Genomic DNA, 105,836 nt, shown 5'->3' with positions numbered 1-105,836 from the left:
ACTTCCTCGGTCGTATCGACCTCGAAAGTGTTTCCCATGTCCTCGCACACCTGTGACCCACGTCCCCGGTCCATACAGCGAAGCAAAGAAAGTGAGTCGCCCGCCGGGGCGAGACCCGGCCTCGGAACTCAAAAAAACCAAAGAAGCAAAAGACTCAACGCGCGTGCGTCACCCCCCCATCCACCACCAACGTAGACCCCATCACATAGTCCCCCGCCCGAGAGGCCAAATAAATAGCCGCCCCAGCCATATCCTCCGGCACCCCAATTCTCCCCGCAGGAATCCGCTCCTTCACCTCATCCCCATGGTCCCGCGCCAGCTTGTTCATGTCCGAAGCAAACGCCCCAGGCGCAATCGCACTCACCACAATCCGCTCCTGCGCCAGCCGCAGCGCCATCCGCCGAGTCAGCTGAATCAGCCCAGCCTTGCTCGCCGCATACGAATAAGTCTCCTGCGGGTTCACTGAAATGCCGTCGATCGAAGCAATGTTGATGACCTTGGCCAAGTGATCGGTCGCTGCCTTCTTGAGCATCGGCGTCAGCGCCTTGGTCAAGAAGAAGGGCGTCTTCAGGTTCAGGTCCACCACCTTGTCCCAGCCGCTCTCGGGAAACTCGTCATACGGCGCGCCCCACGCCGCACCGGCATTGTTCACCAGGATGTCGAGCGAGTCCTCATGCTTGGCATAGGCATCGACCAGCGCCTGCGCGCCTTCCAGTGTCGACACGTCGGCCGGCAAAGACACGCAATGCCCGAACGCCGAAAGCTCCTTGGCGGTCTGGTCGCAGGCGGCGGCCTTGCGGGCGGAGATGTACACGCGCGCGCCCTGGGCCAGAAAGCCCTCGGCGATCATGCGGCCGATGCCGCGCGAGCCGCCGGTGATCAAGGCGCTGCGGCCCTTCAGCGAGAAGAGTTGGGTGGTGTCCATGGTGCAGGTGTCTCCTGAATGAAAGATTTCAGGAAACGAGCTTAGTGCGCCGCGTGCGCGCAGCGCGTCACCTTGGCGGCAGCGACAGGCTCCGGGGGCTCGTGAAAGTGCGCAGCTCGCCGCTTACGGGGTCTTGAAACGCCACTGACTTGGCCAGCAGCTGCAAGGGCTTGTCGAAGTCGTCGCTGTCGGGCGGCAGCAGGGTGGGGTAGATCGGGTCGTTGACGATCGGCATGCCCAGCGCCATGCAATGCACTCGCAACTGGTGCTTGCGCCCGGTGACCGGCGAAAGCTTCAGCAGGGCGTAACCATCGGCCTCCTGCTCCACGGCGATGCGCGTTTCCGAATTGGGCTCGCCGGCTTCTTCCTTCACGCGCATGAAATGCTCGTCGTCGACCAGCCGGCTGCAGTAGGTGCCGGGCACCGACGACACGCCCGGTTGCCACGGCACCACGGCTTCGTAGTGCTTGGCGATGCGGCGCTCGGGAAACATGGCCTGGTAGGCGCCCCGGGTTCCGGGTCGCACCGAAAAAAGCACCAGCCCCGCCGTGCTGCGGTCGATGCGGTGCAGCGGCACCAGGTCGTCGAGCTTCAGCTTGCGCTTGAGCCTCACCAGCAGGCTTTCCTGCAGGTACTTACCGGTAGGCGTTACGGGCAGGAAGGGCGGCTTGTCGACCACCACGAGCTGGTCATCCTGAAACAGCACCTGTTCGTCGAATGGAATGCGCACCTCGGCGTCGAGTGTTCGGTAGTAGTACACGCGCAGCGGTGCCTGGTATCGGCGCTGCGCGGTCACGGGCGCCCCGTGCTCGTCGATCACGTCACCGGCCTCGATGCGCGCCATCCAGGCCTCGCGCGAGATCGCCGGAAAGCGTTCGATCAAGAACTCGACGATGGTGGGCCAGTGGCCTTGCGGCAGGCCGACGCAGCTTGGGCCGACCCCGTCGCGCGTGGGCAGCGGCAAGCGTGGCCCTGTCATCGCGAGAGCTCGCCCTGGAGCAGCGACAACGCCTCGGCGAACGACGGCCGCGCCGCCACGCCGGGCTGCATGCAGCGGTCTTTCAATGCGGCCATGGCCTCCGGTGGTGTGTCGCTGCAGCGGTCGAGCAGCTCTTCCAGCAGGCAGCCGAAGGCGCGCATCTCCAGCCGTTGCAACGCCCCGATTTGCGTCGGGGCGAGCGCGCCGGTCATCCAGGCAGCGCCGAAGTCGCCGAGCAGCCCGTCGCCCTGTGCGCTCCACAGGATGTTGTGCGCATAGAGGTCGCCGTGCAAGATGCCGCGCGCATGCAGATGCTGCATGGCGGACGCGATGTCGCGCGCAATGCGCAACGCCACGTCGGAAGTCCATTGCGCATCGGCCGCGTAGACGTCGCGCGTGCACGATGCCAGGCTCGGCGGGCCCGCGAGCGTGCGAAAAGATGGGTCCACCAGCGCCATGACCAAGCCTTCGGTGCCTTCCGGGTGACCGTCGATCCGGCTTTGCGCGGCAATCAATGTCGGATGCGCGCCGGCTGCGATGCTGGCGGCCATTTCGCTGTGGGGCCAGCCGTCGCTCGTCACGGCGCCCTTGAACAGCTTGACGGCCACGGGCTGCGACGCTGGGCCGAGCGTTGCTTGATGAATGACGCCTGATGCACCTTCGCCGAGCTTCAGGCCCAGCGCCAGATCGCGCCAGTCGACGTGCGGCACCGATTGCGCCGCAATGGCAGCGTCTTCGGCCTGCGCATCGAAAGGGTTGCCCGCGCCCGCGAGCCATGAAAGGCGCGGCAGCGAGAGCAGCCACCCGGGCAGCGCCTCGAAGCGGTTGGCCGAGATGCGCAGCAGTTCGAGCTGGCTGCAGGCCGCCAGCGATTCCGGCAGCGCGCGCAGTCGATTGCCGGCGAGCATGAGCTTCTGCATTCGCGTGCACTGGCCGATGGTCTCGGGCAACGTCTCGACCTGGTTGTCCGTCAGGATCAGCCAGCGCAGGGAGGGCAACTGCAGCGCGGCAGCGGGCACGTTGCGGATGCGGTTGGCCTTGAAGCCGACCATCTCCAGGCCCTCGCACCCGCCGATGGATTCAGGCAACTCCGTGAAGCGGTTGTCGGAGCAGAACAGCACGCGCAGGCGGTGCAGCCGGTCCAGATCGTCGGGCAGCGCATTGAGCGCGTTGCCCGAAAGGTTCAAGACCTCGAGCGAGTCCGCCAGGTCATAAATCTCGCGCGGAAACTCCGTGAGTCCGCACGAGAGATCGATTCGTTTGGCGCCAGCCAGCCGGCCGGCGCGCAGCTCAGCCAGCGTGTCCATCCGGCAAGTCTAAATCCCTACGCCGCGGCGCTGCGGGCTCCGAAGCGGTAGATGCCGTCCGGCCCCAGTTCGCGCCTGACCTGGCCCGAGAACCACAGCAGGTGCAGGTGCGCCACCGTCTCGCCCATGGCAAAGGTCATCTGGTGCAGGTCGAGTTCGCGCTTGAACAGGATGGGCAGGCCCTCGGCCGCGGTCAGCGGGCGGGCCGTGCAGGCTTCGAGCAGTTCGGCCAGCCGGTCGCGGTGGTGCTCCTGCAGCTGGTCCACGCGGCGGTGAATGCCGGTGAACGGCTTGCCGTGCGAAGGCAGGCCCAGCGTGTCGGCGGGCAGCGCCTTGAATTTGTCGATGCTGTCCAGGAAGAGCCGCAGCGAGTTGGCTTCGGGCTCCCCCGAATGCACGCTCACGTTGGTCGAAATGCGCGGCAGCATCATGTCGCCGCCCAGCAGGAGCTTCAGCTCGTCGCAGTAGAGCGCAATGTGCTCGGGCGCATGGCCGTAGCCGCTGATGCAGCGCCAGGCGTGGCCGTTGATGGTGACCGTGTCGCCGTCCATCATGCGCGTGAAGCGATCGGGCACCGAAGGCACCATGTTGGCGTAGTAGTTGGTGCGGGCGCGAATCTTGGCCACCGCCTCCGGATCGGTCAGGCCATGCGACGCAAAGAAGCTGGCGGCCTGGTCGCCGCCGGCCAGCGTGTCGCCGGCGGAGGTCAGCACGCGGGCCACGTGGTAGTCGGTCGAGCTGATCCACAGCGGCGCGTTCCAGCGCTTGCACAGCCAGTCGGCCAGGCCGATGTGGTCGGGATGCATGTGCGTGACGATTACGCGCAGGATCGGCAGGCCTTGCAGCTGCGTTTCGAACACCTGCTCCCATTGCGCGCGGGCTTCGTCGTGGGCAATGCAGCAGTCCACCACGGTCCAGCCCTCGACGCCGTCGATGCTGTCGCGCAGCAGCCAGAGGTTGATGTGGTCGAGCGCAAACGGCAGCCGCATGCGGATCCATCGCACGCCCGGCGCGACTTCCAGTGCTTCGCCAGGCGCGGGCAGGGTGTCGCCCAGGGGGTAGTGGAGTTCGCGTTCGAGGAGGTTCATGTAAGATTGACGTTTACGTAAACGTCATGGTTAGGGGCACCATTGTAGGGAGACCGGGGCAAACCTGCTGTCGCCACCGCAACGCCCCTCCGGATGGCTCTTCGACCGATTCCAGACATACATGTCCGCGCAAACCTTCACCATCAGCCAGCTCGCGAAGGAGTTCGACCTGACGACGCGCGCCATTCGCTTCTATGAAGACATGGGGCTGCTGACGCCGGAGCGGGCCGGCATGCAGCGCGTCTACAGCGCGCGCGACCGGGCGCGGCTCACGCTCACGCTGCGCGCCAAGCGGCTGGGCCTGAGCCTGACGGAGGCCAAGGAAATCCTCGACATGTACGACAGCCCGCGCGACACCGTGGCGCAGCTGCAGAAGTTTCTCGGCGTGCTGGGCGCGCACCGCGCCCAGCTGGAAGAGCAGCTTGCCGAACTGCAGGCCAACCTGGCCGAAGTGCGCGAGCATGAGAAAAAAGGCCGCGCAGCACTGGCCAAGGCCCAGCGGTCGGCCAAGGCAGCCTGACAGGGTACCCAAGACACACCGCATCCGAATCACGACTCATCGACAATCACGCCATGTCCGACAATCTTGATGACCTCTTTGCCCACAACCGTGCCTGGTCCGCACAAATGGAACGCGACCGGCCCGGCTTCTTCACCAGCCTGGTGAAGCAGCAGACGCCGCGCTACATGTGGATTGGCTGTTCCGACAGCCGCGTGCCCGCCAACCAGATCACCGGCCTCGAGCCCGGCGAGGTGTTCGTGCACCGCAACGTCGCCAACATCGTGGTGCATTCCGACCTGAACGCGCTCTCGGCCATTCAATTCGCGGTCGAGCACCTGAAGGTCGAGCACATCATGGTGGTGGGCCACTACGGCTGCGCGGGCGTCAAGGCGGCGCTCAGCGGCAAGCGCATCGGCCTGGCCGACAACTGGATCCGCCACATCCAGGACGTGCGCGACCGCCACGCCGTGATGCTCGACAGCCTGCCTGAAGACGTGCGCGTCGATGCGCTGTGCGAGCTCAACGTGGCCGAGCAGGTGGTCAACGTGGCCGTCAGCACCGTCATGGTCGATGCCTGGGGACGCGGCCAGAAGGTCAAGATCCACGGCTGGACCTTCGGCGTGCACGACGGCCTGCTGCAGGACCTGGGCCTGAACGTCGACGGCGCCAAGCCGCTGGACGCGGTGTACAAGGCGGCGGTTCAGCGCATTCGCTACAAATGGAGCAAGCCGCTGGGCGCGTCGCCGTCCGGCCAGGCGGGCGCCGACGGAATCGCCGTTGAAGCCATTCCGGCCATTTCAGCCGTACAAGCCGTCCAGGCCGCTGCAGGCGACGAAACGAAAACCGGCTGAACCCATGTTCCCGCAGCGCCTCGATTCGCCGCTGGCTTACGACATCGCCAAGGCGATGATCGATGGGTTCAACCGCCATTACAGCCTCTTCCGCGCCGAATCGGCCCGTGCCAAGCATCGCTTTGAAACGGCCGACTGGCACGGCCAGCAGCGCGCGCAGCGCGAGCGCATCGAGTTCTATGACCTGCGGGTGAACGAAGCCGTGGCCCGGCTCGAGAAGGAGTTCAAGGCCGGCGACCAGCCGATGGAGGTGTGGCACCAGGTCAAGCTGCACTTCATCGGCCTTCTGGTGGACCACCACCAGCCCGAGCTGGCCGAGAGCTTCTTCAACTCGGTCACGACGAAGATCCTGCACCGCGCCTACTTTCAGAACGACTTCATCTTCGTTCGGCCGGCCATCAGCACCGAATACATCGAGCCGCGCGGCGCGCCCACGTACAGGCCCTACTACCCATCGCACGACACGCTGGCCGACACCATCGAGCAGATGCTGGACGACTACGGCCTGCAGGGCAGCTTTGCCAACAAGCGGCGCGATGCCGAGCGCGTGGCGCACGCGATCATGGGGCGCTTCCACCAGGTGAAGCTGCGCGCCAACTTCCAGATCCAGGTGCTGTCGGGGCTGTTCTACCGCAACAAGGGCGCCTATGTGGTCGGCAAGATCATGAACGGTTTTGTCGAACTGCCGTTCTCGCTGCCCATACTGCACGACAGGCATGGCAAGTTCTACGTGGATGCGGCGCTCTTCGGCGAAGACGACCTGCAGATGCTCTTCAGCTTTGCGCGCGCCTACTTCATGGTCGACATGGAAGTGCCCTCGGCGTGCGTGCAGTTCCTGCGCTCGCTCATGCCGCGCAAGCCGCGCGCTGAAATCTACAACGCGCTGGGCCTCGCAAAGCAGGGCAAGACGCTGTTCTACCGCGACTTTCTTTCGCACCTCAACTATTCGAGCGACCGCTTCCGCATTGCACCGGGCATCAAGGGCATGGTCATGCTGGTGTTCGACCTGCCTTCGTTTCCTTTCGTCTTCAAGGTCATCAAGGACTTCTATCCGCCGCAGAAAGACACCACGCGCGAGCAGATCAAGGGCAAGTACCTGCTGGTGAAGCAGCACGACCGCGTCGGCCGCATGGCCGACACGCTGGAGTACAGCGACGTGGGTTTTCCGCTCGACCGCTTCGAGCCCGAGCTGATCGACGAAATCCAGAAGTTCGCGCCCAGCCAGCTCGAGATTGCCGACCGCGACGGCAACGGGGAGATGGAGCTGGTGCTCAAGCACGTCTACATCGAGCGCCGCATGATCCCGCTCAACATCTTTCTGCAGGAAGCCTTCGACACGCTGGCCAACCCGGAGAGCCCGGCGCATGCCAAGCGCGCGCAAGAGCAGCTGGAACACGCGGTCGTCGAATACGGCAACGCCATCAAGGACATGGTGGCCGCCAACATCTTTCCTGGCGACATGCTGTGGAAGAACTTCGGCGTCACGCGCGGAGGCAAGGTCGTGTTCTACGACTACGACGAAATCGAATACATCACCGATTGCCAGTTCCGCAAGGTGCCCGCGGCGCGCAACGAGGAAGACGAGATGAGCGGCGAGGTCTGGTACTCAGTGGGCCCGAAAGACGTGTTTCCCGAGACCTTCGGCCCTTTCCTGCTGGGCAACGACGCGGTGCGCGAAGCCTTCATGGCGCACCACGCCGACCTGCTCGACGCCGCCTTCTGGCAGCACCACAAGGAACGCATCCAGGCCGGGCAGATGCTCGATGTGTTCCCGTACGAAGAAGCGCAGCGGTTTCCGCACGACGGACACGCGACGCATTTTTGATTGAGACCCCGGTCCACCGCGACACCTTTCAACTTTCCGAAGGAGATCACCATGTCCGAATCCATCGTCATCGTCGGCGCCGCCCGCACCCCCATGGGTAGCTTCCAGGGCGACTTTTCTTCCCTCTCCGCGCACGACCTCGGCGGCGCCGCCATCAAGGCCGCCGTGGAGCGCGCCGGCATTGCACCTGACAGCGTCGGCGAAGTGCTGTTCGGCAACTGCCTCATGGCCGGCCAAGGCCAGGCGCCGGCGCGCCAGGCGGCCTACAAGGGCGGCCTGCCCGACAGCGCGGGCGCGGTCACGCTCAGCAAGATGTGCGGCTCGGCCATGAAGGCCGCCATGCTCGCGCATGATTTGCTGCTGGCCGGCACGCACGAGGTGATGGTGGCAGGCGGCATGGAAAGCATGACCAACGCGCCCTACCTCATGCTCAAGGGCCGCGGCGGCTACCGCATGGGCCACGACAAGATCTATGACCACATGATGCTCGACGGCCTCGAAGACGCCTACCAGCCGGGCCGCTCGATGGGCACCTTCGGCGAAGACTGCGCCGCCAAGTACAAGTTCACGCGCGAGCAGCAAGACGCCTTTGCCATTGCCAGCGTGCAGCGCGCCAAGGCGGCCACCGAGTCCGGCGCGTTCAAGGACGAGATCACGCCCGTCACCGTGAAGGGCCGCGGCGGCGACACCGTCATTTCCATCGACGAGGGTCCGGGCAAGGTCAAGCTCGACAAGATTGCCACGCTCAAGCCCGCGTTCAAGAAAGAGAACGGCACCATCACCGCCGCATCGAGCTCGTCGATCAACGACGGTGCCGCGGCGCTGGTGATGATGACCGAGTCGCACGCGAAGAAGATCGGCGCCAAGCCCATCGCGCGCATCGTCGGCCATGCCACGCATGCGCAGCAGCCCGAGTGGTTTTCCACTGCGCCGGTCGGCGCCGTGGCCAAGCTGTTCAAGAAGACCGGCTGGACGGTCAAGGACGTCGATCTGTGGGAAGTGAACGAAGCTTTCGCCGTGGTGCCGATGGCTCTGATGCATGAGCTCGACGTGTCGCACGAAATCGTCAACGTGAACGGCGGCGCCTGTGCGCTGGGCCACCCCATCGGCGCCAGCGGCGCGCGCATCATGGTCACGCTCATTCATGCGCTGAAGGCGCGCGGCAAGAAGCGCGGCGTGGCCACGCTGTGCATCGGCGGCGGCGAAGGCACCGCTGTGGCACTCGAATTGACGTAGGGCTAGCGGTTTATTAGCTATCTGTTGAATTCCATTAATAATTCATATTTGTAAACAATAGATCGCCGATTTATTTCAATCTTGATTCCCTGATATTATTTGAGCGCCAGCAAGCGTCACAGTGGGACGAACGCCATGTGTGAATGATCAGGAGAAGGAATGAATGCAAGAAGTGCAGCAGGGTACATGCTGGTTGTGCAACGTGATGTGCCGTTCGGTAAAATATCACAGCGGCTGCTTGGCGCATTAAAAATATTCTCCTTGTTTATTGTGGCGATCTTGGCGATGGTTACGGCATTGCCAAAATTTCGCATTGATCTTGCGACTGCGAATTCTGATGAATTGCTTTTGAAGTTAAGCGCACTGGGTGGCGAAGGTGCGGCTGTTTTGTGCAATCCAAAAAAAATAGAAGATTATCTTTCAATTCGAATCGATGAGAGAGGAGTGGGTGCTGCGACGGTTGAAAATTTTCCTGTTGCTATAAGTTCAATAAATCAATTGGTCTCCGGGAGTTATTGGAAATTCCAGGCGGATGCCGGCACTGTATGTAGACTGCAATTGCAAATAGCCGGTCGGCAATTCTGTGATACGGATTCCCCGCGTGTTCAACGGTTGATCGGTCGCCGTGTGCAAATTCAATTGCCTATCCCTGGCGAAGCCGGTTCTTACGATCACGGGTATGAGTTGGCGCGCAATTCCAAGGAATGGTCGGTTATCGGATGGCGTGAACTTAGCCGATCGTGCCCGGGGAATGTTGAAATTGCTGCCATTAGCCGTTGAATGAAAACGCGGGAGTATCTGTCGTTGCCGTGGCCAGCGTTGCTCGCGGGAGCGGTTTTTTTTGCCGCATCAAGCATGATGCTGTACGAATCGACACGTGAGTACTTTCCTCGCCTCAATTTGCGCGCATTTGATCCTCGACGTGCCGAGTTGCTGAGTGTCGAGCAGCGGGCCACTTATGAATTGGAGTTGTTCAGCGAACTGTCCCAATGGAATCGTCCTAGCCGCCGTTACCCAACCGCGGCCGGAGTTGGTCAACGCGAGAAGCGATGGAGGCTGCTGGCGGACGAAGGGCTCGAGTTAGCGCACGTCGCTTTGCAGGTGCTTCAGCCCGACGGGGGGTTCGTCTATCCGCTGGACGGGCCAATGGAGCGCTTGCTTACCCTAGCGCAGGGAGGGGATTCCGGTGCAATGTGTCTGATGACCGGGTTGATCCGCCAAGTCAAGCGTTCGAGCTTGTCTGCGAAGCATTCCGAATTGGCAATGAAGTGGTTGAAACTGGGTGCCGAGCGCGGTCACGCAGAGTGCCAGTTGCAGTTGGGCCGTCGCCTGATTCTCGGTGAGGATGGGGTAACCAAAAATGCAGCGCGTGGCCTAGCCCTAGAACTCGAAGCACGAAGAGATGGATACGCTCATGACGTGGACGGGCTGGTGTCGCACTTTCAACAACGATGGTCGAATGAGGCCATCAATCTCACAGCGCTGTATTGCTGGCTGTCGATCGATGCTCAGTCGCGCTTGACTGATGGGCCGCGGAACATGCTGCGACTTCTACGTGTCGAGGCGCACCGCCTCGATTCCGAGGAACTCATACGCCTCACAAGCCAGCTTGAGAACGCGCACTTTTCCTTGCAGGCATGCGTGGAATTGAGTCGCGGCTAAGGTTCTCCGTGGCGGCCGGAGCGATGCCTAAAATGCCAGCTTCGTGCACACTTGGAGTTCTCGTTCATGTATTCGGCCATCCTTCGCAACAGCATCATCACGGTGGCCGCTTCGATCTTCCTTGCGCCCGCCGCCGGCTGGGCGCAGAAACGCGACAACGTGCTCTTCCAGGCCGCGACCGATGCGCAGCCCGCGGTGCTCAAGACGCTGGAGCAGCTCGTCAACATCGAAACCGGCACGGGCGATGCCGAAGGCATTGCGGCTGCCGGCAACTATCTCGAGGCCGAACTCAAGAACCTCGGCTTCACCGTCACGCGCAGCAAGTCGGCCGGGCTCGCGGTGGGCGACAACATCGTCGGCAAGATCAAGGGCCGGGGCGGCAAGAACCTGCTGCTGATGTCGCACATGGACACCGTGTACCTCAAGGGCACGCTCGCGAAGGCACCTTTCCGCATCGAAGGCAACAAGGCCTACGGCCCCGGCATTGCCGACGACAAGGGCGGCAACGCCGTCATCCTGCACACGCTGAAGCTGCTCAAGGACTACGGCGTGCGCGACTACGGCACCATCACCGTGCTCTTCAACACCGACGAGGAAAAAGGCTCCTTCGGCTCGCGCGACCTGATCCAGGAAGAAGCCAAGCAGGCCGACTACGTGCTGTCCTTCGAACCCACGGCCGCCGGCGACGAAAAGCTATCGCTCGGCACCTCGGGCATTGCCTACGTACAGGTCAACATCACCGGCAAGGCCTCGCACGCCGGTGCCGCGCCCGACTTGGGCGTGAACGCGCTCGTGGAGGCGTCCGACCTGGTGCTGCGCACCATGAGCATCGACGACAAGGCCAAGCACCTGCGCTTCAACTGGACCATTGCCAAGGCCGGCAGCGTGTCGAACATCATTCCCGCCAGCGCCACGCTCAATGCCGACGTGCGCTACGCGCAGAACGAAGACTTCGAGGCCGCCATGAAGACACTCGAAGAAAAGGCGCAGCAAAAGAAGCTGCCCGAATCCGACGTCAAGGTGTTGATCACGCGCGGCCGTCCGGCCTTCAACGCGGGTGAGGGCGGCAAGAAGCTGGTCGAGAAGGCCGTGGCTTTCTACAAGGAAGCCGGCGGCACGCTGGGCGTCGAGGAACGCACCGGCGGCGGTACCGACGCGGCCTACGCAGCGCTCTCGGGCAAGCCGGTGATCGAAAGCCTCGGCCTGCCGGGCTTCGGGTATCACAGCGACAAGGCTGAATACGTCGACATCAGCGCCATTCCACGGCGCCTGTACATGGCGGCGCGGCTCATCATGGACCTGGGCGCCGGCAAGTAAGCACGCAAGAATAAAAAGACAGGAGACACAGCCATGCTGCTCAGTGCCGACCAGGAAGCCATCCGCGATGCGGTGCGCGATTTTTCGCAGGCCGAACTCTGGCCCAACGCTCCGAACTGGGACCGCGAACACAGCTTTCCGAAGGAAGCACACCAGGGCCTTGCGGCGCTGGGTGCCTACGGCATCTGCGTGCCGGAAGAGCACGGCGGCGCGGGGCTCGACTACCTCACGCTCGCGCTGGTGCTCGAAGAAATCGCGGCCGGCGACGGCGGCACCAGCACGGCCATCAGCGTGACCAACTGCCCGGTCAATGCCATCCTCATGCGCTACGGCAACGCGCAGCAGAAGAAGCAGTGGCTCGAACCGCTGGCGCAAGGGCAAATGCTTGGTGCCTTCTGCCTGACCGAGCCGCAGGCGGGCAGCGATGCGTCGAGCCTGCGCACCACGGCGCGAAAAGATGGAGACGGCTATGTGATCGACGGCGTGAAGCAGTTCATCACCAGCGGCAAGAACGGCCAGGTCGCCATCGTGATTGCGGTAACCGACAAAGGCGCCGGCAAGCGCGGCATGAGCGCGTTCATCGTGCCCACCAATGCGCCCGGCTACAGCGTCGCGCGCCTCGAAGACAAGCTCGGTCAGCACAGCAGCGACACCGCGCAGATCAATTTCGACGGCTGCCGCATCCCGGCGGAAAACCTGATCGGTGCCGAGGGCGAGGGCTACAAGATCGCGCTGGGCGCGCTCGAAGGTGGTCGCATCGGCATTGCGGCGCAAAGCGTGGGCATGGCGCGCAGCGCGTTCGATGTGGCGCTGGCCTACGCCAAGGAGCGCCAGGCCTTCGGCGGTTCGATCTTCGAGCAGCAGGCCGTGGGCTTTCGCCTGGCCGAATGCGCCACGCAACTCGAAGCCGCCCGCCAGCTCATCTGGCACGCCGCGAGCCTGCGCGACGCCGGCCGCCCGTGCCTGAAGGAAGCGGCCATGGCCAAGCTGTTCGCGAGCGAAATGGCCGAGCGCGTGTGCAGCGCCGCCATCCAGACGCTGGGCGGCTACGGCTACGTGAACGACTTTCCGCTCGAGCGCATCTACCGCGACGTGCGGGTGTGCCAGATCTACGAAGGCACGTCGGACATCCAGAAGCTGCTGATTCAACGCGCGCTGGCGTGAGCGCCGGTACGCGCCGCCGGCTGCCGGTGCTCCGGACCGCGGCGGCCGTCCTGCTGCTGGCGCTGGCCGTCTGGACGGTAGCCATCGAGCCGCGCTGGGTCGCGGCACGCGTCGAGCCGTTGAGTTCGGCGCATTGGCAGGCGCCCGCCGGACTCAAGGTGGCCATGGCGGGCGATTGGCATCTCACCACGCGCTCGGCATGGCGCATTACCAGCGTGGAGCGCGCCGCGCGCATCGTCGACCAGATCAACGCCGCGCAGCCCGACGTGATCCTGCTGCCCGGCGACTTTCTTGCGGGTTCGGGTGGCGACGAAGACCTGTCGATCGAGGAAATGGCTGCCGTGCTGGGCCGCCTGAAAGCGCCGCAGGGCGTGTACGCGGTACTCGGCAACCACGACTGGTGGCACGACGGCGTGCGCACGGCGCGGGCCTTGTCTGCACAGGGCATCCGCGTGCTCGAAAACGCCTCGGTGCGCCTGCCGGACCATGACATCTGGGTGGTCGGCATCGGCGACGACTCGACGGGCCATTCACAGCCGGACAAGGCACTGGCCGGCGTGCCGAAGGGCGCCGCCACGCTGGTCATGATGCACGACCCCTTCAGCTTCGCGACGATGCCGCCCACCCGCGGGTTGATGGTGGCCGCGCACACGCACGGCGGGCAGATCAGCGTGCCGGGCTACGGCGCCTTGGTCGTGCCGGGGCGCGCGCCACGCGAGTGGGCCTATGGCTGGATCGCGCACAAGGACAAGCGCATGTACGTGACCAGCGGGCTGGGTGTGAGCATTCTTCCGGTGCGCTTCAACATGCGGCCCGAGTGGGTGATGTTCCAGTAAGGCGTCGAAGCCGTGTCATCGTTCTTGATGACAGACAGGACAGCGCCCTTGGCGCAGCATGTCGGTCTCTTCGTCGAAGGTCCTTGCCATGTCCAATTCCAAACCCTTCTTCTTCGCCGCGGCCCTGCTGTGCCTCGGTGCATCCGCCCAGGCGCAACCCGCCGCCATTGACATCGGCACGCTGACCGCGAGCGATGTCGTGCAGCAGCTCTGCGCCGGCACCCTGACCAGCGAGCAGCTCGTGACAGCGTACCTTGGGAAAGCCAAGGAGAAGGCGAGTCTCAACGCCTTCATCCCGCTCGACGAAGCCGGCGCGCTGACGGCCGCGCGTGCCGCCGATGCCACGCGCAAGCGCGGCGGTGCCTGCAAGCCGCTGGCCGGACTGCCGGTGGTCATCAAGGACAACATCCAGGTGCAGGGCCTGCCCGCCACGGCCGGGTCGCCGGCGCTCAAGGGCTTTGTTCCCAAGGCCGATGCGCCGGTGGTCGCCAAGCTGCGCGCGGCCGGCGCCGTCATTCTCGGCAAGACGAACATGCACGAACTGGCCTTCGGCGTGACCGGCTACAACCCCGCATTCCAGACCGGCCCCGAGGTGGGCGTGCGCAACGCCTACGACGTCAGCCGCGTGGCCGGCGGATCGTCGTCGGGCAACGGCGCGGCGCTCGGCGCACGCATGGCGCCGGCGGCACTGGGCACCGACACGGGCGGCTCGGTGCGAATTCCGTGCGCATTCAACGGCTGCGCTTCGCTGCGTCCGAGCATGGGCCGCTATTCGCAGCGGGGCATCGCGCCGATCTCGCACACCCGCGACACCGCCGGGCCGATGGCGCAGTCGATGGCCGACGTCGCACTGCTCGACAGCGTGATCGCGGGAGGCGCCCCGCTGAAGCCCGCCGACCTGAAGCGCGTGCGGCTCGGCGTGGTGCCGGCTTTCTACGCCAACCTCGACGCCGATACGCGCGCCGCAACCGACGCAGCACTGGCCAAGCTGCGCGCGGCAGGCGTCACGCTGGTCGATGTGGAGATGCCGAAGCTCATGGAACTCAATGGCGCCATCGGCTTTCCGGTCGCGCTCTACGAGGCGAACGACGACATGGTCGCCTACCTCGCGAAATACCGCACCGGCATCGACATCGCGCAGCTGACGGCCGGCATTGCGAGCCCGGACGTCAAGGCCACCTTCGAGGCGTTCGTGATTCCGCGCAAGCTGCCGGCGCCGAATGGCACGGTCGACGCCAAGCCGGCCTACGACAACGCAATGCACGTCGCGCGGCCCGCGTTGCAGAAGCTCTACCGCGACACCTTCGCGCAGCACCGCCTCGATGCGCTGGTGTTTCCCACCGTGCCGCGCGTGGCGCCGCTGGCTGCACCCGAGGCCAGCAGCCCCGAGAACTTCGGCGTGCTGATACAGAACACCGATCCCGGCAGCAACGCCGGCATTCCGGGCGTGCAGCTGCCGTCGGGCCTTGGCGCGACCAGCGGCTTGCCTGTGGGATTGGAACTCGACGGGCCCGCCGGCAGCGATCGAAAGTTGCTCGCCTTGGGACTTGCGGTGGAAAACGTGCTGGGCCGCCTGCCGGCTCCAAAGGCGAAGTAGGGCGCTTTAGGCCGTATCAGCGCTGGGCCCAGCCGGCCAACGCCGAGCGGCGTTCGATGCCGAGCTTGTCGAAGATGCGCCGCAGGTAGGTGCGCACCGTCGGCACGCTCACCGCCATGCGGCGCGCGATTTCCTTGTCGGTCAGTCCTTCGCAGACAGCCTGAGCGACCTCCTGCTCTCGCGCACTCAGGGCACTCCACGGCGCTTCGGCGGGCATTTGCACGGCAGCCGCTTTACCCTGAGCACGCTGCAGCGCACCGATGAAAGCCGGCTCGATCAGGTCGAGCAGTGCCTTTTCATGATCGCCGAAATCGCCGCGGCCTTTGCACCGCCAGATGCGCAGGTCGCCCAGCGCCCGGTTGCCCTCGAACGCATGCAGGTTCATGCCCCAGTGCAGTCCGTCGCGCGAAAGAAAGTCGGTGAAGAATTCTGTGTGCATCAGTTCACGCTGCGGCATCACGTCGGTCACGCGCGTCGCGCGGCGGTGCGACTGCAGCACGAAGGTGATCGGGTCATGGTGCTGATGCCATTCGCCATAGCGGTCGAGGTTGGCAGGGTCCATGTTCAAGGCTACGCGGCCGTCGAACTGACCGGTCTCGGCATTCCAGACGAAGGAGGCGAACTGGTCCGCATGCAGCAGGTCGAGCAGCGCCCGGCCGAGTCGCTCGCGAATGTCGCCTTCGCCTCGGTCTTCCGCCAGCAGCGTGAAAACGCCGCGCAGCGCCTGCTGTTCGGAGCCTGTCAGGTACATCGCCGCCTCGTTCTTTTCGTGTGCAGAAACAAGGCTAACTTCTAGCAAGCACTGCGCCAAGGGTGGATCTCCGGAGGCGCCCCGGGGTTGCCCCATCGGGGGCAGGGCCGCGAGGTGTTCCAATAGAGGCCTTCATGAGCGCCACTGTTCCCACCACCGGACCCTGCCCCTGCGGCCGCACGGACCGTCGAGACAAGCCCATCGGCTATGCCCTGTGCTGCGGCCGCTACCTCGAAGACTTCGAGGGCACGCCCGCGCCGGACGCCGAATCGCTGATGCGTTCGCGCTATACCGCCTTTGTGCTGGAGCGTGGGCCCTACCTGCTTGCCACCTGGCACGCGTCCACGCGGCCGGCGTCGATCGAGTTCGAGCCCGGCGTGAAATGGCTGGGCCTGGACATCCGCTCGCGATCGGTGCTCGACGCCGACCACGCAGAGGTCGAATTCGTCGCCCGGCAGCGCAGCAGCACCGGCACCGCCACGCGGCTGCACGAGCGCAGCCGCTTCGTGCGCGAGGGCGATCGCTGGTTCTACCTCGAAGGCGACTTGCAGACCCCTGGTTGACGCGGCGGGCCGAGGCTCGCACAATCGGCCTCGCTCCGGGGTGCACGCATGTGGCGTGCTGAGATGGCAAAGCTGCCGACCCGCGAACTTGATCCGGGTCATACCGGCGTAAGAAGAGCTGCACTCCCTGACTCCGGTCCGCCACCCACCCACCGTGGCGGCCCAAAGTCCACCGAGCGATTGCGGAGCACCCTTTCCCTCAACAAGGAGCGCCCCGCATGAATGCCCCCGACAAGTTCACCTCCCTGCTCTCGCTCACGCGCGAGCCCTTTCCCGCTTCGCACAAGTGCCTGATTCCGGGCAGCCGGCCCGACCTGAACGTGCCGGTGCGCGACGTGCTGCTGACCAACGGCGAGACCGTGTCGCTCTACGACACCTCGGGCCCCTATACCGATGCCAAGGTCGAGATCGACGTGCGCCGCGGCCTGCCCGACGTGCGCGGTGCGTGGGTGCTGGAGCGCAACGACACCGAAAGCTACGAGGGCCGCACCCACCACGCGCTGGACGACGGGGCCAAGAACGAGGACCGCGACGCCCAGCGCCTGGCCGAACTGCGCGCCGGCGCCTCGGCCCTGCAGCGCACTCCGCGCCGCGCCAAGTCGGGCGCGAACGTGACGCAGATGCACTATGCCCGCCGCGGCATCGTCACCCCCGAGATGGAGTACGTGGCACTGCGCGAGAACGGCAAGCGCGAGTGGATGGCCGAATACCTCGCCAACGAGGAGCGTGCCAAGCGCGTGGCCGGCAATCCCATGGGCGCGAGCATTCCGCGCATCATCACGCCGGAGTTCGTGCGCGACGAAGTGGCGCGCGGCCGCGCGATCATTCCGGCCAACATCAACCACCCCGAAGTCGAGCCGATGGCCATCGGCCGCAACTTCAAGGTGAAGATCAACGCCAACATCGGCAACTCGGCCGTCACTTCGAGCATCGAGGAAGAAGTCGAAAAGCTGGTGTGGGCCATTCGCTGGGGCGCCGACAACGTGATGGATCTTTCGACCGGCAAGAACATCCACACCACGCGCGACTGGATCGTGCGCAACTCGCCGGTGCCCATCGGCACGGTGCCGATCTACCAGGCGCTCGAAAAAGTGGGCGGCGTGGCCGAAGACCTCACGTGGGAGATCTACCGCGACACGCTGATCGAGCAGGCCGAGCAGGGAGTGGACTACTTCACCATTCATGCGGGCCTGCGGCTGCCGTTCATTCACCTGACCGCCGACCGCATGACGGGCATCGTCTCGCGCGGCGGTTCGATCATGGCCAAGTGGTGCATCGCGCACCACAAGGAGAGTTTTCTCTACGAGCACTTCGAAGACATCTGCGACATCATGAAGGCGTACGACGTGAGCTTTTCGCTTGGCGACGGCCTGCGCCCGGGCTCGGGCGCCGACGCCAACGACGAGGCCCAGTTTGCCGAGCTGCGCACCCTGGGCGAGCTCACGCAGATTGCCTGGAAGCACGATGTGCAGACCATGATCGAAGGGCCGGGTCATGTGCCGATGCACATGATCCAGTCGAACATGGACGAGCAGCTCAAGCACTGCCACGAGGCGCCGTTCTACACGCTCGGGCCGCTGACCATCGATATTGCGCCTGGCTACGACCACATTGCGAGCGCCATCGGCGCCGCGATGATCGGCTGGGCCGGCACCGCGATGCTTTGCTACGTGACGCCGAAGGAGCACCTGGGCCTGCCCGACCGCGACGACGTGAAGCAGGGGATCATTGCGTACAAGATCGCTGCGCATGCGGCGGACGTGGCCAAGGGGCATCCGGGCGCGCGTTCGCGCGATGATGCGCTCAGCAAGGCGCGCTTCGAGTTCCGTTGGCAAGACCAGTTCAACCTGGGGCTCGACCCCGACACGGCACGTGAATTCCACGACGAGACGCTGCCCAAGGATTCGAGCAAGGTGGCGCATTTCTGTTCGATGTGCGGCCCGAAATTCTGCTCGATGAAGATCACGCAGGAAGTGCGCGAATACGCCGCCAAGAAAGGTGTGGCCGAGGCGGAAGCCATGGCCGAAGGAATGGCGCAGAAATCCAAGGAGTTCATGGCGGGCGGTGGCGAGATCTACATCCCGATTCAGCCGGTGTCCTGAGTTCGCCCCGGGGTCATTGCTACCATGGAGGGAACTCCCCGAACCCTCCAGCGCAATGACTCCATTCCCTTTCGCCGCAGTTCTCTTCGACTGCGACGGTGTCCTCGTCGATTCAGAACCCATCACCAACCGCGTTCTTGCCGAAATGCTCGGCGAACTCGGTTGGCATCTCACCACCGAAGAGTCGATGAACACCTTCACCGGCAAGGCCGTGAAGGACGAAGCCGCCCTCATCGAATCCAGGACCGGCGTCAAGATCACCGAAGAGTGGCTGAGGGCATTCAGGGCGCGCCGGAACGAAGCCCTCGAACGCGACCTGAGGGCCATTCCCCACGCTCCCGCGGCCATTCGCGAAATTCATGCAAAGCTCAAGGGCCGCATCGCCTGCGCCTCGGGCGCCGACCGCCACAAGGTCGAGCTGCAGCTGGCGAAGGTGGGCCTCATAGACTGTTTCCAGGGCCGCATCTTCAGCGGCCACGAAATGCCGCGTTCCAAGCCGCACCCCGACGTGTACCTTGCCGCCGCCGAAGCTCTGGGCGTCGATCCGAAACGCTGCGCGGTGGTCGAAGACACCGTCACGGGCGCCATGGCCGGCGTGGCCGCGGGCGCCACGGTGTTCGGCTACAGCACCGGCGAATCGGGCCACAGCGGACCCGAGGCGCTGCGCAGCGTCGGCGCGCTGCAGGTGTTCAGCGACATGCGGGAACTGCCCGCGCTGCTTGCCTCGCATGGCATGCAGCCCGCCTAAAAAGCAGGTCGAAAAACCAAGCCCCTGCCGCGAACAAGCCCGCAAAATTTTGGTGCAATGGGCCAAGCAACCCAAGAAAGGAGCCAGATCGCCATGACTTCCGAATACAAGACCGAGCAACCGGCCCGCGCTGAGATCGACGCCCTGAAAGGCCCCGCGGTGGTCGAGTTCGGTACCAATTGGTGCGGCATCTGCAAGGCCGCGCAACCCAATATCGCAGAAGCTTTTGCCAAGTATCCGGACATCCCCCGCATCAAGGTCGAGGACGGCAGCGGCCGCCCGCTGGGGCGCTCGTTCAACGTGCGGCTGTGGCCCACGCTGGTGTTCATGCGCGACGGCAAGGAGGTCGCGAAGCTGGTGCGGCCGGAAGACAGCAAGTCGATTTCGGATGCGCTGGCTTTGATTGCTCAGCCGGGGTGATTGCCCGGGTTCTTTAGCGCTGCTTCTTTCAGGGCGGCGCACCCGCCGACGGGGTGCCTTACTCCGCGAATGTCCCCCGGCCTGCGGCCTCCTCCTTTATTTCGCTGCGCAAGGCACCCCATCGACGGGCGCGTTATCCAGAGCGGTCGCCGATCGAACGGAACAAGCGCAGCGCTCGGTGTGCACAGGGCATCGGGTGCTCCCCGCAGCGAAATAAAGGAGGAGGGGCGCAGCCCCGGGGGACATTCGCGGAGGGGAGTACCCGGTGGCCTTTGCACGCTCCCTGAACAGCAGCCCCCGCACAACACCCCCCGAACAGCAGCAAAAACAAACTACAGCCCCAGCGCCCGAAAGTCACGCGGCGCGTGCCCGGTCCATTGCAGGAACGCGCGCGAAAAACTCTTCTCGTTGCGAAACCCCACCGCCAGCGCCACCTGCTTGATCGGCCGATTGGTTCGGCGCAGCTGCTCCACCGCCATCTCATGGCGCACTTCGTTCTTCAGCACCTGCAGCGATGTGCCTTCTTCGTGCAGCTGCCGGTGCAGCGTGCGGCCCGACACATTGAGCAGCGTGGCCAGCGCCTCCGCCGTGGTGGCCTCGCCGGCGCGCGAACGCAGCAACTCTCGCACCCGCTGCCCCAGCAAGCGGTCGCGGCGGTACTGCAGGATGGTCAGTGGCAGCGCGCGCTTGAGCATGGCGCGCAACGCCCGTTCGTCGCGCTGCAGGGGCAGGGCGAGGTAGCGCTCGTCGAAGCTGATCGTGGCCTGCGGCGCGTCGAAGCGCACCTCGGGCGTGAACATTGGCGCGTAGGCATCGCGGTGCGGCGGGGCTGCGAACGGAAAGGTCGCGTTGCGCAGCGAAATGCGCGAGTCGATGGCCCAGCACATGTAGCCGTGCATGAAGCGCAGGCTGGTCACCAGGCAGAACTCGCGGAAGGCCTCGTCGAGGGAGCGGTTCTCGGTGATGCGCAGCGTGGCCACGCCGCCCGCCACCTCGAGCGCGAGGCCGATGTCTTCGGTCAGCAGCCGGTGGTGGCGGCACCAGCGCTTGATGGCCACGCCCAGGTCGGGCGAACTCAGCGATGCGCGGCACAGCATGCCGTAGCTGCCCCAGGGCAGGCGCCGCGAGAACCAGCCCAGCGCCTCGTCGTCCAGCTCCTGCATGGCGTGTTCCGAGAGTGCCTCGAACTGCGCCGCCGTGACGCGTGCGCCCGGCCGCGCCAGTTCGCGCGGCGTGATCTGTGCCGCTTTCAAGGCCTCGGCCTGGTCGACGCCGTAGCGTTCATAGCCCTTCACAATGGCTCTCACAAAGGCCATGGGGGTGACCGCTCGGGCGGGCTTCAGGAAGGCGGGCGAGGTCATGAGTCAGCGAGGCGTGCGTGGCGCAATTTGCAACCATTGTGGCGCCAATTGCGGCGCGGCGAGGCGTAAGCTGCGTTTCTTCCAAGCGCCAATCCGCGTGGGTAGCTCTGCGCGCCGACCCCTCAGAGGAGACAACACACATGCACGATCCCGGCCTGAACTTCGACCTGGGCGAGGACATCGACTCGCTGCGCAGCGCCATCCAGGACTTTGCCGCGAACGAAATCGCGCCGCGCGCCGCCGACATCGACCGCGACAACCTGTTTCCGCACGACCTGTGGCAAAAGCTCGGCGAACTCGGCCTGCACGGCATGACCGTGAAGGAAGAGTTCGGCGGCACCGAGCTGGGCTACCTGGCACACATCGTGGCCATGGAAGAAGTCTCGCGCGCCTCCGCTTCGGTGGGCCTCTCTTACGGCGCGCACTCCAACCTGTGCGTGAACCAGATCCACCGCAACGGCAGCGACGCGCAGAAGAAAAAGTACCTGCCCAAGCTCGTGAGCGGCGAGCATGTGGGCGCGCTGGCCATGAGCGAGCCCAACGCCGGCTCCGACGTGGTGAGCATGAAGCTCAAGGCCGAGAAGAAGAACGGCTACTACGTGCTGAACGGCGGCAAGATGTGGATCACCAACGGCGGCGACGCCGACACGCTGGTGATCTATGCCAAGACCGAACCCGAAATGGGCGCACGCGGCATGACGGCCTTCATCGTCGAGAAAAGCTTCAAGGGCTTTTCGGCCGGCAGCAAGCTCGACAAGCTCGGCATGCGCGGCTCGAACACCTACCCGCTGTTTTTCGACAACTGCGAAGTGCCGGAAGAGAACGTGCTCGGCGGCGAAGGCATGGGCGCCAAGGTGCTGATGAGCGGCCTCGACTACGAACGCGCCGTGCTCTCGGGCGGCCCGCTGGGCATCATGGCCGCGTGCATGGACGCGGTGCTGCCCTTCATTCACGAGCGAAAGCAGTTCGGCCAGAGCATCGGCGAGTTCCAGCTCATGCAGGGCAAGCTGGCGGACATGTACTCGACCTGGCAGGCCACGCGTGCTTATGTGTACGCCGTGGGCAAGGCCTGCGACCGCAACGACCATGCGCGCACATTCCGCAAGGACGCGGCCGGCGCCATTCTTTATTCGGCCGAGAAGGCGACATGGATGGCCGGAGAGGCGATCCAGGCACTCGGCGGCGTGGGCTACACCAAGGAATTTCCGGTCGAGCGGCTGTGGCGCGATGCGAAGCTGTATGAGATTGGTGCGGGGACGAGTGAGATTCGCCGGATGCTGATCGGGCGTGAGCTGTTCGCGGAAACCGCCTAGGATGTTTTTCTCCCTCCCCCTCTGGGGGAGGGCAGGGGTGGGGGCAAGCGGCGTTCGATGAAGCACTGCACCGAACAAGCGCCGCTCGCCCCCATCCCAACCTTCCCCCAGAGGGGGAAGGAGCAAGGCAAAACGGAGACAAAGAAGGACAATGAGCATGACTGCTGCGCTGACCGAGAGTTACGGCAAGGGCGCCACCGACGTCCCCCTCATCGAACAAACCATCGGCGACTTCTTCGACGACATGGTCGAAAAGCAGCCCGATCGCGAAGCCCTCATCAGCCGCCACGAAGGCAAGCGCTTCACCTACCGCGAGCTGCAGGCTGAATCCAACAAGCTGGCTAGCGCGCTGCTGAACCTGGGCCTCGCCGCAGGCGACCGCATCGGCATCTGGTCGCACAACAACGCGCCCTGGGTGCTGATGCAGATCGCCACCGCCAAGGCCGGCCTCATCCTCGTCAACATCAACCCGGCCTACCGCACTTCGGAGCTCGAATACGCGCTCAACAAGGTCGGCTGCAAGGTGCTGGTGACGATGGCGCGTTTCAAGACCAGCGACTACCTAGGCATGCTGCGCGAGCTGGGCCCCAAGCGCCTGCCGCAGCTGCAGCACACCTTCTGGATCGACGGCAACGCGGCCGCCGATGTGGAAGAGCCCGGCATGCGGCGCTTCAGCCAGCTGCTTGCGAGCGGCAATTCAGCCGACCCGCGCGTGGCAGAGGTGCAGAAGACGCTCAAGGCCACCGACCCGATCAACATCCAGTTCACCAGCGGCACCACGGGCTTTCCGAAGGGCGCAACGCTCACGCACCGCAACATCCTGAACAACGGGTTCTTCATCGGCGAGTGCATGAAGCTATCGCCCGCCGACAAGCTGTGCATCCCGGTGCCGCTGTATCACTGCTTCGGCATGGTGCTCGGCAACCTGGCCTGCCTCACGCACGGCTCGGCCATCGTGTACCCGAACGACGGCTTCGATCCGCTCACGGTGCTCGAAACCGTGCAGGCCGAGAAGTGCACCGGGCTGCACGGCGTGCCCACGATGTTCATTGCCGAGCTCGACCATCCGCGCTTCAAGGAGTTCGACCTTTCGACGCTGCGCACCGGCATCATGGCCGGCTCGCCGTGCCCCATCGAGGTGATGAAGCGCGTGGTGAACGAAATGCACCTGAGCGAAATCACCATTGCCTACGGCATGACCGAGACCAGCCCGGTGAGCTGCCAGAGCAGCACCGACACGCCGCTGGACAAGCGCGTGTCGACCGTGGGCACCGTGCAGCCGCACATCGAGGTGAAGATCGTCGACCCCGAGACCGGCGCCATCGTGCCGGCCGGCCAGTCGGGCGAGCTGTGCACGCGCGGCTACTCGGTGATGCACGGCTACTGGGAAGACGAGCCCAAGACCCGCGAGGCCATCGACGCCGAGCACTGGATGCACACCGGTGACCTGGCCACCATGGATGCCGAGGGCTACGTCAACATCGTCGGCCGCATCAAGGACCTGGTGATCCGCGGCGGCGAGAACATCTACCCGCGCGAGATCGAGGAGTTTCTGTACCGCCACCCCAAGGTGCAGGACGTGCAGGTGGTCGGCCTGCCCGACAGGAAGTACGGCGAGGAGCTCTGCGCCTGGATCATCGTCAAGCCCGGCCAAAGCGCGACCGATACCGAGATACGCGATTTCTGCAAGGGCCAGATCGCGCACTACAAGGTGCCGAAGTACATCCAGTTCGTCTCCGAGTTTCCGATGACGGTGACCGGCAAGATCCAGAAATTCAAGATCCGCGAAGCCATGACCGAGCAGCTCGGTCTCACGCAAGAAAAGACAGCATGAGCAAACTCGAAACCAAACTGAATGCGCGTTCCGCCGACTTCCAGGCCAACGCCGCGGCGATGCGCGCGCTGGTCGACGACCTGCACAAGCAGTTCGCAAAAGTGGAGCAGGGCGGCGGCGAGGCCGCGCGCGCCAAGCACACGGCACGCGGCAAGCTGCTGCCGCGCGACCGCGTGGCCGAGCTGCTCGACCCGGGCACGCCGTTCCTTGAAATCGCACCGCTCGCCGCGCACGCGATGTACCTCGACGCCAAGGGAGCCGAATCGGCACCCGGCGCCGGCCTCATCGCGGGCATCGGTCGCGTGAACGGTGTCGACTGCATGATCGTCTGCAACGACGCCACGGTGAAGGGCGGCACCTACTACCCGATGACGGTGAAGAAGCACTTGCGTGCGCAGGAGATCGCCGAGCAGAACCGCCTGCCCTGCATCTACCTAGTCGACTCGGGCGGCGCCAACCTGCCGAACCAGGACGAGGTGTTTCCGGACCGCGACCACTTCGGCCGCATCTTCTACAACCAGGCCAACATGAGCGCCCAGGGCATTCCGCAGATCGCGGTGGTCATGGGCTCGTGCACGGCCGGTGGGGCCTACGTGCCGGCGATGAGCGACGAGTCGATCATCGTGAAGAACCAGGGCACCATTTTCCTGGGCGGCCCGCCGCTCGTGAAGGCAGCCACGGGCGAGGTCGTCACAGCCGAAGACCTGGGCGGAGGCGATGTGCACACGCGGCTGTCAGGTGTGGTCGACCACCTGGCGCAGAACGACCTGCACGCGCTGGCGCTTGCGCGTTCGGCGGTGGCCAATCTCAACGCGAAGACGGCCACAGAAGGCGCCGAGAAGGCCGCCGTACGCGAACCCGCGTTCCCGCGCGAAGAGCTCTACGGCGTGATCCACACCGACACCCGCAAGCCCTTCGACGTGCGCGAGATCATCGCGCGCATCGTCGACGGCAGCGAGTTCCACGAGTTCAAGGCCCGCTTCGGCGCCACGCTGGTGTGCGGGTTTGCGGAGATCGAGGGCATGCCCGTGGGCATCATCGCGAACAACGGCATCCTGTTCAGCGAGTCGGCGCAAAAGGGCGCGCACTTCATCGAGCTCTGCTGCCACCGCAAGATTCCACTGGTGTTCTTGCAGAACATCACCGGCTTCATGGTGGGCCGCAAATACGAGAACGAAGGCATTGCGCGCCATGGCGCCAAGATGGTGACGGCGGTGGCTACGGCCAACGTGCCCAAGTTCACCATCATCATCGGCGGCAGTTTTGGCGCCGGCAACTACGGCATGTGCGGCCGCGCCTACAGCCCGCGCTTTCTCTGGATGTGGCCCAACGCGCGCATCAGCGTAATGGGCGGCGAGCAGGCCGCGAGCGTGCTGGCCACGGTGAAGCGCGACGGCATCGAACTCAAGGGCGGCAGCTGGAGCAAGGAAGAGGAAGAAGCCTTCAAGGCGCCGATTCGCCAGCAGTACGAAGACCAGGGCCACCCGTACTACGCAACAGCGCGGCTGTGGGACGACGGAATCATCGATCCGGCGGATACGCGGCGGGTGCTGGCTTTGGGTCTTGCTGCTGCACGCAACGCGCCCATTCCAGAGCCGAAGTTCGGTATCTTCCGGATGTAGTCATGGCACGGCTTTCTTTCGCTTCGGGTGGATATCGGCGTCGCGTTTCGGGGGGCGCACCCGCCGACGGGGTACCTTTCTCCGCGAATGTCCCCCGGCCTGCGGCCTCCTCCTTTATTTCGCTGCGCAAGGCACCCCGCCAGCGGGTGCGATGCACAGAGCCGTGGTTGATCAGCGGAACACCAGCAGCGTGTCCCAGTGCACAGGGCATCGGGTGCTCCGCGCAGCGAAATAAAGGAGGAGGGGCGCAGCCCCGGGGGACATTCGCGGAGGGGAGTACCCGGTGGTCTGTGCACACGCCCCGAACAAATGCCTTGAACAAACGCGCACCACGCCACGGATCACATAAATGACCTTCACCAAACTGAAACTGGAAGTCCAGGACACAGTAGCGCGCATCTGGCTGGACCAGCCCGACGCACGCAACGCCTTCGACGACATCGTCATCGCCGAGCTGACCCAGGCCTTCACCGAAGCCGGCGCCCAGTCGCAAGTCAAGGCCATCGTGCTCGGCGCCAACGGCCCGGCCTTCTGCGCCGGAGCGAATCTCAACTGGATGCGCCGCATGGCCGACTACACCCGCGACGAGAACATCGCCGATGCGGGCAAGCTGGCCACCATGCTGCGCACCATTGCCGAATGCCCCAAGCCGACCATCGCGCGCGTGCAGGGCGATGTGTACGCCGGTGGCATGGGGCTGGTGGCCGCCTGCGACATGGCGGTGAGTGTCGATACAGCCTGGTACTGCCTGAGCGAAGTGAAGATCGGTCTTGTGCCGGCAACCATCAGCCCCTATGTGCTGCGCGCCATGGGCACACGCGCTTCGCAGCGCTACTTTCTTACGGCGGAGCGCTTCACCGCCGCGGAGGCGCATCGCATCGGCTTCGTGCATGAAGTAGTTGCTGGCGCCGATGCGCTCGATGCCAAGGTCGATGAACTGGTGAAGGCGCTCACCAGTGCCAGCCCCGCCGCGGTGCGTTCCTGCAAGCAGCTGATTGCCGACGTGGACGGACGCGAGATCGACGATGCGCTGATCGCCAAGACGGTCGAGAGCATCGCCGACATCCGCGCGAGCGACGAAGGCCGCGAAGGCGTGCAGGCCTTCCTGCAGAAACGCAAGCCGTCCTGGCTCGGCCGCTGAGTGCACGCCATGAACGCGCTCGACATGCCCCAACTGCTTGCCCTGGCTGCGGCAGTCGGCTGGGCCAGCGGCGTGCGGCTGTACCTGGTCGTGCTGCTCACGGGGTTGGCCGGCTACTTCGGCTGGGTGCCTCTGCCCGGCGGGCTGCAGATGCTCTCGCATCCGGTCGTCATTGCGGCGAGCGGTTTCATGGTGTTCATCGAGTTCTTCGCCGACAAGATTCCCGGCCTCGATTCGCTCTGGGACGTGGTGCACACCGCCATCCGCATTCCGGCCGGCGCGGCGCTCGCGGCCAGCGTGTTCGGCGCCGACCATGGCGTGATGGCCGTGGTCGCGGCGCTGCTCGGCGGCGGCTTTGCGGCCACCGCGCATGCCGCCAAGGCCACCACGCGCGCGGCCATCAACACGTCACCCGAGCCGTTCTCTAACGTAGGCGCTTCGCTGGTCGAAGACAGCATGGTGCCCGCCGGCTTGTGGCTGGCGGTGGCGCATCCGCTGGTCTTCCTGGTGCTTTTTGTGCTGGTGCTTGTGCTCAGCGTGTGGCTCATTCGCAAGAGCTGGCGCTTTCTGAGGGCATTGTTCAGCCGCGTGGCGCGCATCTTCAGCGGCCGACCCGATCCGGGCGTCGTGCCTGCATTTCAACTGAAAAAGAATCCTCCGGGAGACACTCCGAATGTTTAAGAAGATCCTGATCGCCAATCGCGGTGAAATTGCATGCCGAGTGGCAGCGACTGCCCGCCGCATGGCGATCCGCACCGTGGCCGTGTACTCCGACGCCGACGCGCATGCCAACCACGTGCGCGCCTGCGACGAGTCGGTGCACCTGGGCGGCAGCGCACCGAAAGACAGCTACCTGCGCTGGCAGAAGATCCTCGAAGCCGCCAAGGCCACGGGTGCCGAAGCGGTGCATCCGGGCTACGGCTTTTTGAGCGAGAACGAGGAGTTCGCACAGGCTTGCGCGGACGCAGGGCTCGTCTTCATCGGCCCGCCGCCCTCGGCGATCAAGGCCATGGGCCTGAAGGCCGAGTCGAAGCAGTTGATGGAGAAAGCCGGCGTGCCGCTGGTGCCCGGCTACCACGGCCACGACCAGGACCCGGCGCTGCTGCAGCGCGAGGCCGACCGCATCGGCTACCCGGTGCTCATCAAGGCGAGCGCGGGCGGCGGCGGCAAGGGCATGCGCGCGGTCGACAAGGCGGAAGACTTTGCGGCGGCGCTCGCTTCGTGCCAGCGCGAGGCGATCAACAGCTTTGGCGACAATGCGGTGCTGATCGAAAAGTACGTGCAACGCCCGCGCCACATCGAGATCCAGGTGTTCGGCGACACCCTCGGCAACTACGTCTACCTGTTCGAGCGTGATTGCTCGGTGCAGCGCCGGCACCAGAAGGTGCTCGAGGAAGCGCCCGCCCCCGGCATGACTGAAGCCATGCGCAAGCAGATGGGCGAGGCCGCCGTGGCTGCGGCGCGCGCCGTCAGCTACGTAGGCGCTGGCACCGTCGAATTCATCGTCGAGCAGCGCGAAGGCGGCGAGATGAACTTCTTCTTTATGGAGATGAACACGCGCCTGCAGGTGGAGCACCCGGTGACCGAAGCCATCACGGGCCTCGATCTGGTGGAGTGGCAGCTGCGCGTTGCCTCGGGCGAGCCGCTGCCCGCAAAGCAGGCGGAGCTGCAGATTCACGGCCACGCCATCGAGGCGCGCATCTGCGCCGAGAACCCCGACAACAACTTCCTGCCCGCCACAGGCACATTGCGCGTGTACCGCAAGCCGCAAGCCACGGCTTTCCAGCGCAGCCGCGTGCGCATCGACGACGGCGTGCGCGAGGGCGGCGAGATATCGCCGTTCTACGACTCGATGATTGCCAAGCTCATCGTGCACGGCAGCACGCGCGACGAAGCGCTGGCGCGGCTCGATGCGGCGCTGGCGCAGGTGCAGATCGTCGGCGTTTCGACCAATGTGCAGTTCCTGCGCGGCATTCTCGCGACCGAATCGTTCTCGAAGGCCAATCTGGACACCGCGCTGATCGAGCGCGAGCGCGCCGTGCTGTTCGACCGCGAGGCACTGGGGCTGCCGCTGGCCGCCGCCGCCGCCATTACGCGCGCACTGATCGTTGAGCGTCCGGTTGGCGCACCCGACCCGTTCGAGCGGCGCGACGGCTGGCGCGCGATGGGCGAGTATCGGCGCCACTTCGACTTCGAGTTTCGCGGCGCCGAGCAGACGGCCCTGCTGACCTACAAGCGCGACGGCAGCTTGTGGCTCGAAGCCGGCGGCGTGCAAGGCCCGCTGGTCGTGGGCCAGTTCCCGACGGGCGAGTTCGAAGTGGAGTTCGCGGGTTCGCGCCAGACGCTCGACGTGCATCTGGACGGCGCGACGGCCCACGTCTTCGCATCGAAGGGCGCGACGAAGATCACGGCCATCGACCGACTGGCCCATGCCGGCGACACCCAGGCCGAAGGCGGCCGGCTCACTGCGCCGATGCCCGGCAAGGTCGTGTCGTTCGCGGTCAAGGCCGGCGACAAGGTCAGCCGCGGCCAGCCTCTGGCGGTGATGGAGGCCATGAAGATGGAGCACACCATCGCAGCGCCGGCCGACGGCACCGTGGAAGAGCTGATGTTCTCGCCCGGCGAGCAGGTGGCCGAGGGCGAGGAATTGCTGCGGATGGCCGCGGCAGCGGCCTGAGTCAGCCCACCACCACTTCGCTGATCTGCATCACGGGCGCAATGTCCGTGTAGTTCCTGATGTCGCCGAGGATTTCCTTGGCGTGCGGGCCGAAGGCCGCCTGAAAGGCTTCGGTCGATTCGCAGAACACATGGCACATGCCGACATAGGTCGGCGGCGTGCCGGGCGCGCCGCCGGCGAGGCCCTTGTCGATGGTGTACGCCTTGCAGGCGTCTCCCATGCGGGCCTTCAGAAGCGGCATGTGCGTGTCGCGGTAGTAGGCGTGGTCGAACCGGGCGCCCTCGGTGTAGGGGTACATCACGCTGACTTTGATCATTGCTTCGGTCTCCTGGTGTTTCGATGTCTCGGTGGTCGCGCACCAGCATAGAAGAAGGCCCGGGGCGCTACAAGCGGCCATTGGTCATGGGCCCGGGCAGGCCGCGGCGTGGCCCGGCCCCTCCAGCAACCGGTCTGATGGCCCCTCTAAGATTGAGCCATGAAAATCATCGTCTCTCTCACCGACAACCGCCCCGAACCGTGGATCGAAGGGCTCAAGGCCGAGTTGCCTGAAGCGCAGATCGAGACCTGGCAGTCGGGTGCCGCCCAGGCCGACCATGCCGTGGTGTGGGCGCCGCCGCAGCAGTTGCTCGACGAGCAGCCGCAGCTGCGCGGCCTGTTCAACATCGGCGCGGGCGTGGATGCGCTGCTCAAGTTGAAAGTGCCGCCGCAGACGCGCATCGTGCGGCTCGACGATGCCGGTATGTCGGTGCAGATGGCCGAGTACGTGTGCCACACGCTGATCCGGCACTTTCGCGAATTCGACGTGTATGAAGCCGATGCGCGCGAAGGGCGCTGGAGCTACCGCAAGCCGCGGCTGCGGCGCGACTTTCCGGTCGGCATCATGGGTCTGGGCGTGCTGGGTGAAAGGGTTGCCAAGGCCGTGGCGCAGTTCGAGTTTCCGGTGCTGGGCTGGAGCCGTTCGCCCAAGGCGATCGACGGCGTGAAGGTGTTCAGCGGCGAGGCGCAGTTCGACGAGTTCCTGTCGTCCACGCGCGTGCTGGTCAACCTGCTGCCGCTGACCGATGCCACGCGCGGCATTCTCAACCGCAACACGCTCGGCAAGCTGCGGCCCGGCGGCTATCTCATCAGCATTGCGCGCGGCGCGCACCTGGTCGAAGACGACCTGATCCCGATGCTCGACGCGGGCCAGTTGGCGGGCGCCACGCTCGACGTGTTCCAGGTCGAGCCGCTGCCGGCCGACCACGCCTTCTGGCGCCATCCGAAGATCACTGTGACGCCGCACGGCTCGGCGCGCACGCTGCGCGAGGAGTCTATTGCCCAGATCGCCGGAAAGATCCGCGCGATGGAGCAGGGCCTGCCGGTCAGCGGCGTGGTCGATCCCGTTCGGGGCTACTGACCGACTGCGTTTCGCCCGCCAGAAGTGGCGGCAATCCGGCGAAAGGAGGGGCAGGCAGGGCAAACCCCGACGCGATTTGTTTTTCACATACGCGAAAATTCATTCATGGTTGTGAAAACTGCTTTTCGCGTGATCGAGATCGTCGAGCTCTTTGCCCGGGAGAAGCAGCCGCTGGCGCTGTCCGAAATGGCGCGTCTGCTCGAAATGCCCGTGTCCAGCTGCCTCGGGCTGATCCGCACGCTCGAAGAGCAGGGCTACATGTACGAAACCGGGCGGCGCCAGGGCTACTACCCGACCGGCCGGCTGCTCGCCATGGCGCAGATCATCGCGGCGCACGACCCGGTGCTCGACCGCGTGCGGCCCGCGCTCGAAGAGCTGCGCGACGGCGCGCGCGAAACCGTGCTGTTCGGCAAGTTCCGCGACCCGAGCACTGTCGTCTACCTGGAGGTGCTCAGTGCGCCTCAGAGCATTCGCTATTCCGCCGAGTCGGGCGAAACCCGCCCGGCCTATGCCAACTCGATGGGCCGCGCGCTGCTTTCCACGCTCGCGCCCGAGGCGCGCCGCAAGCTGCTCGAAGCGACCCGGTTGCTGCCGCTGACCGACGCCACGCTGACCACCGCCGAAGCCATCGAGCAGGAGCTCGAACGCTCGCCCGCACGCGGCTGGTACGGCAACCTGGGCGAAAGCATTCCCGATCTGGTCGGCCTTGCATGGCCGCTGCGCATCGGCGGCGAGGCCTACGCCATCTCTGTGGCGGGCCCGCGCTACCGGCTGGAGCCCCGCATCGACGACGTGGCCGCCATGCTGCGCTCGGCCTGCCTGGCCATCGAACACAAAGGCTGAAAAACCAATGACCTCCCCACGCTACTTCGTCCGCGAAAGCGAGATTGCCGGCTACCACCCGGCCAACCACACCGGCACGCTGAACAAGCGGCTCATCGGCCCCGAGACCGTGGGCGCGAAGCAGCTCGAGGTGCTGGTCGGCCACATCCAGAAGGGCAAGGGCGCGCTGCCCCATGCCCACCCCGGCATCGAACAGGTCTGCTACATGCTCGAAGGGCGGGCCGTGGCCGAAGTGGGCGGCCAGCGGCAAGAGCTGCACCCCGGCGACAGCTGCTTTTTTCCGGCCGACGCAATGCACACCTTCACGGTAGTGAGCGACGAGCCGGTGCGCGTGCTGGTCATCTACAGCCCGCCGTACGAGGAACTGCCGGAGCGCGTGATCCGGCCCTGACCGACAACAACCCGGAGACAGACAACATGCAGACGACGAAGAACGCGACAGAAACAGTCGCGGTGGCAAGCCGCCGCCGTTTCATTTCCATCGGTGCCGCCGCGGGCCTGGCCGGCGCGGCGCCGTGGGCCTTTGCGCAGGAGGGCTATCCGAAGCAGCCCATCAAGCTCATCGTGCCCTTTGCGGCCGGCAGCGGCACCGATGCGGTGGCGCGCATCACCGCGCAGATGCTGGGCGAGGCGCTGAAGACCTCGGTCATCGTCGACAACCGCGCGGGCGCCAACGGCGTGATCGCCGCCGAGTTCGTGGCCAAGGCGCCACCCGACGGCTACACGCTCTTCATGACCACCAACACCACGCACTCGGCGAACCCGAGCCTGATGAAGTCGCTGCCCTACGACCCGGTGAAGGACTTCGCACCCGTGAGCCGCATGGGCAACCTGCCGTTCATGCTGGTGGTGAACAACGACCTGCCGGTGAAGAGCGTGGCCGAGCTGCTGGCCTGGGGGCGGGCCCATCCAGGCAAGCTCACTTATGCAAGCGGCAACAGCACCGGCATCGTGAGCGGCGCCACGCTGTCGCGCATGAGCGGCGTGCCGATGCTGCACGTTCCCTACAAGAGCACGCCGCCGGCCATTGCCGACCTGATCGGCGGGCAGGTGTCGATGATGGTGGTCGACCTGGCCGCGGGGCTCGCCACGGTGAAGGCCGGGAAGATGCGCGCGATTGCGGTCACCACGCAGGAGCGCACCAAGCTCTTTCCCGAACTGCCGCCGCTGGCCGATACGCCCGAGCTCAAGGGCTTCGACATCACCTCGTGGAACGGCGTGTTCGCGCCTGCAGGTACGCCGCGCGACGTTGTGCTGAAGCTCAACAAGGCGCTGTCGGAGATGGCGAACGGCGCGGTGTTCCGGGAACGCGTCGCGAAGCTGGGCTTCGATGCGTTCGGCAGCACGCCTGAAGAGTTGGGTGCATTCACTGTGGCGGAACTGGCCAAGTGGAAGAAGCTGATTCAGGCCGCGGGTATTCAACCGGAATGAGCGTGCTGTTGAATTTCTCCCTCCCCTCCCGGGGGAGGGCAGGGGTGGGGGCACGCGGCGTATCCATCGGGCGCTCTGCCTGCCCTCATCCCAGCCTTCCCCCAGAGGGGGAAGGAGCCAATACCAACACCAAGACATGAACACCACGGGACCTCTAGACGGCATCCGCATCCTCGACCTCACGGCCGTGGTGATGGGCCCGTACGCCACGCAGACGCTCGGCGACCTGGGCGCGGACATCATCAAGGTCGAGCCGCCCTCAGGCGACAACCTGCGCGCGGTCGGTCCGATGCGCAATGCCGGCATGGGCGCGATGGCGCTGCACCTCAACCGCAACAAGCGCTCGATCGTGCTCGACCTCAAGCAGCCCGAAGGCCGCGAGGCCTGCCTGCGGCTCGCGGCCGGCTGCGATGCGCTCATCTACAACACGCGGTCGCAAGCGATGGCGCGGCTCGGGCTCGGCTACGAAGCGGTGGCCGCGGTCAACCCGAAGGTCGTCTACCTCGGCGCGTTCGGCTATGGCGAAGAAGGCCCGTATGCCGGCAAGCCCGCGTACGACGACCTGATCCAGGGCGCGGCCGGCGTTGCTTCGCTCTTTGCGCAGCAAAGCGGCGATGCGCCGCGCTATGCGCCCGTCACGCTGGCCGACCGTGCCGTGGGGCTGCAGGCTGCCATCGCGCTGCTGGCTGCCGTGCTGCATGCGCAGCGCACCGGCCAGGGCCAGGCGGTGGAAGTGCCGATGTTCGAGGCGCTTTCGCAGTTCGTGATGGGCGACCACCTCGGCGGCCACAGTTTCGAGCCGCCGCTCGGCCCCACCGGCTATGCGCGCCTGCTCGCGCCGCACCGCAAGCCCTACGCCACGGCCGATGGCTACCTGAGCGTGCTGATCTACAACGACAAGCATTGGCAGGCCTTCTTCGACGTGATCGGCCGACCCGAGCTGCGCGACTCGCCGATGTTCGGCACGCACACGGCGCGCGCCGCGAACATCGGCGCGGTGTACGCGTTCGTGGCCGAGGTGATGGCCACGCGCGGCAGCGACGAATGGATGGCGGTGCTGGAGGCGGCCGACATCCCGGTCGCGCGCCTGCACAGCACCGAGAGCCTGCTCGGCGACCCGCACCTGCGCGCGGTCGGTTTCTTTCCCGAGATCGATCATCCAAGCGAGGGCCGCATCCGCACGCTCGCGCCGGTCGGCCGTTACAGCGCCACGCCCGCGGCCATTCGGCGGCCCGCACCTCGCATCGGCGAACAGAGCGTCGAGCTGCTGCGCGAGGCGGGCTATGCAAGCGAAGAGATCGACCGGATGCTCGCGCGCGGCGTGACGCTGCAGCCGGAACCCACGAAGGACAGCGAATGAACTTTTCCCTGAACGAAGACCAGCGCTCGCTGGTGGCGGCCATCGAGCGGCTGTGCGAAGACTTTCCCGCCGACTACTGGCGCGACCACGACGATCGCGCGGTGTTCCCGCACGAGTTCCACCGCGCCGTGGCCGACAGCGGCTGGCTCGGCATCGCAATGCCCGAGGCGCAGGGCGGTGCGGGCCTGGGTATTACCGAAGCGGCGCTGATGATGCGCGCCATCAGCGCATCGGGCGCGGGCATGTCGGGCGCTTCTGCGGTGCACATGAACATCTTCGGCCTCAACCCGGTGGTGGTGTTCGGCAGCGAGGCGCAGCGCCAGCGCTTCTTGCCGCCGCTGATCGCCGGCACCGAGAAGGCCTGCTTCGCCGTGACCGAGCCCGACGCGGGGCTCGACACCACGAGCCTCAAGACACAGGCAGTGCGCCAGCCCAACGGCAGCTACCTGCTGCATGGCCGCAAGATCTGGATATCGACCGCGCAGGTGGCCGACCGCATGCTGATCCTCACGCGCACCACGCCGCTCGACCAGGTGAAAAAGCCCACGCAGGGCCTCACGCTGTTCTACACGCCGCTGGACCGCAGCAAGGTCGAGGTGCGCGAGATCCACAAGCTGGGGCGCGCGGCGGTGGACTCGAACATGCTCTTCATCGATGGGCTCCGGGTGCCCGAGGAAGACCGCATCGGCGAAGAAGGCCGCGGTTTCGAATACATCCTGCACGGGCTCAACCCCGAGCGCATCTTGATCGCGGCCGAAGCCATCGGCATCGGCCGCGCCGCACTACGCATCGCCTCGCAGTACGCGCAGGAGCGTGTCGTGTTCGGTCGACCCATCGGCCAGAACCAGGGCGTGGCGCATCCGCTCGCGCGCGCCTGGGCCAACCTTGAGGCCGCCGACCTGATGGTGTTCAAGGCCGCCACGCTGTACGACGCGGGCGAGCCCTGCGGCATCGAGGCCAATGCTGCCAAGTACCTGGCGGCCGAAGCGGCGCACGACGCCTGCCAGAACGCGGTTCTCACGCTCGGCGGCATGGGTTATGCGAAGGAATACCATGTCGAGCGCCTGCTGCGCGAGAGCTACATTCCGCGCATTGCGCCGGTGAGCCCGCAGATGATCTTGAACTTCATCGCGGAAAAGGCGCTCGGCCTGCCGAAGTCGTACTGATGTTGCCAATGCCATGAACCCACCCGCCGTGACCCGCCATCTCGTCGTCCGCGGCCTGGTGCAGGGCGTGAGCTATCGCTGGTCGATGGTGCAGGCCGCGCGGCGACTGGGCGTGCGCGGCTGGGTGCGCAACCGCCGCGACGGCAGCGTGGAGGCGCTGGCCTTTGGCTCGGCTGCCGCGGTCGATGCGCTCGTCGCCTGGGCCCGCAGCGGTCCGGACGGCGCACGCGTGGATGCTCTCGATGCGGTGGAGGCTCCCGCGCCCGCCGAGCCGCCGTCGGATTTCGTGCAGCGCGAAACTGTGTGAACAGACGCGCTGGCACGATCTGCAACGCCGCTGGCAGGCATTGCAACCCCAGGCGTAGGCGCGGCCGAGCACGCTGGGCACAGACGGCCGACAATCGGCGCACGCTTTTTCCTTTCTCCAGCGAACCCAGAGACACGCCATGAAACTCCCCGCCACGGTCAAGATCGTCGACGTCGGTCCGCGCGACGGACTGCAAAACGAGAAGCAGCCGGTCTCGGCTGAAGTCAAGATCGGGCTGGTGCATCGCCTGCAGGACGCCGGCCTGAAGGAGATCGAGGTCACCAGCTTCGTGAGCCCCAAGTGGGTGCCGCAGATGGCCGACAACGCCGAGGTGATGCACGGCATAAAGCGCAAGCCCGGCGTGCGCTATTCGGTGCTCACGCCCAACATGAAGGGCTTCGAGGCCGCCATTGCCGCGCCGCGCGAAGAGTGGCCCGACGAGATCGTGGTGTTCGGCGCCGCGAGCGAGGCCTTCAGCCAGAAGAACATCAACTGCTCCATTGCCGAGAGCATCGAGCGCTTCGCGCCCGTGGTGGCCGCTGCTCGCAAGAAGGGCATCGACGTGCGCGGCGCCATGTCGTGCACCGTCGGCTGCCCGTACGAAGGCGAGGTCGCGCCCGAGCGCGTGGGCATGCTGGCCAAGCTGATGAAGGACATCGGCGTGCAGCGCGTGGACGTGGCCGACACCATCGGCGTGGGCACGCCGGGCAAGGTGCGGGCCGCCATCGAGGCCACGCTGGCGCACTTCGGCGTGGACCACATCTCGGGCCACTTCCACGACACCTACGGCCAGGCGCTGGTCAACACGCTGGCCTCGCTGGAGCTGGGGGTCTGGAACTTCCAGTCGTCCTCCGCCGGCCTCGGCGGCTGTCCCTATGCCAAGGGCGCTACGGGCAACGTGGCGACCGAAGACGTGGTGTACATGCTGCACGGCATGGGCATCGAGACCGGCATCGACCTCGACAAGCTGATCGACGCGGGCGTGTACATCAGCGAGGCGCTGGGACGCGAGCCGAATTCGCGCGCGTCGAAGGCGATTCGCACGAAGAGGGCGGGATGATGAGCATCGACGAAAAGCGGAGAGGCAACTGATGTGCGGCGCTGAACTTCATTCGCTGCCCGAGGGCGTGCAGCGCGTTTCGCGTGTGCTGCAGGACGCGGGTCACCCCCATTTGCCGCGCATGCTCGACGACGCCTGCCGCACCGCGCAGCAGGCGGCCGACGCGCTCGGCATCCTGGTCGGGCAGATCGCCAAGAGCATCATCTTCCGTCGCAAGAGCGACGACGCGGCGGTGCTGGTGATTACCTCGGGTGACAAGCGTGTTGATGAGAAGAAGGTCGACGCACTCATCGGCAAGACCGGCCGCGCCGACGCCGAGTTCGTGAAGGCGCGCACCGGCTTCACCATCGGCGGCGTGTCGCCAGTGGGGCATGTGACGAAGCCGGTGGTTCTGATCGACCGCGAACTGTTCCGCTTCGAGGAGATATGGGCGGCCGCGGGTCATCCGCACGCGGTGTTCCAGCTGCGTCCGCATGACCTCGAGAAGCTCACCGGCGCGCCGGTGGCGGACGTGGTGTGAACTTCGACGCCGCGGAACTGCTGGCCGAGCGCGCCACCGCCGTACAGAGCTCGGCCGGCGATGCGCCTTCGCCCTGCACCTCCGTCTGCCGCATGGACCGCCAGAGCGGCTTTTGCGAAGGCTGCCTGCGCACCATTCCCGAGATTGCGGCCTGGAGCAAGATGGACGATGCCGCGCGGCGCGGCGTGTGGCGTGCCATAGAGTTGCGGGCGCGCGCCGGCATCTGGCGCATCCCCGAGGCATCTGGAGACAAGCACGCATGAAGCACATCGACTTTTACCTGGACTTCATTTCGCCTTATGCGCACCTTGCCTTCGAGCACCTGCCAGAGGCGCTCGAAGGCCTGAGCTACAGCGTGGCCTACAAGCCCGTGCTGCTCGGCGCATTGCTCAAGCACCACGGCCAGCTCGGCCCCGCGGAGATTCCAGCCAAGCGCGCCTGGACCTACCGGCATGTGCTCTGGCTCGGCCATGCGAACGGCATCCACATCGAGATGCCCGCATCGCATCCGTACAACCCGCTGCCGCACCTGCGGCTTGCGGTCGCGACTTCGGACGACGGCAGCATCAGCCGCCTGGTGGCCGAGACGATCTTTCGCAACGTGTGGCGCGGCGGAGAAGAGGCCGGCGATACCGCGCGCCTGGCCGCGCTGGCTGCGCAGCTGCAGCCCAAGCGCGACATGAACAGCGACGAGAGCAAGGCCCTCCTCAAGCGCAACACCGACGAAGCGCTGCAGGCCGGCGTGTTCGGCACGCCCGCCTATGCGGTCGACGGCCGACTGTTCTGGGGCTTCGACGGGCTTGCGATGCTGCGTGCCTACTTGGCCGGCGACACGTGGTTCGACGGGCCGCAATGGGCCGGTGCCGACCAGCGTCCATCCATGCTGCGCAGCAGCAAAAACTGATTGGTGGTTTCCCGATTTCTTACAACCTGAAACGAGCCCTGCGGGTTTCACCTTAATCCGTAAGCGTCGGTTCAGTTTCGCGAAAGGCTCGGGTCAGTCGCGCCTCCAAGAATGCCTCACGGTCCCGAATGCCGGGGCTGAACGAACGCATACACAGGAGACGACGCAAATGGCAGCAACACTGGATTCGAGGGGGATGCCGCATCCGGCCCCCCGGCCCATGTCCGCGGAGGAAAAGAAGGTCATCTTCGCTTCCTCCCTTGGCACGGTGTTCGAGTGGTACGACTTCTACCTTTACGGTTCGCTGGCAGCGATCATCGCGAAGCAGTTCTTCAGCGGCCTCGATGCGGGCGCCGCCTTCATCTTTGCGCTGCTGGCATTTGCCGCGGGCTTCCTGGTGCGGCCGTTCGGCGCCATCGTGTTCGGCCGCCTGGGCGACATGATCGGACGCAAGTACACCTTCCTGGTCACCATCCTGATCATGGGCCTGTCGACCTTCATCGTCGGCCTGCTGCCCAGCTACGCAACCATCGGCGTTGCCGCGCCGGTCATCCTGATTGCGCTGCGCATGCTGCAGGGCCTTGCGCTCGGCGGTGAGTACGGCGGTGCCGCCACCTACGTGGCCGAGCACTCGCCGCACGGCAAGCGCGGCGCCTACACCTCGTGGATCCAGACCACTGCAACGCTCGGCCTGTTCCTGAGCCTGCTGGTCATCCTGGGTGTGCGCACCTGGCTCGGCGAACAGGCGTTCGGCGACTGGGGCTGGCGCATTCCCTTCCTGGTGTCGATCGCACTGCTCGGCATCTCGGTGTGGATTCGCCTGTCGCTGAGCGAGTCGCCCGCCTTCCAGAAGATGAAGGCCGAGGGCAAGACCTCGAAGGCGCCGCTGTCCGAATCGTTCGGCCAGTGGAAGAACCTCAAGATCGTGATCCTGGCGCTCATCGGCCTGACCGCCGGCCAGGCCGTGGTCTGGTACACGGGCCAGTTCTACGCGCTGTTCTTCCTGACGCAGCAACTGAAGGTCGACGGCACCACCGCCAACCTGATGATCGCCGCCTCGCTGCTGCTGGGCACGCCGTTCTTCGTGGTGTTCGGCACGCTCTCGGACAAGATCGGCCGCAAGCCGATCATCATGGCGGGCTGCCTGCTGGCCGTGGTGACCTACTTCCCGGTCTTCAAGATGATCACGGAATATGCCAACCCCGACCTGGCCCGCGCGCAAGCGACCGCCGGCGTCACGGTGACGGCCGATCCGAAGTCGTGCTCGTTCCAGGGCAACCCGGTGGCACGCGAGATCGACTTCAGGAGCTCTTGCGACATTGCCAAGCGCTACCTGGTGCAGAACTCGGTGAGCTACGACAACGTCGAAGGCGCCCCGGGCTCCAAGGCCATCGTCAAGATCGGCAGCAAGACCATCGAAGCGCCGGTCGGCAACGTGGTCAACCTGAAGTTCGACGAATCGTCCGCCAAGGAAATCGCAGCCTTCAAGAAGGCCGTGGCCGACGACCTGAAGGTGGCGGGGTATCCGGCCAAGGCCGACCCCGCGAAGATGAACAAGCTGATGGTCGTGGCACTGCTGTTCTGGCTGGTGCTGCTGGTGACCATGGTGTACGGCCCCATTGCCGCCATGCTGGTCGAGCTGTTCCCCACGCGCATCCGCTACACCTCGATGAGCCTGCCGTACCACATCGGCAACGGCTGGTTCGGCGGCCTGCTGCCGACCACCGCCTTCGCGATCGTGGCGACCACCGGCAACATGTACAACGGCCTCTGGTACCCGATCATCATTGCGGCAATGACGCTGGTGGTGGGCATGCTCTTCATCCGCGAGACGAAGGACGTGGACATCTACGCGAACGACTGACGCGAGGCATGTTCGACAGGAGGGCGCAAGCCGGCCCTCCGTTCAACAAAGGGGCTTCATGCCGTCGGCATGAGGCCTTTTTCTTGAACCCATTGAACCCCCATCAGGAGATTGAACCCATGTGGAAACTCGTTGTCGGCTTCGTCATCTTTGCCGCTGTTGCCCTGTACGTGATTTCGAAGGGCGGTGACAAGATCGACATGTCCGGCGAGAAGCACGGCGGCGATGTGACGCACGAGCCGGCGCCCGCCACCCCGGCGGCCCCCGCAGCGCCTGCTGCGCCCGCCAAGTAAGCCGCTACCGCTTGAAGCGGCCTTCGCTGACGATCGACAGGTCGACGTAGTCGATGCCTGTGTGGTCCTGCGGCGAATAGTTCACGTCGAGCTTGCCGCCCACGTCGTAGCGAAAGCGGTTGAGCGTGGCGATCAGCCGGGCGCGGGTCGGCCTTGGGCCGGTGCGGCGCAGGGCTTCCACCAGCACCTTGGTGGCCACAAAGCCTTCGAGGAATGCCGGCGACAGCTCGGTCTGGCCCCGGGCCTGCGCGAGCGCCATCGCTTCCTTCACCAGCGGATGGCCGAGCGCGCGCTCGTAGGGCAGCACCTGCGTCACGATCACGCCGGTGCTGGCGGAGCCAAGCTCCTTGATGAAGCCTGACGCCGCATTGTTCGACAGCGTGATGATCTGCGCCGCCGAGCCCGCGGCGCGCAGCGCCTTCACGCCATCGGTCACCGCGGTGCCAGAGCCTATCCACAGCACCGCCTGCGCGTTGGCCTTGATGAGCTGCGGCACGATCGCCGCGTAGTCTGGCTTGCTGCGGTCGGCCAGCGCGAGCACCGCCGGCGCCAGACCGGCCCGCTCGAAGCCCCGGCTCGCGCCTTCCATCGCGTCCCTGCCGAATGCATCGTCGGCCTGCACCACCGCAATGCGCTGGATGCCGGTGGTGTACAGGTGCTGCACCGCCGTTTCGGCCTCGCGCTGGTAGGTCGAGCGCACGTTGAATACGTTTTTCTGCAGCGGCTTGTGCAGCGCCATGGCACCGGTCGAAGGGCCGACCAGCGCCACGCCGTGTTGATCGAGCAGGGGAATGACGGCAAGGGTGTTGGGCGTGCCCCGGTTGAGCAGCAGCGCCAGCACCTTCTTGTCCTCGATGAGGATGCGGGTGTTCTCGAGCGAGCGCTTGGGGTCCAGGCCGTCGTCCAGCCGGATCACCTCGATCTGCTGGCCATGCACACCGCCTTGGGCGTTCACATGGTCGATGACCAGCTGCGAGCCCATGATCGTTTCCTTCACGCCCACCGCCGCCGGACCCGACAGGTCGGCCGACTGGCCGATGACGATCTGCGCCGATGCGCCGGAGACCGCCGCGGCCAAGGCCACGCCCAAGAAGAGCGCGGCGGCGCGGAACCTGTACATCTTCATCGAACGAGCCTTTACGCGAAGCGGATGCTTCCGTCGGAAGATGCGCAAATGTGTTGCAGCGAGTGGCGTTCACTCGCTCGTGGAAACCCTGTCAAACCATAGTTTCCTATGGAATGGACAGGGAGCTCCGCAACAACGTGGCTCGCGCGGGCGCGGTTTACCGCTTGAAGCGGCCGTCGCTGATGATGGCCAGGTCGGCGAAGTCGATGCCCGAATGGTCCTGCGGCGAATAGCTCACTTCCAGGCCGCCGAGGTCATAGGCGCGCAGCGTTTCAAGCGCCGCAAGCACCTTGGCGCGCGTGGGCTTGGGCCCGGCGCGGCGCAGCGCCTCCACCAGCACCTTGGCCGAGGCAAAGCCCTCGAGCGCCGCGGGTGAGAGTTCGGTCTGGCCCTTGGCCTGTGCAAGCGCCATGGCTTCCTTCACCATTGGGTAGCTGATGGAACGTTCGCTCGGGAACACCTGGGTCACGATCACGCCTTTGCTCGCATCGCCCAACTGCTTGATGAAGCCCGACGAGGCGTTGTTCGACAAGGTGACCACCTGCGCGAAGGAGCCCCCCGCACGCAGCGCCTTGATGCCTTCGACCACCGCCACGCCCGAGCCGATCCAGAGCACCGCCTGCGCATTGGCGTCCTTGATAGCCGGCACGATGGACTTGTAGTCGGGCTTCTCGCGGTCGGCCGGCACGGTGACGATGGGCTTGGCCTGGGCCTTGGCAAAGCCGGTCATTGCGCCTTCGAGCGCGTCCTGCCCGAAGGAATCGGTCACGTAGACCACCGCGATGCGCGCGATGCCGGTGGTGAGCAGGTGCTGGATCGCCTTTTCCGCTTCGCGCTGGTAGGTGGCGCGCACGTTGAACACGTGCTTGAGAACCGGCTTGTGCAGCGCCATGGCGCCGGTGGAAGGCGCGATGAGCGGCACGCCATGCTTGTCGAGCCAGGGCACGATGGCCTGCGAATGCGGAGTGCCTCGGCTCAGGAACAGTGCCAGCACCTTCTTGTCTTCGATCAGCACGCGGGCGTTCTCGCTGGCGCGCTTCACGTCGAAGGCGTCGTCCATGCGGAGGATCTCGATCTTCTCGCCGTGAATGCCGCCCTGGGCATTGGCGGCATCGATCACCAGCTGGGCACCGCCCAGGGCTTCGTTCACGCTGGCGGCCACCGAGCCGGTCACGCCGGTCGTCTGGCCGATCAGGATCTGGGCCGAAGCGGCCGTAGCGGCCATCGTCAGGAGGGCGGCGCAAAGCGCGTGCAGCGTCTTCATGGGTGGTCGTCCGGAGGTGTTCGAGTAAACGTAAACAAAATCGTCTATTTGTTACTCAAAGTGTCTTCGACTGAATCCGTATAAACCCCTGCACGGGCACAGTCCATGTGACGGAGTGCACAAATTCGTCACCAGCCACTCCCTAGAATGTTTGCCCCACCCCCCAAGGCACTCATGACACAGGGCTCCATCCGGATTCGCGGCGCGCGCCAGCACAACCTCCAGAACCTCGACCTCGACATCCGCACAGGCGAGATGACCGTGGTCACCGGGCCCAGCGGCTCGGGCAAGTCGAGCCTCGTGTTCGACACCCTCTATGCCGAAGGCCAGCGGCGCTATGTGGAGACCTTCTCCGCCTATGCGCGCCAGTTCCTGGACCGCATGGACAAGCCGGCCGTCGACAAGGTGGAGGGCGTGCCGCCCGCCATCGCCATCGACCAGACCAACCCGGTGCGCTCCTCGCGCTCCACGGTCGGCACGATGACCGAGCTGAACGACCACCTGAAGCTGCTCTACGCGCGCGCGGCCCAGCTGTTCGACCGCGAAACCGCGTTGCCTGTGCGCCACGATTCGCCCGACAGCATCTATGCGCAGATTGCCGAGCGCGCGGCTGCGGCGGGCGATCCACGCCTTGTGGTCACCTTTCCGGTCGAACTGCCCGCGGGCACTTCGGCGGAAGAAGTGACGCAGTGGCTGTCGGCCAGCGGCTTCACGCGGGTGCAGGCGGAGCGCGAGGTGGCCACGCCCACCGGGCCGCGCAAGATGCTCGACGTGGTGGCCGACCGCTTCCGCATTTCGAGCGCCGAGCGGTCGCGCGTGGTCGAAGCCATTGAAGTGGCGCTCAAGCGCGGCAGCGGGCGCGTCACCGTGCATGCCACGGGCGCGGATGAGAACGCGCCGACGGACGTGTGGAAGTTCTCGACCGGCCTGCACTGCCCCGAGAGCGACATCCGCTACACCGACCCGATCCCGTCGATGTTCTCGTTCAACTCGGCCGTCGGCGCCTGCGAAACATGCCGCGGCTTCGGCCGCGTGATCGGCGTCGACCTGGGCCTGGTGTTTCCCAACGACAAGCTCACGCTGCGCGCCGGCGCGATCAAGACCATCCAGACCCCGGCGTGGAAAGAAGCGCAGGACGACCTCATGCGCCACGCCGAGGCGGCCGGCATTCCGCGCGACACGCCCTGGAACAAGCTCACCGACGAGCAGAAGCACTGGGTGATCGAGGGCACGCCCAACTACAAGGAAGGCAACTGGAACAAGCAGTGGTACGGCGTGCGCCGCTTCTTCGGCTACCTGGAGAGCAAGGCCTACAAGATGCACATCCGCGTGCTCTTGTCGAAGTACCGCAGCTACACGCCGTGCCCCGTCTGCAGCGGCGCCCGGCTCAAGCTCGACAGCCTGCTGTGGCGCATCGGCAGCAAGGAAGACGCCGACGCGGTGCTCGACCCCGCCAAGCGCTTCATGCCGACCGGCGCCAAGTGGACGCGTGCGCAGCTGGAAGCGCTGCCGGGGCTGTGCCTGCATGACCTGATGCTGCTGCCGATCGAGCGGTTGCGGCAGTTCTTCGACCGCATGGGTTTGGCTCCCTCCCCCGCTGGGGGAGGGCTGGGGTGGGGGCACGCGGCCTCCGCAAAAGCTGTGGCGGTGGTGGAGGCCGGGAGCCCCCATTCCCACATTCCCCCAGCGGGGGAAGGAGCAAGACAGGGCGAAGCCCAGGCCCTCAAGCTCCTCCATGAAGAAATCACCACCCGCCTGCGCTACCTGCACGACGTGGGCATCGGCTACCTCACGCTCGACCGCCAGAGCCGCACGCTCTCGGGTGGCGAGGTGCAGCGCATCAATTTAACGACGGCGCTCGGCACCTCGCTTGTCAACACGCTGTTCGTGCTCGACGAGCCCAGCATCGGCCTGCATCCGCGCGACATGAACCGCATCACCGAGGCCATGCTGCGCCTGCGCGATGCAGGCAACACGCTGGTGGTGGTCGAGCATGACCCGGCCGTGATGCTCGCGGCCGACCGCGTGATCGACATGGGCCCCGGCCCCGGCATTCGCGGCGGGCAGATCGTGTTCGACGGCACCACCGACCAGTTGCGCGACGCCGACACGCTCACTGGCCAGTACCTGGGCGGGCGCAAGAAAATCGGCATGGGCTTCAAGCGGCTCGTGAGCGAGAACACGCACCGGCTCATTCTCGAAGGTGCGCGCGAGCACAACCTGCAGAACGTGACGGTCGAGTTTCCGCTCGCGCGCCTGGTGTGCGTCACCGGCGTCAGCGGCTCGGGCAAGTCGACGCTGATCCAGGACGTGCTGGCACCCGCGCTCATGCGCCACTTCGGCAAGGCCACCGAAACGCCGGGTGCGCACGACCGCCTGCTGGGCGCCGATCACCTGGGCGACGTGGTCTTTGTCGACCAGTCGCCCATCGGCAAGACGGCGCGCTCCAATCCGGCGAGCTACGTGGGCGCATGGGACGCGATTCGCGAGATATTCGCCACCGCTGCGCTCTCGCGCCAGCGCGGCTACACCGCGAGCAAGTTCAGCTTCAACTCCGGCGACGGCCGCTGCCCGACCTGCGGCGGTTCGGGCTTCGAGCACGTCGAGATGCAGTTCCTGTCGGACGTGTACCTGCGCTGCCCTGATTGCGACGGCAAGCGCTACCGCCCCGAAATTCTGGAAGTGAAGGTCGAGCGCAAAGGCAAGAGCTACAACGTGGCCGACGTGCTCGAGCTGACCGTGGCCGAAGCGGCCGCCGTATTTGAAGCCGACCGCGACGTGCTGCGGGTGCTGCAGCCCATTTCAGACGTGGGGCTCGACTACGTGAAGCTCGGCCAGCCGGTGCCCACACTGAGTGGCGGCGAGGCGCAGCGCCTCAAACTCGCGGGCTTTTTGGCGGAAGCGGCAAAGAACGGAACGGCCAGCAAGCAGTCGGTCGCGCGCAAGGGCACGCTGTTTCTCTTCGACGAGCCGACCACCGGCCTGCACTTCGACGACATTGCACGCCTGATGCGCGCACTGCGCAAGCTGCTCGACGCAGGGCATTCGCTGATCGTGATCGAGCACAACCTCGACGTGATCCGCGCGAGCGACTGGTGCATCGACCTTGGCCCCGAAGGCGGCGAGGGCGGCGGCCAGGTGGTGGCCGAGGGCACGCCCGAGCAGCTGCGCGAAAACCGCGCCTCGCTGACCGGCGCGGCGCTGGCCGACTACGAACTGGCCATCGGCCCCGAGGCCTACAAGGTGGCCGAGCGCGCGGCGCGGCGCTACATCGCCAATGCCAAGACGGCGCCCGGCAGCCATGCAATCGAAATCGTCAACGCACGCGAACACAACCTGAAGAACCTCAGCGTCAATATTCCGCGCGGCAAATTCAGCGTGGTGACGGGCGTCAGCGGATCGGGCAAGTCGACACTGGCCTTCGACATTCTGTTCAACGAAGGGCAGCGGCGGTATCTCGAATCGCTCAATGCCTATGCGCGCAGCATCGTGCAGCCGGCGGGCCGGCCCGAAGTGGATGCGGTGTACGGCATTCCGCCGACGGTGGCCATCGAGCAGCGCCTGTCGCGCGGCGGCCGCAAGAGCACGGTGGGCACCACCACCGAGGTTTGGCACTTCTTGCGCCTGCTGTACGTCAAGCTGGGCATCCAGCATTGCACGCACGACGGCGCGGCCGTGCAGCCGCAGACGCCCGACAGCATTGCGGCGCAGCTGATGCGCAACTTCAAGGGCCAGCACATCGGCCTGCTGGCGCCGCTGGTGAGCAACCGCAAGGGCGTGTACACCGAGCTGGCCGACTGGGCGCGGCCGCGCGGCTTTACGCACCTGCGCGTGGACGGGGAGTTTCTTCCGACCACGGGCTTTCCGCGCATCGACCGCTTCAAGGAGCACAGCATCGAACTGCCGGTGGCCAGCCTCGACGTGCTGCCATCGAAGGAAACCGAGCTGCGCGAGGCGCTGACCAAGGCACTCGAGCATGGCAAGGGCGTGGTGCATGTGCTGAGCGAGCTCGATGGCTTGAAGGCCGCGATGATGGCCGGCGTATCGGCGCACGGCATCGGCCGCGTGAACGTGTTCTCCACATTGCGCGCCTGCCCGGTCTGCAGCACCAGCTATGCCGAGCTTGACCCGCGCCTGTTCAGCTACAACAGCAAGCACGGCTGGTGCCCCGATTGCGTGGGCACCGGCGTCAAGCTCAGCAAGGACCAGCGCAAGGTCTTCGACGATTCGATTCGCGACGACGACAACAAGGGCCGCGAGCAGACCTTTGCAGAGCCCGAGGTGGAAGACCTGGCCGACGTGGTGTGCCCCACCTGCGAAGGCACCCGGCTCAACGCGACGGCACGCGCGGTGAGCTTCGGCGCATCGCTGGCGGACGGCATGGGCGGCATCGGCATTACCGAACTCGCGCGCATGAGCGTGACCGAGGTGCGGCAGTGGTTCGAAGGGCTCGCGTTGACCGGCCGCGAAGCCGAAATTGCGCGCGACCTGGTGCCCGAGATCAAGAGCCGGCTCGAGTTTCTCGAAGAGGTGGGCCTGGGCTACCTCACGCTCGACCGCGGCGCGCCCACGCTGAGCGGCGGCGAGGCGCAGCGCATTCGGCTTGCGGCGCAGCTTGGCAGCAACCTGCAGGGTGTGTGCTACGTGCTCGACGAGCCGACCATCGGCCTGCATGCGCGCGACAACCAGATCTTGCTCGACGCGCTGCACAAGCTTGGCGACAAGGGCAACACGCTGGTGGTGGTGGAGCATGACGAAGACACCATCCGCCGCGCCGACCACATCATCGACATCGGCCCCAGCGCCGGCAAGCGGGGCGGCCGCCTCGTGGCCGAAGGCTCGGTGGCCGACATCCAGTCGGCGGGCGATTCGCAGACCGGCCGCTACCTGCGCGATGCCATCAAGCACCCGCTGCAGGCAAGGCGGCTGATTCCCTCGCCCGACCCGAAGGCGGAAGACAGCGGTCAATGGCTCACGGTGCATGGCGCCGACCTGCACAACCTGCAGGACGTGACCGCCACGCTGCCGCTGCACCGCCTGGTGGTGGTCACCGGCGTGAGCGGCTCGGGCAAGTCGACGCTTGCGCGCGACGTGCTGCTGGCCAGCGTGCAGGCCGTCGTGATTCAGCGCATGACCAAGGCGGGCCGCGACGCCGATGCCGCGGGCAAGCGCCCGGCATGGTCCGGCTGCGATCGCGTGGAAGGCTACGAAACCATCGACCGCGTGCTCGAGGTCGACCAGACCCCCATCGGCAAGACGCCGCGCAGCTGCCCGGCCACCTACATCGGCTTCTGGGACACCATCCGCAAGCTGTTTGCCGACACGCTCGAGGCCAAGGCGCGCGGCTACGGCCCGGCGCGCTTCAGCTTCAACACGGGCGAAGGCCGCTGCCCGGGCTGCGAAGGCGCGGGTGTGCGCACCATCGAGATGAGCTTTCTGCCCGACGTGAAGGTGCCCTGCGAGGTGTGCCACGGCGCGCGCTTCAACCCGGAGACGCTGGCCGTGAGCTGGCGCGGAAAGAGCATCGGCGATGTGCTGCAGATGGAGGTGGACGAGGCGGTGGAGTTCTTTGCCGCCATGCCCAACATCAGCCATCCGCTGCAGTTGCTGAAGGACGTCGGCCTCGGCTACCTCACGCTGGGGCAGCCCTCGCCCACGCTCTCGGGCGGCGAGGCGCAGCGCATCAAGCTGGTGACCGAACTCAGCAAGGTGCGCGACGACATCACGCGCCGCGGGCAGAAGGCGCCGCACACGCTCTACGTGCTCGACGAGCCGACCGTGGGCCTGCACATGGCCGACGTCGAGAAGCTGATCCACGTGCTGCACCGGCTGGTGAACGGCGGCCACAGCGTGGTGGTGATCGAGCACGATCTCGACCTGATTGCCGAGGCCGACTGGATCATCGACCTGGGGCCGGAAGGCGGCAATGCTGGCGGGCGCATCGTTGCCGCGGCACCGCCGGAAGAGGTGGTGCGGCTGGGTACCCATACGGGTGTGGCGCTGGCGCCGGTACTGACAAGATAGCGCGAAACTGCGGGCCGGCAAACGCCGGTTCCGCGGGGGCTCGCAATGCGCTGGAAGCGGGCGCACAATGGCTTCAATCCTTGGCGCAGGCGCATCCTGAATCAGCCATGGGGATCGAATCGGGTGACAGGATGAAGCGCCGTGCCGGGGCTACGCAAGGAGCCATGTCATGACCCGCTTCATCGATGTTCACAGCCTGGTTCGCCTGGTGGACGAAACCGGCGTTCCCCAATTTCTCAAGGCGCTGGCCGACGCGCTGCGCGACGATTTCCTGCGCTGGCGTGAGTTCGATAAAAAAGCGCGCGTGGCGAGCCATTCGCACCTTGGCGTGATCGAGCTGATGCCGGTGGCGGACGACGGCGCCTACGCCTTCAAGTACGTCAACGGCCATCCGCACAACACGCAGGTCGGCTTGCCCACCGTCATGGCGTTTGGCGTGCTGGCCGAGGTCGACACCGGCTACCCGGTGCTGCTGTCCGAACTCACGCTCACCACCGCGCTGCGCACCGCTGCCACTTCGGCCATGGCGGCACAGGCCTTGGCGCGGCCCGGCTCGCGCAGCATGGCACTCATCGGCAACGGCTCGCAAAGCGAGTTCCAGGCGCTGGCCTTTCATGCGTTGCTGGGCATCGAGGAAGTGCGCGTGTTCGACATCGACGCGCGGGCAACCGACAAGCTGGTGCGCCACTTGTCTGTCTGTACGCCGCTCGATGTGGTGCGCGCCCGCTCCGTGGCCGAGGCCGTGCGCGGTGCGGACATCGTCACCACCATCACGGCTTTCCAGGGGCAGGCCACCGTTCTCACGCCCGACATGATCGAGCCCGGCATGCACATCAATGCCGTGGGCGGCGATTCGCCCGGCAAGACCGAGCTGCACCCCGATGTGCTGCGCCTGGCGCGCGTGTTCGTCGAATACGAGGCCCAGACCCGCGTGGAGGGCGAGATCCAGCAGCTGCCGGCCGGCTTTCCGGTGCACGAACTCTGGAAGGTGCTTGTCGGCGACGTACCGGGCCGCGAAACCGCCGACCAGGTCACGGTGTTCGATTCGGTCGGCTTCGCGCTCGAGGACTACACCGCGCTGCGCTACATCCACCAGTTGGCCATCGAGCGGGGCGTGGGCCAGCAGATTGCGCTGGTGCCCGAGCTGGACGACCCGAAGGATCTGTTCGGGTTGACTGCATCCGGCCGGCGCCGCGCGGTGCTGCGGCGTGCGGCATGATGGGCGGCTTCGCAGCAACGCCCACCTGCTTTTTCATTCATGCTCACCATCTACAACGACCAGCACGCACTTCACCAAGGCAAAGTCGAGATGTTCCGCGGCGAGCTGGTGCCGTGCTTCGAGGTGCCGGCCCGCGTCGACCATGTGAAGCATGAATTGGAGCGTCGAGCCCTGGGTCCGTTGCAGGTGCCCGATGCGTTCGATGAGGCGCTGCTCGCCAAGGTGCATGCGCCGCGCTACCTGGACTTCATCGCGCATGCCTGGGAGGAGTGGGTGGCGCTCGATGCGGCCAACGCCTCGCGCGATGCGCTGCCTTCGTACTGGCCCACGCGCGGCATGCGCACCGATGTGCTGCCCCAGAGTTTTCCGGCCCGTCTGGGCCTGTTCTCGTTCGATGCGGGAACGCCGCTCACGGCGGGCAGTTGGGACGCCGCGCGGCATGGCGCCGCCTGCGCATGGACCGCGGCGCAGCGCGTCATTGGCGGTCGCCGCTCCGCCTTTGCGCTCACGCGGCCGCCGGGCCACCATGCGGGCGCCGATTTCTTTGGCGGCTACTGTTTTGTCAACAACGCTGCAGTTGCCGCAGAGGCGCTGCGCAGCGCCGGTGTGGAGCGCGTTGCGGTGCTCGACGTGGACTACCACCACGGCAACGGCACGCAGGCCATCTTCTATGAGCGAAGCGATGTTCACTTTGCAAGCCTGCACGGCGACCCGCTCACCGACTACCCGTATTACCTCGGCCATGCCGACGAGCGCGGCGCGGGCCATGGAGAGGGTTTCAACCACAACCTGCCGCTCGCGCGCGGCACCGGCTTTTCCGCTTGGCGGGCGGCTCTCAAGTCGGCGCTCGACGGCATCGCGAAAGTGAAGGCCGGCGCCCTCGTGGTGTCGCTCGGCGTCGACACCTTCGAGGGCGATCCGATCTCCGGGTTCAAGCTGAAAAGCGAGGACTACCTGCGCATGGGCGAAGACCTCGCAGGCGCGGGGCTGCCCACGGTGTTCGTGTTCGAGGGTGGCTACGCGGTCGCGGAAGTGGGCATCAACACGGTGAACGTGCTCGAAGGTTTCGGCCAGCGGGCCGGCTGAGCAACCTCGGCGACAGCAGTGGGGTGAGCCCCGATTGCCGGGGGCGGCGGGGCAAGGCCCAATGCGCGGTTCATTTCAGTTTCAGGAGTCTTCCGCCATGTCCCGCCGTTCCCTTCTCTGTGCCGCCACGCTTGCCGCGTGCGGCCTTGCTTTTCCCTTGGCGGCGCTTGCCCAGGCCTTTCCCAGCAAGCCGATCAAGCTGGTCATCGCCTTCCCGGCGGGCGGCCCGACCGACATCACCATGCGCCAGCTGGCCGACAACGCGAGCAAGATCCTCGGCCAGCCCGTCATCGTCGACAACAAGCCCGGCGCCGGCGGCACGCTGCCCGCACAGGCGCTGCAAACCTCGCAGCCCGACGGCTACACGGTCGCGCAGATCCCGCTCGGCGTGTTCCGCCTTGGCTACACCACCAAGATCAACTGGGACCCGCTCAAGGACATCAGCTACGTCCTCAACGTGACGGGTTACGCCTTCGGCATCGTGGTGCCGGCCAGCAGCCCCTTCAAGACCTGGGCCGACTTTGTCGCCTACGCCAAGGCCAACCCCGGCAAGCTCACCTATGGCTCCACCGGCAACCTGACGAGCCCGCACCTCACGACCGAAATCATTGCGCAGAAGGCCGGCATCGAACTGCAGCACGTGCCCTACAAGGGCAGCGCCGACCTGATGCTCGCGGTGGTCAGCGGCCAGCTGATGGCCGCCGCCGACAGCACCGGCTTTGCGCCGCAAGTCGAGGCCGGCAAGCTGCGCGTGCTGAACACCTGGGGCGAGAAGCGCCTGGCCAAGTTCCCCGATGCGCCGACGCTGAAGGAGTTGGGCTACGACCTGGTGCAGAACTCGCCGTTCGGCATCGGCGCCCCCAAGGGCACACCGCCCGAAGTGGTGAAGAAGCTGCACGACGCGTTCAAGCAGGCCATGGAAGAGCCGAGCTATGTGGCCTCGCTCGGTCGCTACGACATGCTGCCGAACTACATGAGTTCGGAAACCTATACCAAGTTTGCGCAAGACACCGTGGTGAAGGAGAAAGCTGTCATCGAGAAGCTGGGCTTGGCGAAGGAACAGCCGAAGACGAACTGATCGCAAACAGTTCGTCCACCAGCCGCTGGGCCAGTTCGGGCTTCACCGGCTCGGCCCCGAACACAAGCCGAAAGACGATGGGCGCAATCAGGTGATCGATCACCTGCTGCGTTTCGGGCGCATGCTCGCCGCGGGCGTGCGCCTGCTCGACCAGCGTGCCCGCTTCCTTGCGGCGGTTGCGCAGGCAGTCGGTGTCTGCGCCGTCGTTGGCCAACGCGGTCGCGGCTTTCAACAAAGACTTGCTGCAGGGCTGCGCCAGATGGGTGATGAGTTCCTGTGCCCAGGCCACCAGGTCCTGCCGCAGCGAACCTGTATTGGGCAGGGGCCGGTTCGGGTCGAGCCGACGGGTTGCCGTCTCGGCCAGGAGGCCTGACAGGTCTCCCCACCGCCGATAGATGCTCGAGGCGCTGACGCCCGCGCGTTCGGCCACGGCCGGCACCGTAACGCGCTCCCGGCCTTGTTCGGCCACCAGTTCCTCGAGGGCGGTGCGCACCAGTGCCTGCACTTGCGCGCTGCGGCCGCCGGGCCGCTTGCTGGGAAGAACGACATCATTCATGGCAACACTTTAACGCAAAGATATTTGCTTTAGGGGATATGCAGGTCTAGAATCGCAAAAGCTAAAAAAGTTGCGTTAAGGATCTGCCATGCCGTCTTCCTGCCCTGAACTCGCGGTTGCCACAGCCGCCACCGCCACTCGGTCCAAGCCTTGGCGTCTTCCGGCGTCGCTCAGCTTTGGCTTGCTGGGTGCCGTGCTTTTTGCGTTCTTCTTTGCGGCGGCCGCGCCGTCGCCGCTTTTCGTGGTGTTTCAGCACGCCTGGGGCTTCTCGGCGTCGATGCTCACGGTGGCCTTCGCGGTCTATGCAATTGCGCTCCTGATCTCGCTGCTGGTGGCGGGTTCGCTGTCCGACCACATCGGGCGCCGGCCGGTGGTGCTGGCGGCGCTGGTGCTGCAGGCCGTGGCGATGGGGCTTTTCTTGTGGGCGCATGACATCGCGGGGCTGATCGCAGCGCGCATCGTGCAGGGCGTAGCCACGGGCGTGGCAAGCGGCGCGCTGAGTGCAGCGGTGGTCGAGGCGGCGCCGGCATCGCGCAAGCGGCTGGGGGCGTTGATCACGAGCGTGTCGCCACTCTCAGGGCTCGCAGTGGGGGCGCTGCTGACGGGCATGGCGGTCAAGTTCACCGGCGTGCCGGTGGCGCTGGTCTTCGGTGTGCTGGCGGCGGTGTTCGTGCTGGGCGCAGTCGCCGTGCTGTGGCTGCCGGAAACCGTGACGCCGCGTGCCGGTGCGCTGGCCTCGCTGGTGCCGCGCGTCTCGATTCCTGCGCGGGCGCGGCAAGAGTTTGCGCGCGGCCTGCCGGTGTTTATCGTGGTGTGGGCGCTCGGCGGGCTGCAACTGTCGCTCGCTCCCTCGCTGATGCACCACGTGTTCGGCATCGACAACGGTGTGGTCAACGGCCTCACGATCGCGGTGCTATCGGGCTTTGGCGCGGTCGCGCCCACGCTGCTGGGCCGCCTGGGTGCGCCTCGTTCGGTCATCTTCGGCACAGTCAGCATCGCGATCGGGCTGGTGCTGCTGCTCGCTTCGCTGGCCACGCAGTCGCTCACGCTCTTCTTCGTCGGTACGGCGGTCGCGGGAATCGGCTTCGGCGGCGCGTTCTCGGCGTTGATTCAAATTCTGGCCCCGCTCGCGGATGCGCATGAGCGCGGCGAGCTGTTCGCGGCCATCTTCGTGGTCTCCTACCTTGCGTTCAGCTTGCCTGCGATGCTCGCGGGCTTCCTGGTGGCGCCGTTGGGGCTGCTGCGTGTGGCGGAAGGCTATGCGGGTGTGCTGCTGCTTATCGCGGCTTTCGGCGCCTGGCGCCAATGGGCGGCGCTGCGGGGCGCGCCGGGGCGCAGCCTGCCGGTCAGCGAGTAGCGCGCGCCGAGAGCACGGCCCGCGCCGCCTCGGCAAAGCCCGCGCCGCGCTCGCCTTCGGTTACGTAGCGCGGCAGGTGCTCCAGCTGCGGCACGAAGCGCGCAACGTTCGCCACGCCGATGCTGCTCTCAAAGGTGCGGAACATCAGCTGGTCGTTGGTCGAATCGCCCACATAGGCCCAGCGGTCGAGCTCGTCGTCGAGCGTGCGGCCCCAGAGCTCGCGCACGATCCAGCGCGCACCTTCCAGCTTGTCGTTGTCGCCGTACCAGCCGTTGATGTGGATGCTGCTCACGGTGGCGTGCATGCCTTCGCTGCGCATCAGCGCCACCACCTGTGCGATGGTTTCCTCGCTCAGTTGGGTGAACTCGCTGTGGTCGATGGCGATGTCGGTCTCGCGGCCCGGCGAGTCGGTGGCGCGCCGGGCGCCCGGAATCTCCCGCTCTATGCGCGCCAACACGGCTTGCATGCGGTCGAAATTGGCGGCGCGGGTTGCTGCGTCCTGCTGGTAGCGCTTCTGCAGCTTGCCACCGGCAAGGGGCAGCAAGGCGACCGCGCCGTTCTCCGCGACGATGGAATCCACCGGCCACGCCGAAACGAAGGGCACGCTCCAGCCGACGGGACGGCCGGTGATCGCCACGACATGGAGGCCGGCGGCCTTCAGGTCGCCCAGGGCCTTCAGCGGATCGGGCGTGATGGCGCCTTCGGTGGTGAGCGTGTCGTCGATGTCGGTGAACACACCGATCAGCTTGCCGCGCGCCGCCGCCGGCCATTGCGCCAGCGGCAGCAGGTGGGTCGGCGAGGGCGGCAGGGAGGACGGCGGGCGCATGCCCGGCTCAGCCCGCGCTCTGCAGCGCCAGGCCCGCGTGCTCGCGCAGCGGATGGAAATGAATTTTCGGAAAGCGCTCCTGCGCCAGCCGCACGTCGTAAGGCGAAGTGCACAGAAAAGCCAGCGTATCGGCCGCGTCCTTTGCCATGCGCTGCGGGTAGGCGTTGACGAACTCGCGCAGCTCGGCCGGCGAATCGGCCGTGATCCAGCGTGCGCCGGTGTATTGGCAGCCTTCGAGCCGTACATCCGCGTCGTACTCGGCCTTCAGCCGGTGCTGCACCACTTCGAACTGCAGTTGGCCGACGGCGCCCAGCAGCATCGGCCCGCCGATTTCGGGGCGGAACACCTGGATGGCACCTTCCTCGCCGAGTTGGGCGAGGCCCTGCTGCAATTGCTTGGTGCGCAGCGGGTTCTTCAGGATCACGGTCATGAACAGTTCGGGCGCGAAGAAGGGCAGGCCGGTGAACTGCAGGCTCGCGCCGTCGGTGATGGTGTCGCCCAGCTGCACGCCGCCGTGGGTGGTAAAGCCGACGATGTCGCCCGCATAGGCCTCTTCGACCGCCTCGCGGCGCTGGCTCATGAAGGTGACCACGCTGGTGGGGCGCAGTTCCTTGGCGGTGCGCTGCACCTTGAGCTTCATGCCCGGCGTGTACTTGCCCGAGGCCATGCGCACAAAGGCGATGCGGTCGCGGTGGTTGGCGTCCATGTTGGCCTGCACCTTGAAGACCACGCCCGCGAAGTCCTTGTCCTCGGGCTGGATCTCCTTCACCACCGGCTGGCGGTTGACCATCGTGGTGCTGGTACGCGACTGCGGCGGCGGCGCGAGGTCGACCAGCGCGTCGAGCACTTCCATCACGCCGAAGTTGTTCACACCGGAGCCGAAGAACACGGGCGTCTGCTTGCCGGCCAGGAAGGCTTCGCGGTCCCAGGTGGGGGAGGCGCCGGTGGCCAACTCCATGCTGTCCATGGCGGATTCGAAATCGGCACCGAAGCGCTTGGTGAGCGTGTCGCGCTCCGAGAGCGGAATGGTCTCGAAATCTTGCGGCAGCCGCTCGCTGCCCGACTCGAACACGGTCATCGTCTGCGTGCGCAGGTTCATGATCCCGCGGAAGCTCTTGCCCTGGCCGACCGGCCAGGTCATCGGCACGCACGGCATGCCGAGCTCGCGCTCCACTTCGTCGAGGATGTCGAGCGGCTCGCGCACTTCGCGGTCCATCTTGTTGACGAAGGTGATGATGGGCGTGTCGCGCTGGCGGCAAACCTCGATCAGCCGCCGCGTCTGCGCTTCCACGCCGTTGGCCGCGTCGATCACCATCAGGGCCGAGTCTACCGCCGTGAGCACGCGGTAGGTGTCTTCCGAGAAGTCCTTGTGGCCGGGCGTGTCGAGCAGGTTGATCACGTGGTCGCGGTACAGCATCTGCATGACCGACGAGGCCACCGAAATGCCGCGCTGTTTCTCGATTTCCATCCAGTCGGAAGTCGCGTGGCGCGAGGCCTTGCGCGCCTTGACCGAGCCGGCGATCTGGATCGCGCCGGAGAAAAGCAGCAGCTTTTCGGTCAGCGTGGTCTTGCCGGCGTCAGGGTGGGAAATGATCGCAAAGGTGCGACGGCGGCGGGTTTCGGCAACAAAAGACAAGGTGGGCAATCTGCGGGGGGTAAGACCCGATTTTAGAAGAGTGCCCCCAGGGATACCTCCTGGCCCACTGGGGATTGCCGATTCAGTGGGGGCCTACCTCGATGGTGAGCAAGCTGTACGCACCCGTGGACAATTTTCGTGCCGTCACATCGATGAAGCCTGGTACCGCCGAATTCACCGGGAAGGAGAGTTGCCTGTTCGTGGCCACCGTGGGCGAGGAGGAACAGCCGCTGCAGCGAGCAAAGATGCTCCACTCCACGTCGGTGGTCGTCGTGAGGTTGATGGTCGAGCCGGGCGGCGCGGCGTAGGACCCTCTGCCGGTCGAAGTGGTGGGACTGCCATTCAGAGTGACGTGGACCCGGAACGGCTCCAGGAGCGCCTGATTCATGAGCATCAGCTGCATATAGCCTTGCGTACGAACGTTTTGTCGCAGGCCAAGAAGAACGCCGAGGCCGGCGGTCTGCAACGCGCCGTACTTGTCGCTCGGCACGTCATACCGTGAGCCTCCCTTGAGGCCTGCCGGGCCGCCATAGGGCGCGAGGGAAAAGGAGAGGTTGTCCGTACTGCCGTCGACCTTGGTCCGCACACTGTCATACCGGTCGGCTTTGAAATCGCCAAGGACGGACGCCCCATCGGTATCGGCGCCGTAGGCGCGGCCCGTGCCGAACTCAGGCGTTGCGGGTAATCCGATCCTGAAGGAATAGCTGCCGGCCGCCGCCGATACGGTGCTGCGCAGGAACACTTTCTTGCCGTTCAGGCGGGCGACCTGGAAATTGCTTCGGTCGAAAGGTTCTGACGTCCGGGTTGCGACCCAGGCGCCTGGCGTATCGCCTCGAACGATGTCGTAGGTCAGGATGGTGTCGGCCGGACAGGCTTGGAACGCATAGACCGTCCAGTTGTTGCAGACGAACAATTGCGTCCCTTCTGCGTTGATCCGGGTTGCGCCAAGCCCGGAGTCGATGATCCCGGCGGAGGAGCGCGTGGTCGTGAATTGGGTGAACTCCTCGCTCAGCTGTGCAGCATCCGTCACGAAGGACCTGGCGGCGATGAAAGGACGAACGTTGTACACCGGCGATGAGCCCGCATCGGGCAGCGGAAATGTCCCTACGATGCCGTTCCCGGTAGGCTGGAACTTTGCAGCAGTGCTGCCGCTCGGAAGCCGGACGCTCGAAAAGACATAACTTCCTTCTTCCCGCGGGTCCGGCGCGAAGGTTCCGGTCTCTCCGTGTGCCTGGGAGTCCTCGATCCGGAATGTTCCATCCTTGAAATCGAGGCTCAACCGGTGCCTTGTCCCATTGGCCGCGGAGAGTTCATAGCTTCCGTTGCGGGGATCCACCAGCGGGGCCGCATCCGCCAACGCCAGCGTGAAGCTCCCATTGCCGTGGGGATACCCGACATTGTCGAGCGGTCGGACCACGCCAACGGTCAATCCTGCGCCTTGGCCGATGACTTGAAGGCCCAGAAGCGGAAGGCCTCCTCCGACCTTCAGGTTCGGAGAGGAGGGCGAAGTCGAGAAACCGCTGAGCGCGTGATGCCACTGCCCCTCGTTTGTGAACTGCGCATGGCGACTCTCTTGCGCGCCGAGAGTGATACTGTTCCACGCGACCGAATTCCACGGCAGGGCGAGGTTGCCCGAAATGCTTTTCCACGAGGGCCCTTCAACCACTCCAGTCGTCCAGCCCGGCGCGTCCGGGAGGCCCACGCGCAGTTGCAGGTCGTGGATACCGGCGGAAGGGCCCTGCACCGCGCCCGCTGCCAGGTATACGTTCTGGTTGTTGATCCTGGCGATCGCGAAATCGAGTTGTTCGCCTGAACCGTCGTCCTTCAGTAGTCGCCAGAAACCGGCCTTGCTTCCGCGCACGAGGGCGTGGGTTTTCCTGAAGCCTGCTGGGCATGCATCGAGCCGGTACTCGAGGCGGTCGTAGCGGCACACGTCAAGGGTCGCGCCGCCTCCTGAAATTCTCAACTGGTGGACGACGGAGTAGCCCCAGAACCCAGTTTGCGCGGTGGCATCTGCATAGACCAGCGCCATGGCGAAACGGTTATAGGTTCCATCGAGTTCCGACGGATTGGTGACCAGCGTACGCACGCCGATGAACGGGCGCGCCTTGGTCAACTGCGGTGCCTGGAACTCTGGAAACGGAAACATGCCGACGACCGCATCGTCCGTGATCCGGAACCGCGAGATGGCGGCCTTGTCGCGAGTGCCGCTGGCCTCGAAGACGTAGGTGCCGGGCTGGGTGAAGTCGGGTGAAAACGTTCCCGACGTCGAATGTCCTTGATCGTCCCAGAATTGGTATCGGTTCGGACTGAAGTCGATCTGAAGGCGCTGCTGTGAACCATTTCCCGCAAAAACGTGGAACTGGCCGTTTCGTGCGAACGCGAAGGGACTCCTTGCGAGTGGGCGATTGACCAGGAAGAGTTCATCGGCCTTGCCGTTCACGCCCTCGGCGATCGCTGTGATCGCGGTCCCAGCGGTAGAACCCGCCCCGCCCGGCCCGGCTGCCTTTGCCGAGGAGCCCGCCTCTCCCAAACCATTCGATGCGTTTTCGGTCCCTCCACCGCAACCTGCAAGCAGGCAGCAGACTAGCAGGGCGCAAAAGGATATTTTTCTTCGCATAGAGGCAGCCGTTCTTTGTTTTCCTACTACTCCACGCGTTTCACCCATTGCCCGAACCCGCGACGCTGTCTGCCTCGGCGTCAGTTCACGGACTGCCCCAGGCGAAATAGCGGGCACCTTCGTAGACGTATTCGGGAAGGTTCTGCCGGATGCTGTCGCGCTCACTCGCGTTCATCGTATAGAAGTGAGTTTGATTGCGCGCATGGTAGAAGCGGAACATCGGCTGCGCTCCGTTGCCTTCTGAGGTACTGGCGAACCAGGTCACGTGGTCGTAGTGGTACCACGGCAGCGTGGCAGCGATGTTGGCGCGTTCCTGCTCATCGATGGTGTAGAAATGCGTGCCGTTGCGTGTGTTGTAGAAGCGGTGCACCGGCGTGGTCCCGGGGGCTTGGGCGCCGAATGCGAAGAAGGCGGGACCTTCGTAGTTGTAGTCGCGCAGCTTCGAAATTACGAGATCGCGCTCCGGCACGTTGGCGGTATAGAAATGCGCACCGGTGCGGGTGTTGTAGAAGCGATAAACGGTCGTACGCACTGTGGTCGAGGGGGCGTCGAGCCACTGCTGCAGCGCGGCGTGGAAGGGGAGATCGAAACGCCCGTAGAAGTCATAGCCGAGGGGCCGGCTGCAGGACGCCGAGCCTCCCTGCAATTGCCCGACAAGATAATCCTTGCCGTTCAGCCTGCGAAAGAGGCCGGAGCCGCTGCTGCCGCTTTCCGTTACGCCCCGGTACCATCTCACTGCCAGGTGCTTTGCGGCACTGCTCGACGAAAATTGGCAACTGTCGGCACCGCAGGCCGCTGTCCCGACGTATGTGCCCTCGCTGACTTTTTGCAGGTCGCCCTCAGGATGGTGGACGCCATACACATCGTTCGAGAGGCCGTTGAAGAGGTCGGGTCCGAAGGGGCTGGATCCCGCAAACAACGCTCCCGCCGGAGGCTGGGAGTTCAGTCGCATGAAAGATGTGTCGGTGTCAGCCTGTGCGTACAGCAGCGTGGCACCGGAGGTCATGGCCGCCAGTGCGGGGCTGACCTGCGTGCTGTTGCAAGTCGCGGATTTGTAGAACCACAAGGTGTAGAGCGTCGAGGCGACCGTCTGGCTGGGGATGCAGTGGTTGGCGCTCAAGAAATACGGCGTCCCGGTCGACATGCGGTCGTTGAGCAATGTGCCGGTACACACATAATTGCCACCATCCTTGACGAAGTCCATCAATGCGACGGACTTGCTGAGCGCAGCGTATTGAGACTCGCAACTCACGTCTCGATTACAACTGCCGGCTTCGCCGATCTTGTCGAACGATTCCCGATTGGTAATGTCGATGTTCACGTGCGAGAGCATGGGAAGCGCGATCTTTACCGATTCCGGCGCGGCATTCGGCGGAATTTCGAGTTCGACAGTAAGGGCCTCGCCGCCCATGTTGGGCGACCAGTAAATTCGCGCGTTTTCGCTCGAATCGCCCGCATCCAGATTGCGTTGAATGACCGTTGCGATCTCGTGCGCAGACACCTCGTACATTTTTTCGCCTGCGTCACCATAGAAACGGACCATGGTGCCCAGCGGAAGATGTTCAACGCGCAGGCCGAGGCGAACGCCCTTGGCCTTTGGTGAAACAACGCGCCACGCGGCCAGATTTCCGCCGCGATCAGACGGAGTCCAACTCGTCATGGCAGTCACCGCTTCTGCACTGGCGCCTTGCGTGATCTGACGGGCGACGCCGATCTTGACCGGAACACCAAAGATCGCTGGCGCCGATTTCAGCGGGAAAGTGCTTTCCGGCGGCAAGGCGGGCAGGACCACCTGCTGGGGCACCGGACCCCGATGCAGCACGCGGTCCTTGAACGGGCTGACGTCAACCGTCGCGTTTTCCGGGGTTTGAACCCTGGGCTCAATCAGGACGGAGGCGGCGTTCGAGGTCTGCGTTGGCTCCTCGGCCTTGGGCGCTGTTTCGGCGCTGCTTGACTTTGCCGGCACCTGAATAGCACCGCTGGCATCGCCGCTGCCGGATCCTCCGCATGCCGCCAGCAACGCTGACAAAAAGATCGTGCTCCACCCCAATGCAAGACTCGCGCGCATTCCTCACCCTTTGACTCGTTACGATTCGACACGTCATTGTGAACGAGTGTTGCGCGATGTCAGAAAATATGGCTGCGGATTTATATGCGAAACATCACGAGACGCATAAAAACAGCGGGTGAGAGTGGGGTTCATGCAACAGCAGTCGGCCTCGTCAGCGCGCGGCGATCCATGTGCCGAACTTCGATTGCACCCCCGCGGGCACCTTACTTCCGCTTCAGCATCTTGGTCACTTCGTCCACGTTGGCCTGGATGCGCTGGCGCACCAGCTCGAAGGCATCGGCCTGCGACTTGGCCGCCAGGTTGGCCAGTTCCTTGATGTCATCGATGGCGCGCTGGAACGACTGGCGGCCCAGTTCGTCCAGCTTGGCGAGGTTGGCCTTCGGGTCCTTGCCGGGCATTTCCTTCGCGGCGGTCTGCCATTCGGTGATGGCGTTCTTGATCATCTCGGTCTGCCGCTGCACCACGGTTTGCAGGCCCTGGTAGGACTTTTCATTGGCTTGCATCAGCGCCTGGAGGTCCTTCTGGCCGCTTTCGAGCAGCTTGCTCGCACCGCCGGTCAGGTTGAGCTCCTGCAGGCGATCGGTCATGGCCTTGAGATTCTTCAGCGGATTCAGCATGTCGGCGGCATCGGGGGCGGATGCCCTGGTGCTCCCGTTGCTGTTGTCGCTGCTGCTGGCCGTGGTCTTCTTCGCGGCGGCTTTCTTGGCTGTGGCCATGGTGCGGTATCTCCTGTGTCAGGTGAACGGGGGTGAATGGCAAGGACCGGCCGGACGGCGAAGTCCCTCGCCACGATACGCCGCACTGGAACGGCCGCAACGCCCGGGGCAACAAATTCGCCTGCGGGATTTCCCTTGGGCTGCTACATCGGCGGCGCGAAGCCGTTGCGGCCGGCGGTGACGCGAAGCGCCGTGGGCGTGCCGTTCTCGTTCTTTTCCTGCGCATTGACCAGCACCTTGGCGCCCGGCACCAGCAAAGCCTCGGTGCCGGGTCGGAAGGTCACGACCGGCACATTGGGCGGCACGACGATGATCTTTTCTCCGCCCTTGTACGTCAGCCGAAGCTGCTGTCCGCCGCGTACCGACTTCAGCGCTGCAGCCAGATCGGCCACGGTGGCGTTGGTCATGGTGCTCTGCGGCAGCAGGTCCCACGGACGGTGCCCTTCGCCCGTGCCGCGCGCGGCCTCGGGAAACACCACCACCTCGAGCGCCTTTTGCGAACCATCGGCCTGCGGCATGGCGGCGGTGCCGATGAAGCTGCCTCGCTTGATGTCGGACAGCTTGATCGGATAGACCTCCGACACCGTCATGTCGGCCGGCCGCGCAAGGCTGACGACCTCGCCGCCGCGGTCCTGCACCACGAGTGTGGTCGCGTCGACGCGGACGATGGTGCCGCGGATGCGCACAGGGTCTGAGGCCGCTTGCGCTGAGGCAAGGGCCGGCGCGCCGGCCGCAAGAAGAGCTGCCGAGGCCAGCAAGAGCTGGGGGATTCTGACAAGCATGGATGAACTTCCGTCGTTGGGAGCAGATCAATGTACGCCTCGGATGAGAAACGCGCTTTCCGGCATGTGGGATGCCCCGGCGATTGGCTCGCCTCCCCGCCCCGTCTACAATCCTCCGTTCCGAGGAGCGTTGCAGCGCCATCAGGCGTGAGGCTCGGACTACATCGCAACCACGCTCACCCGCTGTTCTCGCGGTGAGTCTTTCCCCGAACGCAGTGGCACCTTTCAAACTAGCTTTGTTGGAGTTCTCATGAGCGCTGTTCTCAAGCCCACCCCCGTTTCCTCCGCCGACCAGGCGATTGCCGACCTGTCGCTGGCCGCCTGGGGCCGCAAGGAAATCCGCATTGCGGAAACCGAAATGCCCGGCCTGATGGCCATCCGCGAGGAGTTCTCGAAGGCGCAGCCGCTCAAGGGCGCGCGCATCACGGGCTCGCTGCACATGACGATTCAGACCGCCGTGCTGATCGAGACGCTGCAAGCGCTCGGCGCCACCGTTCGCTGGGCCTCGTGCAACATCTTCTCGACGCAGGACCACGCCGCCGCCGCCATTGCCGCAGCCGGCACCCCGGTGTTCGCGATCAAGGGCGAGTCGCTGAAGGACTACTGGGACTACACGCATGCCATCTTCGACTTCGGACCCAAGGGTTCGAAGGGCGAAGGCCCGAACATGATCCTGGACGACGGCGGCGACGCCACGCTGCTGATGCACCTGGGCCAGCGCGCCGAAAAGGACCTGGGCGTGCTTGCCAACCCGACCAGCGAGGAAGAACGCATCCTCTACGCGGCCATCAAGGCCAAGCTGGCTGTCGATTCGAACTGGTACACGCGCAAGTCGGCCGAGATCATCGGCGTGACCGAAGAAACGACGACCGGCGTGCACCGCCTGAACGAGATGAGCGCCAAGGGCACGCTGCTGTTCCGCGCCATCAACGTGAACGACTCGGTCACCAAGAGCAAGTTCGACAACCTGTACGGCTGCCGCGAATCGCTGGTGGACGGCATCAAGCGCGCCACCGACGTGATGATTGCCGGCAAGGTGGCCTGCGTGGCCGGCTACGGCGACGTGGGCAAGGGCTCGGCCCAGGCGTTGCGCGCACTGAGCGCCCAGGTGTGGGTGACCGAGATCGATCCCATCAATGCACTGCAGGCTGCGATGGAAGGCTACAAGGTCGTCACCATGGAATACGCCGCCGACAAGGCCGACATCTTCGTGACCACCACGGGCAACAAGGACGTGATCCGCCATGAGCACATGGCTGCGATGAAGGACCAGGCCATCGTCTGCAACATCGGCCACTTCGACAACGAGATCGATGTTGCGTCGATCGAGAAGTACGAGTGGGAAGAGATCAAGCCGCAGGTCGACCACATCACCTTCCCCGACGGCAAGAAGATCATCCTGCTGGCCAAGGGTCGCCTCGTGAACCTGGGCTGCGGCACGGGCCACCCGAGCTTCGTGATGTCGTCGTCTTTCGCCAACCAGACCATTGCGCAGATCGAGCTCTTCACCAAGCCCGATGCCTACCAGGCCGGCAAGGTCTACGTGCTGCCCAAGCACCTGGACGAAAAGGTCGCGCGCCTGCACCTGAAGAAGGTCGGCGCCATGCTCACCGAGTTGACCGACGAACAGGCCGCCTACATCGGCGTGAACAAGGCGGGTCCGTACAAGGCGGACACGTACCGGTACTGAATGCGCGCTGATCAATTGCTGGTCGAACGCGGCTTTGCCGCATCGCGCTCGCAGGCCGTGCGGCTGATTGCCGGCGGCATGCGTTGGCGCGATGCGGGCACGGGCGACGCGTGGCGCTCGGTCGTGAAGAATCGCGACGAAGTGCCCGAGTGGGCCGAGGTCGAACTCGACGACGCGGCGGAGGCCCGCTACGTGTCGCGTGGCGGGCTCAAGCTCGAAGGTGCGCTGGCCGCGAGCGGCCTGGACCCATCGGGCAAGCTGTGCCTCGACGTGGGCCAGTCGACCGGAGGCTTCACCGACTGCCTGCTGCAGCGCGGCGCTGCGAAGGTGGTGGGCGTCGACGTGGGCCATGGGCAACTGCATGCGCGGTTGCGCGAGGACGAGCGGGTTGTCGCCATCGAAGGCGTCAATGCGCGTGCGTTGTCGGCGGACGATCTGCAAGAGGAGGGCGAAGAGCCTTCCGAGCTGCGCTTCGACCTCATCGTCGGCGACCTGTCGTTCATTTCGCAGACGCTGGTGCTGCCGGCGCTGATGCCTTTCCTCGCCGACGACGGCCACCTGCTGATGCTGGTCAAGCCGCAGTTCGAACTGCAGCCGGGGCAGGTGGGCAAGGGCGGCATCGTGCGCGACGAGTCGATGTATGCGGTGGTCGAAAAGCGCCTGCGCGATGCCTGCGAAGCCCTCGAGCTTCGCGTGCTGCAATGGTTCGACAGCCCGATCGCCGGTGGCGACGGCAACCGCGAGTTTTTCATTCACGCCGTGCGCGCTGTTCAAGCGGACGGCTCTTAAGGAGACGCAGGTGCGCCTTCCGCTGAGCTTCGAATTCTTTCCCACCAAGACGCCTGAAGGCGCGGTCAAGCTGCGCGCGGTGCGCCAGCAGCTGTATGCGCGCAAGCCCGAGTTCTGCTCGGTCACTTACGGTGCGGGCGGCTCCACGCACCAGGGCACCTTTGGTGCGGTTCAAGAGATCCTGTCCGAGGGCGTGGACGCCGCAAGCCACTTCTCGTGCATCGGCGCCACGCGCGCCACGGTGCGCGAGCAGTTGGCCGAGCTCAAGTCCATGGGCGTGAAGCGCCTGGTCGCGCTGCGCGGCGACCTGCCGAGCGGCTACGGCATTGGCGGTGAATTTTTGTACGCGAGCGATCTCGTGGCCTTCATCCGCGAAGAAACCGGCCGCGACTTCCACATCGAGGTGGCCTGCTACCCCGAGGTGCATCCGCAGGCGCGTTCGCCCGAGGCCGACCTGCAGGCTTTTGCGGCCAAGGTGAAGGCCGGTGCCGATTCGGCAATCACGCAGTATTTCTTCAGCCCTGAGGCGTACTTCCGCTTTGTCGACGACGCCCGCAAGCTGGGGCTCGACACGCCGATCGTCCCGGGCGTCATGCCGATCATCAGCTCGACGCAACTCATGCGCTTCTCCGACGCCTGCGGCGCCGAGATCCCGCGCTGGATTCGCCTGCGGCTGCAGGGCTTTGGCGACGACACGGCATCCATCAAGGCTTTTGGCCTCGACGTGGTGGCCGACCTCTGCGCGCGCCTGCGCGACGGCGGCGCGCCGGCGCTGCACTTCTACACAATGAACCAGTCGGCGCCGACGCTGGCTGTGCTGGAGCGCCTCGATTGAGGGGGCGCGCGGAAGCAGGACGCTCGCTGCGCGGGGCCTTGCGTGTGGCCCTTGTTGCAGCAACCTGCGCGCTGGCCGGCTGTGCCATGCCCCCGGCCACCGAAGGCCCGGCGGCTGACACGAAAGACGCAAAGCTTTCGCCCTTGCCGCGCCAGATGGCCGTGCCTGCGGGCGCACCGGCCCGCTCGAGCGTGCCTTCGGTCCGCTACGACCTTGCGGCGCCCAGCTCCGGCGACCTGGGGCCTGACGACGGCGTGCCCGGCGACGGTGGCCCTCGCGAGATCTACGAACGTGGCGGAGCGTCCTGGTACGGCATCCAGTTTCACCAGCGCAAGACCGCGAGCGGCGAACGCTTCGACATGACGGCCATGACGGCGGCCCACAAGACCTTGCCGTTCAACACCCGCGTTTGCGTGCGCAGCCTGGTCACCGGCAGCGAAGTGCTGGTACGCATTACCGACCGGGGCCCCTATGCACAGGGCCGCATCATCGACCTGAGCCGTGCCGCGGCCGAGCGCATCGGCATGATCGGTCTCGGCATCAAGCAGGTGGCACTGACGATCATCGATCGCGACGGCATGCGCTGCGGTGGTGCCGACGTCGAGGCGGCAGAGCCGCCGCTGGCGTCCGCACCAGCGGCTCCGCGCCGCAAGGTGAATGTGCCGCCGCGCCGCCGGCGCTGAAAACGCCGGGCGAAGAAAAACCAGGAAAGGGCTAGCCGCCCGAATCGAGCGAGAAGGCGGCGTGCTTGTCCTGGGCCAGCCGCTCCACCAGCTGCGGCAGGGCAGCCGCCAGCAGCGGCTTCAGCGTATAGGGCGGGTTGATCAGGAACATGCCGCTGGCCGGCAGTCCGGGGCGCTGGGTTTCGCCCGTTGTGGTGGTGATCAGCTTGCTCGACTTGACCGTGAGCGTGGCGTGCAGCCACGACTTGCCGGCCTTGGTCGCCAGCGTCTTCAGCCGCCGCGGGAGGTCGTGCGCCTCTGGCCGCGGGATGATCGGGTACCACACTGCATAGGTGCCGGTCGCAAAGCGCTTGAGCGCCTCGGCCGCGAAGTCCAGCACGCGGCCGTAGTCGCTCTTGATTTCGTAGCTGGGGTCCATCAGCACCAGCGCGCGGCGCGAAGGTGGAGGCAGGAACTTGGTGGCACTGCCGAAGCCGTCTTCGCGCAGCACGGCGATCTGGCGGCCCGCCTCGAGTTGCGCAATGTTGGCATCCAGTGTGCGTGCGTCGGTCGGGTGCAGTTCGAACAGCTTGAGCTTGTCGTGGTCGCGCAGCAGGTGCTGCACGATGAACGGCGAACCCGGGTAGATACGCGCGCCGCCCTTGGGATTGAAGTCGTGAATCACGCTGAGATAGCGTGCAATCGCGTCGGCCAGGGGTGCTTCGGCCTCGGGCGCTACCTTTTTGGTAGCGGACTTTGCAGCCGGGGCCGGTTGCGCCGTGGGAGCAGCCGCCTTCTTGTCCGAAAGCAGGCGCAATATGCCTTCGGCCGCCTCGCCGCTGGTGCCGGCGTAGTCCCCGTCGAGGCGGTAAAGGCCGGCGCCGGCGTGGGTGTCGATGACGGTCAGGGCTGCTTCTTTTTCAAGCAGGTGGTCGAGCGTGGCAATCAGCACCGTGTGCTTGAGCACGTCGGCGTGGTTGCCGGCATGGAAGGCGTGGCGGTAACTGAACATAGGGTGAGGATGGTAACGTCTCGGGCTCCCCCGCAGGCTTCAATTTGCTTCGATGGCCCGATTCTTCGTATAATCGCAGGCTTCGCAGCGTTTTTGTAGCCCCGCGGCGAAGGCATGCAACCTGGTCTCCAGGGCGCGCGAAACCCACCTAAGAGATTCCCGTCAGAGGAACGCCGACCGTGGAAAAGGGCTCGCCAAACCCTCTTTTCAAGAGAAAAACTCATGACCAAAACGTTCAGCGCCAAGCCCGCTGACGTGACGCACGAGTGGTTTGTGATTGACGCGACCGACAAGGTCCTCGGACGAGTAGCCAGCGAAGTTGCTCTCCGTTTGCGCGGCAAACACAAGGCCATTTATACGCCTCACGTCGATACCGGTGACTTCATCGTCATCATCAACGCAGCCCAGCTGCGCGTCACCGGCGCCAAGTCGATCGACAAGGTGTACTACCGTCACTCGGGCTACCCGGGCGGTATCACGGCGACCAACTTCCGCGACATGCAATCCAAGCACCCGGGCCGCGCCCTGGAAAAGGCTGTCAAGGGCATGCTGCCCAAGGGCCCGCTTGGCTACGCGATGATCAAGAAACTCAAGGTGTACGGTGGCGCTGAGCACCCGCATACCGCCCAACAGCCCAAAGTGCTGGAACTGTAAGGAGCCTTGAGAATGATTGGTGAATGGAACAATGGCACCGGCCGTCGCAAATCGAGCGTCGCCCGTGTGTTTCTGAAAAAGGGCTCGGGCAAGATCACGGTCAACGGCAAGGACATTCAAGAGTTCTTCGGCCGCGAAACCTCGATCATGATCGCGAAGCAACCCCTCGTGCTGACCAACAACCTCGAAGCTTTCGACGTGATGGTCAACGTGAACGGCGGCGGTGAATCGGGCCAGGCCGGCGCAACGCGCCACGGCATCACCCGTGCGCTGATCGACTACGACGCAAGCCTGAAGCCGGTGCTGAGCCAGGCTGGCTTCGTTACCCGCGATGCGCGTGAAGTCGAGCGTAAGAAGGTCGGTTTGCACTCTGCTCGCCGCCGCAAGCAGTTCAGCAAGCGCTGATACTGTCCGCTGCAAGCAAGAGCCGCCTTCGGGCGGCTTTTTCATTGCGGCCCTTGGCGGGGACGGTTTTCGACCCCACTTGTGTTGGGTGCTCGCCAATGCCGCCCTGCCGAGAATGCCGCATTGCAGTAGCATTGGTTCATTGGCCGCCTGTTCGGCCCTCAAGGAGTTATCCCACATGAGCGTTGTTGCCGAAAACATCCAGACCCAGATGCCCGAGCCGATCGTCTTCACGGACAGTGCGGCCGCCAAGGTGGCCGACCTGATCGCCGAGGAGGGCAATCCCGACCTCAAGCTGCGCGTGTTCGTGCAAGGCGGCGGCTGCTCGGGCTTTCAGTACGGCTTCACTTTCGACGAAATCACGAATGAAGACGACACGACCATGACCAAGAACGGCGTGTCGCTGCTGATCGATGCCATGAGCTACCAGTATCTGGTCGGCGCTGAAATCGACTACAAGGAAGACCTGCAGGGCGCCCAGTTCGTGATCAAGAATCCGAACGCCACCAGCACCTGCGGCTGCGGATCCAGCTTCTCGGCGTGATTTTGCCCTGTTGCCGGTAAAAGCCGCCTTCGGGCGGCTTTTTGCTGCCTGGTGCTTTTATTCTTGCCTGCAAACGAGGCACGGACTCCGCTTGCGGGAGTCTCAGGCCGGGTAAATAGCGCCCAATACCCGGGCCCCGCGCGCACCGGTCACGCTGGCAAGGTTGCCTGCCTCGCGCCGCACGGTGCTGCGCGCCAGCCATGCAAAGGCCGCGGCTTCGACCTGCAGCGGCGGCAGGCCGTGCTTCGTGGACGCGTCCACCGCCACCTCCGGCAGCAACGCTCGCAAACGGGCGAGCAGGTGGTCGTTCAAGGCACCGCCGCCGCAAACGATCAGCAGTCTGCTACCGTTTCCATAGCGCTGCACATCAGCCGCACAAACGCTGGCGGTGAATTCGGTCAGCGTCGCTTGCACGTCGGCAGGCGCGGCGCCCGCAAGCGCGCCTAGGCGTGCTGAAAGCCAGGACGGGTTGAACAGGTCGCGACCCGTGCTTTTGGGTGGCGCCTTTGCGAAATAGGGCTCGGCCTGCAGCGTTGCAAGCAGCTCGGGCAGCACCTGCCCCCTTGCGGCCCATTGCCCCCCGCGATCGAAGGGCTGGCCGGTGTGAAGCTGACACCAGTAATCCATCAAGGCATTGCCTGGCCCGCAGTCGAAACCCAGCACGACGGGCTCTCCCGGCGCATCAGCGGCAGGTAGCAGGCTCAAATTGGAAATGCCGCCGATGTTCAGCACCACCACGGGTCCGTCGGCGCGCGCGAAGAGCGCACGGTGGAATGCCGGCACCAGTGGAGCGCCCTGACCGCCCGCGGCGAGGTCTCGGCTGCGAAAGTCTGCAACCACGTCGATGCCGGTCAGTTCAGCCAGCAGCGAGGGGTTGTTGATCTGCAGCGTGTAGCCAACGCCGTCGAATTCAGTGGGACGGTGGCGAACCGTCTGGCCATGAGTGCCAAGCGCTGTAACGGCACTGGCAGGAGTCCTGCTGTCCGCGAGGAGCTGGCCGACGACGCCTGCATAGATGCGGGCCAGGCCATTGCCGGCCAGCGCGGCGCGGTGCAGTTCGTTGTCGCCGGTCGTGTTGAGCGCCATCAGTTCCGTCCGCAGATCGGCGGGGAAAGGGGCGGTAGCGTAGGCCCGTACCGCGATGCGGCCTTCGGAAAAGTCGGCCAGAACGCCATCGACGCCGTCGAGTGACGTGCCGGACATCAAGCCGATGAACAGTTCGGCGGCCATACTGAACGGGGCGAGCGGGGCTCTTGTTGTGCCGCCGCTATTGCCCCGCGGGTGCTCAGTCTGCGCTGGCCTGGATGACCGAGAACGCTGCAGCCAGTTCGGTGCGCGCACCGACAGCGATGCGTTCGAAGGCCGGGCGCATGGCGGCGGTGATCGGGGCGCCGCCTTCCTGGGCGATCGAGGCCGGGTCCTGGTATTCGCCGTTCACGCGGAACTCGAAGTGCAGGTGAGGGCCGGTGGCCCAGCCCGTGGAGCCCACGGCGCCGATCGTCTGGCCCTGGCTGATGCTTTCACCGGCTTTGACGTCGACGCGGCTCAGGTGGGCGTAGGCCGTCTGCTGGTTGTTGCGGTGCTTGATGATGACGATGTTGCCGTAGCCGCTTTGCGTGCCGGCGAAATCGACCGTGCCGTCGCCGACGCTGCGCACTGCCGTGCCCGTGGGCGCGGCAAAGTCGATGCCGTTGTGCTGGCGCCAGCTGTTCAGGATCGGGTGCATGCGCATCGCAAAGCCGCTCGACACGCGCGAAAACTCGACCGGCGAGCTCAGGTACGCCTTGCGCAGGCTGTCGCCGTTCGGGCGGTAGTAGCTGCCCTTCTGGCCCGGGGGCTGGAACCACACGGCCTGGTGCACCTTGCCGCCGCTCTCGAACTCGGCCGAGAGCACGCGGCCGCTGCGCAGCGCCTGGCCGTCGGCTTCGAAGGTTTCGTACACCACGGCAAAGCGGTCGCCTTTGCGGAGTGCGCGCACGTCGACGTCGCCCGCGAAGATGTCGGCCAGCTGGCTCGCGACCGAATCGGGAACGCGGGAGTCGTCGGTGGCTGCGAACAGCGAGGTGCGGATGGTGCCGCTGGCCAGGCGTGTGCCGGGCGTGAGCGTGTCGCGCTCGGTGAGTGCAACGAAGCCGACCGCCGTGCGCTCGATGACGAAGCGCTTGAAGCCGCCGTCGCCGTCGGGAATCCAGCGGGCGCTCAGCTTCTTGAGCTGGTTTTCCTGGGTGGCTTCGGCCGTGATGGTGCGGCCCGCGCGCGCAAACAGCGCATTGCGGGCTTCGCCGCTCGCGCGCACGAAGGCGGTGGCGGCGGGGTCGGAAATACCCAGGCGCTTCAGCAGGGCCTCAGCCGTGTCGCTCGAACGCGTGATGTCGGTGCGAAACAGCGTGAAGCTGAAGTTCTCGAGCGATTCGCTCTGTTCTGCAAAGGACAGGGGCGCGGTCGCTTCAAGCACCTGTTGGACCGGGAGGTCGGAGGCGTCGGGGCCCAGGGAGGCCACCGCCAGGGTGCCGGCACTCAGCAAGGCAGCCGCGATGGCCGCGGTGATCTGCTTGGGATAGGTCCGGAATGTATAGGCCACGCGAGAAGCCAGAAGCTCCTCGGCGGCGAGAATGCCGTTGATCAAACTTTGAATTCCAGCTCAGGTTCTGCAAATCCGCGCTGCAAAGCCCAGAACGGACAGGGCGGCAGGACGGTGCGGAAAAAAGCGCCGCTTAGAATCCGGCGCTTGAAAAGTCGGGCTGAGTATAGCTTCGGCAACCTGAAAATCAGCCAAAAAGCCTATGAATGCCGAATCTGTTACATCCAATGGCCTGTCCGATGGTGTAAGACGAGCGCTTGAAATCTCCCTCCGGGGCGCCGACGAGCTCCTGCCGCAGGACGAATGGGTGCGCAAGCTGCAGCGCTCGGAGGCCAGCGGAACGCCGCTGCGCATCAAGCTGGGGCTCGATCCGACCGCTCCCGATATCCACATCGGCCATACGGTTGTCCTCAACAAGATGCGTCAGCTCCAAGACCTGGGGCATCGTGTGATTTTCCTGATCGGCGACTTCACGACCACCATTGGCGACCCTTCCGGCCGCAACAGTACCCGGCCGCCGCTCACGCGCGAGCAGATCGAGGCCAACGCCCAGACCTACTACCGGCAGGCCAGCCTGGTGCTGGACCCTGAAAAGACCGAGATTCGCTACAACTCCGAATGGAGCGACCCGCTGGGTGCGCGCGGCATGATCCAACTGGCCGCCAAATACACCGTCGCCCGCATGATGGAGCGCGACGATTTCAACAAGCGCTTCAAGGCTGGCCAGTCGATCTCGGTGCACGAGTTCCTCTACCCACTGATGCAGGGCTACGACTCGGTGGCGCTCAAGAGCGACCTCGAACTGGGCGGCACCGACCAGAAGTTCAACTTGCTGGTTGGTCGTCACCTCCAGCAGGAATACGGGCAAGAGCCGCAGTGCATACTCACTATGCCTCTGCTGGAGGGGCTCGATGGCGTCGAGAAGATGTCCAAGAGCAAGAACAACTACATCGGCATCAGCGAAGACGCCAACACCATGTTCGCCAAGGTGCTGTCGATCTCCGACGAGCTGATGTGGCGCTGGTACACCTTGCTGAGCTTTCAGTCTCTGGAACAGATCGAGGCGCTCAAGGCTGAAATTGCGGCCGGCCGCAATCCGAAGGATGCGAAGGTGGCGCTGGCCAAGGAAATTACTGCGCGCTTCCACAGCGCGGCAGCCGCCGATGCCGCCGAGCAGGATTTCATCAACCGCAGCAAGGGCGGCGTGCCCGACGAGATTCCCGAGGTCTCGCTGGGCGGCGCACCGCTTGGCATTGCGCAGCTGCTCAAGCAAGCCGGCTTGGCACCCTCGACCTCCGAGGGCAATCGGCTGATCGACGGCGGCGGCGTGCGGGTCGATTCAGTCGTGATCAGCGACAAGGCGCTGAAGCTGTCCGCGGGCAGCTACGTGGTGCAGGTCGGCAAGCGCAAGTTTGCGCGCGTGACCGTCAGCTGACGAAAAGGGCGGTGGCGGCGCTGGCCGCCAGCCCGCCTACCTCACCGGACTTCGATGGTGACGCGCCGATTGCGCGGCTCGTCCACCTCGTCGGCGGTGGAAACGGCGAGTTCGCGTTCGCCGCGGCCTACGGCCTCGATGCGCTTAGCGGGAAATTGCCGGTCTATGAAGAGCTGCACCACTTCCTGCGCCCGGCGCTGCGAAAGCATGTCGTTCTGCTCGAGCGCACCCTTGGTGTCGGTATGTCCGGTCACCACGATGTCGCTGCCGCTGCGGGTTTGAGCCGCAACCAGTGCCTCGTTCATGACCTGCTGCGACGCAGGCGTGAGCGTCGTGCCGCCGGCGTCGAAAAACACGGTGTAGCGCTGCGGCGGAGGCGGACGCATGTCGAACAGTGCCTTGTTCTCGGCCCGCACCTTGGCCGGGTCCGCCTGGTCGACCACGGGGGCGCCCGAAGCGCCGACCGCCGCGGTCGCACGCTGGTAGGGCCTGGAAAGAACTTCTTCGCCGTCCTTCGCGCGCACCACCACCGCAGAGGGCTTGTCGTCCGCCTGGGGCAGCAGCACCACGCGGGTGCCCGGCGAGCTGCAGGCGCCAAGCAGCGCTGCGGTCAGGGCGGCAAGAAGATAGGAGGCATGGGGCCGCAACTTCATCATCATGGCTGGCCGTCGGCTTGCACGATGAAGTCGGTTCCGCGGATTCCGATCGTGGCCGTTTGCGTCTCCACGCGGATCGCGTCGGGGTTGGTCTTGCCGATGAGGCCCGTGATCATGCGCATGGAGCCGCGCAGCAGCGACACGAGCACGCCGCCTTCATGCGTGGTGGCGTTGAAGTGGAATTCCTTCAGGTCCAGCCGCGACGAAGGTCCGACGACGAGCGTCGTGTCGTCGCGCAAGACCACGGCCGCGGAAGAGTCCGGACCGGTCACGATACGGTCCACAGCGGTTAGCGCATCGCCTGCGGCGGCGACACGCGGCGTACCGGCCGAGCTGAGCAGTTGCACGTTGCCGCGCACCGACTTCACGAAGCCCGCCTGAGGCTCGGCAACCGGTGCGGCTATGGGTGCGGTGAGCGCTGCTTGCGCGTGGGCCAACGCCACTGCGCCCCAAAGGGCGAAGCCTCCCAGGGCGATCAGGAATTTTTTCATCATCACTCTCTGCGAATGTCTCGCGGTGACACAAATATTAAATTGAACCTGTTACAAGCGGAGGCCGCATTTGATAACTCGGCTACAAAGATGCGGTCTTTTGCCGCACTTCTGTCGTTTTTCTTGCTCAACGTCTCTCGCCGCGCATGATTCTTACGCCCAAGACGCTGCTTCGCGTCTCCGTCGCCGTAGCCCTCATCACGATCCTGCTCAAGGGCCTGGCAGGCTACGTCACGAATTCGATGGGCCTGATCTCCGACGCCATGGAGTCGTTCGTCAATCTTGCCAGCGCCATGTTCGCCCTGGCCATGGTGACGGTGGCGGCGCGGCCGGCCGACGAGGACCATCCCTACGGCCACCACAAGGCCGAGTACTTTTCATCGGGCTTCGAAGGCATCCTGATCGTGGGTGCGGCGGCCGCCATTCTCTGGGTTTCCGTGCAGCGGCTGCTTTCTCCTCAGCCGCTCGAGCAGTTGGGCTGGGGGCTCGCGCTTTCGGTGCTTAGTTCCGCATTCAACGCGGGCCTGGCCTATGCGCTGTTTCGCGCGGCGGATACCCACCGGTCCATCGCGCTGGAAGCCGATGCGCGGCATCTCATGACCGACGTCTGGACCTCGGCCGCGGTCGTCATCGGCATCGTGGCCGTGCACTTCAGCGGATGGCTCTGGCTCGATCCGCTGCTCGCCATCGGCGTGGCGCTCAACATCGTGCGGGAAGGCGTGAAGCTCGTGTGGCGCTCGTCGCAGGGCCTGATGGACGAGGCGCTCGAGCCCGAGACCATTGCCACGCTGCGCACCACGCTCGACGAGTTTGCCGCACGCCTGCCCGAAGGCGCGCGGCTGCGCTTCGACGACATGGTCACGCGGCGCGCGGGCCAGCGCCGGTTTGCCGACCTGCACATGCACGTGCCGGGCGACTGGACACTGCAGCACGCGGCCGCCATGCGCGACGAACTGGAGCAGGCACTGATGGACGCCGTGCCCGGCCTGCGCGTGACCATCCAGCTGCTGCCGCTGGGCATGGAAGCGCGCGCCACGCAGATGGAGGAGGAGGCATGAAAGCCGTGATTCAACGCGTGGCAAGCGCGCGTGTCGATATTGGCGGGCAGACCACGGGCGCCATCGAGGCCGGCCTGCTCGTGCTGCTCTGTGCCGAGCGCGGCGATGTGGATGCGCTCGCCGACCGCATGCTGGCAAAGATACTGAAGCTACGCATCTTTTCAGACGACGCGGGCAAGATGAACCGCAGCCTGCAGGACATCGGCGGCGGCCTGCTCGTGGTGAGCCAGTTCACGCTCGCGGCCGACGTGAGCGGCGGCAATCGCCCGAGCTTCACGCAGGCAGCGGCGCCGGATGAAGGGCGGCGGCTTTACGACTATTTCGTGGCGCAAGCCCGCGCTGCGCACCCCGTGGTTGCAACGGGCGAGTTCGGCGCCGACATGCAAGTGCACTTGGTCAACGATGGGCCGGTCACCATTCCGCTGCAGATGACGGCGTAGCGCGCTGCCGTCACTCGCGTTCGAGTACGGCTTCCCAAAGCACCTTCGGCTGTTCGTAGCGCTCGACCGTGCGTTCTTCCAGGTGCAGCATGCGCCAGCCCTCGGTGAAGAGCCGCTCCACCGCTGCACGGTCGAAAAACCGCTTGGGCACGCCGTCCACGAGGTAGAAAGAATCTTCGCCCTTCGGCGGCGGGCCGCTGGCGCCGTGGTGAAAGTCGTTGACTGAATTCAACCGGCACAGCAGTACGCCGCCCGGGCGAAGCACGTCGTGAATCCGCCGGGCCAGAGCCAGCGTTTCATCCCAGGCAAAGTAGTGCAGCGAAAGACTCGCGAGCACCGCGCCCACGCTGCCGTCGGCCACCGGAAAGGGTGCGCGGAAATCGCTGCAAAGAAACTCCGCGCCGTGCGGCACCCGTGCCCGAGCGGCCGCCACCGATTCGTTCGAGAGCTCGATGCCCACCACGCGAAGCCCAGCGCCCGCCAACACCGCGCTGTCCCGGCCCGTTCCGCAGCCCAGCTCGAGCACCGGGTCCGCTCCCGCGCGCTCGGCAAGCAGAGGAAGCCAGCGCGGCAGCCACGGATCGGTGTTCGCGCCGAGCGTTGCGGTCATCTCACCGCCCGTATGGATTTCGAATGCCGAGGCCCGCCAGGATCTCGATCTCGCGCGCTTCCATTTCCTCGGCATCGGCCTCACCGGTCTCGTGGTCCCAGCCCTGCGCGTGCAGCGTGCCGTGAACGAGCAGGTGCGCGTAGTGCGCGGCCAATGTCTTGCGTTGCTCCTTGGCCTCGGCCGCGACCACCGGCGCGCACAGCACCAGGTCGGCCATCACCATCGGGCTTTGCGCGTAGTCGAACGTCAGCACGTTGGTCGCATAGTCCTTGCCGCGAAATTCGCGGTTCAGGCGCTGGCCTTCCTCGGCATCGACGATGCGCACCGTGATTTCGCCGTCCGCGTCGAGCGCATGGCGGATCCAGCGGGCCACGTTGTGCCGCGGCAATGCGGCGCGATGCCGCTCGATGCCCTTGAAGCGCGGTGCGAACTGCAGCGAAAGCGAGAGCTGGGCCAGCGCCATGTCAGTGCGACCCCGCGCGCTTGCGCTGGCCGTCGTAGGCATCGACGATCTTGGCGACCAGCGGATGCCGCACTACGTCGGCGCTGGTGAAGTGCGTGATGGCAATACCGCTCACGCGCCGCAGCACGCGCTCGGCGTCGATCAGCCCGCTCAGCTGCTGCTTGGGCAGATCGATCTGGCTCACGTCGCCTGTTACCACCGCCTTGGCGCCGAAGCCGATGCGCGTGAGAAACATCTTCATCTGCTCGACCGTGGTGTTCTGCGCTTCATCCAGGATGACGAAGGCGTTGTTCAGCGTGCGTCCGCGCATGAAGGCCAGCGGCGCAATTTCGAGTGCATTGCGCTCGAAAGCCTTCTGCACCTTTTCATAGCCCATCAGGTCATAGAGCGCGTCGTACAGCGGGCGCAGGTAGGGGTCGACCTTCTGCGTCAGGTCGCCCGGCAAGAAGCCGAGCCGCTCGCCGGCTTCCACCGCCGGGCGCGTGAGCACGATGCGCTGCACCGCGGCGCGTTCCAGCGCATCGACCGCGCAGGCCACGGCCAGGTAGGTCTTGCCGGTGCCCGCCGGGCCGATGCCGAAGGTGATGTCGTGCTTGGCGATGTTGTCGAGGTACAGCGCCTGCGTGGGCGTGCGTGCGCGCAGGTCGGCGCGGCGCGTGACGAGCATGGCCGCGTCCTCATCGCCGTCGATCATGGAACCGTCACCCGCCAGCGTGAGCTGCACCACGGCCGGGTCGATCGGGCGCTGGGCAATTTCGTACAGCGCCTGCAGCACGTCCATCGCCCGCTGCGCGGAGGCCTTGGGGCCGTCGACCTTGAACTGCTCGTGGCGATGCGCGATCTTCACGCCCAGCGCCTCTTCGATGCGGCGCAGGTGTGCGTCCAGCGGTCCGCACAGGTGGCCGAGGCGCGAGTTGTTGGGGGGAGCAAAGGTGTGTCGCAGAATCACGCCGGACATTTCAAGGAAAAAGGGCACCCATGATAGGCAAACTCACCGGCATCCTGGCCGAGCGCAACCCACCGCAAGTGGTGGTGGACTGCAACGGCGTCGGTTACGAGGTCGATGTGCCGATGAGCACGTTCTACAACCTGCCCGGCACCGGAGAGCGCGTTTCGCTGCTCACGCACTTCGTGGTGCGCGAGGACGCGCAGATTCTCTACGGTTTCGGCACCGCCGAGGAGCGTGCGGCTTTTCGGCAACTCATCAAGATCACTGGCGTAGGGCCGCGCACGGCGCTCGGCCTGCTGTCGGGCATGAGCGTGGGCGAGCTGTCGCAGGCCATCACCACGCAGGAGCTCGGCCGCCTCATCAAGATTCCGGGCATCGGCAAGAAGACCGCCGAGCGGCTGCTGCTGGAACTCAAGGGCAAGCTGGGTGCCGACATCGGCCTGCCTGCGCATGCAGCCTCCGATGCGCAGGCCGACATCCTGCAGGCGCTCATCGCGCTGGGCTACAGCGACAAGGAAGCCGCGCTGGCGCTGAAGGCACTGCCAAAGGATGCGACGGTGAGCGAGGGCATCAAGCTGGCGCTGAAGGCGCTGGCGAAGTAGGGCGCCGGACCGCGCTCAGGGGTGGATCTTCTCGCCCTTGGCGAGCATTTCAACGAATTGCGCGATACGCCGCGCCCGGGTCTCGGGTTTCTTCGCACCCTGCGTGCGGAACAGTACCGCGTAGCGGTTGCGCGAATCGAGGGTGGCGAAGAAGGCGGCGGCCTTGGGGCTTGCGTCCAGCGCGGCCTGCAGGTCGGGCGGCACGGTGGCGACGCTCTGGGCGTCGTAGGCCGCATCCCAGCGGCCGTCGGCGCGGGCGCGGTCGACCTCCGCCAGGCCGGCAGGCTGCATGCGGCCTTCCTCGATCAGCTTCAGTGCCTTGTCGCGGTTGATCTTCGACCAGGTGCTGCGCGACGTGCGCGGGGTGAAGCGCTGCAGAAAGTACTTGTCGTCTTCCGCCTTGCGCTGCCCGTCGATCCAGCCGTAGCACAGCGCAACCTCGAGTGCCTCGGCGTGGTTGACCGATGCCATGCCGCTGTCCTTCTTGGCCATTCGCAGCCACACGCCGGCCGCGGCGGCATGGTGTCTCTTGAGCCACCGCTCCCATGAGGCGGCGGTGGTGCATTCGACGGGCGTGTCGTGCGGAACGCGCTCGGCCGCGACCGCTTTCTTTGCCCTTGTGCTGGTGGGTGCCGTGCTCACGGCACCCACCAGTAGCGCAAGGCGTGAAAGTAGATCGGCGCCGCGAAGATCACCGAGTCGAGCCGGTCGAGCATGCCGCCGTGGCCTTCGATCATCGAACCCCAGTCTTTCACGCCGCGGTCTCGCTTGATGGCGGACATCACGAGTCCGCCGAAAAAGCCCATGAGGCAGATGGTGAGCGCCATCAGCGCCGCCTGCCAGGGGTTGAACGGCGTCGCCCAATAGAGCGCCGCCCCCAGTGCGGTGGCGCTGGCGACGCCGCCGACCAGGCCCTCCCACGTCTTTGATGGCGAGAGTTCGGGCGCCACCTTGCGCTTGCCGAAGAGCTTGCCCCACACGTACTGCAGCACGTCGCTGCCCTGCACCACGATCACCAGAAAAGCGATCAGCAACAGGTTGCGGCCTTCGAAGCCGGGAATCTGCAGCGTAAGCAGCGCTGGCACGTGGCTGATGCAGAACACGCAGATCATCAGGCCCCACTGGATCTTGGAGGTGCGCTCCAGAAAGCGCTGCGTGTCGCCGCCCACGGCCGCAAGAATCGGTAGCACGAGAAAGGCGTAGACCGGAATGAAGATCGAATAGAGCCCGTACCACTCGATCCACACCAGAAAGTACTGCACCGGCAGCCCGATGTAGAACGCCGCGGCAATTGCATGATGGTCGCCGCGCCGCGTGTAGGCCAGGCTGATGAACTCGCGCAGCGCGTAGAAAGAGATCAGATAGAACAGCACGATCACGCCGCCCTTGCCGAAGGCGAAGGCAAGGCCGATCACCGCCACCATCACCCACCACGCATTGACGCGCGCGTTGAGGTTGTCGATGACCGAATGGGGTCGGCCTTGCGCCACGCGCCACTTGAGCGCTGCGCCGATGGCCGATGCAAGGATCAGCACGCCGGCCACGCCTCCGAACAATTGCAGCGTGGTCTGTGTGAAAGGCGAGATGTTCATGGCGTGGTTGCGGCTGCTTTTTCTTGTTCGGGCACGCGGTCGTATTCGGGGCGCAGGTCGAGCATGGCGGCACGCGCGCGGGCGAGAAAGCTGGTCTTGTCTTCGCCCTCGGCCAGCTGGATGGGCGCGCCGAAGCGAACCGTGCAGGCGAGCGGAATCGGCACCAGCGTGCCCTTGGGCAGCACGCGCTTCAGGTTCTCGATCCACACCGGCACCAGCCGCACGGTGGGGCAGGCGCGCGCCAGGTGATAGAGGCCGCTCTTGAGCGGCAGCAGGATCTCGTCGCCGGTGTTGCGCGTGCCCTCGGGAAACATGATGAGCGAGTCGCCGCCTTCGAGCGCTTCCTTCATCTGGTCGACCGGGTTGCCGCCCTGGCCCGAGCCGTCGCGCCGGATCATCAGCGCGTTGAACACATCCGCGCCGATGAACTGGCGCACCTTCGACGCCATCCAGTAGTCCTGGCCCGCCACCGGCCGCGTCAGCGCGCGAAGGTCGGGCGGCAGCGTGGCCCACAGCAGCACGAAATCGCCGTGGCTCGTGTGGTTGGCGAAGTACAGCGTCTGCTCGGCCTTGGGCGTGGTGCCGCTCCACATGGCGCGCACGCCAGTCAGCAACCCTGCCGCGCCGATGATCAGCTTGCCGGCGACGACGGCAAGCGCGCGGCGCAGCACCGTGCTTTCAGGCCGGTGGTCTTTTTCGTTGTTGTTGTCTTCTTCGGTCACGACAGGTCCTGTGTCATCAAGGCAAGGAGAAACATGGCGCTCTGGCAGGCAACCACGATGGCGTGGCGCTGCATGAGCTGCCGGGTGCCCTGCACTCGGTCTTCGAGCGGCCGAAGGGTCGCGGGCGGCTGTGCGCTGCGCAGGCCGAGCCGGTCGAGCGCGCCGTCGAGCGCACCGAGCGATGCGATGTCGCCGCGCGCGAGATCGGCGAACAGCGCCTGGTCGAGCCGCAGCCTGAATGCGAAATAGCGCTCGAGCGTGCCCAGCACCACGACTGCGCCAAAGCCCATGGCGGCCGTGGTCGAGAGCGAGCGCATGGTGAGCGCGAGCACCAGCGCCGCGATGCACATGAGTGCGAAGCCCCAGGCCGCCAGCACCGCCGCGGCGCGCAGCAACCCGGCAAGCGCGGCGCAGATGGCGCGCTCGTTCTCAGTCATGGGGCGGAACTCCAGGTGCAGCGGCACCGAGCGGTTCGAGCGAGGCCCGCCAGGCAGCGCGCAGAACGATCTGCGGGCGCGCAAGGCGCACAGCGTCTTCCGCCTGCGCCAGGCCGCCCGATGCGCCGTAGCGCCTCAGCCACGCAATGGCCGCGGCGGCGCTGCGCGAGAAGCCCAACGCACAGCAGACCCACACGGGAGCGCCTTCGGCATGGAGGCGCTGCCCTTCGATCACCGCGGCGGCGCGCTGCAGCCGCACGGTCGGCGGCACGGTCAAATCGAGTATCGGCACGCAACGCGCATGCGGAACGCCGGCCGGCGCCTGCAGCTCGGCGCACAGGCTTACGATCCGCGGTCGTCCGGCGTCAATCCATTCGGCCTTCGTCGGCAGGCGCCCGAGGCGCAGGCCCGGCACCACTTCGACCGAAGCCGGCAGCTTGCGCGTCCAGAGCCATGCGTTGACTGCGGCGCCAAGGCGATAGGGCGCGAACAGCCAGCGCGCAGCCCAACTCATGCGACCCGTGCCGTTCATCTGGAAGCCGCGGGCGCCGAAGCCGATGTAATTGAGTGCCACCAGCGCCAGCGAAACCGCGGGCCAGGCGAGCCAAAGCCAGATGCCGCCGCCATACAACGCGGCAGCAAGAAACAACGCCGCGCCGGTGGCATAGAGGCCCGCGAGCTTCCAGCGCTGTGCATCGCGCGTGCGCTGCCAGGCACGCGGCATCGACACCGTCCGCTCCAGCGGCCACAGCCAGACGCAGAAGATTCCGAGCAGCGCACCCGTCGGAATGTCGATGAAGTGGTGCTGCCAGGTGGTGAGCACCGACGCGCAGATCGCGAACGCCCACACATGCAGCACCAGCCTTGCCCACATTGCACGCAAAAACTGCCGGTACCAGTCCCACAGGATCACCGCCAGCGCGATGTGCAGCGAAGGTGCCTGGTTATAGGGCTGGTCGAAACCGCGCAGCGCATTGAACAGAAAGGCCGGCGCGCCTTCGACGGCCGGCTGCCCAAAGCTGAAATGCAGAGGCCAGACGACGAAGCAGGTGCAGGCGATGAGCGTTGCGCTCACGAGCCGCAGCGCATGCCTGTCGAGCGTGTGCTTGCTGCGCGCGAGAAAGAGCGAGAGCGCGTAGAAGACATTGATCGTCCAGTACGGAAAAATCGTCCAGGCCCAGAACGGCACCTGCCGCTCCCACTCGAAGGCCATCGAAGGCACCTGCGCGCGCGTGGTGGCCCACCAGTTGGCAAGGCCGTAGGTCGCGTAGAACAACGGCCCCAGAAACACCAGCCATGCGGCAGCCCGCTTCCACGGTCGCTGTGCCAGCCAGTGCTTCATTTCGCGTCAAGCCCGGAAGTCACGCCACCCTCACCGCGAGCGAGACAGTAAAGATGCCCCACTCGTCGATGCGCTGGTCGATCTTGCGGAAGCCCGCTTCTTCGACCAGCTGGTCCATCTCGGCCTGCGTGCGGCGGCGCATCACCCAGGCTTCGCCCTGGCGATGGCTGGTGAGCGCGCGCGCAATCATCTCGAGCTGCGGGTGCCAAGGCTGGCCGGTGTAGACCAGGTAGCCGCGGTCTTCCACCGCATCGCCCACGCCCGCGAGAGAGCGGCGCACCATTTCATTGTCGGGAAAGAGTTCGTACAGGCCCGACACCACGGCCAGCGTGGGGCGCGGCGTTACGGTGGCCAGGCTGATGCGGTCGAAGGCATCGGCCTGAACGAACTGCGCGACGTCTTCAAGCCCCTTCTCGGCGATGAGCGCGCGCCCGTCGCGCACGTTGATGTCGCTGTAGTCGCGCAGCAGGATCGAGCTGGCCTTGACGGGGCTTGCGGTCACTGCGTCGAGCACGTAGCGGCCGTGGCCGGCCGCAATGTCCATCACGCGCACCTCGCGGTGCATTTCGGCCAGGCGTTCCATCGCGATGCGGATCAGCTCCTCGACATGGATTTTGCGCTGCCGAATGCCGCGCCAGCCGATCGAGTTCAGGTAGGTCTTGTCGATGGAGCGGCCGAGCGGCCCCTTGCCTTCCGGATGATTGCGGTAGACGTAGTCGAGCGTGCTGCCCGAATCGAAGCCGGTGTCGTGCCCCAGCTTCACGCCGCGCGAAAGGGTGCCGCCAAAACGCAGTCCGGCGCGTGTCAGCCCCCAGTAGGCGCCGCGCGGAGACAGCGGCGCCAGCGGCTCGGCCAGCGCGCGCGACTCGTCGGCCGTGTTGCCGCTCAGGTGCGCCGCGCGCAGGTCGACCGGTGCCGGCGGCTCCTCGAACAGCTGAAGGACGAACTCGCGGATGGCCTGCACCGCCGGTGCGCGGTCTTTCTCGCCCAGCGTGTCGTGGAAGAAGCCCGGCAGTTCCAGCTTGGTCTTGATGGCGCTGCCCAGCCGCTCGAAGAACTGGTGCTGCGGCTTGTGGTGCACCACCCAGTCGGCGCCCGAGATCAGCAGCTGAACCGGCTGCGTGATGGCATTGGCATCGGCCACCACGCGGTCGGCGGCTTCGTAGAGCCCCAGCAGGATGTTCACCGCAATGGGCCGTGAAATCAGCGGGTCGCTCTCGTAGCTGGCAATGCGCTCCGGGTCGTGCGTGAGGAACTTCGCCTTCACATAGCTGTTGACGAAGAACAGGCCGCGCAGCTTGTGCATCAGGCCCAGCCCGGCGCGCGCAAAAGGCACGTAGAGCTTGACCTTGAAAGCCGGCGACGCCAGCGTGAGCCCGCGCACCTTGGGGGCGTAGTCGTGCGCCCAGGTGGAGACCAGCACGGCCCCCACGCTCTGCGCAATCACGTGGATGTCCTGCTCGGCCACGCCGTGTGCGCTGCCGATGTGCTGCACGAAGGTCTGCACGTCGCGCACCGAGGTGGCAAAGCTCGGGCTGTAGCCGCGCTGGCCCGGCGAGCGGCCGTGGCCGCGGGCGTCCCAGGCAAAAAAGTCGAAATCGGGCAGGTTGAGTTCGTCGACCAGGTGCGCCATGCGCGCGCCGTGCTCGTGCCCGCGATGAAACAGCACGATCGCGCCGCGGCGCGCCGCACCCGTGGCCGGCCAGTGCCGGTAGAAGAGCGATTCGCCGTCGTGCGTGCGGAACTGGCGCTCTTGCGCCATGCGTTGGTTGGTGTTGGTATCGGTATCGGTATCGGTCATTGAATCCAGATCGCTGTTCTTTTGTTTGTTGTGCATGGGTTCATGCGGCTTCGGCCAGCGCGCGCCGCACGCGGTTGGCCACCGTCCAGGCGACCAGCGCAGCGAGCAGCGGCATCAGCCAGGCGGTCCAGCCCGGCAGGGGCCAGCCCAGCGCCACATAAAGGCCGAGCGCGCCGAACACGAAGGCGCGGTCGCTCTTGCCGAGCGGCCCGTCGTAGCGGCGTGAGGCGCCAACCGTGGAGCCGAGTGCGCCGGCAAACTCGCTCAGGCCCGCGAGCATGATCACCGTGCCGATCCAGAACGGGCTGAACGGCTGCACCAGCGCAAACGGCAGGTACAACGCGGCGTCGGAGACCACGTCGGTCAGTTCGTTGAGAAAAGCACCGAGCTTGCTTTGCTGCCCATGCTCGCGCGCCAGCATGCCGTCGATGGCGTTGAAAGCCATGCGCACGAACATCCAGGCGGGGATGAGAGCGAAGGCCGCCAGGGACGGCGCGGCGAAGAACAGCCAGAGCCCGAGGGCGACCGAAACCACGCACGCGGCCAAGGTGACCTGGTTGGCGGTGATGCCCATGGCGTGAAGCCGGCCGACGAGCGGCCGCAGCAGCGCCTGGAACCGAGGCTTCAGTTCGTAGATCGACACCCTTGGCTTCCCCTCGTTTGTTATATGGCCGGAGCATTTTGCCAGTGTGGCAGGCACTAAACTCAAGCCGAAGACCCCCCAAATGACCATTCAGACCGACGACTTCGCGCCCGCTCCTCCACGCGTGGTGTCCGCCGCCCCCGCGTCGCCCCAGGAAGAGGCGATCGAGCGGGCGCTGCGCCCCAAGCTGCTCGACGAATACGTCGGCCAGGCCAAGGTGCGCGAGCAGCTCGAAATCTTCATCGGCGCGGCGCGTAAGCGCAAGGAAGCGCTCGACCACGTGCTGCTGTTCGGCCCGCCTGGCCTCGGCAAGACCACGCTGTCGCACATCATCGCGGCCGAACTGGGCGTGAACCTGCGCCAGACCTCTGGCCCCGTACTCGAAAAGCCCAAGGACCTGGCGGCGCTGCTGACCAACCTCGAGCCGAACGATGTGCTCTTCATCGACGAGATCCACCGCCTGAGCCCGGTGGTCGAGGAAATCCTCTATCCGGCGCTGGAGGACTACCAGATCGACATCATGATCGGCGAGGGCCCCGCGGCGCGCAGCATCAAGCTCGACCTGCAGCCCTTCACGCTGGTGGGCGCCACCACGCGTGCCGGCATGCTCACCAACCCGCTGCGCGACCGCTTCGGCATCGTGGCGCGGCTGGAGTTCTACACGCCCGAGGAACTGGCGCTCATCGTGCGGCGCAGCGCCGGGTTGCTCAAGGTCGAGACCGATGAAGCCGGCGGCTTCGAGATTGCGCGCCGTTCGCGCGGCACGCCGCGCATCGCCAACCGCCTGCTGCGCCGCGTGCGCGACTATGCCGAGGTGAAGGGCAACGGCCGCATCACCGAAGACATCGCGCACAAGGCGCTCGCCATGCTCGATGTCGATCCGCAGGGCTTCGACCTGATGGACCGCAAGCTGCTCGAGGCCGTCATCCACCGCTTCGACGGCGGCCCGGTGGGCCTGGACAACGTGGCGGCCAGCATCGGCGAGGAGCGGGACACCATCGAGGACGTGATCGAGCCTTACCTCATTCAACAGGGCTACCTGCAGCGCACTCCGCGCGGGCGCATCGCGACATTGGCCGCCTACCGCCACCTGGGCGTGACGCCGCCTTCGAGCCGCTCCGACGGACAAGACCTCTTCGGAATCTGACGAACCATGCATACCCATGACCTGAGTGCCTGGCAGCACGACCATCATTTCGGCGCAGGCAACGAATCGGCCGAGCGCAGCACCCGCCTCGTGATGTGGATCACCGTCGCCGCGATGGTGGTCGAAATCGGCGCCGGCTGGTGGTTCAACTCCATGGCGCTGCTGGCCGACGGCTGGCACATGAGTTCTCATGCGCTGGCCATCGGCCTGAGCGCCTTTGCCTATGCGGCGGCGCGGCGCTACGCGCACGATCCGCGCTTTGCGTTCGGTACCTGGAAGATCGAAGTGCTGGGCGGCTTTGCGAGTGCGCTGATGCTGCTCGGCGTTGCGGTGCTGATGGTGGTGGGCTCCATCGAACGGCTTCTCTCGCCCTCGGCCATCCACTACCGCGAAGCCGTGGCGGTGGCCGTGCTGGGGCTGGTGGTCAACCTGGTCTGTGCGCGGCTGCTCGGGTCGGCGCACCACCACGGGCATGGGCACGACCATGGCCACGGACATGCGCATCACGACGATCATGGCCATGCACACGGCTCTCACGGCCATGACCTGAACCTGCGCTCCGCCTACCTGCACGTGGTGGCCGACGCCGCCACCTCCGTGCTCGCCATCGCGGCGCTGCTGGGCGGCTGGTTCTTCGGCTGGGCCTGGCTCGACCCGATGATGGGCATCGTCGGCGCGGTGCTGGTGTCTGTCTGGGCGAAGGGGCTGCTGAAGGAAACCGGCAAGGTGCTGCTCGACCGCGAGATGGATCACCCCGTGGCCGCCGAAATCCGCGAAGGCATCGAGACCGGCTTGGCCACTTCGGAAACCCGTGTGGCCGACCTGCACGTGTGGCGCGTGGGTCGCGAGGCTTACGCGTGTGCGCTCACGGTGGTGACGCATTCACCCACGCTGTCGGCCGACGAGGTGCGCGCCTGCTTCTCGATGCACGAGGAAATCCGCCACTCGACTGTGGAAATCCAACGCTGCGCAGCTTGAGCTGACCGCGTGGCGTGGCGTCCTGGCCACGCGTCACCGGAGTGTCACGGGAACGCCATCGCGCCGTCACGCCGCGGTGGGAGCCTACCCGTCCATGCAACGCGACGACGCTTTCCTCCGCGCATGGCGCGACACCGCGACCCGGGCCCCTGAGCCGGAGGACGACGATCTTGCGCGCCCGCCGCTGCGCTATCGCACCCTCTGGATCTCCGATTTGCACCTGGGTACGCCCGGCTGCCAGGCTCGCGCGCTGCTCGACTTTTTGAAGCACACCGAGTGCGAAACCCTGTTCCTGGTCGGCGACATCATCGACGGCTGGCAGCTCAAGCGCCACTGGTACTGGCCGCAGGCGCACAACGACGTGATCCAGAAGCTGCTGCGCAAGGCGCGCAAGGGCACCCGCGTGATCTTCATCCCGGGCAACCATGACGAGTTCGCGCGCAAGTACCTGCACCACAACTTCGGCGGCATCGACGTGGCCGAGGAATGGATTCATGAGACGGCCGATGGCCGCAAGCTCTGGATCATTCACGGCGACCTGTTCGACGGCGTGATCCAGTGCGCCAAGTGGCTGGCGCACGTGGGCGATTCGCTCTATGAGTTCACGCTCAAGCTCAACCGGCACCTCAACTCGCTGCGCGCGCGCATGGGGCTGCCGTACTGGTCGCTTTCCAAGTACCTCAAGGGCAAGGTGAAGCGCGCCGTGAGCTACGTGGGCGACTTCGAGAACGCGGTGGCGCGCGAAGCCCGCAAGCGCGGCGTGCAGGGCGTGGTCTGCGGCCACATCCACCACGCCGAAATGCGCGACATCGACGGCATCCTCTATTGCAACGACGGCGATTGGGTCGAAAGCCTCACGGCCCTGGCAGAGCATGCCGACGGCACGCTGGAGATCATCGACTGGGCGCAGCACATGCCCGTGCCCGCGAAGGCCGGCGCACAGCGCGAGCCCGTCGCAGCCTGACGAGGGGCGGCTCGGCGGCTACTGGTCGGCTCTTGGCCGATGTTGTGGCGACTGACCGAGGTGCTGTTCGCGCCAGCTGTCGTAGTGCCGCAGCATGGACTTGCCCACTTCGTCCGCCCAAAGCCACCAGGTGAGCGCAAGATTTTCTGCGCCCGTGGGCTCCGGCAGCGGGTTGGCCGTTGGGGCGGCTTGTGCCACTGGGTCTGGCAGTTCGTAGTCGCACAGCCGCTCGACGCTGGCGTGCGAGAAATTCGTAGCGACAAGGCTCAAGGTTGCTCTCCTTCGAGCGGCGCGTTCTGGGGCGCCTGGAACAACTCCCGTAACGAATTGGAACAGTAATGAGCGATGTGGCGCCTCGGGCAATTCCGGATGAAAACACAAGAACTCAAAAATGGAGACGCACGACCGCAATGCCGACCGTCTCCAAGGCGCCTATGCCGCCAACTCAGCGCCGCATCGTGTCGAGCTGTGTCACAGGCGGGCTGTCGTTGCCCCACGAACCGCGAACGAAGGTGAGCACCGCGGCCACGTCGCCCGCGTCCAGCAGGTGGCCGAACGGCGGCATGCCGTAGGGGCGCGGATTGCCTTCGGTGGCGGGCAGGTAGCCACCGTGCGCGATCACCTGGATCAGGTTTGCCGTTTGCGCCATGTTCACGGCGCGGTTGCCTGCCAGCGGCGGAAACGCCCCCGGCACTCCCTGGCCCTGGTCGCCATGGCAATAGGCGCAGCGCTGGTCGTAGATCTTTGCGCCTCGCGCCATCGTGCCGGCGTCTCGGCGCAGGACGGCGGCAGGTTGCGCGGGGGCGGCAGTTGCAGCCGGCGCGCCGGGCAGGTCTTTCAAATAGCTCGCCATCGCGGCCAGATCGGCCTCGCTCAGGTACTGCGTGCTGCGAAACACCACATCGGCCATCGGCCCCATGACGGAGCCGCGCGGCGCGATGCCGCTCTTGAGCAGCGCGACCACTTCGGCCGTGGGCCAGTCGGCCACGCCCGCCTCGTGCGGATCGGCAAGCGAGGGCGCGTACCAGTTCTCGACCGCGATCAAGCCGCCCGAAAGGCCGAGCTTGGTTTGCGTGGCGCCGAGTGAATCGCGGGGGCCATGGCAGGCGATGCAGTGGCCCAGCCCGCCGACCAGGTACGCGCCGCGGTTCCATTCGGCAGGCTTGCTTGAGTTCGCGACGAAGCCCTCGGGCTTGAAGGAAAGGGCCCGCCACACCGCCAGCGCGGCTTGCGTGTCGTAGGGGAAGCGCAGCCGGTGCGCCAGGTTGGGCACCGGCGCGGGCGGCACGCTGCGCAGGTAGGCGTAGATGGCGTCCGAATCTTCGCGCGTGACCTGGGTGAAGTTGGGGTACGGGAACGCGGGATACAGCAGCCGGCCGTCCTTGCTGCGGCCGTTGTGCATGGCGCGCCAGAAGTGCGCGCTGCTCCAGCTGCCGATGCCGGATTTTTCATCGGGCGTCAGGTTGCTCGAGTACACGGTGCCGAACGGCGTTTCGATCGGCAGGCCGCCCCCATAGGGCTGGCCGCCCCGCGTGGTGTGGCAGCCAGCGCAGTTGCCGGCCAGCGCAAGATAGCGCCCGCGCTCGACCTGCTGGGGCGTGGCGTTGAAGGCCTCGGCGTGTTCGGGCAGCGGGTCTTCGCCGCGCAGGTTCAGCGCCACGATGCCGCCGGCCGCGCCGCCGAGCAGCAGCACCAGAACGAGCAATGCCCAGCCGAGGTATCGCATCTTCTTCATGGCCGTCTCACTTCGGCATGCCGCCGCAGGCGATCGGCAGCGGTGCGGGCAAAGATGACACGGGCTTCGGGTCGGCCGGCATGGGCTGCACCGCGAGCCAACTGGCCACGGCGTTGATGTCGGCGGTGGTCATGCGGCGCCCGATCTCGGCCATGCAGTCGGGCGCGAGCGCATGCCGTTCGCTGGTGAGCCAGGCGCCGAGCTGCGACGATACGTACAGGCGCGGCAGCCCAAGCAGCCCGGGGATGGCCGGCTGCACGCCGGTGAGTGCTGCGCCGTGGCATTGCACGCAGGCCGGAATGCGGCGGGCCGTATCGCCTTCGAGCGCCAGCTGCCGGCCGCGCGCGAGTTGCGCGGGCGTTGCATCGCTCGCGGTCGAGCCGGACGGGTAGGGCAGGTCCAGGCCCGCAAAGTATTCAGCCATTTCCATCAGGTACGCATCGGAGAGGTGCTGCACCATGTAGGTCATGTCGGCATTGAAGCGCCGGCCGTCGCGAAAGCTCCGCAACTGGTTGAACAGGTATCCGGCGGGTTTGCCCGAAAGGCGCGGAAAGTAGCCGGCATTGGTTGTGGCGCCTTCGCGTCCGTGGCAGGCAATGCAGGCGGCCACGCGCTGCTCGATGCCGCCTGCCGCCATGGCAGCCCCGTGGCCGCCGAGCAGTAACGGCAATGCGATTCCTGCAAGGCCTCTGAAGAAGTGGCGGACGGCCTTCATCACGTGCCGGCCGCAAAGTGCGCAAGCGCCAGCAGCCCCGCAATGAGCAGCAGCACCGTAACCAGTGCCACGCCGATCAGCGGCAGCACCCCGACCTGCTCGGTGCGCCGGTCGGCATCGGCGCGTCGGCCGCCCAGCCCGATGAAACTCCAGAGAACAGCGCGTACCGCGCGCATGAGATTGACCATGCACCGACTGTGCCGCAACCGCACGCAAAAAAACAGATGCAGTTCCGGATCAAATCACCAGTGCAGATAAAGTCCCCCGGATGAAAGCAGCCCCGCGATGAAGCGCTACGAAGCCCTTGCCGCCGACATCGAGACATCGATTCGCCAGGGCACCCTGAAGACCGGCGACCGCCTGCCTTCGGTGCGGCAGACCGGCGAGAGCCGGGGCGTGAGCGCGTCCACCGTGTTCCAGGCGTACTACCTGCTCGAGGCGCGCGGGCTGGTGCGCGCGCGGGACCGTTCGGGCTACTACGTCACGGCGGGCGGGCTGCGCGATGCCCCGCCCGAGGCCAACCTCACCTCGCGCCCGGCCGAGGGGCCGAAGTCGCTCGACGTGAGCGGCCACGTGTTCGACATTCTCGAGGCCAGCATGTCGCGCAAGGTGGTTCCTTTCGGCTCGGCGTTTCCGAGCCCGCTGCTGTTTCCGCTCGCGCGGCTGGGCCAGTTCATGGCCGCCAGCGCCAAGTCGCTCGACCCGTGGAGCACGGTGGACGACCTCACGCCCGGCAGCGCGGCACTGCGCAGGCAGATCGCGATGCGCTACCTGGGCGACGGCATGCAGGTGCCGGCCGATGAGATCGTCGTCACCAATGGCGCGCTGGAGGCGCTCAACCTGTGCCTTGCGGCAGTCACCCGGCCCGGCGATTCGGTGATCGTCGAATCGCCCACCTTCTATGCGGCCCTGCAGGCGCTGGAGCGCATGGGCCTGCGCGCCATCGAGGTGCCGACGCATCCCGGCGAAGGCATCGACTTGGGCGCGCTGGAGCTCGCCATTGCGGCCCACCGGCCCAAGGCCTGCTGGCTGATGACCACTTTCCAGAACCCGCTCGGCAGCCTCATGCCCGATGCCAAGAAGAAGGCCTTGGTGGAGCTGCTCGCACTTCACGCGCTGCCGCTGGTCGAAGACGACGTGTACGCCGAGCTTTATTTCGGCGACCGGCGCCCGCCTCCGGCCAAGGCTTTCGACACGCAGGGCCTCGTGCTGCATTGCTCTTCGTTCTCGAAGTGCCTGGCGCCGGGCTATCGCATCGGGTGGGCGTCGGCAGGGCGCTTTGCGCGCTCGGTGGCGCGGCTGAAGCTGACCACCACGCTCAGCACCTCGGTGCCTGCGCAACTCGCGCTGGCCAGCTATCTGGAAAAGGGCGGCCTCGACAAGCACCTGCGCAAGCTGCGCCAGACGTTGGCTCTTCAGCAAGCGAGCTTTGCGCAAGCCGTGGGCCACTACTTTCCGGCGGGCACGCGCGCCACGCGGCCGCTTGGCGGGTACTTCATGTGGGTCGAGTTGCCGGCGCATGTGAACGCGCTCGACATTCATCGGCAGGCGCTGGAGCTTGGCATCAGCGTGGCGCCGGGGCCCATTTTTTCGGCGACGCGCGGCTTTGCGCATTGCCTTCGGTTGAACTACGGACATGCCTGGGACGTGCAGGCCGAAAAGGCGATGCAGACCTTGGGGCATTTGGTGGCCGAGGCCGCGGCCGGCAGCCCGGTGCGCGAGAAAATCGCGCCGTGACGCTCGATCTTTTTTCCGATGCTCCAGATGCCGACCTGCCGCGCGGCAAAGAGGCCATCGGCCCAGGCGCATTCGTATTGCGTGGTTTTGCGCTGCCCTTCGTTGACGAACTTCTGCCGGCATTGAACGAGGTCGAACAGCGCGCTGCCTTCCGGCACCTCGTCACGCCGGGCGGCCTCACCATGTCCGTGGCAATGACCAACTGCGGCCGCCTCGGCTGGATATCTGACCGGCGCGGCTACCGCTACGGCGAACTCGACCCTGAAACCGGCCGGCCGTGGCCACCGATGCCCGCTGTGTTCGAGCGCCTGGCGCAAGCAGCCGCGGCCGAAGCGGGGTACGAAGGCTTCGCACCGGATGCCTGCCTGGTCAACCGCTACGAGCCCGGCACGCGCCTGTCGCTGCACCAGGACAAGGATGAGCGCGACTACAGCGCGCCCATCGTCTCGGTGTCGCTCGGCATGCCCGCCACGTTTCTTTTTGGCGGGCTTGCGCGCGGCGACAAGGCTGTGCGCATTCCGCTCGGACACGGCGATGTCGTCGTCTGGGGTGGGCCGGACCGGCTGCGCTACCACGGCGTGCTGCCGCTCGCAGACCGACCGCATGCGCTGTTCGGCAGCCGGCGCATCAATCTCACTTTCCGCAAGGCGGGCTGAGCCAGGCGGCACTACATTCCGACCAAGTCAGACGGATGACTTGTCCCGCTTTTCTGTGCACAACTCTGTGGGTTGTCTGAGGACCCGGGTCGCCGGAGCAAGCACTGGCGCGGGTTTGCACCACATTGCCCGTTGAACGGGCACCGGCGCCGGCAGTGGAAAAAACGGCGTCGAAAAGAGCCAATCTTGCGAGCCGCGGAAAACAAAAAAGCCTTGCAAGTCGTTGACTTGCAAGGCTTTTAATGATCTTGGTGGCTCTTCACGGATTCGAACCGCGGACCTGTGGATTATGATTCCATCGCTCTAACCGACTGAGCTAAAGAGCCGTTCGGCGCAGTTTTGTGCCGAGCCCAAGATTATAGCGCAGGCTGCGCGCCTTCGATCAAGGCTTGGCGGATTCAGGAGGTGTCTTTTTTGCAAGGACCAACCCCGAAGCCGCCCGTCGCCCGTACAAGCCCGGGTGAGAATCCTCCGATGTCCGCGCTCCCCCGCGCCCCTTCCGCCAAAACCGCCACCGAGCGCGACGCCATGCCCGACGATCAGCTGATGCTGGCCTATGCGCGCGGCGACGGCGCGGCGTTCGACGTGCTCTACGCGCGCCACGAGGGCGGTCTGTTCCGCTTCGTCAAGCGGCTGCTGGGCGCTCGGCTGGCGGCGCAGGCCGACGAGGTGTTCCAGGACACCTGGGTGCGCATCATTTCCGCGCGCGACAGTTTTTCGCCGCAGGGCGCCGCCTGGCGCACATGGGCCTTCACCATTGCGCACAACCTGGCCATGGACCGGCTGCGCGTGAGCGGCCGAGAAGTGGCGCTCGACCCCCATCCGGACGACGGCGACGATGCCGTGCCCACGCTGGACCGTGGCGTGCGCGGCGCGGTCGATGCCGCGGCGCATCCGTCGGCCGAGGAACTCGCGTTCTGGCGCGCCGCCGGCCGCCGACTGCTGGCCTGCCTCGACGAACTGCCGCCCGAGCAACGCGCCGCATTCCTGCTGCACCATGAAGACGGGTTGACGGTCGAGGCGCTCGCGGCCAGCCTGGAAATCGGTTTCGAAACCGTGCGCAGCCGTCTTCGCTATGGGCTGCAAAAACTGCGTGGCTGCATGGAGCGCTATCTGTCGGTGCTGGAGCGGCGCGCATGAGCAGCGGCGGCAAGAACGGCAGCGGTTTCGAGAGCGGCGACAACGACGGCGCGTTGCACGACCCGGTGTTGCGCCGCGCCCTGGACCATGCGCCAGACAGTGGCGCCATGCCCGATCCGCGCACCCGCGATGCAATAAGGAAGATGGCGCACAACCTGGCGCCTGTTTCCAAACTGGAACCGATATCCGACGGCGAGGGCGTCGCACCGTGGTGGCGCCGTTTGTTCGGCGCCGGAGAAGCGCACTCCCGCATGCCGTGGAATGCGGCCTTTGCGACGGTGCTCGTGGCCACCTGCGTGACCGTGCTCTGGTACCGCGAACCGATTCCCGATGCGCGGCTCGATGGAGAGGCGCAGGTTGGCGGAGCCGCGGCGCCGGCGCCTGTGCAACCTTCGGCGCCCAGTCCCGCGGTTGTCGCACCGGTGCCGCAAGCACCGGCGATACGTGAGGCTGCGCCCGTCCAGCCGGCTCCGAAAGCCACCGAACCTGCGCGCGATTCCGCGAATGAGGGGTCGGTCAGGAGCAGGGCCGATGCGTTGCGCCGGCCTGCTCCGGCGCCTTCCGGCAAGCAGGCCGCGACCACGCCGGAGATGGACAGGAAGACGTTGGAGGTGCCGCCGCCCGTAGCCGCGGCGCCTCCGGCACCAGCACCAGCAGCAGCACCAGCACTACCGCCTTCCGTTGCAGAGCAATCCGCGGCTGAGCCCCGGGCGTTCCCGCGCACGGAGGACCGCCGTCCAACCGAACCGGAAAGTGACCGCGCCAGCGGGGCCATCGGTGGCGCGCCCGCGATCGCGTCTGCTCCACCCGCCGCGCCCATGGTGCTGGCAGGTCCCCCGTCAGTGCAGCGCGAGTCTGCGGACAGCAGCGCGCCGGCGTTGTCCGCACAACGCAACGCCAATGCCGAGTCTTCCCCCGCCATGCGCCAGGCACCCGCTCCGCGCGCGGCAGCTGCCGCCAAGGGTGCAAGCCCGCAGGGCGATATGTCGCAGTTCTCGGCGCTGGACGGCTGGACGTCCTTCAACTACGTGCGTGCGGGGCAAGCCGTGCGCCATGCGCGCGGCGACGTCGAAGGACTGGCGGCATCGGTGAATTCGGTGGCGCGCTCTGCCACCGTTCCCGGCGGCGACTTGGCCGCGCCCGTCGAGGCGCGCCTGGAGCTCTATCGCGGCACGGCCCTGCTCGCCGTGCTCGAGATCGCGGGCGACCAGGTGCGATGGAGGCCGCAAGCGGGCGGCCGTCCATCGATCGGTACGCCGCAGGCATCGGCGCTTGCCGCACTGCGGGCGCTGCTCACGCGCAAGTAGCAGCAGAGCGCCGCGGCGACGTCAGGCGTTCTTGAAATCGGGCTGGCGCTTGTTGAGGAAGGCGTCCATGCCTTCCTTCTGGTCGGCCGTGGCAAACAGCGCGTGGAACAGCCGGCGTTCGAACATCACGCCGTCGGAGAGGCCGCTTTCGAAGGCGCGGTTGACCGATTCCTTGGCCGCCATCACCGCGATCTGCGAATAGCCGGCAATGACCAGCGCGGCGCCCAGCGCCTCTTCGGCCAGCTTTTCATACGGCACCACGCGGCTCACGAGGCCCGCGCGCTCGGCTTCGGCCGCGTCCATCATGCGGGCGGTGAGCGCCATGTCCATCGCCTTGCTCTTGCCCACCGCGCGCGGCAGGCGCTGCGTGCCGCCGGCGCCGGGGATCACGCCGATCTTGATTTCGGGCTGGCCGAACTTGGCGTTGTCGGCCGCGATGATGAAGTCGCACATCATCGCGAGCTCGCAGCCGCCGCCCAGCGCAAAGCCGCTCACGGCTGCGATCACGGGCTTGCGGATCGAGCGGATGGTTTCCCAGTTGCGCGTGATGTAGTCGCCCTTGTAGGTGTCGATGAAGCTGTACTTGGCCATGGCCGCAATGTCGGCGCCGGCCGCAAAGGCGCGCTCGCTGCCCGTCAGGATGATGCAGCCGATGGCGTCGTCGGCATCGAAGGCCTTGAGCGCGGTGCCCAGCTCGGTCATGAGCGCGTCGTTCAGTGCATTGAGCGCCTTGGGACGGTTGAGGGTGATGATGCCGACCTTGCCTGCTTCGGTCCGCACTTCGATGTTTTCGTAGCTCATGGTGTCTCCGGGGGAAAGAAAAAACGCCTCGCTTCACTATACCCAGCATCCGATGCAGGCCTTCCCTGTCGCGCCGGGTAAGACTTTAGTTGAGAATTATTCTCATCTAGAATCGCCGCCATGGAGTTCCCGATGCAAGAGCAAGAACCAGCGCGAGAGCAAGAACATGCCGTGCTGCTGCGTGCGTATGCGCGCGTCCAGGAGCGCTGCTCGCGCCTTCTGGCCGAACAGGCCGCGATGATCGAACGGCTCGAGGCGCAGGTCGTGCGGCTGCGCGGTGCGCTGGTGGCGCGCGATTCGGCAATCTCCATCGTGCGCGAGGAACTCGCGGCACGCGCTGCCGTTGGCAACGCATTGCCGAAGCGCCTCGACGCGCTGCTGGCGCCGGCAAGCCGGCGCCGCGTCATGCCGTCGCTTCACGACGCGCCTGCCGACCTTCGCGAAAAAGCGGTGCTGTGCGTGGGCCGCGGAGAAGAGGCGCCATCGCTTGCGCGCCAGCTGGTGGAGATTGCCGGCGGCCGCTATTTGCACCATGACGGCGGCGACGATGCCGACGACCCCGCGCTCGAGGCCGGCCTGCGCGCCGCCGACCTGGTGATCTGCCAGACCGGCTGCGTGAGCCACGGCGCTTACTGGCGCGTGCAAGACCATTGCCGGCGCACCGGCAAGCCCTGCGTGCTCGTGGGCGAACCCCAGCCGATTCAGTTCGTGCGGCAGCAGCCGGCCGCCGAGCCCGCCGCGCAAGACGAGCGTCGGTAGTTCAGCGAGCGCCTCGGCTCAGCGCCGCGCGTCGGGCGCGAGCCAGGCCGCCACTTTTGCCGCGTCGTGCAGGAACAGGCGCCACGTTGTGGCACCTTCCGGCCGCACCAGCGGCAGCCTCAACAGCTTGCGGTCGCGCGCCACCAGCGCGGTGAAGCGCGTGGCATCGCCCAAATACAGCGCCAGGTCGTCGAGCTTGGTAATGCGCCAAGCCTGCGCGGGCCGCTGCTGTCCCTTCTTGCCGACGGCCGGCAGCTCGATGCCGATCCATTCGTCGTTGGCCGAGAAGCCGGCCTTTTCGGCCGCGCCGCCGCGCAGCACGACCTTGACCTGAACGCTGCCGTTCGCTTCGGCCACGCGCAGGCCCAGTGCCTGCGCCGGCTGCGACGGATCGTCGAGCGCCGCAACGCCATGCGCGCGCAGCAAGTCTGAAAGCGGCAGCTCGTCGGTGGAGTGCACCCACTGCGCAATCTCCGCTGAATAAGAGCGGCCGCCCACCGCTTCGAGCGCAGCGGCCATGTCGGCTTCGCTGGTCGGACCTCCGCCGCTTTGCACCCACAGGTGGCGCATCACGTCGTCGAGCGTGCCCTTGCCTTCGCGTCGCAGCGTGAGGTCGAAGCACAACGCCACCAGCGCGCCCTTGGTGTAGTAGCTCACGGTGCTGTTGGGCGTCTGCTCGTCCTGCCGGTAGTATTTAATCCAGGCGTCGAAGCTCGCGTTGGCCACCGGCTGCACCAGCCGGCCCGGCGTCTGCAGCACCTGGTTGATGGTCTTGTTGAGCAGGCGCAGGTAGCCCGCGTCGTCGATGCGGCCGGCGCGGCGCAGCAGCAGGTCGTCGTAGTAGCTGGTAAAGCCCTCGAAGAACCAGAGCAGCTGCGTGTAGTTTTCGCGGCTGTAGTCGTAGTGCGCGAATTCCGCCGGACGCATGCGCTTGACGTTCCAGGTGTGGAAATACTCGTGGCTGATCAGCCCCATCAGCGTGGTGTAGCCCTCGGGCTGCTTCTTGGCGCCGCGCTGCGGCAGGTCGCGCCGGTTGCAGATCAGCGCCGTGGAATGCCGGTGCTCGAGGCCGCCGTAGCCGTCGTCCACCGCGTTGAGCATGAACACGTAGCGGTCGATAGGCAGCTTGGGCCCGCCGCGCTTGCCCGCCTTGTCGCCATGCCAGAAGCGGATTTCGGCTTCGCAGATGGCCTGCGTGTCGGCGATGAGCCGCTCGCCGTCGAACGAGGCCGCGGCACCCGCGATGACGAAGCGGTGCGGCACGCCGCAGGCTTCGAACTCCGCGCTCCAGAAGGCGCCCATCTCGACCGGGCTGTCGGCCAGCTCGTCATAGCCGGCGGCCAGGTAGCTGCCGAAGCCGTGCTTGTCGGTCTTCGACGGAACAAGGGCGGTGGCGCATGACCAAGGCGCGTTTTCAGCCGGCAGCGCAGGCGGAACGATGTCCAGCGCATGCGGCGCATCGGTCTGGCCCTCGACCCGCAGGCACAGGCTCGTGCCGTTGAAGAAGCCGCGCTCGGCATCGAGCCACGCGGTGCGCACTGAGTTGTCGTAGGCGCACACCTGGTAGTGCAGCACCAGTGGTTGGCCCGGCACGCAATCGATCTGCCAGCTGCACTTGTCGAGCTGCGTCAGCACCGGCTTGCGGCGCCCCTGCACGGCGCGCAGGCCCTGCAGGTTCTTGGCGAACTCGCGCACCAGGTAGCTGCCCGGAATCCACACCGGCAGCGTCACGCGCTGCTGCGCGGAGGGCGCTTCAATGGTCAGCGTCACGCCGAAGAGGTGCGCATGCAGGTCCGCGCATTCGATGCGATAGCGCACCGCGGCGGCCGGCGCAGCCGCTCGCGCGCGCCGAGAAGCGGTCGTCGGCGCGGCCATCAGTTGGTGGAAGCGGTGAGTTGCTTTTCGACCTGCTCTGCCGGAATGGCGCCCGGCGTGCGGGTGCCGTCGGCGAAGATCAGCGTGGGCGTGCCGGTGATGTTGTACTTGCGGCCGAACTCCACATTGCGCTGCAGCGCCGTCACGTCGCAGCTGCTTGCAGCGGCGGTGGGCTTGACGTTGGCTTCCATCCAGTCGCCCCAGGCCTTGCCCTTGTCCTTGCTGCACCAGATGTCACGCGACTTGGTGGCCGAATCGGGACCGAGCACCGGGTAGAGAAACAGATAGACGGTCACGTTGTCGACCGTCTTCATGTCTTTCTCGAAGCGCTTGCAGTAGCCGCAGTTCGGGTCTTCGAACACCGCGAGTTTGCGCTTGCCGGTGCCGCGCACGATCTTGATCGCGTCCTTCACGGGCAGCTTGTCGAACGAAACCTGGCTGAGCTTCTCGATGCGCTCCTCGGTCAGGTTCTTGCGCGCATTCACGTCGATGAGGTTGCCCTGCAGCAGGTAGTTGCCCTGCTCGTCGGTGTAGTAGATCTGGAAGCCGTTCACGCGCACTTCATACAGGCCCGGCAGCGGCGACTTGGTGACTTCGTCGATGGCCGGAAACTGCGGAATGCGGGCCTGCAGGTTCTTGCGGATCTCGGCTTCGCCGGCAAGGGCTGTGACAGCCGCGCCCAGGGTGCAGGCGGCGAGAAGAAGGTGGCGTGCGAGTTTCATTGAAAGTCCGGTCGATGGATTCATGCCCTCAAGCCCATCGCCTGGCTGGCGATCCAGTGCTTGAGGAGGCGCGTGCGGTCGAAGCCGCGCATGCCCCAATTGCGCAGCGCGGGCAGGGGCCCCGTGCTGTGCGAAAAAAGTTGCTGCAGGCCGTCGGTGGCCAGGCTCATCTGGAGCACGTCGGCGCGGCGGGCGCGCTCGTAGCGGCGCAGCAGGCGCGCATCGCCCACGCTGCGCCAGTACTCGCGCTGCTTGATCACCTCGGCCAGCATGGCCGCATCGGCCAGGCCTAGGTTGAGGCCCTGGCCCGCGAGCGGATGCACGGTGTGGGCGGCATCGCCGGCCAGTGCCCAGGATTGAGAGGAAGGGGCAGAAGCACCCTGCGCCTGGTTGGGCATGGCGCCGGTCCAGCGGTCGGCAATGGCGCGCGCGAGCGGCCAGGCGGCGCGTTCGCTCGCGAGTTGCAGCGTGCCCAGGGCGCCATGGCTGGCCTCGGTCACGGCGGCGTTGAATTCTTCAGTGCTCTGGGCGAGCAGCGCGGGCGCGCGAAGCTGGTCGACCGACCACACCAGCGCGACCGAGCGGCCGTGCACGCCCCCCATCGGCAGCAGTGCCAGCACCTCGCCCTTGTCGTTGAACCACTGGCGTGCCACGCCGTCGTGCGACTGCGCCGCCTCGAGCCGCGCCGCAATCGCATGCTGCGGATAGCGCGTGACCGCGTAGCTCACGCCGAGCGCTTCGCGCGTGGTGCTGGCCTTGCCTTCGCATACCACCGTGAGCGGCGCTGGGACGGGATCGGCCACCACCTCGACCTGGGGCTGGAAGCGGACCGCGTCCGCCAGCTGCTTTTCGAGCGCGGGCACGTCGACGATCCAGGCCAGCGCCTCAACCTTCTGGCGCACGGCGTTGAACTGCACGCGGCCGCCTTCGTCGCCGTTCACGAGCATTTCGCGCACCGGCGTGGCATGCGCGGCATCCGGCCAGGCGCGCAGCGATTCGAGCAGCTTCTTCGACGCGGTGTTGAGCGCGTAGGCGCGGATGTCGTCCTTGCCCGCCGTTGCGGGCGGAGCCACCAGCGCAACGCGCACGCGTTCGCGCGCAAGCAACAGGGCCAACGTCCGGCCGACGATGCCGGCACCGCGTATGCAAACTTCAGGGGGGAGGGCCATCGGCCCATTGTAAGAACTATGCCCAGGCCCGGGCTCGCCCCGGAATGGCCGATGCGGGAGAATCTGCGCCGAATTCCAAGGAACCCCACGTGCCACAGCCCGCTTTCGATCTTCAGGCCACCATTGCGCGCCTGTTCGTCTATCCCGTCAAATCATGCGCGGGGGTCGAGCTCCCCGAAGCGCTGCTGACCGAAACCGGGCTCGAGTTCGACCGCGCCTGGATGGTGGTCGATGCACAGGGCGAGTTCGTCACCCAGCGCCAGCTGCCGCGCATGGCGCTGATCAAGCCGCAGATGAAGCAGATGGAAGTGGTGCTGCGGGCGCCCGGCATGCTGGCGCTGCACCTCGCGTTCGACAAGGTCGAAAAGCCGGTTCGCGCGAAAGTCTGGAAAGACGAGGTCGCCGCCTACGACATGGGCGACATCGCTGCGCAATGGTTCAGCGACTTTCTCTCCGAGCCGGGCAAGCCGCAGACGCTGCGCCTGGTGCGCTTCGATCCTGAGCAAAAGCGCCTCTCAAGCCTGGATTGGACGGACGGCGTCGAGGCGACGAACCAGTTTGCCGACGGCTATCCGTTGCTGGTGGCCAGCGAGGGTTCGCTGGCCGAGCTCAATGAGCGGCTGGCCGCCGCGGGGCACGATGCGGTCGGCATCGAACGCTTTCGTCCCAATATTGTGCTGGCCGGTATCGAGTCGCACGACGAAGACCGGGTCGACGCGCTGCACATCGAAACAGCCGAAGGCGAGGCCGAGCTCAAGCCCGTGAAGCCCTGTACGCGCTGCCCGATTCCGGACATCGACCCGGCCACGGGCGTCAGCAGCCCCGAGGTCGGCGACATGCTGCGCACCTACCGGGCGGACGCGCGCGTCGACGGGCGGATCACCTTCGGCATGAACTGCATCGTGCTGCAGGGCGTGGAGCACATGCTCAAGGTGGGGCAGGCCGTGGGCGCGAATTACCGCTTTGAATAGACAGCCGGGGCTGTTCCCGATTTTTCCAGGAATGCCGCGGAACCGCCTTTGCCGGGCCGCAGGCATTGCCCCCTGCAAGGGGGGTGGAGGCCACACGAAGTGGGCAAGCCTGGGGGTTAGCCAAATGCGACACCGGCTATCAGCATGATGTTTGCGTAGGGCGTGCACTCGCCCGTGCGCACGATGGCGCGGGCCTTTGCGCTGCGGCGCTTGAACTCTTCGTGCGACACGGTTTGCGGCGCAATGCCGAGCGATTGCGGATACCAGGCGGGCAGGGCCTTGGCGCCGTTCAGGGCCTCGTCCGCCACCACGATGCTCTCGACCTGCATCTCCGACAGAACGGCTTGAAGCACCTCGGTGAGCAGCGGCACGCCGCGTGTCACCGCAAGGTCGATGCGCCGCGGACCGTCGGGAATCGGCAGTCCCGCATCGCCGATCACCAACATGTCGCCGTGGCCGAGAGAGGCGATGACCTGGGAGAGTTCGGAGTTGAGCAGGGCGGTACGTTTCACAGCGCGGTCCAGTCAGGGGGCATGGGGCTTTGCAGCACGGCATTGCGCTGCGGAATGGAAGGTTGGGCGCCAGGCTGCTGAATGCACAGCGCGGCCGCGCGGATGCCGAGGCGCACGGCTTCGTCGAACGACTGGCCTTCGCCCAGCGCAACCGCCAGCGCACCGAGAAAGGTGTCGCCCGCCGCGGTGGTGTCGACCGCCTGCACCTTGGGTGCGGGATGGTGGCGCGCGCCATCGGCATCGACGGCCACCGCACCGCGCGCGCCGAGCGTGACGACCACGCGTTGGATGCCCTTCGCACGCAATGCATGTCCGGCCATCGCGGCTTCCTGCGGGCTATCGGCGACCTGCCCGCACAGCGCCTCGGCTTCGAGCTCGTTGACGACCAGCGTGTCGATGCGCGGCCACAGCGGCTCGGCGATGGGCTGCACCGGCGATGGGTTGAGCAGCACCTTGCAGCCTGCGTCGTGGGCCACCGTGATGGCGCGGGCAACCTCGTGCATCGGTGTCTCGAACTGCGCCACCAGAAAGGCGGCGCCTTGCAGCTGTTGCCGCAGCGCCGCCTCGTCGATCTCTACCTTCGCGTTGGCGCCGGGGATCATCACGATGCGGTTCTGGCCGCTGTCCTCCACCAGGATCAACGCCGTGCCGGTGGGCTCGCTGCCATCCGTGCGCAGTGCGGCGGTGTCGATGCCGTCTTGCGTGAGCGCGGCGCGCAACGCCTGGCCATGCGCGTCGTTGCCGACGCAGCCGATCATGCTGACCTTGCCCCCTTCGCGTGCGCAGCTCACGGCCTGGTTGGCGCCCTTGCCGCCGGGAATGTGGGCGATCGAGCGGCCCAGCAGGGTTTCGCCGGCGGACGGCGCCTGCGGCACGCGCAGCACGATGTCCATGTTCAGGCTGCCGAGCACCACGATGCGGGGCGGCTGCTGCGCAGCGCTGGTAGAAGAAGGCTGGGAACTCACGGGGCGCGGGACTTTCGGTTTTCCGTTGAAGAAGGAGCAGAAGCAGCAGTGGAGGGGGCGCTCGCCTCGCGGAAGCTGGCGTGCCGCGCCGTCGAGGCGCGCACGCGCAGCTCGGGCTGCAGCACCACCTTGCGCGCATCGCGCCGCTTGCCGCCCACGCGCTCCAGCAGCATGTCGACCGCCAGTGCGCCGATGCGTTCCTTGGGTTGCGCCACGGTGGTGAGCGGCGGGCTGGTGTAGGCCGAGAGTTCGATGTCGTCGAAGCCGACGATCGAAAGATCATCCGGCACATGCACGCCGCTTTCATGCGCCGCGCGCAGGGCGCCGATGGCCATCAGGTCGTTGCACACGAACACGGCCGAAGGCGCGTGCTCGGTGCGCAAGATGGCGTGCATCGCCTCGTAGCCGCCTTGGCTCGTGAAGCCGCCGCGCCACAGCAGCGCGTCCGCATTGGGGGCGGCGCCGGCTTCGGCCAGCGCCATGCGCCAGCCTTCGATGCGCTGCTCGCTCGGCATCACGCCCACTGGCCCGCCAATGCAGGCAATGCGCTTGTGGCCGAGCGACAGCAGGTGCCGCACCGCGAGCAGGCCGCCCTGCATGTGGGCCGTTTCCACCAGATCGCAGGCCGGGTCGGCAATCTCGCGGTCGACCAGCACCGTGGGAATGCGCAGGCCGTGCAGTTGCGTGACCAGCGAGTCGTCGTCGCCCGCGCCCGTGGACACCACGATCAGTCCGTCGATGCGGCGCTCGGCCAGCACCTGCAGGTACACGCTCTGGCGGCGGGGCTCGTCGTCGGTGTTGCACAGCACCAGCGTGTAGCCGGCGCCAAAGCAGCGGTCTTCCACGATGCGCACGATCTCGGCGAAGTAGGGGTTCGAGCTGTTCGGAATCAGCATGCCGAGCGTCGAGGTGGTGTTGCTCTTCAGGCTGCGCGCCATCGCGTTGGGCACGTAGCCCAGTTCGCGGATGGCCTGCTCGACGCGCTCGCGACCCTTGGCGCTCACGTGCCGCGTGTCGTTGACCACGTGCGAGACGGTGGTAACCGAGACCCCCGCGCGCAGCGCGACGTCCTTGATGGTGGCCATGGCGTGTTCCCCTTTTATTGCGGCATCAGGCCAGGCGGCGATCGGCCCGACGCTGGCGCAAGGTGTCGATGATCACCGCAACCACGATCACCGCCCCGGTGATGATCCGCTTGCTCGGCTCGCTCGCGCCCACCTGCGCGAGCCCGGCTTCGAGCACCGCGATGATGAGCACGCCGAAGAAGGTGTTGACCACCGAGCCGCGTCCGCCCATGAGGCTGGTGCCGCCGATGACGACGGCCGCGATCACCTGCAGCTCGATGCCGACGCCGGCATTCGGGTCGGCCGCCTCGAGCCGTGCCGACTGCATCAGCCCCGCGAGCCCGGCCAGCAGGCCGGTGGCCGCAAACACGATGATGCGGATAGGCCGCGGGTCGATGCCCGCGAGCCGAATCGCTTCTTCATTGGTGCCGATGCCCACCACATGCCGGCCGAACACCGTGCGCGTGAGCACCAACTGGCCCGCCGCCACCAGCACCACCGCGAGCACGAAGGCCGCGGAGATGCCGCCGACCCAGGGCGCAGCCAAGCCGGAGATCGCGTCGCCCACATACTGCGTGCGCGAATCGGTGACCAGGTAGGCACCGCCTCGCACCGCTTCGAGCATGCCCAGCGAGACGATGAAGCTCGGAAGGCGCCATGCCACCGACACCGCGCCCGTGACCGTGCCGCACACCAGCCCGGTCGCAAGGCCCAGCGCGGCAGCCACCGGCACCGGGAGCTGCCACTGCAGGATGGCAGCGGCCGTGACCGCGGCGCTGAGTGCGAGCACCGAGCCCACCGAAAGATCGATGCCCGCGATGATCAGCACGAAGGTCATGCCGACAGCCATCACCGCAAGCGCGGGAATTTCGTTGGCAAT

The 105,836-nt window shown here is 66.0% G+C and carries 101 protein-coding genes, 1 tRNA gene and 2 riboswitches (1 of these 104 running past the window's edge); of the genes, 58 read left to right on the top strand and 44 right to left on the bottom strand.

Annotated elements, in window-relative coordinates; all coding sequences use genetic code 11:
* Positions 1-154 precede the first annotated feature (154 nt).
* The 4 genes from V9K97_RS11755 to V9K97_RS11740 form a co-directional block, all read right to left on the bottom strand.
* The gene (locus tag V9K97_RS11755; RefSeq protein ID WP_157616076.1) at positions 155-925 is read right to left on the bottom strand and encodes an SDR family oxidoreductase; all 771 of its coding nucleotides are present in this window, start codon (positions 923-925) and stop codon (positions 155-157) included.
* 67 nt (positions 926-992) lie between these two features.
* Positions 993-1,904 carry a pseudouridine synthase gene (locus V9K97_RS11750; protein WP_337318161.1) on the bottom strand — a complete coding sequence of 304 codons (912 nt, stop codon included), beginning with the start codon at positions 1,902-1,904 and terminating at the stop codon, positions 993-995.
* Positions 1,901-3,211 carry a leucine-rich repeat-containing protein kinase family protein gene (locus V9K97_RS11745; RefSeq protein WP_337318159.1) on the bottom strand — a complete coding sequence of 437 codons (1,311 nt, stop codon included), beginning with the start codon at positions 3,209-3,211 and terminating at the stop codon, positions 1,901-1,903. The genes V9K97_RS11750 and V9K97_RS11745 overlap by 4 nt, the downstream gene beginning before the upstream one ends.
* 17 nt (positions 3,212-3,228) lie before the next feature.
* On the bottom strand, positions 3,229-4,299 hold the full coding sequence (locus V9K97_RS11740) for an MBL fold metallo-hydrolase (RefSeq protein WP_337318157.1): 1,071 nt from the start codon (positions 4,297-4,299) through the stop codon (positions 3,229-3,231).
* A 121-nt stretch (positions 4,300-4,420) separates the two neighbouring features.
* On the opposite strand from V9K97_RS11740, the gene V9K97_RS11735 reads away from it, so the two are divergent.
* The 10 genes from V9K97_RS11735 to iaaH all read left to right on the top strand — a co-directional run bounded on the left by V9K97_RS11735 (position 4,421) and on the right by iaaH (position 15,289).
* Positions 4,421-4,819: a MerR family transcriptional regulator gene (locus V9K97_RS11735; protein WP_157616072.1), complete on the top strand. Its 399-nt coding sequence runs from the start codon at positions 4,421-4,423 to the stop codon at positions 4,817-4,819.
* A gap of 53 nt (positions 4,820-4,872) precedes the next feature.
* A complete protein-coding gene (gene can, locus V9K97_RS11730) occupies positions 4,873-5,652 on the top strand; it encodes a carbonate dehydratase (RefSeq protein WP_258502507.1) in 780 nt (259 codons plus the stop codon).
* A gap of 4 nt (positions 5,653-5,656) precedes the next feature.
* A complete protein-coding gene (aceK, locus tag V9K97_RS11725) occupies positions 5,657-7,477 on the top strand; it encodes a bifunctional isocitrate dehydrogenase kinase/phosphatase (RefSeq protein ID WP_337318155.1) in 1,821 nt (606 codons plus the stop codon).
* Between the two features lie 51 nt (positions 7,478-7,528).
* Positions 7,529-8,713 (top strand): acetyl-CoA C-acyltransferase, encoded by a 1,185-nt coding sequence (locus V9K97_RS11720; RefSeq protein ID WP_337318154.1) that lies wholly within the window; start codon positions 7,529-7,531, stop codon positions 8,711-8,713.
* A gap of 159 nt (positions 8,714-8,872) precedes the next feature.
* Complete coding sequence (locus V9K97_RS11715; RefSeq protein ID WP_337318152.1) at positions 8,873-9,493, top strand: hypothetical protein; 621 nt, start codon at positions 8,873-8,875, stop codon at positions 9,491-9,493.
* A 75-nt stretch (positions 9,494-9,568) separates the two neighbouring features.
* Positions 9,569-10,375 (top strand): hypothetical protein, encoded by an 807-nt coding sequence (locus tag V9K97_RS11710; protein ID WP_337318151.1) that lies wholly within the window; start codon positions 9,569-9,571, stop codon positions 10,373-10,375.
* Between the two features lie 66 nt (positions 10,376-10,441).
* Complete coding sequence (locus V9K97_RS11705; protein ID WP_337318149.1) at positions 10,442-11,692, top strand: glutamate carboxypeptidase; 1,251 nt, start codon at positions 10,442-10,444, stop codon at positions 11,690-11,692.
* Positions 11,693-11,725: 33 nt separating this feature from the next.
* Positions 11,726-12,856, top strand: a complete 1,131-nt coding sequence (locus tag V9K97_RS11700) for an acyl-CoA dehydrogenase family protein (RefSeq protein WP_337318147.1) — start codon at positions 11,726-11,728, stop codon at positions 12,854-12,856.
* Entirely contained in the window at positions 12,853-13,692 is an 840-nt protein-coding gene (locus V9K97_RS11695; protein WP_337318146.1) for a metallophosphoesterase, read from the top strand. The genes V9K97_RS11700 and V9K97_RS11695 overlap by 4 nt, the downstream gene beginning before the upstream one ends.
* Positions 13,693-13,780: 88 nt before the next feature.
* Complete coding sequence (gene iaaH / locus V9K97_RS11690; RefSeq protein ID WP_337318144.1) at positions 13,781-15,289, top strand: indoleacetamide hydrolase; 1,509 nt, start codon at positions 13,781-13,783, stop codon at positions 15,287-15,289.
* A 16-nt stretch (positions 15,290-15,305) separates the two neighbouring features.
* On the opposite strand, the gene V9K97_RS11685 is transcribed toward iaaH, so the two are convergent.
* Complete coding sequence (locus V9K97_RS11685) at positions 15,306-16,040, bottom strand: helix-turn-helix transcriptional regulator (RefSeq protein ID WP_337318142.1); 735 nt, start codon at positions 16,038-16,040, stop codon at positions 15,306-15,308.
* 134 nt (positions 16,041-16,174) lie between these two features.
* Between V9K97_RS11685 and V9K97_RS11680 the strand changes: the two genes are divergently transcribed.
* The 4 genes from V9K97_RS11680 to V9K97_RS11665 all read left to right on the top strand — a co-directional run bounded on the left by V9K97_RS11680 (position 16,175) and on the right by V9K97_RS11665 (position 19,873).
* Positions 16,175-16,603, top strand: coding sequence for a YchJ family protein (locus V9K97_RS11680; protein ID WP_258502498.1), 429 nt, complete (start codon positions 16,175-16,177; stop codon positions 16,601-16,603).
* A gap of 26 nt (positions 16,604-16,629) precedes the next feature.
* Positions 16,630-16,735, top strand: a riboswitch (TPP riboswitch).
* 86 nt (positions 16,736-16,821) lie between these two features.
* On the top strand, positions 16,822-18,705 hold the full coding sequence (thiC, locus tag V9K97_RS11675; protein WP_337318140.1) for a phosphomethylpyrimidine synthase ThiC: 1,884 nt from the start codon (positions 16,822-16,824) through the stop codon (positions 18,703-18,705).
* A 55-nt stretch (positions 18,706-18,760) separates the two neighbouring features.
* A complete protein-coding gene (locus tag V9K97_RS11670) occupies positions 18,761-19,453 on the top strand; it encodes an HAD family hydrolase (protein WP_337318139.1) in 693 nt (230 codons plus the stop codon).
* Positions 19,454-19,546: 93 nt separating this feature from the next.
* The gene (locus V9K97_RS11665; RefSeq protein WP_281151671.1) at positions 19,547-19,873 is read left to right on the top strand and encodes a thioredoxin family protein; all 327 of its coding nucleotides are present in this window, start codon (positions 19,547-19,549) and stop codon (positions 19,871-19,873) included.
* Positions 19,874-20,205: 332 nt separating this feature from the next.
* Here the strand turns inward: V9K97_RS11665 and V9K97_RS11660 are convergent, their stop codons facing one another.
* Positions 20,206-21,234, bottom strand: coding sequence for an AraC family transcriptional regulator (locus V9K97_RS11660; RefSeq protein WP_337318137.1), 1,029 nt, complete (start codon positions 21,232-21,234; stop codon positions 20,206-20,208).
* A gap of 140 nt (positions 21,235-21,374) precedes the next feature.
* Between V9K97_RS11660 and V9K97_RS11655 the strand changes: the two genes are divergently transcribed.
* From V9K97_RS11655 to V9K97_RS11630, 6 genes are all read left to right on the top strand, one after another.
* Positions 21,375-22,547, top strand: a complete 1,173-nt coding sequence (locus tag V9K97_RS11655; RefSeq protein WP_157616060.1) for an isovaleryl-CoA dehydrogenase — start codon at positions 21,375-21,377, stop codon at positions 22,545-22,547.
* A 151-nt stretch (positions 22,548-22,698) separates the two neighbouring features.
* A complete protein-coding gene (locus V9K97_RS11650; protein WP_337318135.1) occupies positions 22,699-24,381 on the top strand; it encodes an AMP-binding protein in 1,683 nt (560 codons plus the stop codon).
* The gene (locus V9K97_RS11645; RefSeq protein ID WP_337318134.1) at positions 24,378-26,003 is read left to right on the top strand and encodes a carboxyl transferase domain-containing protein; all 1,626 of its coding nucleotides are present in this window, start codon (positions 24,378-24,380) and stop codon (positions 26,001-26,003) included. Before V9K97_RS11650 ends, V9K97_RS11645 begins: the two co-directional genes overlap by 4 nt.
* Before the next feature lie 349 nt (positions 26,004-26,352).
* Positions 26,353-27,144, top strand: a complete 792-nt coding sequence (locus tag V9K97_RS11640; RefSeq protein WP_337318132.1) for an enoyl-CoA hydratase/isomerase family protein — start codon at positions 26,353-26,355, stop codon at positions 27,142-27,144.
* A gap of 9 nt (positions 27,145-27,153) precedes the next feature.
* Positions 27,154-27,825, top strand: coding sequence for a DUF4126 domain-containing protein (locus V9K97_RS11635; RefSeq protein WP_337318130.1), 672 nt, complete (start codon positions 27,154-27,156; stop codon positions 27,823-27,825).
* Positions 27,818-29,821, top strand: coding sequence for an acetyl/propionyl/methylcrotonyl-CoA carboxylase subunit alpha (locus tag V9K97_RS11630; protein ID WP_337318128.1), 2,004 nt, complete (start codon positions 27,818-27,820; stop codon positions 29,819-29,821). Before V9K97_RS11635 ends, V9K97_RS11630 begins: the two co-directional genes overlap by 8 nt.
* A gap of 1 nt (position 29,822) precedes the next feature.
* Here the strand turns inward: V9K97_RS11630 and V9K97_RS11625 are convergent, their stop codons facing one another.
* The gene (locus tag V9K97_RS11625; protein ID WP_337318126.1) at positions 29,823-30,137 is read right to left on the bottom strand and encodes an EthD family reductase; all 315 of its coding nucleotides are present in this window, start codon (positions 30,135-30,137) and stop codon (positions 29,823-29,825) included.
* Between the two features lie 159 nt (positions 30,138-30,296).
* On the opposite strand from V9K97_RS11625, the gene V9K97_RS11620 reads away from it, so the two are divergent.
* From V9K97_RS11620 to V9K97_RS11560, 13 genes are all read left to right on the top strand, one after another.
* Positions 30,297-31,217 (top strand): 2-hydroxyacid dehydrogenase, encoded by a 921-nt coding sequence (locus tag V9K97_RS11620; RefSeq protein WP_337318124.1) that lies wholly within the window; start codon positions 30,297-30,299, stop codon positions 31,215-31,217.
* Between the two features lie 105 nt (positions 31,218-31,322).
* Entirely contained in the window at positions 31,323-32,060 is a 738-nt protein-coding gene (locus V9K97_RS11615; protein WP_337318122.1) for an IclR family transcriptional regulator, read from the top strand.
* A gap of 7 nt (positions 32,061-32,067) precedes the next feature.
* Positions 32,068-32,451, top strand: a complete 384-nt coding sequence (locus V9K97_RS11610; protein WP_028259574.1) for a cupin domain-containing protein — start codon at positions 32,068-32,070, stop codon at positions 32,449-32,451.
* 26 nt (positions 32,452-32,477) lie between these two features.
* Positions 32,478-33,491 carry a Bug family tripartite tricarboxylate transporter substrate binding protein gene (locus tag V9K97_RS11605; RefSeq protein WP_337318120.1) on the top strand — a complete coding sequence of 338 codons (1,014 nt, stop codon included), beginning with the start codon at positions 32,478-32,480 and terminating at the stop codon, positions 33,489-33,491.
* Positions 33,492-33,627: 136 nt separating this feature from the next.
* Complete coding sequence (locus tag V9K97_RS11600) at positions 33,628-34,851, top strand: CaiB/BaiF CoA transferase family protein (RefSeq protein WP_337318118.1); 1,224 nt, start codon at positions 33,628-33,630, stop codon at positions 34,849-34,851.
* Complete coding sequence (locus V9K97_RS11595; protein ID WP_337318116.1) at positions 34,848-36,017, top strand: acyl-CoA dehydrogenase family protein; 1,170 nt, start codon at positions 34,848-34,850, stop codon at positions 36,015-36,017. The genes V9K97_RS11600 and V9K97_RS11595 overlap by 4 nt, the downstream gene beginning before the upstream one ends.
* A gap of 13 nt (positions 36,018-36,030) precedes the next feature.
* On the top strand, positions 36,031-36,324 hold the full coding sequence (locus V9K97_RS11590; RefSeq protein WP_337318114.1) for an acylphosphatase: 294 nt from the start codon (positions 36,031-36,033) through the stop codon (positions 36,322-36,324).
* Positions 36,325-36,463: 139 nt separating this feature from the next.
* A complete protein-coding gene (locus tag V9K97_RS11585; RefSeq protein ID WP_337318112.1) occupies positions 36,464-37,384 on the top strand; it encodes a hydroxymethylglutaryl-CoA lyase in 921 nt (306 codons plus the stop codon).
* 31 nt (positions 37,385-37,415) lie between these two features.
* Positions 37,416-37,904, top strand: coding sequence for a YbaK/EbsC family protein (locus V9K97_RS11580; protein ID WP_258502472.1), 489 nt, complete (start codon positions 37,416-37,418; stop codon positions 37,902-37,904).
* Positions 37,901-38,167: a DUF1289 domain-containing protein gene (locus V9K97_RS11575; RefSeq protein WP_258502471.1), complete on the top strand. Its 267-nt coding sequence runs from the start codon at positions 37,901-37,903 to the stop codon at positions 38,165-38,167. Before V9K97_RS11580 ends, V9K97_RS11575 begins: the two co-directional genes overlap by 4 nt.
* Positions 38,164-38,808, top strand: coding sequence for a 2-hydroxychromene-2-carboxylate isomerase (locus V9K97_RS11570; protein WP_337318109.1), 645 nt, complete (start codon positions 38,164-38,166; stop codon positions 38,806-38,808). The genes V9K97_RS11575 and V9K97_RS11570 overlap by 4 nt, the downstream gene beginning before the upstream one ends.
* 169 nt (positions 38,809-38,977) lie before the next feature.
* Complete coding sequence (locus V9K97_RS11565; RefSeq protein ID WP_258502469.1) at positions 38,978-40,672, top strand: MFS transporter; 1,695 nt, start codon at positions 38,978-38,980, stop codon at positions 40,670-40,672.
* 119 nt (positions 40,673-40,791) lie between these two features.
* Entirely contained in the window at positions 40,792-40,965 is a 174-nt protein-coding gene (locus V9K97_RS11560) for a hypothetical protein (protein ID WP_165442116.1), read from the top strand.
* 4 nt (positions 40,966-40,969) lie between these two features.
* On the opposite strand, the gene V9K97_RS11555 is transcribed toward V9K97_RS11560, so the two are convergent.
* Both V9K97_RS11555 and V9K97_RS11550 read right to left on the bottom strand, forming a co-directional pair.
* Positions 40,970-42,091: an ABC transporter substrate-binding protein gene (locus tag V9K97_RS11555; protein WP_443303147.1), complete on the bottom strand. Its 1,122-nt coding sequence runs from the start codon at positions 42,089-42,091 to the stop codon at positions 40,970-40,972.
* 157 nt (positions 42,092-42,248) lie between these two features.
* The gene (locus tag V9K97_RS11550; protein WP_258502466.1) at positions 42,249-43,355 is read right to left on the bottom strand and encodes an ABC transporter substrate-binding protein; all 1,107 of its coding nucleotides are present in this window, start codon (positions 43,353-43,355) and stop codon (positions 42,249-42,251) included.
* A 174-nt stretch (positions 43,356-43,529) separates the two neighbouring features.
* Here V9K97_RS11550 and uvrA point away from each other — a divergent pair, with 174 nt between their 5' ends.
* The 4 genes from uvrA to V9K97_RS11530 all read left to right on the top strand — a co-directional run bounded on the left by uvrA (position 43,530) and on the right by V9K97_RS11530 (position 52,762).
* Positions 43,530-49,379 (top strand): excinuclease ABC subunit UvrA, encoded by a 5,850-nt coding sequence (gene uvrA, locus V9K97_RS11545; protein ID WP_337318179.1) that lies wholly within the window; start codon positions 43,530-43,532, stop codon positions 49,377-49,379.
* A gap of 169 nt (positions 49,380-49,548) precedes the next feature.
* Positions 49,549-50,598 (top strand): ornithine cyclodeaminase, encoded by a 1,050-nt coding sequence (locus tag V9K97_RS11540; RefSeq protein WP_337318106.1) that lies wholly within the window; start codon positions 49,549-49,551, stop codon positions 50,596-50,598.
* Positions 50,599-50,637: 39 nt separating this feature from the next.
* Entirely contained in the window at positions 50,638-51,684 is a 1,047-nt protein-coding gene (locus V9K97_RS11535) for a histone deacetylase family protein (protein ID WP_337318105.1), read from the top strand.
* Between the two features lie 97 nt (positions 51,685-51,781).
* A complete protein-coding gene (locus tag V9K97_RS11530; protein WP_337318104.1) occupies positions 51,782-52,762 on the top strand; it encodes a Bug family tripartite tricarboxylate transporter substrate binding protein in 981 nt (326 codons plus the stop codon).
* Here V9K97_RS11530 and V9K97_RS11525 read toward each other — a convergent pair.
* Complete coding sequence (locus V9K97_RS11525) at positions 52,716-53,318, bottom strand: TetR/AcrR family transcriptional regulator (protein WP_337318103.1); 603 nt, start codon at positions 53,316-53,318, stop codon at positions 52,716-52,718. The genes V9K97_RS11530 and V9K97_RS11525 overlap by 47 nt on opposite strands.
* Before the next feature lie 88 nt (positions 53,319-53,406).
* On the opposite strand from V9K97_RS11525, the gene V9K97_RS11520 reads away from it, so the two are divergent.
* Positions 53,407-54,675: an MFS transporter gene (locus tag V9K97_RS11520; RefSeq protein ID WP_337318102.1), complete on the top strand. Its 1,269-nt coding sequence runs from the start codon at positions 53,407-53,409 to the stop codon at positions 54,673-54,675.
* On the opposite strand, the gene V9K97_RS11515 is transcribed toward V9K97_RS11520, so the two are convergent.
* From V9K97_RS11515 to V9K97_RS11490, 6 genes are all read right to left on the bottom strand, one after another.
* Positions 54,665-55,501 (bottom strand): HAD-IIB family hydrolase, encoded by an 837-nt coding sequence (locus tag V9K97_RS11515; protein WP_337318101.1) that lies wholly within the window; start codon positions 55,499-55,501, stop codon positions 54,665-54,667. The two genes, V9K97_RS11520 and V9K97_RS11515, sit on opposite strands and share 11 nt — an antisense overlap.
* Positions 55,502-55,508: 7 nt before the next feature.
* Complete coding sequence (locus tag V9K97_RS11510) at positions 55,509-57,137, bottom strand: peptide chain release factor 3 (RefSeq protein WP_258502458.1); 1,629 nt, start codon at positions 57,135-57,137, stop codon at positions 55,509-55,511.
* An 82-nt stretch (positions 57,138-57,219) separates the two neighbouring features.
* Positions 57,220-59,580, bottom strand: coding sequence for a hypothetical protein (locus V9K97_RS11505; protein WP_337318099.1), 2,361 nt, complete (start codon positions 59,578-59,580; stop codon positions 57,220-57,222).
* Between the two features lie 262 nt (positions 59,581-59,842).
* The gene (locus V9K97_RS11500) at positions 59,843-61,825 is read right to left on the bottom strand and encodes a serine protease (protein ID WP_337318097.1); all 1,983 of its coding nucleotides are present in this window, start codon (positions 61,823-61,825) and stop codon (positions 59,843-59,845) included.
* A 206-nt stretch (positions 61,826-62,031) separates the two neighbouring features.
* Positions 62,032-62,544, bottom strand: a complete 513-nt coding sequence (gene phaP, locus V9K97_RS11495; protein ID WP_337318096.1) for a TIGR01841 family phasin — start codon at positions 62,542-62,544, stop codon at positions 62,032-62,034.
* A gap of 143 nt (positions 62,545-62,687) precedes the next feature.
* Positions 62,688-63,326: a hypothetical protein gene (locus V9K97_RS11490; protein ID WP_337318094.1), complete on the bottom strand. Its 639-nt coding sequence runs from the start codon at positions 63,324-63,326 to the stop codon at positions 62,688-62,690.
* A 116-nt stretch (positions 63,327-63,442) separates the two neighbouring features.
* Positions 63,443-63,511, top strand: a riboswitch (S-adenosyl-L-homocysteine riboswitch).
* A 65-nt stretch (positions 63,512-63,576) separates the two neighbouring features.
* Here V9K97_RS11490 and ahcY point away from each other — a divergent pair.
* From ahcY to V9K97_RS11470, 4 genes are all read left to right on the top strand, one after another.
* The gene (ahcY, locus tag V9K97_RS11485; protein WP_337318093.1) at positions 63,577-65,016 is read left to right on the top strand and encodes an adenosylhomocysteinase; all 1,440 of its coding nucleotides are present in this window, start codon (positions 63,577-63,579) and stop codon (positions 65,014-65,016) included.
* A complete protein-coding gene (locus V9K97_RS11480) occupies positions 65,017-65,805 on the top strand; it encodes a TlyA family RNA methyltransferase (protein ID WP_337318091.1) in 789 nt (262 codons plus the stop codon).
* Positions 65,806-65,815: 10 nt separating this feature from the next.
* Positions 65,816-66,640 (top strand): methylenetetrahydrofolate reductase [NAD(P)H], encoded by an 825-nt coding sequence (gene metF / locus V9K97_RS11475; RefSeq protein WP_337318089.1) that lies wholly within the window; start codon positions 65,816-65,818, stop codon positions 66,638-66,640.
* An 86-nt stretch (positions 66,641-66,726) separates the two neighbouring features.
* Complete coding sequence (locus tag V9K97_RS11470; RefSeq protein WP_337318087.1) at positions 66,727-67,323, top strand: septal ring lytic transglycosylase RlpA family protein; 597 nt, start codon at positions 66,727-66,729, stop codon at positions 67,321-67,323.
* 31 nt (positions 67,324-67,354) lie between these two features.
* Here V9K97_RS11470 and V9K97_RS11465 read toward each other — a convergent pair whose 3' ends face one another.
* On the bottom strand, positions 67,355-68,314 hold the full coding sequence (locus V9K97_RS11465; RefSeq protein WP_157616030.1) for a 23S rRNA (adenine(2030)-N(6))-methyltransferase RlmJ: 960 nt from the start codon (positions 68,312-68,314) through the stop codon (positions 67,355-67,357).
* A gap of 222 nt (positions 68,315-68,536) precedes the next feature.
* Between V9K97_RS11465 and rplM the strand changes: the two genes are divergently transcribed.
* From rplM to erpA, 3 genes are all read left to right on the top strand, one after another.
* Positions 68,537-68,968 carry a 50S ribosomal protein L13 gene (gene rplM, locus V9K97_RS11460; protein WP_028259766.1) on the top strand — a complete coding sequence of 144 codons (432 nt, stop codon included), beginning with the start codon at positions 68,537-68,539 and terminating at the stop codon, positions 68,966-68,968.
* A 12-nt stretch (positions 68,969-68,980) separates the two neighbouring features.
* Positions 68,981-69,373 carry a 30S ribosomal protein S9 gene (gene rpsI, locus V9K97_RS11455; RefSeq protein ID WP_126749434.1) on the top strand — a complete coding sequence of 131 codons (393 nt, stop codon included), beginning with the start codon at positions 68,981-68,983 and terminating at the stop codon, positions 69,371-69,373.
* A 178-nt stretch (positions 69,374-69,551) separates the two neighbouring features.
* Positions 69,552-69,917, top strand: a complete 366-nt coding sequence (gene erpA / locus V9K97_RS11450; protein ID WP_126749433.1) for an iron-sulfur cluster insertion protein ErpA — start codon at positions 69,552-69,554, stop codon at positions 69,915-69,917.
* Between the two features lie 102 nt (positions 69,918-70,019).
* Here erpA and V9K97_RS11445 read toward each other — a convergent pair whose 3' ends face one another.
* Both V9K97_RS11445 and V9K97_RS11440 read right to left on the bottom strand, forming a co-directional pair.
* Positions 70,020-71,147, bottom strand: a complete 1,128-nt coding sequence (locus V9K97_RS11445) for an anhydro-N-acetylmuramic acid kinase (RefSeq protein ID WP_337318084.1) — start codon at positions 71,145-71,147, stop codon at positions 70,020-70,022.
* 55 nt (positions 71,148-71,202) lie between these two features.
* Entirely contained in the window at positions 71,203-72,543 is a 1,341-nt protein-coding gene (locus V9K97_RS11440; RefSeq protein ID WP_157616027.1) for a peptidoglycan DD-metalloendopeptidase family protein, read from the bottom strand.
* Positions 72,544-72,700: 157 nt separating this feature from the next.
* Between V9K97_RS11440 and tyrS the strand changes: the two genes are divergently transcribed.
* Positions 72,701-73,933: a tyrosine--tRNA ligase gene (gene tyrS, locus V9K97_RS11435; protein WP_337318082.1), complete on the top strand. Its 1,233-nt coding sequence runs from the start codon at positions 72,701-72,703 to the stop codon at positions 73,931-73,933.
* A 41-nt stretch (positions 73,934-73,974) separates the two neighbouring features.
* Here tyrS and V9K97_RS11430 read toward each other — a convergent pair whose 3' ends face one another.
* The gene (locus V9K97_RS11430) at positions 73,975-74,586 is read right to left on the bottom strand and encodes an OmpA family protein (RefSeq protein WP_443303170.1); all 612 of its coding nucleotides are present in this window, start codon (positions 74,584-74,586) and stop codon (positions 73,975-73,977) included.
* A 2-nt stretch (positions 74,587-74,588) separates the two neighbouring features.
* Entirely contained in the window at positions 74,589-75,083 is a 495-nt protein-coding gene (locus V9K97_RS11425; RefSeq protein WP_337296995.1) for a FecR family protein, read from the bottom strand.
* Positions 75,084-75,226: 143 nt separating this feature from the next.
* On the opposite strand from V9K97_RS11425, the gene V9K97_RS11420 reads away from it, so the two are divergent.
* Together V9K97_RS11420 and dtd are read left to right on the top strand one after the other, a co-directional pair.
* A complete protein-coding gene (locus V9K97_RS11420) occupies positions 75,227-76,138 on the top strand; it encodes a cation diffusion facilitator family transporter (RefSeq protein ID WP_337318080.1) in 912 nt (303 codons plus the stop codon).
* Positions 76,135-76,578, top strand: a complete 444-nt coding sequence (gene dtd / locus V9K97_RS11415; protein ID WP_337318078.1) for a D-aminoacyl-tRNA deacylase — start codon at positions 76,135-76,137, stop codon at positions 76,576-76,578. Before V9K97_RS11420 ends, dtd begins: the two co-directional genes overlap by 4 nt.
* 10 nt (positions 76,579-76,588) lie before the next feature.
* On the opposite strand, the gene V9K97_RS11410 is transcribed toward dtd, so the two are convergent.
* The 3 genes from V9K97_RS11410 to V9K97_RS11400 are packed head-to-tail and all read right to left on the bottom strand — an operon-like array spanning position 76,589 to position 78,609.
* The gene (locus tag V9K97_RS11410; RefSeq protein WP_337318076.1) at positions 76,589-77,188 is read right to left on the bottom strand and encodes a class I SAM-dependent methyltransferase; all 600 of its coding nucleotides are present in this window, start codon (positions 77,186-77,188) and stop codon (positions 76,589-76,591) included.
* A 1-nt stretch (position 77,189) separates the two neighbouring features.
* Positions 77,190-77,651: an rRNA maturation RNase YbeY gene (ybeY, locus tag V9K97_RS11405; protein WP_337318074.1), complete on the bottom strand. Its 462-nt coding sequence runs from the start codon at positions 77,649-77,651 to the stop codon at positions 77,190-77,192.
* 1 nt (position 77,652) lies between these two features.
* Positions 77,653-78,609, bottom strand: coding sequence for a PhoH family protein (locus V9K97_RS11400; RefSeq protein WP_307699071.1), 957 nt, complete (start codon positions 78,607-78,609; stop codon positions 77,653-77,655).
* Between the two features lie 20 nt (positions 78,610-78,629).
* On the opposite strand from V9K97_RS11400, the gene ruvA reads away from it, so the two are divergent.
* Positions 78,630-79,202: a Holliday junction branch migration protein RuvA gene (ruvA, locus tag V9K97_RS11395; RefSeq protein ID WP_337296991.1), complete on the top strand. Its 573-nt coding sequence runs from the start codon at positions 78,630-78,632 to the stop codon at positions 79,200-79,202.
* Between the two features lie 15 nt (positions 79,203-79,217).
* Here the strand turns inward: ruvA and V9K97_RS11390 are convergent, their stop codons facing one another.
* From V9K97_RS11390 to V9K97_RS11360, 7 genes are read right to left on the bottom strand one after another with little or no spacing between them, the layout of a single operon-like run.
* Positions 79,218-79,853, bottom strand: coding sequence for a YdeI/OmpD-associated family protein (locus tag V9K97_RS11390; RefSeq protein WP_337318072.1), 636 nt, complete (start codon positions 79,851-79,853; stop codon positions 79,218-79,220).
* Positions 79,841-80,794, bottom strand: coding sequence for a phosphatidate cytidylyltransferase (locus V9K97_RS11385; protein ID WP_337318070.1), 954 nt, complete (start codon positions 80,792-80,794; stop codon positions 79,841-79,843). Before V9K97_RS11385 ends, V9K97_RS11390 begins: the two co-directional genes overlap by 13 nt.
* The gene (locus V9K97_RS11380) at positions 80,791-81,516 is read right to left on the bottom strand and encodes a lysophospholipid acyltransferase family protein (RefSeq protein WP_443303134.1); all 726 of its coding nucleotides are present in this window, start codon (positions 81,514-81,516) and stop codon (positions 80,791-80,793) included. The genes V9K97_RS11385 and V9K97_RS11380 overlap by 4 nt, the downstream gene beginning before the upstream one ends.
* Positions 81,513-81,953 (bottom strand): hypothetical protein, encoded by a 441-nt coding sequence (locus V9K97_RS11375; protein ID WP_337318068.1) that lies wholly within the window; start codon positions 81,951-81,953, stop codon positions 81,513-81,515. Before V9K97_RS11375 ends, V9K97_RS11380 begins: the two co-directional genes overlap by 4 nt.
* Entirely contained in the window at positions 81,946-83,295 is a 1,350-nt protein-coding gene (locus tag V9K97_RS11370) for a phosphatase PAP2/dual specificity phosphatase family protein (RefSeq protein WP_337318067.1), read from the bottom strand. Before V9K97_RS11370 ends, V9K97_RS11375 begins: the two co-directional genes overlap by 8 nt.
* A gap of 19 nt (positions 83,296-83,314) precedes the next feature.
* A complete protein-coding gene (locus V9K97_RS11365) occupies positions 83,315-85,096 on the bottom strand; it encodes a bifunctional alpha/beta hydrolase/class I SAM-dependent methyltransferase (RefSeq protein ID WP_443303168.1) in 1,782 nt (593 codons plus the stop codon).
* Positions 85,097-85,136: 40 nt separating this feature from the next.
* The gene (locus V9K97_RS11360) at positions 85,137-85,739 is read right to left on the bottom strand and encodes a CDP-alcohol phosphatidyltransferase family protein (RefSeq protein ID WP_337318065.1); all 603 of its coding nucleotides are present in this window, start codon (positions 85,737-85,739) and stop codon (positions 85,137-85,139) included.
* Between the two features lie 82 nt (positions 85,740-85,821).
* Here V9K97_RS11360 and ruvB point away from each other — a divergent pair, with 82 nt between their 5' ends.
* From ruvB to V9K97_RS11345, 3 genes are all read left to right on the top strand, one after another.
* Entirely contained in the window at positions 85,822-86,886 is a 1,065-nt protein-coding gene (gene ruvB, locus V9K97_RS11355) for a Holliday junction branch migration DNA helicase RuvB (protein WP_126749416.1), read from the top strand.
* Positions 86,887-86,892: 6 nt separating this feature from the next.
* Positions 86,893-87,864: a CDF family Co(II)/Ni(II) efflux transporter DmeF gene (gene dmeF / locus V9K97_RS11350; RefSeq protein WP_337318062.1), complete on the top strand. Its 972-nt coding sequence runs from the start codon at positions 86,893-86,895 to the stop codon at positions 87,862-87,864.
* Positions 87,865-87,958: 94 nt separating this feature from the next.
* Complete coding sequence (locus V9K97_RS11345) at positions 87,959-88,828, top strand: UDP-2,3-diacylglucosamine diphosphatase (RefSeq protein WP_126749414.1); 870 nt, start codon at positions 87,959-87,961, stop codon at positions 88,826-88,828.
* A gap of 18 nt (positions 88,829-88,846) precedes the next feature.
* On the opposite strand, the gene V9K97_RS11340 is transcribed toward V9K97_RS11345, so the two are convergent.
* The 4 genes from V9K97_RS11340 to V9K97_RS11325 form a co-directional block, all read right to left on the bottom strand.
* The gene (locus V9K97_RS11340; protein WP_337318061.1) at positions 88,847-89,098 is read right to left on the bottom strand and encodes a hypothetical protein; all 252 of its coding nucleotides are present in this window, start codon (positions 89,096-89,098) and stop codon (positions 88,847-88,849) included.
* Positions 89,099-89,273: 175 nt separating this feature from the next.
* Positions 89,274-90,554: a c-type cytochrome gene (locus V9K97_RS11335; protein WP_337318172.1), complete on the bottom strand. Its 1,281-nt coding sequence runs from the start codon at positions 90,552-90,554 to the stop codon at positions 89,274-89,276.
* 16 nt (positions 90,555-90,570) lie between these two features.
* Positions 90,571-91,278, bottom strand: coding sequence for a c-type cytochrome (locus tag V9K97_RS11330; protein ID WP_443303129.1), 708 nt, complete (start codon positions 91,276-91,278; stop codon positions 90,571-90,573).
* On the bottom strand, positions 91,278-91,466 hold the full coding sequence (locus V9K97_RS11325) for a DUF2970 domain-containing protein (protein ID WP_258502426.1): 189 nt from the start codon (positions 91,464-91,466) through the stop codon (positions 91,278-91,280). Before V9K97_RS11325 ends, V9K97_RS11330 begins: the two co-directional genes overlap by 1 nt.
* 97 nt (positions 91,467-91,563) lie before the next feature.
* On the opposite strand from V9K97_RS11325, the gene V9K97_RS11320 reads away from it, so the two are divergent.
* Both V9K97_RS11320 and alkB read left to right on the top strand, forming a co-directional pair.
* On the top strand, positions 91,564-93,015 hold the full coding sequence (locus V9K97_RS11320) for an aminotransferase-like domain-containing protein (RefSeq protein WP_337318059.1): 1,452 nt from the start codon (positions 91,564-91,566) through the stop codon (positions 93,013-93,015).
* A complete protein-coding gene (gene alkB / locus V9K97_RS11315) occupies positions 93,012-93,671 on the top strand; it encodes a DNA oxidative demethylase AlkB (RefSeq protein WP_337296981.1) in 660 nt (219 codons plus the stop codon). The genes V9K97_RS11320 and alkB overlap by 4 nt, the downstream gene beginning before the upstream one ends.
* 249 nt (positions 93,672-93,920) lie before the next feature.
* On the opposite strand, the gene V9K97_RS11310 is transcribed toward alkB, so the two are convergent.
* Positions 93,921-93,997: transfer RNA gene (locus V9K97_RS11310), tRNA-Met, on the bottom strand.
* A 148-nt stretch (positions 93,998-94,145) separates the two neighbouring features.
* Between V9K97_RS11310 and V9K97_RS11305 the strand changes: the two genes are divergently transcribed.
* Both V9K97_RS11305 and V9K97_RS11300 read left to right on the top strand, forming a co-directional pair.
* On the top strand, positions 94,146-94,811 hold the full coding sequence (locus tag V9K97_RS11305) for a sigma-70 family RNA polymerase sigma factor (protein ID WP_337318057.1): 666 nt from the start codon (positions 94,146-94,148) through the stop codon (positions 94,809-94,811).
* Positions 94,808-96,118, top strand: a complete 1,311-nt coding sequence (locus tag V9K97_RS11300; RefSeq protein WP_337318056.1) for a hypothetical protein — start codon at positions 94,808-94,810, stop codon at positions 96,116-96,118. Before V9K97_RS11305 ends, V9K97_RS11300 begins: the two co-directional genes overlap by 4 nt.
* Positions 96,119-96,139: 21 nt before the next feature.
* Here the strand turns inward: V9K97_RS11300 and V9K97_RS11295 are convergent, their stop codons facing one another.
* On the bottom strand, positions 96,140-96,919 hold the full coding sequence (locus V9K97_RS11295) for an enoyl-CoA hydratase (RefSeq protein ID WP_258502419.1): 780 nt from the start codon (positions 96,917-96,919) through the stop codon (positions 96,140-96,142).
* A 132-nt stretch (positions 96,920-97,051) separates the two neighbouring features.
* On the opposite strand from V9K97_RS11295, the gene V9K97_RS11290 reads away from it, so the two are divergent.
* Complete coding sequence (locus V9K97_RS11290) at positions 97,052-97,678, top strand: DUF2325 domain-containing protein (protein WP_337318054.1); 627 nt, start codon at positions 97,052-97,054, stop codon at positions 97,676-97,678.
* 18 nt (positions 97,679-97,696) lie between these two features.
* Here V9K97_RS11290 and V9K97_RS11285 read toward each other — a convergent pair whose 3' ends face one another.
* Genes V9K97_RS11285 through V9K97_RS11275 form a run of 3 tightly spaced genes read right to left on the bottom strand, consistent with a single transcriptional unit; the run spans position 97,697 to position 101,444 of the window.
* Complete coding sequence (locus tag V9K97_RS11285; protein ID WP_258502416.1) at positions 97,697-99,553, bottom strand: M61 family metallopeptidase; 1,857 nt, start codon at positions 99,551-99,553, stop codon at positions 97,697-97,699.
* On the bottom strand, positions 99,553-100,275 hold the full coding sequence (locus V9K97_RS11280) for a DsbC family protein (RefSeq protein ID WP_258502415.1): 723 nt from the start codon (positions 100,273-100,275) through the stop codon (positions 99,553-99,555). The genes V9K97_RS11285 and V9K97_RS11280 overlap by 1 nt, the downstream gene beginning before the upstream one ends.
* Before the next feature lie 20 nt (positions 100,276-100,295).
* Complete coding sequence (locus tag V9K97_RS11275; protein WP_258502414.1) at positions 100,296-101,444, bottom strand: FAD-dependent monooxygenase; 1,149 nt, start codon at positions 101,442-101,444, stop codon at positions 100,296-100,298.
* Between the two features lie 89 nt (positions 101,445-101,533).
* On the opposite strand from V9K97_RS11275, the gene V9K97_RS11270 reads away from it, so the two are divergent.
* Complete coding sequence (locus V9K97_RS11270; RefSeq protein WP_258502413.1) at positions 101,534-102,415, top strand: MOSC domain-containing protein; 882 nt, start codon at positions 101,534-101,536, stop codon at positions 102,413-102,415.
* Positions 102,416-102,531: 116 nt separating this feature from the next.
* On the opposite strand, the gene rbsD is transcribed toward V9K97_RS11270, so the two are convergent.
* The 4 genes in view from rbsD to V9K97_RS11250 are tightly spaced (at most 25 nt apart) and all read right to left on the bottom strand, a layout consistent with a single transcriptional unit that may run on beyond the window.
* Positions 102,532-102,927 carry a D-ribose pyranase gene (rbsD, locus tag V9K97_RS11265; RefSeq protein ID WP_337318052.1) on the bottom strand — a complete coding sequence of 132 codons (396 nt, stop codon included), beginning with the start codon at positions 102,925-102,927 and terminating at the stop codon, positions 102,532-102,534.
* Entirely contained in the window at positions 102,924-103,892 is a 969-nt protein-coding gene (gene rbsK, locus V9K97_RS11260) for a ribokinase (protein WP_337318050.1), read from the bottom strand. Before rbsK ends, rbsD begins: the two co-directional genes overlap by 4 nt.
* Complete coding sequence (locus tag V9K97_RS11255) at positions 103,889-104,977, bottom strand: LacI family DNA-binding transcriptional regulator (protein WP_337296970.1); 1,089 nt, start codon at positions 104,975-104,977, stop codon at positions 103,889-103,891. Before V9K97_RS11255 ends, rbsK begins: the two co-directional genes overlap by 4 nt.
* A gap of 25 nt (positions 104,978-105,002) precedes the next feature.
* Positions 105,003-105,836, bottom strand: the 3' portion of a protein-coding gene (locus tag V9K97_RS11250) for an ABC transporter permease (RefSeq protein ID WP_337318048.1). 150 nt of this gene lie beyond the right edge of the window; the window shows 834 of its 984 coding nt (coding positions 151-984); the start codon falls outside the window, past its right edge — the gene reads right to left on this strand; it ends in the stop codon at positions 105,003-105,005.

Origin of the sequence: Variovorax sp. CCNWLW186, from assembly GCF_037203865.1 — a bacterium.
In the GTDB taxonomy this organism is placed as follows: Bacteria; Pseudomonadota; Gammaproteobacteria; order Burkholderiales; family Burkholderiaceae_C; genus Variovorax.
The sequence above is the reverse complement of the archived record's forward strand: the minus strand, read 5'-3'. Positions and strand labels throughout refer to the sequence as shown.

What these genes read in the sequence shown, in the direction of transcription:
- V9K97_RS11755 (WP_157616076.1), bottom strand. Translation starts at nt 925, where the DNA reads ATGGACACCACCCAACTCTTCTCGCTGAAGGGCCGCAGCGCCTTGATC.
- V9K97_RS11750 (WP_337318161.1), bottom strand. Translation starts at nt 1,904, where the DNA reads ATGACAGGGCCACGCTTGCCGCTGCCCACGCGCGACGGGGTCGGCCCA.
- V9K97_RS11745 (WP_337318159.1), bottom strand. Translation starts at nt 3,211, where the DNA reads ATGGACACGCTGGCTGAGCTGCGCGCCGGCCGGCTGGCTGGCGCCAAA.
- V9K97_RS11740 (WP_337318157.1), bottom strand. Translation starts at nt 4,299, where the DNA reads ATGAACCTCCTCGAACGCGAACTCCACTACCCCCTGGGCGACACCCTG.
- V9K97_RS11735 (WP_157616072.1), top strand. Translation starts at nt 4,421, where the DNA reads ATGTCCGCGCAAACCTTCACCATCAGCCAGCTCGCGAAGGAGTTCGAC.
- can (WP_258502507.1), top strand. Translation starts at nt 4,873, where the DNA reads ATGTCCGACAATCTTGATGACCTCTTTGCCCACAACCGTGCCTGGTCC.
- aceK (WP_337318155.1), top strand. Translation starts at nt 5,657, where the DNA reads ATGTTCCCGCAGCGCCTCGATTCGCCGCTGGCTTACGACATCGCCAAG.
- V9K97_RS11720 (WP_337318154.1), top strand. Translation starts at nt 7,529, where the DNA reads ATGTCCGAATCCATCGTCATCGTCGGCGCCGCCCGCACCCCCATGGGT.
- V9K97_RS11715 (WP_337318152.1), top strand. Translation starts at nt 8,873, where the DNA reads ATGAATGCAAGAAGTGCAGCAGGGTACATGCTGGTTGTGCAACGTGAT.
- V9K97_RS11710 (WP_337318151.1), top strand. Translation starts at nt 9,569, where the DNA reads ATGATGCTGTACGAATCGACACGTGAGTACTTTCCTCGCCTCAATTTG.
- V9K97_RS11705 (WP_337318149.1), top strand. Translation starts at nt 10,442, where the DNA reads ATGTATTCGGCCATCCTTCGCAACAGCATCATCACGGTGGCCGCTTCG.
- V9K97_RS11700 (WP_337318147.1), top strand. Translation starts at nt 11,726, where the DNA reads ATGCTGCTCAGTGCCGACCAGGAAGCCATCCGCGATGCGGTGCGCGAT.
- iaaH (WP_337318144.1), top strand. Translation starts at nt 13,781, where the DNA reads ATGTCCAATTCCAAACCCTTCTTCTTCGCCGCGGCCCTGCTGTGCCTC.
- V9K97_RS11685 (WP_337318142.1), bottom strand. Translation starts at nt 16,040, where the DNA reads ATGTACCTGACAGGCTCCGAACAGCAGGCGCTGCGCGGCGTTTTCACG.
- V9K97_RS11680 (WP_258502498.1), top strand. Translation starts at nt 16,175, where the DNA reads ATGAGCGCCACTGTTCCCACCACCGGACCCTGCCCCTGCGGCCGCACG.
- thiC (WP_337318140.1), top strand. Translation starts at nt 16,822, where the DNA reads ATGAATGCCCCCGACAAGTTCACCTCCCTGCTCTCGCTCACGCGCGAG.
- V9K97_RS11670 (WP_337318139.1), top strand. Translation starts at nt 18,761, where the DNA reads ATGACTCCATTCCCTTTCGCCGCAGTTCTCTTCGACTGCGACGGTGTC.
- V9K97_RS11665 (WP_281151671.1), top strand. Translation starts at nt 19,547, where the DNA reads ATGACTTCCGAATACAAGACCGAGCAACCGGCCCGCGCTGAGATCGAC.
- V9K97_RS11660 (WP_337318137.1), bottom strand. Translation starts at nt 21,234, where the DNA reads ATGACCTCGCCCGCCTTCCTGAAGCCCGCCCGAGCGGTCACCCCCATG.
- V9K97_RS11655 (WP_157616060.1), top strand. Translation starts at nt 21,375, where the DNA reads ATGCACGATCCCGGCCTGAACTTCGACCTGGGCGAGGACATCGACTCG.
- V9K97_RS11650 (WP_337318135.1), top strand. Translation starts at nt 22,699, where the DNA reads ATGAGCATGACTGCTGCGCTGACCGAGAGTTACGGCAAGGGCGCCACC.
- V9K97_RS11645 (WP_337318134.1), top strand. Translation starts at nt 24,378, where the DNA reads ATGAGCAAACTCGAAACCAAACTGAATGCGCGTTCCGCCGACTTCCAG.
- V9K97_RS11640 (WP_337318132.1), top strand. Translation starts at nt 26,353, where the DNA reads ATGACCTTCACCAAACTGAAACTGGAAGTCCAGGACACAGTAGCGCGC.
- V9K97_RS11635 (WP_337318130.1), top strand. Translation starts at nt 27,154, where the DNA reads ATGAACGCGCTCGACATGCCCCAACTGCTTGCCCTGGCTGCGGCAGTC.
- V9K97_RS11630 (WP_337318128.1), top strand. Translation starts at nt 27,818, where the DNA reads ATGTTTAAGAAGATCCTGATCGCCAATCGCGGTGAAATTGCATGCCGA.
- V9K97_RS11625 (WP_337318126.1), bottom strand. Translation starts at nt 30,137, where the DNA reads ATGATCAAAGTCAGCGTGATGTACCCCTACACCGAGGGCGCCCGGTTC.
- V9K97_RS11620 (WP_337318124.1), top strand. Translation starts at nt 30,297, where the DNA reads ATGAAAATCATCGTCTCTCTCACCGACAACCGCCCCGAACCGTGGATC.
- V9K97_RS11615 (WP_337318122.1), top strand. Translation starts at nt 31,323, where the DNA reads ATGGTTGTGAAAACTGCTTTTCGCGTGATCGAGATCGTCGAGCTCTTT.
- V9K97_RS11610 (WP_028259574.1), top strand. Translation starts at nt 32,068, where the DNA reads ATGACCTCCCCACGCTACTTCGTCCGCGAAAGCGAGATTGCCGGCTAC.
- V9K97_RS11605 (WP_337318120.1), top strand. Translation starts at nt 32,478, where the DNA reads ATGCAGACGACGAAGAACGCGACAGAAACAGTCGCGGTGGCAAGCCGC.
- V9K97_RS11600 (WP_337318118.1), top strand. Translation starts at nt 33,628, where the DNA reads ATGAACACCACGGGACCTCTAGACGGCATCCGCATCCTCGACCTCACG.
- V9K97_RS11595 (WP_337318116.1), top strand. Translation starts at nt 34,848, where the DNA reads ATGAACTTTTCCCTGAACGAAGACCAGCGCTCGCTGGTGGCGGCCATC.
- V9K97_RS11590 (WP_337318114.1), top strand. Translation starts at nt 36,031, where the DNA reads ATGAACCCACCCGCCGTGACCCGCCATCTCGTCGTCCGCGGCCTGGTG.
- V9K97_RS11585 (WP_337318112.1), top strand. Translation starts at nt 36,464, where the DNA reads ATGAAACTCCCCGCCACGGTCAAGATCGTCGACGTCGGTCCGCGCGAC.
- V9K97_RS11580 (WP_258502472.1), top strand. Translation starts at nt 37,416, where the DNA reads ATGTGCGGCGCTGAACTTCATTCGCTGCCCGAGGGCGTGCAGCGCGTT.
- V9K97_RS11570 (WP_337318109.1), top strand. Translation starts at nt 38,164, where the DNA reads ATGAAGCACATCGACTTTTACCTGGACTTCATTTCGCCTTATGCGCAC.
- V9K97_RS11565 (WP_258502469.1), top strand. Translation starts at nt 38,978, where the DNA reads ATGGCAGCAACACTGGATTCGAGGGGGATGCCGCATCCGGCCCCCCGG.
- V9K97_RS11560 (WP_165442116.1), top strand. Translation starts at nt 40,792, where the DNA reads ATGTGGAAACTCGTTGTCGGCTTCGTCATCTTTGCCGCTGTTGCCCTG.
- V9K97_RS11555 (WP_443303147.1), bottom strand. Translation starts at nt 42,091, where the DNA reads ATGAAGATGTACAGGTTCCGCGCCGCCGCGCTCTTCTTGGGCGTGGCC.
- V9K97_RS11550 (WP_258502466.1), bottom strand. Translation starts at nt 43,355, where the DNA reads ATGAAGACGCTGCACGCGCTTTGCGCCGCCCTCCTGACGATGGCCGCT.
- uvrA (WP_337318179.1), top strand. Translation starts at nt 43,530, where the DNA reads ATGACACAGGGCTCCATCCGGATTCGCGGCGCGCGCCAGCACAACCTC.
- V9K97_RS11540 (WP_337318106.1), top strand. Translation starts at nt 49,549, where the DNA reads ATGACCCGCTTCATCGATGTTCACAGCCTGGTTCGCCTGGTGGACGAA.
- V9K97_RS11535 (WP_337318105.1), top strand. Translation starts at nt 50,638, where the DNA reads ATGCTCACCATCTACAACGACCAGCACGCACTTCACCAAGGCAAAGTC.
- V9K97_RS11530 (WP_337318104.1), top strand. Translation starts at nt 51,782, where the DNA reads ATGTCCCGCCGTTCCCTTCTCTGTGCCGCCACGCTTGCCGCGTGCGGC.
- V9K97_RS11525 (WP_337318103.1), bottom strand. Translation starts at nt 53,318, where the DNA reads ATGAATGATGTCGTTCTTCCCAGCAAGCGGCCCGGCGGCCGCAGCGCG.
- V9K97_RS11520 (WP_337318102.1), top strand. Translation starts at nt 53,407, where the DNA reads ATGCCGTCTTCCTGCCCTGAACTCGCGGTTGCCACAGCCGCCACCGCC.
- V9K97_RS11515 (WP_337318101.1), bottom strand. Translation starts at nt 55,501, where the DNA reads ATGCGCCCGCCGTCCTCCCTGCCGCCCTCGCCGACCCACCTGCTGCCG.
- V9K97_RS11500 (WP_337318097.1), bottom strand. Translation starts at nt 61,825, where the DNA reads ATGCGCGCGAGTCTTGCATTGGGGTGGAGCACGATCTTTTTGTCAGCG.
- phaP (WP_337318096.1), bottom strand. Translation starts at nt 62,544, where the DNA reads ATGGCCACAGCCAAGAAAGCCGCCGCGAAGAAGACCACGGCCAGCAGC.
- V9K97_RS11490 (WP_337318094.1), bottom strand. Translation starts at nt 63,326, where the DNA reads ATGCTTGTCAGAATCCCCCAGCTCTTGCTGGCCTCGGCAGCTCTTCTT.
- ahcY (WP_337318093.1), top strand. Translation starts at nt 63,577, where the DNA reads ATGAGCGCTGTTCTCAAGCCCACCCCCGTTTCCTCCGCCGACCAGGCG.
- V9K97_RS11480 (WP_337318091.1), top strand. Translation starts at nt 65,017, where the DNA reads ATGCGCGCTGATCAATTGCTGGTCGAACGCGGCTTTGCCGCATCGCGC.
- V9K97_RS11470 (WP_337318087.1), top strand. Translation starts at nt 66,727, where the DNA reads ATGCCCCCGGCCACCGAAGGCCCGGCGGCTGACACGAAAGACGCAAAG.
- V9K97_RS11465 (WP_157616030.1), bottom strand. Translation starts at nt 68,314, where the DNA reads ATGTTCAGTTACCGCCACGCCTTCCATGCCGGCAACCACGCCGACGTG.
- rplM (WP_028259766.1), top strand. Translation starts at nt 68,537, where the DNA reads ATGACCAAAACGTTCAGCGCCAAGCCCGCTGACGTGACGCACGAGTGG.
- rpsI (WP_126749434.1), top strand. Translation starts at nt 68,981, where the DNA reads ATGATTGGTGAATGGAACAATGGCACCGGCCGTCGCAAATCGAGCGTC.
- erpA (WP_126749433.1), top strand. Translation starts at nt 69,552, where the DNA reads ATGAGCGTTGTTGCCGAAAACATCCAGACCCAGATGCCCGAGCCGATC.
- V9K97_RS11445 (WP_337318084.1), bottom strand. Translation starts at nt 71,147, where the DNA reads ATGGCCGCCGAACTGTTCATCGGCTTGATGTCCGGCACGTCACTCGAC.
- tyrS (WP_337318082.1), top strand. Translation starts at nt 72,701, where the DNA reads ATGAATGCCGAATCTGTTACATCCAATGGCCTGTCCGATGGTGTAAGA.
- V9K97_RS11430 (WP_443303170.1), bottom strand. Translation starts at nt 74,586, where the DNA reads ATGAAGTTGCGGCCCCATGCCTCCTATCTTCTTGCCGCCCTGACCGCA.
- V9K97_RS11425 (WP_337296995.1), bottom strand. Translation starts at nt 75,083, where the DNA reads ATGATGAAAAAATTCCTGATCGCCCTGGGAGGCTTCGCCCTTTGGGGC.
- V9K97_RS11420 (WP_337318080.1), top strand. Translation starts at nt 75,227, where the DNA reads ATGATTCTTACGCCCAAGACGCTGCTTCGCGTCTCCGTCGCCGTAGCC.
- dtd (WP_337318078.1), top strand. Translation starts at nt 76,135, where the DNA reads ATGAAAGCCGTGATTCAACGCGTGGCAAGCGCGCGTGTCGATATTGGC.
- V9K97_RS11410 (WP_337318076.1), bottom strand. Translation starts at nt 77,188, where the DNA reads ATGACCGCAACGCTCGGCGCGAACACCGATCCGTGGCTGCCGCGCTGG.
- ybeY (WP_337318074.1), bottom strand. Translation starts at nt 77,651, where the DNA reads ATGGCGCTGGCCCAGCTCTCGCTTTCGCTGCAGTTCGCACCGCGCTTC.
- V9K97_RS11400 (WP_307699071.1), bottom strand. Translation starts at nt 78,609, where the DNA reads ATGTCCGGCGTGATTCTGCGACACACCTTTGCTCCCCCCAACAACTCG.
- ruvA (WP_337296991.1), top strand. Translation starts at nt 78,630, where the DNA reads ATGATAGGCAAACTCACCGGCATCCTGGCCGAGCGCAACCCACCGCAA.
- V9K97_RS11385 (WP_337318070.1), bottom strand. Translation starts at nt 80,794, where the DNA reads ATGAACATCTCGCCTTTCACACAGACCACGCTGCAATTGTTCGGAGGC.
- V9K97_RS11375 (WP_337318068.1), bottom strand. Translation starts at nt 81,953, where the DNA reads ATGACTGAGAACGAGCGCGCCATCTGCGCCGCGCTTGCCGGGTTGCTG.
- V9K97_RS11370 (WP_337318067.1), bottom strand. Translation starts at nt 83,295, where the DNA reads ATGAAGCACTGGCTGGCACAGCGACCGTGGAAGCGGGCTGCCGCATGG.
- V9K97_RS11365 (WP_443303168.1), bottom strand. Translation starts at nt 85,096, where the DNA reads ATGACCGATACCGATACCGATACCAACACCAACCAACGCATGGCGCAA.
- ruvB (WP_126749416.1), top strand. Translation starts at nt 85,822, where the DNA reads ATGACCATTCAGACCGACGACTTCGCGCCCGCTCCTCCACGCGTGGTG.
- dmeF (WP_337318062.1), top strand. Translation starts at nt 86,893, where the DNA reads ATGCATACCCATGACCTGAGTGCCTGGCAGCACGACCATCATTTCGGC.
- V9K97_RS11345 (WP_126749414.1), top strand. Translation starts at nt 87,959, where the DNA reads ATGCAACGCGACGACGCTTTCCTCCGCGCATGGCGCGACACCGCGACC.
- V9K97_RS11335 (WP_337318172.1), bottom strand. Translation starts at nt 90,554, where the DNA reads ATGCGATACCTCGGCTGGGCATTGCTCGTTCTGGTGCTGCTGCTCGGC.
- V9K97_RS11330 (WP_443303129.1), bottom strand. Translation starts at nt 91,278, where the DNA reads ATGAAGGCCGTCCGCCACTTCTTCAGAGGCCTTGCAGGAATCGCATTG.
- V9K97_RS11325 (WP_258502426.1), bottom strand. Translation starts at nt 91,466, where the DNA reads ATGGTCAATCTCATGCGCGCGGTACGCGCTGTTCTCTGGAGTTTCATC.
- V9K97_RS11320 (WP_337318059.1), top strand. Translation starts at nt 91,564, where the DNA reads ATGAAGCGCTACGAAGCCCTTGCCGCCGACATCGAGACATCGATTCGC.
- V9K97_RS11305 (WP_337318057.1), top strand. Translation starts at nt 94,146, where the DNA reads ATGTCCGCGCTCCCCCGCGCCCCTTCCGCCAAAACCGCCACCGAGCGC.
- V9K97_RS11300 (WP_337318056.1), top strand. Translation starts at nt 94,808, where the DNA reads ATGAGCAGCGGCGGCAAGAACGGCAGCGGTTTCGAGAGCGGCGACAAC.
- V9K97_RS11295 (WP_258502419.1), bottom strand. Translation starts at nt 96,919, where the DNA reads ATGAGCTACGAAAACATCGAAGTGCGGACCGAAGCAGGCAAGGTCGGC.
- V9K97_RS11290 (WP_337318054.1), top strand. Translation starts at nt 97,052, where the DNA reads ATGCAAGAGCAAGAACCAGCGCGAGAGCAAGAACATGCCGTGCTGCTG.
- V9K97_RS11285 (WP_258502416.1), bottom strand. Translation starts at nt 99,553, where the DNA reads ATGGCCGCGCCGACGACCGCTTCTCGGCGCGCGCGAGCGGCTGCGCCG.
- V9K97_RS11280 (WP_258502415.1), bottom strand. Translation starts at nt 100,275, where the DNA reads ATGAAACTCGCACGCCACCTTCTTCTCGCCGCCTGCACCCTGGGCGCG.
- V9K97_RS11275 (WP_258502414.1), bottom strand. Translation starts at nt 101,444, where the DNA reads ATGGCCCTCCCCCCTGAAGTTTGCATACGCGGTGCCGGCATCGTCGGC.
- V9K97_RS11255 (WP_337296970.1), bottom strand. Translation starts at nt 104,977, where the DNA reads ATGGCCACCATCAAGGACGTCGCGCTGCGCGCGGGGGTCTCGGTTACC.